Below are 115,343 nucleotides of genomic sequence, written 5' to 3' on the forward strand. Positions count from 1 at the left end.
GTGTCACTTTCGCTTTGGCAGCAGTGTCTTGCCCGATTGCAGGATGAGTTACCAGCCACAGAATTCAGTATGTGGATCCGCCCGTTGCAGGCGGAACTGAGCGATAACACGCTGGCTTTGTATGCGCCAAACCGTTTTGTGCTCGATTGGGTAAGGGACAAGTACCTTAATAACATCAATGGACTGCTGAACGATTTCTGCGGGTCAGATGCCCCGCAGTTGCGCTTTGAAGTGGGCACAAAGCCGGTCACCCAAACCGTTCGTGAAACCGTGAACGTAGCAGCTCCCGCTCAGGCCGCGCCTGCTCCGGCCCCTCGCGTCGCACCCGCTCGTCAGGGCTGGGATAATGTCCCTGCACCGGCTGAGCCAACCTACCGCTCTAACGTTAACGTGAAACACACGTTCGATAACTTCGTTGAAGGTAAGTCGAACCAGCTGGCGCGCGCGGCGGCTCGTCAGGTTGCTGATAACCCTGGTGGGGCCTACAACCCGCTGTTCCTTTATGGCGGTACGGGTCTGGGTAAAACGCACCTGCTGCATGCGGTGGGTAACGGCATTATGGCGCGCAAGCCCAATGCCAAAGTGGTGTATATGCACTCCGAACGCTTCGTTCAGGACATGGTAAAAGCCCTGCAAAACAATGCGATCGAAGAGTTTAAACGCTACTATCGTTCCGTTGACGCGCTGCTCATCGATGACATCCAGTTCTTTGCGAATAAAGAACGATCGCAGGAAGAGTTTTTCCACACCTTCAATGCCCTGCTGGAAGGCAATCAACAGATCATTTTGACCTCGGATCGTTATCCAAAAGAGATCAACGGCGTTGAAGATCGTCTGAAATCCCGCTTCGGCTGGGGACTGACCGTGGCGATCGAGCCACCGGAGCTGGAAACCCGCGTCGCGATCCTGATGAAGAAAGCCGATGAAAACGACATTCGCCTGCCGGGCGAAGTGGCGTTCTTCATTGCCAAGCGTCTGCGCTCCAACGTGCGTGAACTGGAAGGGGCACTGAACCGCGTTATCGCCAATGCCAACTTCACCGGTCGTGCGATCACCATCGATTTTGTACGTGAAGCGCTGCGCGATTTGCTGGCATTGCAGGAAAAACTGGTCACTATCGACAATATTCAAAAGACGGTGGCTGAGTACTACAAGATCAAAGTGGCAGATTTACTGTCTAAACGTCGTTCCCGCTCGGTGGCGCGTCCGCGTCAGATGGCGATGGCGCTGGCAAAGGAGTTAACCAACCACAGTCTGCCGGAAATCGGGGATGCGTTTGGTGGCCGTGACCATACGACCGTGCTGCACGCTTGTCGTAAGATTGAGCAGTTACGCGAAGAAAGCCACGACATAAAAGAAGATTTTTCCAATTTAATCAGAACATTATCATCGTGACGCTATGAAATTTACCGTTGAACGTGAACATTTATTAAAACCGCTGCAACAGGTGAGTGGCCCATTAGGTGGCCGCCCAACGCTGCCTATTCTCGGAAACCTGCTGCTTCAGGTCGCGGACGGTACGCTGTCGCTGACCGGTACAGATCTGGAAATGGAAATGATCGCACGCGTTACGCTGACGCAGCCGCACGACGCGGGCGCGACCACGGTTCCGGCACGTAAATTCTTTGATATCTGCCGCGGGCTGCCGGAAGGCGCTGAAATCGCCGTGCAGCTGGAAGGCGACCGTATGCTGGTGCGCTCTGGCCGCAGCCGTTTCTCGCTCTCCACGCTGCCTGCTGCGGACTTCCCGAACCTGGACGACTGGCAAAGTGAAGTGGAATTCACCCTGCCACAGGCGACGATGAAGCGTCTGATTGAAGCCACGCAGTTCTCCATGGCGCATCAGGACGTTCGTTACTACTTAAACGGCATGCTGTTCGAAACCGAAGGTGAAGAGCTGCGTACTGTAGCTACCGACGGCCACCGTCTGGCGGTCTGTTCCATGCCGATTGGCGACGCGCTGCCAAACCATTCGGTGATCGTGCCGCGTAAAGGGGTGATTGAGCTGATGCGTATGCTCGACGGCGGCGACACGCCGCTGCGCGTGCAGATCGGCAGCAACAACATCCGCGCACACGTGGGCGATTTTGTCTTCACTTCGAAGCTGGTTGACGGTCGTTTCCCGGATTATCGCCGCGTATTGCCGAAGAACCCGGACAAAACGCTGGAAGCGGGATGCGATAGCCTCAAGCAGGCCTTTGCTCGTGCGGCCATTCTCTCCAACGAGAAATTCCGCGGCGTGCGCCTGTTTGTTCATGAAAACCAGATCAAAATCACCGCTAACAACCCGGAGCAGGAAGAGGCAGAAGAGATTCTGGACGTCACCTACGCCGGCGCTGAGATGGAAATCGGCTTTAACGTCAGCTACGTATTGGATGTGCTGAATGCGCTGAAATGCGAGAACGTGCGCATTTTGCTGACCGACTCCGTTTCAAGCGTACAGATTGAAGATGCCGCATCACAGTCGGCTGCCTATGTTGTCATGCCAATGAGACTGTAATGTCGCTCACCCGTCTGTTGATCCGCGACTTTCGCAATATCGAAAGCGCGGATCTCGCTTTATCCCCTGGCTTTAACTTCCTGGTTGGCGCCAACGGCAGCGGCAAAACCAGCGTGCTTGAGGCCATCTATACGCTCGGCCACGGTCGGGCGTTTCGCAGTTTGCAGATTGGTCGCGTCATTCGCCACGAGCAGGAATCCTTTGTTTTGCACGGGCGTTTGCAGGGGGCGGAGCGGGAAACCGCCATCGGCCTGACCAAAGACAAGCAGGGCGACAGTAAGGTGCGCATCGACGGCACCGACGGCCATAAAGTGGCGGAGCTGGCGCTGCTGATGCCAATGCAGCTGATTACGCCGGAGGGGTTTACTTTACTCAACGGCGGCCCCAAATACAGAAGAGCATTCCTCGACTGGGGATGCTTTCACAACGAAGCCGGTTTCTTTAACGCCTGGAGCAACCTGAAGCGTCTGCTCAAGCAGCGTAACGCTGCACTGCGCCAGGTTACCCGTTACGCCCAGCTGCGTCCGTGGGACATGGAGTTAATCCCTCTCGCGGAACAAATCAGCAACTGGCGTGCCGAATACAGCGCAGGTATCGCCGAAGATATGGCCGACACCTGCAAACAGTTTTTACCTGAATTCTCTCTCACCTTCTCCTTCCAGCGCGGCTGGGAGAAAGAGACGGATTATGCCGAGGTGTTAGAGAGAAGCTTCGAGCGCGACCGCATGTTGACCTACACCGCGCACGGCCCGCACAAGGCGGATTTCCGCATTCGTGCCGACGGTGCACCGGTGGAAGACACGCTGTCGCGCGGGCAGCTCAAGCTCCTGATGTGCGCGCTGCGCCTGGCACAGGGAGAGTTTCTCACCCGCGAGAGCGGAAGACGCTGCCTGTACCTGATAGATGATTTTGCCTCGGAACTTGATGACGCGCGGCGCGGGCTGCTTGCCAGCCGCTTAAAAGCCACGCAGTCGCAGGTTTTCGTCAGCGCCATTAGCGCTGAACACGTTATAGACATGTCGGACGAAAATTCGAAGATGTTTACCGTGGAAAAGGGTAAAATAACGGATTAACCCAAGTTGAAATGAGCGAGAAACGTTGATGTCGAATTCTTATGACTCCTCCAGTATCAAAGTCCTGAAAGGGCTGGATGCGGTGCGTAAGCGCCCGGGTATGTATATCGGCGACACGGATGACGGCACCGGTCTGCACCACATGGTATTCGAGGTGGTAGATAACGCTATCGACGAAGCGCTCGCGGGTCACTGTAAAGACATCGTGGTCACCATCCATGCGGACAACTCCGTCTCCGTCACCGATGATGGTCGTGGCATCCCAACCGGTATTCACCCGGAAGAGGGCGTATCTGCTGCGGAAGTGATCATGACCGTGCTGCACGCAGGCGGTAAGTTTGACGATAACTCCTATAAAGTTTCCGGCGGCCTGCACGGCGTAGGCGTCTCCGTGGTTAACGCCCTGTCGCAGAAGCTGGAGTTGGTTATTCAGCGCGAAGGCAAAATCCACCGTCAGCTCTATACGCATGGCGTGCCGCAGGCACCGCTGGCCGTCACTGGCGATACCGACAAAACCGGTACCATGGTGCGTTTCTGGCCGAGCCTTGAAACCTTCACCAACGTCACCGAATTCGAGTATGACATCCTGGCGAAACGCCTGCGTGAACTGTCGTTCCTGAACTCCGGCGTCTCTATTCGCCTGCGCGACAAGCGTGACGGCAAAGAAGACCACTTCCACTACGAAGGCGGTATCAAGGCGTTCGTTGAGTATCTGAACAAGAACAAAACGCCTATTCACCCGAATATCTTCTATTTCTCCACCGAAAAAGACGGTATCGGCGTGGAAGTGGCATTGCAGTGGAACGACGGTTTCCAGGAAAACATCTACTGCTTCACCAACAACATTCCACAGCGCGACGGTGGTACTCACCTTGCAGGCTTCCGTGCGGCGATGACCCGTACCCTGAACGCCTACATGGACAAAGAAGGCTACAGCAAGAAAGCGAAAGTCAGCGCCACCGGTGATGACGCCCGTGAAGGCCTGATTGCCGTTGTCTCCGTGAAGGTGCCGGATCCGAAGTTCTCCTCACAGACCAAAGACAAGCTGGTCTCTTCTGAGGTGAAATCGGCGGTTGAACAGCAGATGAACGAACTGCTGAGCGAATACCTGCTGGAAAACCCGTCCGACGCGAAAATCGTGGTGGGCAAAATTATCGATGCGGCGCGTGCCCGTGAAGCGGCGCGTAAAGCCCGTGAAATGACCCGTCGTAAAGGTGCGCTGGACTTAGCAGGCCTGCCGGGCAAACTGGCTGACTGCCAGGAACGCGACCCGGCGCTGTCCGAACTGTACCTCGTGGAAGGGGACTCCGCGGGCGGTTCTGCGAAGCAGGGCCGTAACCGTAAGAACCAGGCGATTCTGCCGCTGAAGGGTAAAATCCTCAACGTTGAGAAAGCCCGTTTCGACAAGATGCTCTCTTCACAGGAAGTGGCGACCCTCATCACCGCGCTGGGCTGCGGCATCGGCCGTGATGAGTACAACCCGGACAAACTGCGCTACCACAGCATCATCATCATGACCGATGCGGACGTCGACGGCTCGCACATTCGTACGCTGCTGTTGACCTTCTTCTATCGTCAGATGCCTGAAATCGTTGAGCGTGGCCACGTCTACATTGCACAGCCGCCGCTGTACAAGGTGAAGAAAGGCAAGCAGGAACAGTACATTAAAGACGACGAAGCGATGGATCAGTACCAAATCGCAATCGCCCTTGATGGCGCGACCCTGCACGCGAACTCGCACGCCCCTGCACTGGCCGGTGAGCCGCTGGAGCGTCTGGTGTCAGAGTTCAACGCCACGCAGAAAATGATTACGCGTATGGAACGCCGCTATCCGAAAACGCTGCTGAAGGAGCTGGTTTATCAGCCAACCCTGACCGAAGCCGATCTGAGCGACGAGCAGACCGTGACCCGCTGGGTGAACGCCCTGGTGACCGATCTGAACGAGAAAGAGCAGCACGGCAGCATGTGGAAATGCGATATCCAGCAGAACACCGATAAGCAGTTCGAGCCTATTATTCGCGTGCGTACCCACGGCGTTGATACCGACTACCCGCTGGAACACGAGTTTGTGACCGGTCCGGAATACCGCCGTATCTGCACGCTCGGCGAGACGCTGCGCGGCCTGATCGAAGACGATGCGTTCATCGAACGTGGCGAACGTCGTCAGCCGGTAGCCAGCTTCGAGCAGGCGCTGGACTGGCTGGTGAAAGAGTCCCGTCGTGGCCTCGCGATCCAGCGCTATAAAGGTCTGGGCGAAATGAACCCGGAGCAGCTGTGGGAAACCACCATGGATCCGGAAAGCCGCCGCATGCTGCGCGTTACCGTTAAGGACGCGATTGCTGCTGACCAGCTGTTCACGACCCTGATGGGCGATGCGGTTGAACCACGTCGTGCCTTCATCGAAGAGAACGCCCTGAAAGCGGCAAATATCGATATTTAAACGTCGTTATGCCGCACTATAACTGGCCGCGCTTTTAGCGCGGCTTTTTTATGGGCGCTGGAAGGTCCAGTGACATCGCTGCCGGTAAACGGCTCGCCAGCGTATCTATCGCTATTCTTACCCTCAGCGGCAGATGTGGCGTCTGCTGCCACACGGCATGAACGTTGAAATGCACATCCGGTGCCTGCTTTAAGAGCGGGACGAGTTTACCCTGATGAATATCTTTGACGACCATCCAGCAGGGCAGCCATGCAATGCCGTGTCCGGCCAGCGTAGCGTCGCAGATAGCCTGCAAATCATCCATATTGAGGGACGATCGGGGTGTAAAGGTGTGCGACGTTCCTTCGTTATCCATCAGCTGCCAGGACAACACTCTGCCTGCGCTCAAATAGTTGATGGCCGTATGCTGGGATAAATCATTAACGCTTTGTGGCTGGCCTTTCTTAAGCAGATACTCCGGCGCGGCGCACAGCACCATGCGGTGTTCTCCCAGCTTTCTGGCGACCAGCACGCTGCTGTCCTGAAGCGTGCCGTTACGCACTGCCATATCAAACCCTTCCTCGACGAGATCCACCACGCGGTCGCTGAATGACATTTCCAGCTCAAGCCCGGGGTGTTCCTGCGCCAGCGCTATCAGCAGCGGGGCGACGCACTGGCGACCAAAGAGCACCGGCATGGCAACGCGCAGGCGGCCACTGACCTGCTGTTTCCCCGTTTCAAGCAGCGATTCTGCACCCCGAATCTCCTCCAGCGCGCGCAGGCAGCGTTCATAAAATAGGGCGCCGTTATCGGTCAGACTCTGGCTGCGGGTGGTGCGCTGAAAAAGACGTACCCCCAGCCGTTGTTCAAGGCGAGCGATGCTTTTCCCCACCGCCGAGCGTGATAAATGCAGACGAATGGCGGCCTGAGCAAAACTTCCCGCCTCAACGGCGGCCACAAAAACAGGAATATCCTTCAGCGTATCGGTCATGGATTGTATCTGTTATGGCGTCAATAAAGAGAAAACTTATCGCCACTGGAGACCTTTAGTCAACGGTAGACTGTCAGGACTAAAGCTCATCTGATGGCAGGAGAAATAAAATGACAGAGACAATGCAACGCTGGTCCCTGGACGCCCTCGGGCGCGAGAGCCTCAAGCTCATAAAGGAACCCGTTCCACAGCCCGGCCCGGGTGAGATCCGCGTGCGGGTGAATGCCGTTGCGCTTAACTATCGCGATAAAATGGTTGTTGAAGGCACGATGCCGATCCCGCTTTCCTTCCCGTTTACCCCGGCGTCTGACATGGCGGGAGTGGTGGACAGCATTGGCGAAGGCGTCACGCGTTTCCAGCCCGGCGCCCGCGTCATCTCAACCTTCTTCCCGGAGTGGATCGACGGTAAGCCGCAGGCGGACGCGCGTAATTTGCCCTATAAAACGTCCGGCGGATACTTTCAGGGAATGCTGTCCGAGTATGTGATTGTGATGGAAGACGCGCTGGTGGCCTCCCCGGAGACCCTGGATGACGCCGAGGCCAGCACCTTACCCTGCGCAGGGCTTACCGCCTGGTTTGCGCTGGTGGAGCGCGGCCAGCTGCGCGCCGGGCAATCGGTGCTGGTACAGGGCACGGGCGGCGTGGCGATATTCGCCCTTCAGATTGCAAAAGCGCACGGCGCGGAGGTGTTTGTCACCTCGGGGAGCGATGAGAAACTGGCGCTGGCCAAAACGCTGGGGGCCAGCCAGGGCATCAACCGCCTGAAGGGCGACTGGGCTGAAAATACGCTGGCGCTCACGCAGGATCGCGGCATCGACCATATTATCGAAACCGTGGGTGGGGAGAACCTGAAGCATTCCCTGCGCGCCGTTGCCGTTCACGGACGTATCTCCGTCATTGGCGTGCTGGCCGGGACGGAGATTACGCTCTCTGCTGGCGAACTGTTGCTGAAATCCCCCGTCATTCAGGGGATTGGCGTGGGGCACCGCCGGGCGCTGGAAGATTTTGTCCGCGCAGTTGACGTCACGGGGCTGAAGCCGGTGATTGAGCATCGCTACCGTTTTAACGAGCTTGAACAGGCGTTTGAACATCTGGATCGCGGCGCGTTCGGTAAAATTGTTCTCACCCGCGAGTAAGCCTTTGTTCCCCGGAATAAACGTAAAAGGGGCATTCCTGTTGCGCATTGTAGCTCTATTTTTGTGTGCTTAATCGCGTTAGCATGAGGCAGCACTCATTTATTCCGGGGAACTCATGGCTATCAAACTCATTGCAATCGACATGGACGGCACGCTGCTGCTGCCAGACCACACCATCTCTCCAGCCGTTAAAAACGCGATCGCCGCGGCGCGCGCAAAGGGCGTGAATGTAGTTCTGACCACGGGGCGTCCGTATGCGGGCGTACATAGCTATCTGAAAGAGCTGCACATGAATCAGCCTGGCGACTACTGCATCACCTATAACGGCGCGCTGGTGCAGAAAGCCGCAGATGGCAGTACGGTTGCGCAAACCGCGCTGAGCTACGATGACTACCTGTTCCTGGAAAAACTGTCCCGTGAAGTGGGTTCCCACTTCCACGCCCTCGATCGCAATACGCTCTATACCGCCAACCGCGATATCAGCTACTACACGGTACATGAATCCTACGTTGCGACCATTCCGCTGGTGTTCTGTGAAGCGGAGAAAATGGACCCGGCGACGCAGTTCCTGAAAGTGATGATGATCGACGAGCCGGAGATCCTGGATAAAGCGATTGCGCGCATTCCGGCGGAGGTAAAAGAGAAGTACACCGTGCTGAAAAGTGCGCCGTACTTCCTCGAAATCCTCGATAAACGCGTCAATAAAGGCACCGGTGTCAAATCACTGGCCGATGCGCTGGGCATTAAACAGGAAGAGATCATGGCGTTGGGCGACCAGGAAAATGACATCGCGATGATCGAATTCGCCGGTATGGGCGTGGCGATGGATAACGCCATTCCATCCGTGAAAGAAGTGGCTAACTTCGTGACCAAATCCAACCTCGAAGACGGCGTGGCTTATGCCATTGAGAAGTTTGTGCTGAACTAAAAACCCGCTTGCGATACCCTGATGCGATAACTGCGCATCAGGGTATCCTCATGAAACAAATCACCTTCGCTTCCCGCCACCATCAGCTCACCAACATCAATACCTGGACGCCGGACAGCCAGTGGCTGGTCTACGACGTGCGCCCATCCGGTGCGTCGTTCACCGGTGAAACCATCGAGCGGGTTCATGTCGCTACGGGTGAGGTAGAGGTGGTATATCGCGCGACTGACGGCGCGCATGTCGGCGTGGTGACCGTTCATCCTGCAGAAGAGAAATATGTCTTTATCCACGGCCCGAAAAACCCGGATGCAGACTGGCACTACGATTTTCATCATCGCCAGGGAGTGATTGCGCAAAACGGTCAGGTGAGCAACCTGGACGCGATGGATATCACCGCGCCTTACACCGCAGGCGCGCTGCGCGGCGGCAGCCACGTCCATGTCTTCAGCCCGAACGGGCAGCTCGTCAGCTTTACCTATAACGACCATGTCCTGCACGAGCGCGATCCTAAACTCGATTTACGCAACGTCGGCGTGGCTGCGCCTTACGGCCCGGTGAACCCGCAGGGGAACCATCCCCGTGAATATTCGGGAACCTTCTGGAGCGTGCTGGTTAGCCGCACGACGCCCAACCCGCAGCCGGGCAGCGATGAAATCAACCGCGCTTACGAAGAGGGCTGGGTGGGCAACGACAGGCTGGCGTTTATCGGCGATACCCTCTCCGCGCAGGGCGAAAAAGTACCCGAACTGTTTATCGTCGACCTGCCGGAAGACGAGCAGGGCTGGAAGCGTGCGGGCGATGCGCCGCTACAAGGCACGACGGGGACCCTGCCAGCCCCGCCAGCAGGAGTAGAGCAGCGTCGTTTAACCTTTACGCATCAGAGGGCGTACCCGGGCCTGGTGAACGTGCCGCGTCACTGGGTTCGCAGCAACCCGCAGGGGACGCAGATTGCGTTTCTGATGCGGGATGATAACGGCATTGTGCAGCTGTGGCTGATCTCGCCTGAGGGCGGGGAACCGCGCCAGTTGACGCGTACCGGGAGCGATATTCAGTCAGCATTTAACTGGCATCCTGCGGGCGGCAGTCTGGGGTTTGTGCTCGAAAATCGGATCGCCTGCTGCGACGCACAGACCGGAGAGGTGACGTTTTTGACGTCCGATCATGGCAACCCACCGTCTGCTGATGCGGTCGTGTTTTCCCCTGACGGGCGCGTTATTGCGTGGATGGAGGAGACAGCCGGTTTCCGTCAGCTTTGGGCAACGGAAACCGCGCAGCGCTAGCGTAGAGGCATGTCAGCGGGCGGGATGACGGCGTTTGTTGCCAGATTCTCCTGCTCGCTTTTTTCTACCCGTGAGCGCACGGAGTTGTCCTTACGAAACACATCCCACGGCAGCAGAAGCGTATCCGCCACGGCCGTAAACGGCATATCCAGGATAACCAGGGATTTGGTGCCCCAGTTTGTATCGTCATCGGAGAGCATCGCCGCGCTGGCGCGCGTCCCCGGATATGTTCCTTCTTTACCGCCGGTGTGAGACATCACGCTCGAACACCCGCAAAGTAAAACTACCCCGCTGAACGTCGTCAGCTTTATCAGAACATTTTTCATCATCACTCAGTCATCGTTAATGGCACTGCATAGACCTGCAACTCAGGGTTATAGCGAGCCTTATCCAAAATGGATAGCCCGATAACCCCGCACTGTGGCAGCCATCGCAATTTAACCCTTTGTGCTGTTGTCCCAGTCTAAGCGAGATGCAGGAAAGTGCAAAAAAAAGTGCAGGTGTCGTTCTTGAAAAGCCCGATTGTAGACCCATTTTAAGAATGTGGCCCGATAACGAACTCGCCTGATGGGTGTTCGGGGGCGCAAAGGCCTGTCCATGGTGGAAGGCTACAATTTCTCGCTGATTTCAGGAGTTTTATTTATGCGTAACTTCGATCTTTCTCCGCTATACCGTTCTGCAATCGGTTTTGACCGCCTGTTTAACCATTTAGAAAATAACCAAAGCCAGAGCAACGGCTACCCTCCATACAATGTTGAGCTGGTTGACGAAAACCACTACCGCATCGCCATTGCCGTCGCCGGTTTTGCAGAAAACGAACTGGAGATCACCGCGCAGGACAACCTGCTGGTGGTGAAAGGTTCCCATACGGCCGAGCAGAAAGAACGTACCTACCTTTATCAGGGCATCGCCGAGCGCAACTTTGAACGCAAGTTCCAGTTAGCCGAGAACATTCACGTTAAAGGCGCGAACCTGGTCAACGGCCTGCTGTTTATCGAACTGGAACGTGTGATTCCGGAAGAGAAAAAACCGCGTCGTATCGAAATTAACTAATTACGCGGGTCGCGTGAGCGGCCCACCCAGACTTGCTTGCCGTAACGGGAGCATATGCGAATCCACCAGGATTTGCAGGAACAACTGCGCACAAAACTACACTGTGCCGAACTCGCTTCTCAGAAGGAGATTTAGTATGCGTAACTATGATTTATCCCCCCTGCTGCGTCAGTGGATTGGTTTTGACAAACTGGCTAACGCCCTGCAAAGCACCACCGAGCAACAGACGTTTCCGCCGTACAATATCGAAAAAAGCGACGATAACCACTATCGCATAACCCTTGCGCTGGCCGGTTTCCGCCAGGACGATCTGGACATCCAGCTTGAAGGCACTCGCCTGACCGTGAAAGGGGCGCCGGAAAAACAAGAGACCGAGACCAAATGGCTGCATCAGGGGCTGGTTAATCAGCCGTTTAGCCTGAGCTTTACCCTGGCAGACCATATGGAAGTGTCCGGCGCAACGTTTACCAACGGGCTGCTGCATATCGACCTGATCCGCAACGTGCCGGAAGCCATCGCGCCGCAGCGTATCGCCATTAGCGAGCGGCCTGCGTTGAATAGCTAATAGTGTGCGGGCTGATGCCCTCACCCCGGCCCTCTCCCGCAGGGAGAGGGTGAAAAGATAAAGCCCTGCTCCGGCAGGGCTTTTTTGTGCGCCATCGCCCATACAACCGACCCCAGCTCTGAGAGAATCCTTAGCATAACTAAGGTTATGATAAGGAAGTGGGTCATGAGTGATATCGCGTTAACCGTCAGCGTGTTGGCCCTGGTCGCTGTTGTTGGCCTGTGGATAGGTAATATCAAAATCCGTGGCGTCGGGTTTGGGATAGGCGGGGTACTGTTTGGCGGCATTTTTGTCGGCCACTTCGCCGACAAGCTCGGGCTGGTCCTCAGCGCCGAGATGCTCCACTTTACTCAGGAGTTCGGTCTGATCCTCTTCGTTTATACCATCGGTATTCAGGTGGGACCGGGCTTTTTCGCCTCACTTCGGGTCTCCGGATTACGGCTCAACCTGTTTGCCCTCGGCATTGTGGTGATGGGCGGGCTGGTCACCGCCATTCTGCACAAAATCTTCGATATCCCGCTCCCCGTGGTGCTGGGCATTTTCTCCGGGGCGGTCACCAACACGCCTGCGCTCGGTGCCGGGCAGCAAATCCTTCGCGATTTGGGCATCGAACCCGGCATTGTCGATCAGATGGGGATGAGCTACGCCATGGCCTATCCGTTTGGGATTTGCGGCATTCTGCTCTCCATGTGGCTGGTACGCGTTCTGTTTCGCATTAACGTCGACAAAGAGGCGAAGGACCACGAAACCACGCTCACCAACGGCCATATGCCGATCAAAACCATCAACATTCGGGTCGATAACCCCAACCTGAACAATATGGCGATTCAGGACGTGCCGATCCTGAACAGCGCCAATATCATCTGCTCTCGCCTCAAGCGTGACGATATGCTGATGGTGCCCGCGCCCGGCACCGTCATTCAACAGGGCGATCTGCTCCACCTCGTCGGCCAGCCCGGAGATTTAAACAACGCTCGGCTGGTGATTGGTCAGGAAGTGGATACCTCGCTCTCAACCCGCGGTACCGACATGCGCGTGGAACGCGTTGTGGTGACTAACGAGCACGTTCTCGGCAAGAAAATACGCGATCTGCAGGTAAAAGAGCGCTACGACGTAGTGATCTCCCGTCTCAACCGTGCGGGTGTTGAACTGGTCGCCAGCCCGGAGGCCAGCCTGCAGTTCGGGGATATCCTCAACCTGGTTGGGCGCCCGTCGTCCATCGACGCCGTCGCGGATATGGTGGGTAACGCCCAGCAAAAACTGCAGCAGGTGCAGATGCTGCCGGTGTTTATCGGCATCGGGCTCGGCGTGCTGCTCGGTTCTATTCCTGTGTACGTGCCGGGCTTCCCGGTGGCGCTTAAGCTGGGCCTGGCGGGCGGGCCGCTGATTATGGCGTTGATCCTCGGGCGTATCGGCTGCATCGGTAAGCTCTACTGGTTTATGCCGCCGAGCGCCAACCTGGCGCTGCGCGAGCTGGGTATCGTGCTGTTCCTGGCGGTGGTCGGCCTGAAATCCGGCGGTGACTTTGTCGATACCCTGGTCAGGGGCGAAGGGATGAGTTGGGTCGGCTACGGTATTTTCATCACGGCGATCCCGCTGTTGACGGTAGGCATACTGGCGCGGATGTTCGCCAAAATGAATTACCTGACGCTGTGCGGGATGCTGGCGGGCTCCATGACCGATCCGCCCGCGCTGGCCTTTGCCAATAACCTGCACACTACCAGCGGCGCGGCAGCGCTCTCCTATGCCACCGTCTACCCGCTGGTGATGTTCCTGCGCATCATCACCCCGCAGCTACTGGCGGTGCTGTTCTGGGGGATGAGCTAGCAGCTCGTCCGGGTGGATGCGCCGCAGATGGTAGTCCACCTGGTAATCACTGGTATTTCGGAACATCACGGAATAATTGAGGAACTCGCCGCTGTCGCTGTAGGAGAGAGAGGTAATTCGCAGCAGCGGCGTCTGTTCCGGCAGGTTCATATAACCGGCCAGCGTTTTATCTGCCAGCACCGGCGTCAGGCTCTCGTAGTTGCCGCTGATAGTGATCCCGCACTCCTTCTCGATGTAATCAAACTTAGACCCCTCAAGATGCGCCAGCGACAGATTGCGAAACAGCTTCACCGGCATAAAGCTGTCCTCCAGCATCAGCGGTTTCCCGTCCACGTAGCGCACCCGCCGGGAAAAATAGATCCTCTCATCCACCTGAATCCGCAGCTGGCTGGCAATGGCGGGCGGGGCGGGCATCACTTCGAACTGCAGCACCTTGCTCTGCACCTCTTTTCCCTGCTGACGCAGCACCTCCACCAGCCCGGTTAGATTGGTGGTTTCGTGGTGAACGTCTTTGCGTGAGACAAAGGTTCCGCTGCCGTGCCGTCGCTCAACCAGCCCCCAGCTCACCAGCAGATCCAGCGCCTTGCGGATGGTCATTCGCGCCACGCCGAACTCCTGCGCCAGCGTTTTTTCGCCGGGCAGCGGGCTGCCGATGTTGTAGTCCGACGAATTCAGCCGCAGCCGCAATCTGTCAGCAATGGATTTGTAGATCACCAGTAGACCTCTCTGCCCTTATCAGGGCGTGGATTGTGTCCTGACATGTCCATATTTATGCCAAAAAGTAGACCTGATTGGTCAAAATAAAACCATGAATGCGATCACGAATCGCAGCGGCACGCCATGTTCGCGCATCAGTAAGTTCTTATGCTCACCTCAGGCCAGCAAAAAACCATAAAGGCCTCTACCCCTACAGGTTGTTTCATGAGGATTTAAAAATGCTCAGTCAAATACAACGTTTTGGCGGTGCCATGTTTACCCCGGTGTTGCTGTTTCCGTTCGCCGGGATCGTGGTGGGAATCGCCATCATGCTTCGCAACCCGCTGTTTGTCGGCGAAGCCTTAACGGCCCCCGATCATCTTTTCGCGCAGATTGTTCACATCATTGAAGAGGGCGGCTGGGCGGTGTTTCGCAATATGCCGCTGATTTTTGCCGTTGGCTTACCGATTGGCCTGGCGAAGCAGGCGCAGGGCCGCGCCTGTCTTGCGGTGCTGATTAGCTTCCTGACCTGGAACTACTTCATTAACGCGATGGGGATGACCTGGGGCCACTTCTTCGGCGTCGACTTCTCCGCCGAACCGACGGCCGGAAGCGGTCTGGCGATGATTGCCGGTATCAAAACGCTCGATACCAGCATCATCGGTGCCATTGTGATCTCAGGCATCGTCACCGCCATCCACAACCGCTACTTCGACAAGCCGCTGCCGGTGTTTTTGGGGATTTTCCAGGGCAGCTCGTTTGTCGTTATCCTCGCGTTCTTCGTCATGATCCCCTGCGCCTGGCTGACGCTGCTGGGCTGGCCGAAAGTACAGATGGGTATCGAGTCTCTGCAGGCGTTCCTGCGCTCCGCCGGTGCGCTGGGCGTGTGGGTGTATACCTTCCTGGAACGCATTCTGATCCCAACCGGATTGCACCACTTCGTCTACGGTCCGTTCATCTTCGGCCCGGCGGTGGTGGAAGGCGGGATTCAGGTCTACTGGGCGCAGCACCTGCAGGCGTTCAGCCAGAGCACCCTGCCGCTGAAAACCCTCTTCCCGGAAGGCGGCTTCGCGCTGCACGGCAACTCAAAAGTGTTTGGCTCGGTCGGGATTGCGCTGGCGATCTGGTATACCGCGTCGCCAGAAAACCGCGTCAAGGTGGCGGGGCTGCTGGTCCCGGCCACGCTCACCGCCGTGCTGGTGGGCATCACTGAACCGCTTGAGTTCACTTTCCTGTTTATCTCGCCGCTGCTGTTTGCCGTGCACGCGGTGCTGGCGGCCACCATGGCAACGGTGATGTATACCTTCGGCGTGGTCGGGAATATGGGCGGCGGCCTGCTGGACCAGTTCCTGCCGCAAAACTGGATCCCAATGTTCCATAACCACGCCTCGACGGTATTCACCCAGATCGGCATCGGCGTCTGCTTCACCGGGATCTACTTCGTGGTCTTCAAGACGCTGATCGAACGCCTGAATCTGAAAACGCCGGGCCGGGAAGAGAGCGAAATCAAACTCTACAGCAAGGCCGACTATAAGGCGGCGCGCGGGCAAACCACCGCCCCGGCGGCGGCCAGCCAGCAGGTTGGGCAGGCAGCCGGATTCCTTCAGGCGCTCGGCGGCGCGGCCAACATCGAAAGCATCAACAACTGCGCCACCCGCCTGCGCATTGCGCTGGTGGATATGGCGAAAACGCAAAGCGATGACGTCTTCAAAGCCCTCGGCGCCCACGGCGTGGTGCGACGCGGCAACGGCATTCAGGTGATTGTCGGCCTGCACGTTCCTCAGGTGCGCGACCAGCTTGAATCGCTGATGAAAACCCCTTTATCGAATGAACAAACCACCCTGACAGAGGCTATATCATGAAAAAATTCTCAGTTGTCATTGCAGGCGGCGGCAGCACCTTTACGCCTGGTATCGTCCTGATGCTGTTAGCCAACCGTGACCGTTTCCCGCTGCGCGCGCTGAAGTTCTATGACAACGACGGCGCGCGTCAGGAGACCATCGCCGAAGCGTGCAAAATCATCCTTAAGGAACAAGCCCCGGAGATTGAGTTCAGCTACACCACCGATCCGAAAGCGGCATTTACCGATGTGGATTTTGTGATGGCGCATATCCGCGTGGGCAAATACCCGATGCGCGAAAAAGATGAAAAAATCCCGCTGCGCCACGGCGTGCTGGGTCAGGAAACCTGCGGCCCGGGCGGTATCTCCTACGGCATGCGCTCTATCGGCGGCGTGCTGGAGCTGGTGGATTATATGGAGCAGTACTCGCCGAACGCGTGGATGCTGAACTACTCCAACCCGGCGGCGATTGTCGCGGAAGCCACGCGCCGCCTGCGTCCGAACGCCAAAATCCTCAACATTTGCGATATGCCGATCGGCATTGAAGGGCGCATGGCGCAGATTGTCGGCCTGAAGGACCGCAAAGAGATGCGCGTGCGCTACTACGGCCTGAACCACTTCGGCTGGTGGACGTCTATTGAAGATCTGAACGGCAACGACTTGATGCCGAAACTGCGCGAATACGTCGCTAAAAACGGCTATGTTCCGCCTTCGGAAGATGCGCACACCGAAGCGAGCTGGAACGATACCTTTGCCAAAGCAAAAGACGTGCAGGCGCTGGATCCGGATACCATGCCGAACACCTACCTGAAGTATTACCTGTTCCCGGACTACGTGGTGGCGCATTCCAACCCGGAACGCACCCGCGCCAATGAGGTCATGGATCACCGTGAGAAGCACGTGTTCAGTTCCTGCCGGGCGATTATCGAAGCCGGTCACTCCGCCGCCGGCGAGCTGGAAATCGACGAACATGCGTCGTACATCGTCGATCTGGCGACGGCAATTGCCTTTAACACCCAGGAGCGGATGCTGCTGATTGTGCCAAACAACGGGGCCATCCATAACTTTGATGCTGATGCGATGGTTGAAATTCCGTGTCTGGTCGGCCATAACGGGCCGGAGCCGCTTACGGTGGGCGATATTCCACACTTCCAGAAAGGGCTTATGAGCCAGCAGGTGGCTGTGGAAAAACTGGTGGTGGATGCCTGGGAGCAGCGCTCATACCAGAAACTCTGGCAGGCGATCACCCTGTCGAAAACCGTGCCGAGCGCGTCCGTCGCGAAAGCGATTCTCGATGACCTGATCGCGGCCAATAAGGACTACTGGCCAGAGCTGCACTAATCGTCCTGACCGGCATCGCCCGATGCCGGTCTCCTTGTCCTTATCGATTTACGCTATGCTGAAGCCTGCCCGAAGCACGACAAGGAACCTTCATGAAAATTTCCCGCCTCGGCGAAGCGCCGGACTACCGCTTCTCTCTGGCCAATGAACGCACGTTTTTAGCGTGGATCCGCACGGCGCTGGGCTTTCTGGCAGCAGGCGTCGGCCTCGATCAGCTCGCACCTGATTTCGCCACGCCGCTGATTCGCGAAGTGCTGGCGCTGCTGCTGTGCCTGTTCGCGGGCGTGCTGGCGATATACGGCTACCTGCGCTGGCTGCGCAATGAGAAGGCGATGCGTCTGAAGCAGGATCTGCCCTATACGCGCGGGCTGCTGATCATCAGCACGATTCTGCTGACGGTGGCGGGCGTGGTAATGGTGCTGGTGTTCTATGGCGGATAGCCGCAAAGCGCGGCGCGAAGCGGACCCCGGCCTGCAGCCGGAGCGGACGTCGCTGGCCTGGCTGCGCACGCTGCTGGGGTATGGCGCGCTGATTGCCCTGGCGATTAAGCACAACTGGCACCGCACAGGGGTGCCATTCTGGATTTCTATTGTTGTGCTGGCGCTGGTGGCCATCATTTTATGGCGCTATACCCGCAGCCGTAACCTGATGGACGTGGCGCAGAATGATTTTGTACAGCCGAAGGCGGTGCGGGATAAATTCCTGATCGCCCTGGCCGTGCTGTTGCTGTCGCTGCTGTTTGCGGTAACCCATCTACAGGTTATTTTTTCCCTTTAGCCAGATACTTCGCCATCTCGTCTTCCGGCACCATACCGCCGCCGGTCGCCCACACCAGGTGGGTAACGCTGGCATCTGAAGGCACGCGCACCGGCCCGGCCATGCCCGCCAGCGCGGACGGCTCCAGACGGATCCCTTCCTCCTGCGCCAGCCAGCCGAGCATGTCGTACATGCTCTGATCGGAGAGCGTATAGAACCCGTCAAGCAGACGCTCCATCGCACGGCCCACGAAGCCCGACGCGCGTCCTACCGCCAGACCGTCCGCCGCCGTCACGTTATCAATGCCCAGATCCTGCACCGCGATTTCATCGTGCAAGCCGGTGTAAACGCCCAGCAGCATGCACGGGGAGTGCGTTGGCTCCGCGAAGAAGCAGTGGACGTTATCTCCAAAGGCCAGCTTCAGGCCAAACGCCACGCCGCCAGGGCCGCCGCCGACGCCGCACGGCAGGTAGACGTGCAGGGGATGATCCGCATCCACTACGAGGCCCTGTTCGGCAAACTGCGCCTTCAGGCGCTCGCCCGCCACCGCATAGCCCAGGAATAAGGTGCGGGAATTTTCATCGTCAATGAAGAAACAGTTCGGATCGCTTTCCGCCGCTTTTCGTCCCTGCTCTACCGCCACGCCGTAATCCTGCTCATATTCCACTACGATGACGCCGTGGCTGCGCAGTTTGGCTTTCTTCCACTCGCGGGCGTCGGCGGACATATGTACCGTCACCTTAAAGCCGATGCGGGCGCTCATAATGCCGATGGACATCCCGAGGTTGCCGGTTGAGCCTACCGCAATGCTGTACTGGCTGAAGAAGTCCTTAAAGCGCGGCTCCAGCAGAATGCTGTAGTCGTCGTCGATGCTCAGCAACCCGGCGTCCAGCGCCAGTTTCTCCGCATGGGTCAGCACCTCATAGATACCGCCGCGCGCTTTAATCGAGCCGGAAATCGGCAGATGGCTGTCTTTTTTCAGCAGCAGCGTGCCGGGAATAGATTGAGCCAATTCTTTCTCCAGCCGCGCCTGCATTGCCGGGATCGCGACCAGTTCGGATTCGATAATCCCGCCCGTTGCCGCCGTTTCCGGGAAGGCTTTCGCCAGATACGGCGCGAAGCGTTTCAGGCGCGCGTGCGCGTCGTCCACGTCGGCTTTGGTCAGCCCAACATAGGGGAGCCCTTCAGCAAGCGTCGTGGTGCGCGGGTTAAGCCAGGTGGTTTCTTTCAGGGCAACCAGATCCTCAACCAGAGGAAACTGTGCGGTTAAAGTAGTGATAGTTGCGTTTTCCATAATACGTCTCTTCGCGCTCAGATAATGAAGGAAAGCAGGAATGTGCCGACAAGTGCAAGCACCGAGGCGATAAACGTCGCCGTCGTATAGTATTTGAAGGTCTCATTCAGGGTCGCGCCGCAGTATTGCTTCACCAGCCAGAAGAGGGAATCGGTCACGATCGTGCAGCCAATGGCGCCGGAACCGATGGCAATGGTGATGATCTCCGGGCTCACGTTCGGATAAAGCGGCAGCATCGGCGCAACTATCGCCGTGGCGCCCATCATGGCCACCGTCGCGGAGCCGACGGCGGCATGCAGCACCAGCGCCACCAGCCAGGCGAGCAGGATAGGGTGCATGTGCAGGTTCGAGAGAATATGCGCCAGCGAGTCCGCCAGTCCGCTGGTTTTCAGGATGGCGTTAAACGCGCCGCCCGCGCCGATAATCAGCAAAATGTTGGCGATAGAGCCGAAGCCGTGCTCGGTGTGCGTCAGCATCGTGCCCATGCCCATATGCTGGCGTATCCCCAGCAGGTAGTAGGCGACAAACACGGCGATAAACATGGCGGTGATCGGGTTGCCGATAAACTCCAGCAGCGTATACAGCGTGCCTTCTTTCGCCATATTCAGCTCGGCAATGGTTTTCACCAGCATCAGGGCAATCGGCAGCAGCACCGTGAACAGCGTGGCGCCCAGCGACGGCAGGGTGTTCTCTTCCCGCACCTTCAGATCTGAAAATTCCGCCGGAACCGGTTTAAACGGCAGGCGATTGCCGAGCAGCTTCAGGAACAGCGGGCCGCCGACCAGCGAGGCCATCAGGCCCACCAGCAGGCCGTAGACGATCACCGTTCCGACGTCCGCGCCTAATTTATTGGTCACAAACAGCGCGGCCGGATGCGGCGGCACCACGCAGTGCACCGCCATCAGCGCGGTACAGAGCGGAATGGCCAGCTTGAGCAGCGATGTGTTGGTCTTTTTGGCGATGGAAAACGCCAGCGGGATCAGCAGTACTACGCCCACTTCCACAAACAGCGTAATGCCGCAGATAAGGCCCACCAGCACCATAATCACGTCCGCCGATAGCCAGCGGCAGCGCTGCAGGGCGATCCCGATGCGCTCTGCCGCGCCGGAGACTTCCATCATCTTGCCGAGAATGGTGCCCAGACCAATCACCGCCGCCAGGAAGCCCAGCGTACCGCCAATTCCGCTCTCAATGGCGTTCACCATATCCAGCGGGCTCATCCCCATCATCGCGCCGACGAAAAAGCTCGCCAGCAGCAGCGCGAGGAACGGGTGAAACTTCAGCTTAACGATGGTTAAAACAATCAACACAATGCTGACCAGCAGCGTTGCCACAACCCAGACCTGAGATCCCATATCTCACCTCACCCTTATGTCATCTGTGGGTATTGGACGAAAAAACGGCGGGGGCTGACAAACGATATAAATTGGCGTTCAGGTGAGCCAGATTGGATCAACTGAGTGACTGCGCTCTAAAAAGCGCACTTAATGCGTATTAGGTTCACATAAATTCACCCTTGAGCGGTATGCTGAGCGCAGAAACCCCGCGTGAGAATTGTGATGACCGATGCTAATGAAGCCAGAAACCGCCTGTTAAACGGCTGGCAGCTGTCGAAAATGTATACCTTTGAAGTGGCCGCCCGGCATGAGTCCTTCGCCCTGGCGGCGGAGGAGCTGTCGCTCAGCCCCAGCGCGGTGAGCCACCGCATCAACCTGCTGGAAGAGGAGCTGGGCATACAGCTGTTCGTCCGCTCGCACCGTAAAGTCGAGCTGACGCAGGAGGGAAAGCGCGTTTACTGGACGCTGAAATCGTCCCTCGATACCCTGAATCAGGAGATCCTGGACATCAAAAACCAGGCGCTGTCCGGCACGCTGACGGTCTACTCCCGGCCGTCGATCGCCCAGTGCTGGCTGGTGCCCATGCTGGGGGACTTTACCCGCCGCTATCCGTCGATTTCACTCACCGTCCTGACCGGCAATGATTACGTTAATATGCAGCGAACGGGCGTCGATCTGGCGCTCTATTTCGACGATACGCCGCCAAACCACCTCTCTCATCACTTCCTGATGGACGAGGAGATTTTGCCCGTCTGCTCGCCGCAGTATGCCCGCGAGCATGAACTGCTGAAAAACCCCGATAACCTCAGCCACTGCACGCTACTGCATGACCGTCAGGCCTGGAGCAACGATTCCGGCACGGATGAGTGGCTGAGCTGGGCGCAACACTTTGCGGTGAATATGCCGCCATCGTCGGGCATTGGTTTCGATCGTTCCGATTTAGCGATTATTGCGGCCATCAACCACGTCGGCGTCGCGATGGGCAGAAAGCGGCTGGTGCAGAAACGGCTTGAGCGGGGCGAGCTTATCGCCCCGTTTGGTGAAAAAACTCTGAAATGCCATCAGCACTACTATATCTCGACGCTTTCAGGCCGACAGTGGCCGAAAATAGATGCCTTTATCGGCTGGCTGAGAGAACTGGCAGGTTGAAGAATTATTACGCTTTCGCTCTACACGGAATGTGAAAAAGCGTGCTAAATACAGGTAATGCTTTCGATTTATCCAGGGTAAACCGTGTTAAAGCCTTTTATTGTCTCTGCATTATTGATCTCTTCCGGTTGGGCGATTGCCGCTGAGCCGCCGCTGACGGCTGCCCGTTATGCGCAGCAGATGGGCGTCGGGATGGATGTGGACTGGGCGCGCACCGAGCGCGGCATACGCGAATTCGACCCGCTGGTAGTACGCGATTTTCGTGCAAAAGGCATTACCCACGTGCGCATTCGTGTAGCCGATGAACCGACGGAAGCGCGGCTGATCCACCTACGCAAGCTGGTGGAAGCCTGTGAGCAGTATGGCGTGATCCCGATTATCGCTTATCAGGCTGATGAATATAAAAACGACCCGAAAGCCGATAACGAGAAAGAGACGATTAACTGGTGGATTGCCGTGGCGCACTATTTTGGTCAGAGCTATCCGCTGCTGGGTTTTGATCTCATCTATGAGCCGGCCGACAAGCTTAACCACAACCTTGCGTCGCTAAACCGCGTGTATGAAAAAACCATTAAAGCGATCCACGACATGGATCCGCAGCGCATGATCTTTATTGCGCCACGCCTGCGCGCCGCGCCGGAGGATTTATCCAGCCTGAAGCTGCCTGCGCACAGCCAAAACTACCTGCTGGCGGAGTGGCATATTTTCCCGTGGGGGCCGCTGAAAAATAGCGGTAAATACCCGTGGACGTCCGGCACGGCGGCGGAGAAAGCGGCTATCCATAATCGCATCAATACCGCGCTGCGCTGGCAGCAAAAAACCGGGCACGTTAGCTGGGTCGGGGGCTGGGGCGTGGGAGAGTCAAACCACCTCACGCCAACCGCTTCGCAAATGGCGTTCTCCACCTTTATGGCCTGCGAGCTGCAAAAGGCGAAAATCCCGTATGCGCTGAACGCGGATTTCCAGTTTTACGACGGGGAAGAGGGGGCCTGGCGGCCCGCGCCGGAGCCGTTGCTGCAGGCGATGATTGCGCCCGTCTGCGAAAAGCCCGGCGAGAAGCCGGGCCATCATGCGGTTAAACCGGCTGCTCGTGATGCGGAACACGCGACGCCAGCGGCAGCCAGCACAGTAAAATCAGCAGCCCCATCAGCGTCATCAGCAGGCCCAAACTAGCCTGCCCGGTCTGCGGCATCATCGCCGAGAGCCAGGCCAGCGCGCCGGAGCCGATATTCTGCAAACCGCCCACCAGCGCACCAGCCGTGCCTGCGAGGAACGGGAACGGCTCCATCGCGCCGCTGGTCGCCAGCGGGAACAGCATCCCCGCGCCGAAGAAGAACAGCGCTGCCGGGATGAGCAGCGTCCAGACCGTCATCACGCCAAACAGCCCCGGTATCCACATCATCAGACCCGCCAGCAGGCAGCTGATCACCGACTGCCACATCAGGGTGGAGAAACGTTTGTTCGGGCGTCCGGCAAACCACGCGCCGAAGAACGCCGCCGGGATCGGCAGAATAAACAGAATACTCACCACCATGCTGCTCAGGCCCAGCCCCGCGCCCAGCAGCACGCCAGAACAGGCTTCAAACACCGCAATGCCCGCCAGGCCGCCGATGAGCATCAGCAGGTAGCAGGTAAACGACCCGTTGCCGAACAGCGTTTTATAGCTGGTGATAAGCTTCGTGCGCGGCGCGTCCTGCGGGCGCGTTTCCGGCATCCAGCGCGCCATGCTGAAGGTGACAATCACGCACAGCACCAGCAGGAAGGCGTAGCAGGCGCGCCAGGACCACATCGTGTCCAGCAGGCCGCCAATCAGCGGGGCGAGAAGCGGGCTGACCAGAATACCCATATTCAACAGGCTGTTGGCATGACGGAGCTGTGTACCCTGATACATATCGCGCGGTAAGGTTCGCGCCATCACCCCGCCGACGCCGGTCCCGACACCCTGCAGGGCGCTGGCGGCTATCAGTACGGTCAGGCTGTGCGTGGTAATGGCAATCACCGTCGCCACCATGAAAATGCTCATGCCCACCAGGATCACCGGGCGACGCCCGACGCGGTCAGACAGCGGGCCGTAGAAGAGCTGCGAAACGCCATAGGTCAGCAGGTAGGCTGCCATCACGCTCTGCACCGCGCCCTCGCGGACGTTCAATTCCTTTGCCATGTCGGCAATCGCCGGAATGTAGATGGTTTGTGCCATCTGACCGACGGCCACCAGTAACACCAGCATCAACAATAAGTTAACGTTCCTTTGTTTTTTCATGTCGCTGAATACTTTTGCCAAAAGAGAAAAATGAAGAATAAGTGACTGCGCATTCCCATAAATGCGCGAAGAATCTACCACAGAGAGATGACAATTTAAGCATTGTCGTGGTGAATGAAAAAACCGGGAAAGGCAGGATTTGTAAACAAGATCGGCAACTAATGTTGCCAGTGATTTACGCCATGCGCAGCAGAATGGCGCCGCCGGCAATACCCAGCGCCGCCGCGATGCGCAGGCCCGCAACCTTTTCTTTTAAAAGGACAAACGCGATCAGCGCCCCAAAAAGAATCGAGGTTTCACGCAGCGCCGCGACCACCGCCAGCGGTGCCTGCGTCATGGCCCAAAGCGCCAGACCATAAGAGCCCATGGTGCCAACGCCGCCGAGTAACCCCTTTTTCCAGTGCAGGCGCAGGTAGCCGGACGCTTCGCGCCGGCGCGCCACCATTGCCCAACTCAACAGGCAGAAGCCGTTCATAAAGAAGGTCCACAGCGTATAGCCCAGCGCGGTGTCCGACAGCCGCACGCCGGTGCCGTCGACCAGCGTATACCCGGCAATGAAGCAGGCGTTCAGGAGCGCCAGCCAGAGCCCTTTGCGTGACTGCGTGCGGCCATGCATCGCCATCGCCAGAATCGAAAGGCAAATTACCCCGATGCCGGACCAGGCGAGCCAGGAGAGACGATCCCCGAGCGCCAGCACGCCGATCAGCGCCACCAGCAGCGGGGCGGTGCCGCGCATCAGCGGATAGGTCTGGCTCATATCGGAGACCTGATAGGTCTTCGCTACCAGCACGGTATAGACCACCTGTAAGGCGCAGGAGACGATCAAAAACGGCCAGCTTGCAGCAGATGGCTGTGGGGAAAACGGCAGGAAGACCAGAGCGATAAGCGTGGCGGATCCGCTGACGCTTATGGCGGAATAGAGCTTGTCCGTTCCGGCCTTAACGATGGCGTTCCAGCTGGCATGCAGCAGCGCCGCGAAGAGCAAAATGCAGAAAACGGTGGTGGTCATGGCGTATCGGGTGATGAATTGTCACTCAACTGTAACATTCACACCCTGATGCTGCCAGCCGGCTACACGGCACAAAAAAGGCGGTGCGTCACCCGCGGTTCGTCCGAGACCAGCGTAAAACCCGCCTGGCGATAGAAGCCGTACGCGCTGTCCGGCGCGTGGGTATTCAGGAAATCAAACCAGATGCTGGCATCGGCCATCACCACGGTTAAAAGCTGTTTGCCAATGCCCAGCCCGCGGCACTTCTCGCTGACGTAGAGATGGCGAATACGTCCGGCGCGCGGCTGCTGGCTGAACGGATCGCGGTTGAGGCCGCATACGCCGACCAGCCTGCCGTTGAGAAACGCGCCCAGCAGCTTTTCTCCCGGCGCGTTAAAGCGGTTCTCGCCGCGCTGCCAGTTCTCTTCAAGCCTGCGCAGCATGTTGAAATTCAGTGCGATACTTTCAGCCTTCAGGGCGATATACCCCGGTTCATCCGGTGTGACAGGCTCAATTAACAGACGCGACATAGCATTCCCTCGTTATTAAAGAGGGGCGGTTACCCGCCCCTCTCAGGTGCGACTTGAACCTGAATTACCGAAGGAATTTCAGGACAGCATCAAGCAGTTGCAGTACAGCAACAATGAGTTTGAGGATAAGTATCACCATATCCACTACGCTCATACGCGTCTCCTTTTGGTTAAAAGGAGCACGATGCTGGCGTACCTTTCCGCCGCCTGTTGCCAGCACCTGGATTGACGTAACACAGTGTGCTCACTTCAGGGGTTAAGGCACTGACGGCACCACCCGTTTCAGCCAGGACTTCGTTGCGCCGGTAAAACTGCGGCCCCCCTCGCTCACTGCGAACACCCTCAGTATAGATAAATACTGTATGCATGAACAGTATTTTTTGGACAAAATCAGGAAGGCGATCCATACTCAAAAGCGTCAAAATCCGTGCCGGAATTGCGCGTTCGTCTTCGATCGCGTATACTTTTTGCGTTGACGTAACACAGTGTGTTCTGCGGCGACCAACCGCAAAACCCTGATAAAAACCTCGCTTAGGCGGGGTTTTTTGTTTTCATCCCCCAACAAACGAAACGTGATCCCTGACGCATTTTTGTGCAGATGAAAATATTTCCATTGTCACGCCCGAAAACCTGTGTTTGTATAAATTCCATCAATGATTCCAAACACAGGTCCCCAATGACTTCATCCATCTTCACTTCGACCCTACTAAAAACTGCGCAACCAGCCGCAGTGGTCGTCGTGCGTGTGGTGGTGGTCGTCGGCAATGCGCCGTAGGGACTGGATCAACACACGAATCCAAAACCCCGCCGGCGCAAACCGGGCGGGTTTTTTCGTTTAGGACCCTCCCCGGAACGTCGGCCCAGAAGAAAAGGACTGGAGCATGGCAATTTCGGGCACAACATCCACAAAGAGGCGTTTTACTGGCGCGCAGCTGATCGTTCATTTGCTGGAACGACAGGGCATCACTACCGTTGCGGGTATTCCGGGCGGTACGGTGCTGCCGCTGTACGATGCGTTAAGCCAAAGCACGCAGATCCGCCACGTGCTGGCGCGCCACGAGCAGGGGGCAGGCTTTATTGCTCAGGGCATGGCGCGTACGCAGGGCAAACCGGCGGTCTGTATGGCCTGCAGCGGCCCGGGCGCAACCAACCTGGTGACCGCCATCGCCGACGCGCGCCTCGACTCCATTCCGCTGATCTGCATTACCGGCCAGGTACCGTCCTCGATGATCGGCACCGATGCGTTCCAGGAAGTGGACACCTACGGCATCTCTATCCCCATCACCAAACATAACTATTTAGTTCGCGATATCAGCGAGCTTCCTCAGGTTATCAGCGATGCGTTTCGCATTGCGCAGTCTGGCCGCCCGGGCCCGGTGTGGATAGACATTCCTAAGGATGTCCAGACCGCAGAGATCGAGATCGACGTCCTGCCGGAGCCGGGCGAGCGTGCCCCCGCGCCGGAATTCAGCGCTGAGAGCGTGCGCAACGCCGCCGCCATGATTAACGCCGCCAAACGCCCGGTGCTTTATCTGGGCGGCGGGGCGATTAACGCTGCGGATGAAATCCGCGAGTTTACAGAGAAAGCCAACCTGCCCACTACCATGACCCTGATGGCGCTGGGCATGCTGCCTAAGGCGCACCCATTGTCATTAGGTATGCTGGGCATGCACGGCGCGCGCAGCACCAATTACATCCTGCAAGAGGCTGATTTGCTGATTGTTATGGGCGCGCGTTTTGATGACCGGGCGATCGGCAAAACCGAGCAGTTCTGCCCGAACGCCAAAATCATTCACGTGGATATCGACCGCGCCGAGCTGGGTAAAATCAAGCAGCCGCACGTGGCGATTCAGGGCGACGTGGCCGAGGTGCTGGCGCAGCTGATCCCGCAGACGAACGCAGCCGACCGCGCCGACTGGCGTCAGCTGGTGGCCGATCTGCAGCGCGAGTTCCCGGGCGCCATCCCAACCGAAGGCGACCCGCTTAGCCATTACGGCTTGATCAACGCCGTGGCCGCCTGCGTGGACGACAGCGCAATCATCACCACCGACGTGGGCCAGCATCAGATGTGGACCGCCCAGGCCTACCCGCTGAACCGTCCGCGCCAGTGGCTGACCTCCGGCGGTCTGGGAACCATGGGCTTCGGCCTGCCTGCGGCGGTCGGCGCAGCCCTCGCCAACCCGGACCGCAAGGTCATCTGCTTCTCCGGTGACGGCAGCCTGATGATGAACATTCAGGAGATGGCGACCGCGGCCGAAAACCAGTTAGACGTGAAAATCATCCTGATGAACAACGAGGCGCTGGGGCTGGTGCACCAGCAGCAGAGCCTGTTCTACAAGCAGGGCGTGTTTGCCGCGACCTACCCTGGGATGATTAACTTTATGCAGATTGCCGCCGGCTTTGGCCTGCACACCTGCGATCTGAACGCCGAAGAGGATGCCCACGCGGCGCTGCAGGCGGCGATTTCTCGCCCCGGCCCGGCGCTGATCCACGTGCGTATCGACCCTGAACAAAAAGTGTATCCGATGGTGCCGCCGGGAGCGGCAAATACTGAGATGGTGGGAGAATAAGCCATGCAGAAACAACATGATAACGTCATTCTGGAACTCACCGTCCGCAACCACCCTGGCGTTATGACCCACGTCTGCGGGCTCTTTGCCCGCCGGGCGTTTAACGTGGAAGGCATTCTCTGTCTGCCGATTCAGGGCAGCGAGCACAGCCGCATCTGGCTACTGGTTAATGATGACCAGCGTCTGGAGCAAATGATGGCCCAGATCGACAAGCTGGAAGACGTCACCAAAGTGGCGCGCAACCAGTCCGATCCCACCATGTTTAACAAAATTGCGGTGTTCTTCGAATAAATCGCTCATTGCTTGAACACCCGCGCGCTTATCGTTAAGGTAGGCGCGTTTTTTTATCCGCCCGCCAGGAACGCGCTATGACCACCATCGCCCTTATCGACGACCACCTTATCGTCCGCTCCGGATTTGCCCAGCTTCTGAATCTCGAAGCGGATTTTCAGGTTGTGGCCGAGTTTGGCTCCGGTCGCGAGGCGCTGGCGGGCCTGCCGGGGCGCGGGGTGCAGGTCTGTATCTGCGACATCTCGATGCCGGATCTTTCCGGACTGGAGCTGTTAAGCCAGCTGCCGAAAGGGATGGCGACGATCATGCTCTCGGTCCACGACAGCCCGGCGCTGGTCGAGCAGGCGCTCAACGCGGGGGCGCGCGGCTTTCTCTCCAAGCGCTGTAGCCCCGACGAACTGATCGCCGCGGTGCGCACCGTCTCCACCGGCGGCTGCTATTTAACGCCGGATATCGCCATCAAGCTGGCGGCCGGACGGCAGGATCCGCTCACCCGGCGCGAGCGTCAGGTGGCTGAGAAGCTCGCGCAGGGAATGTCGGTAAAAGAGATTGCCGCCGAGCTGGATCTGTCCCCGAAAACCGTGCACGTTCACCGCGCCAACCTGATGGAAAAACTCAACGTCAGCAACGACGTCGAGCTGGCGCGCCGCATGTTTGACAGCTGGCAATGAGTTCCGCTTTTTCACGGCTGATCGCCGTCGTCGCCAGCTTTTTTATCTTCTCCGCCGCCTGGTTCTGCCTGTGGAGCATTAGTCTGCATCTGGTGGAGCGCCCGGAGCTGGCGGTGCTGCTGTTCCCCTTCGGGCTGCGTCTGGGGTTAATGCTCCAGTGTCCGCGCGCCTACTGGCCGGTTTTGCTCGGCGCAGAGTGGCTGATGCTGGTCTGGCTGGCGCAGGAGGTGGCCCTCGCGCACCTGCCCTTATTGATGACCGGAAGCCTGCTCACGCTTCTCCCGGTTGCGCTCATCTCCCGCTACCGCCACCAGCGCGACTGGCGCACGCTGCTGCGTCAGGGGGCGGCGCTGATGGCCGCCGCGCTGCTGCAGTCCCTGCCGTGGATTGGCGACAAGGAGATGCTCAATGCCCTGCTGCTGACCCTCACCGGCGGCCTGACGCTCGCGCCGACCTGCCTCGTTATCTGGCACTACCTCACCAGCACCGTCTGGCAGCCGCTCGGCCCGGGGCTGGTTTCCCAGCCGGTGAACTGGCGCGCTCGGCATCTCATCTGGTATCTGCTGCTGTTTGTGGTAAGCCTATGGCTCCAGCTTGGCCTGCCCGCTGAACTATCACGCTTCACGCCGTTCTGTCTGGCGCTGCCGATTATCGCCCTGGCCTGGCACTACGGATGGCAGGGGGCGCTGATCGCCACGCTGATGAACGCCATCGCGCTGATCGCCAGCCAGACCTGGCACGATCACCCTGTGGATTTGCTGCTTTCCCTGCTGGCTCAAAGCCTGACCGGGCTGCTGCTCGGCGCGGGCATTCAGCGCCTGCGCGAGCTGAACCAGTCCCTGCAGACCGAGCTGGCGCGCAACCGCCGTCTGGCGGAGCGTCTGCTGGAAACCGAAGAGAGCGTGCGGCAGGAGGTCGCCCGCGAGCTGCACGACGATATCGGCCAGACCATCACCGCTATCCGCACCCAGGCGGGCATAGTCCAGCGCCTGGCGGCTGAAAACGCGGGCGTGAAGCAGGGCGGGGCACATATCGAACAGCTTTCGCTGGGCGTCTATGACTCCGTTCGACGCCTGTTAGGACGGCTGCGTCCGCGCCAGCTCGACGACCTGTCGCTGGAGCAGGCGGTGCGTTCCCTGATGCGCGAGATGGAGCTGGAAAGCCGCGGCATCGTCAGCCATCTCGACTGGTGCATTAACGAATCTACGCTCAGCGAAGGTCAGCGCGTGACGCTGTTCCGCGTCTGTCAGGAAGGGCTGAACAACATCGTCAAGCACGCCAGCGCCAGCGCGGTTACCATCCAGGGCTGGCAGCAGGACGAGCGCCTGATGCTGGTGATTGAAGACGACGGCTGCGGTCTGCCGCCGGGCTCCGGCCAGCAGGGCTTTGGCCTGGCGGGCATGCGCGAGCGCGTGAAGGCGCTCGGCGGTACGCTGAATATCTCCTGCACCCACGGGACGCGCGTCAGCGTCAGCCTGCCGCTACGGAGTTACCATGTTTAAAACCCCTGCCAGCGCCGCGCCGATTGGCGATAAAGCGGAAATCGACGCCCGCTACCGCTACTGGCGTCGCCATATCCTGATGACCATCTGGCTCGGCTACGCGCTGTTCTACTTTACCCGCAAAAGCTTCAACGCCGCCGCGCCGGAGATCCTCGTCAGCGGCGTGATGACGCGCACCGATATCGGCCTGCTGGCGACGCTGTTTTACATCACCTACGGCCTGTCGAAGTTCTTCTCCGGCATCGTCAGCGACCGCTCCAACGCGCGCTATTTTATGGGCGTCGGGCTGATCGCCACCGGGGTGGTGAACATCCTGTTTGGTTTCTCCACCTCGCTTTGGGCCTTCGCCCTGCTGTGGGCGCTGAACGCCTTTTTCCAGGGCTGGGGCGCGCCGGTCTGCGCCCGCCTGCTCACCGCCTGGTATTCGCGCAACGAGCGTGGCGGCTGGTGGGCAATCTGGAACACCGCGCATAACGTCGGCGGGGCGCTGATCCCGATGGTGGTAGGTGCGGCGGCGCTGCACTACGGCTGGCGCGCGGGGATGATGATTGCCGGAGGCCTCGCGATTGTCGCCGGGCTGTTTCTCTGCTGGCGCCTGCGCGACCGGCCGCAAACCGTCGGTCTGCCTGCGGTGGGCGACTGGCGGCACGACGAAATGGAGATTGCCCAGCAGCAGGAAGGCGCGGGGCTGACCGGCAGGGAGATCCTCACAAAATACGTGCTGAAAAACCCCTACATCTGGCTGCTGTCGCTCTGCTACGTGCTGGTTTACGTGGTGCGTGCGGCGATCAACGACTGGGGCAATCTGTACATGTCCGAGACGCTCGGCGTGGATCTGGTGACCGCCAACTCGGCGGTGACGATGTTCGAACTGGGCGGGTTTATCGGCGCGCTGGTGGCGGGCTGGGGCTCGGACAAGCTGTTCAACGGCAACCGTGGCCCGATGAACCTGATTTTCGCCGCCGGGATTTTGCTCTCCGTCGGCTCGCTGTGGCTGATGCCGTTCGCCAGCTATGTGATGCAGGCGGCGTGCTTCTTCACCACTGGCTTCTTCGTGTTTGGCCCGCAGATGCTGATCGGCATGGCGGCGGCGGAGTGTTCTCACAAAGAGGCGGCAGGCGCGGCGACGGGCTTTGTCGGACTGTTTGCCTACCTCGGCGCATCGCTCTCCGGCTGGCCGCTGGCGCGGGTGATTGACGTCTGGCACTGGAGCGGTTTCTTCGCGGTGATCGCCATCGCGGCGGGGATCTCCGCGCTGCTGCTGCTGCCCTTCCTGCACGCGCAGGCCCCGCGCGAGGTGAGCGAAGCGTGATGTGCCTCACCTTTCTGGCCCGAGTGGCGTAAAACTAAGAAATTTTCCCGGTTTTACCTGGACGCTGTCTCAGGCATCTCTCCCGGCTGATTTTTACAATGCCTGCCATTCGCAGGTAAAAATCAGCTCAGGAGCAAACCATGCTGGCCTTCCTCAACCAGGTGCGCAAGCCGACCCTGGATCTGCCGCTCGACGTGCGGCGCAAGATGTGGTTCAAACCGTTCATGCAGTCCTATCTGGTGGTCTTCATCGGCTACCTGACCATGTACCTGATCCGCAAAAACTTTAACATCGCGCAGAACGATATGATCTCAACCTACGGGCTGAGCATGACGCAGCTGGGGATGATTGGTCTGGGCTTCTCCATCACCTACGGCGTGGGGAAAACCGTCGTTTCCTACTACGCGGACGGCAAAAACACCAAGCAGTTCCTGCCGTTTATGCTGATCCTCTCCGCCATCTGTATGCTCGGCTTCAGCGCCAGCATGGGCGCGGGCTCCGTCAGCCTGTTCATGATGATCGCTTTCTACGCCCTGAGCGGTTTCTTCCAGAGTACCGGCGGGTCGTGCAGCTACTCCACCATCACCAAATGGACCCCGCGCCGCAAGCGTGGTTCCTACCTCGGCATGTGGAACATCTCCCACAACCTCGGCGGGGCGGGGGCGGCAGGCGTGGCGCTGTTTGGTGCGAACTATCTGTTCGACGGCCACGTGATCGGCATGTTTATCTTCCCGTCGATTATCGCCCTGATTGTCGGCTTTATCGGCCTGCGCTACGGCAGCGACTCCCCGGAATCTTACGGCCTCGGCAAAGCCGAAGAGCTGTTCGGGGAGGAGATCAGCGAAGAGGACAAAGAGACCGAAGAAAACGAGATGTCCAAATGGCAGATCTTTGTTGAGTACGTGCTGAAAAACAAAGTGATCTGGCTGCTGTGCTTCTCAAACATCTTCCTCTACGTGGTGCGTATCGGCATCGACCAGTGGTCGACCGTGTATGCCTTCCAGGAGCTGAAGCTCTCTAAAGAAGTGGCGATTCAGGGCTTCACCCTGTTCGAAGTGGGCGCGCTGGTCGGCACGCTGCTGTGGGGCTGGCTTTCGGATCTTGCCAACGGCCGTCGCGCGCTGGTGGCCTGCGTCGCGCTGGCGCTGATTATCGCCACGCTCGGCGTCTACCAGCACGCCAGCAACCAGTACGTTTACCTGGCGTCCCTGTTCGCGCTCGGCTTCCTGGTGTTTGGTCCACAGCTGCTGATCGGCGTGGCGGCAGTGGGCTTTGTCCCGAAAAAAGCGATCGGCGCCGCCGATGGGATTAAAGGCACCTTCGCCTACCTGATCGGCGACAGCTTCGCCAAGCTGGGTCTGGGGATGATCGCCGACGGCACGCCAATTTTCGGCCTCACCGGCTGGGCGGGCACCTTCGCGGCGCTGGATGCCGCAGCGATCGGCTGTATCGTCCTGATGGCGATGGTTGCGGTGCTGGAAGAACGTAAAATTCGCCGTGAGAATCGTGCGCAGAAATTAAAAACAGCTTGAGTTTGCAGGTAACTTCTTTGCCCGGTGTGTGATGCCGGGCTTTTTTATGCCTGTCGCTGTCGACGCCGTGCGTTTCCCGCTATGATGAGCGGCTATTCATAGGAGAACGCATGGTCTGGATAATGCTGGCAACGCTTGCCGTGGTGTTTGTGGTGGGATTTCGCGTCCTGACCTCGGACTCCCGCCGCGCCATCAAACGTTTAAGCGAGCGTCTGGGGATCACCCCGATGCCGGTTGAGTCGATGATCGACCAGTTCGGTAAAACGCCCGGCAATGAGTTTATCCGTTATCTTGAACGCCCCGATGAGGCGCATCTGCAAAACGCGGCGCAGGTGCTGCTTATCTGGCAGGTGTGTATTGTTGATGGTAGTGAAGATAACCTGCACGCCTGGCACCGCATGCTGCGTAAAGCCCGCCTGGCCGCGCCCATTACCGATGCACAAATTCGTCTGGCGCTTGGCTTCATGCGCGAGATAGAGCCGGACCCGCAGGAGCTTAACGCCTTTCAGCTACGCTATAACCAGCTCTTCCTGCCGGAAGAGGGCGTGTTTTACCTGCACTGATCCCCTGTAAAAACGACAAAAGTTGTCAAATCGTTAAATTCGTCACACTTTTGATGATAAACTGCGCGACTTTTCCGCACGTTTTTATCTTCAGGTGACGCCATGACAGAACATATCCAGCCCACGACCAGACCGCAGACCAAAGAGGTTTCACGCCCCAACTGGTCGGCGGTTTTCTCCGTGGCGTTCTGCGTCGCCTGCCTGATTACCGTTGAGTTTCTGCCGGTGAGCCTGCTGACGCCGATGGCGCAGGATCTGGGCATTTCCGAAGGCGTGGCGGGGCAGTCCGTCACCGTCACCGCCTTCGTGGCGATGTTCGCCAGCCTGTTTATCACCCAGGTGATTGGCACTATCGACCGCCGCAAGGTGGTCATCCTGTTCAGCGTGCTGCTGACGCTCTCCTGCCTGCTGGTCTCCTTTGCGGAAAGCTTTACCCTGCTGCTGCTGGGGCGCGCCTGCCTGGGACTGGGATTAGGCGGCTTCTGGGCGATGTCGGCCTCGCTCACCATGCGCCTGGTGCCCGCGCGGACGGTACCAAAAGCGCTTTCCGTTATCTTCGGTGCGGTCTCTATCGCGCTGGTGATTGCCGCGCCGCTGGGCAGCTTCCTGGGCGGGATTATCGGCTGGCGTAACGTCTTTAACGCCGCGGCGGTGATGGGCGTGCTGTGTATTATCTGGGTGTGGAAGGCGCTGCCGTCCCTGCCGGGCGAAGCGGCGCACCATAAGCAGAACATGTTCGCGCTGCTGAAGCGCCCCGGCGTGCTGGCGGGGATGACCGCGATCTTTATGGCCTTTGCCGGGCAGTTTGCCTTCTTTACCTATATCCGCCCGGTGTTTATGAACATGGCGGGCTTTGACGTAGACGGCCTGACGCTGGTGCTGCTGAGCTTCGGTATCGCCAGCTTTGTCGGCACGTCGCTGTCTTCGCAGTTCCTGAAACGTTCCCTGAAGGTGGCGCTGGCGGGTGCGCCGCTGGTGCTGGCGGCGAGCGCGGCGGTGCTGGTGCTGTGGGGCAGCGATAAGTGGGTCGCGTCTGCCATTGCGATTATCTGGGGCTTTGCCTTTGCGCTGGTGCCGGTGGGCTGGTCGACGTGGATCACCCGAACGCTGGCCGATCAGGCGGAAAAAGCCGGGTCGATTCAGGTGGCGGTGATCCAGCTGGCGAATACCTGCGGTGCGGCCATTGGCGGCGTGGCGCTCGACCATCTGGGGCTGACATCGCCGCTGGTACTTTCCGGTACGCTGATGCTGCTGACTGCGCTGCTGGTGGCGGGGAAGGTTAAGGCGAAGTAGTGCTTTTCTCCCTCTCCCGTGGGAGAGGGTTGGGGTGAGGGCATCAGGCTACGCCGATGCCTTAACCCTTCTACGTGAATCCATCGAAATCAGCACCACCGACGATACAATCAGCAGCGTGCCCAGCCAGTCCGGCAGGGTGAACGCCACGCCCAGTAAAATCACCGACAGCAACGCGCTGCTCAGCGGCTCGGCGCAGCTCAGAATGCTCGCCTTCGGCCCGCCAATCATCTGCGCGCCTTTTAGATACAGGCTGAACGTCAGCGCGGTGCCGATCACCACCAGATAGAAAAACGCCAGCAGCAGGCTGCCGTCAATCACGAAGGTCGTCCCGCGCCCGGCGTAGAACGGCGTCAACATCAATCCGGCAATCAACATACTCCAGCCGACAATCGGCAATGTGCCATAGCGGGCGATCAGCGTCGACGGATAGGTGGTGTAAAACGCCGCGGCAAACGCCGAGGCGATACCGAAGAACAGCGCGGCAGGCGAGATGGAGAGCGAGGTTGGGTCGCCGTGGGTGACCAGCAGGAACGTCCCGACAAGGGATGTCACAATCGCGGACAAAACAAACACGCCGGGGCGCTTTTTCCGCGCCAGGGCAAACCACGCCACGATAATGGTTGGCGATAGGAACTGCAGCACGGTAGCGGTCGCCGCGTTGGATTTTTCAATCGTCAGCAGGAAAGTGAGCTGCACGGTAAGCGCGCCGACCAGCGAGAAAAACAGCAGGCTGAGTGCGTCTTTGCGCTGCTTGATGACCGAGAATATCTTGTCGCCGTGAACGAAAGAAAGCGTCAGGAGGATCACGCCGGTAAACAGCAGGCGAACCATGGTCAGGTAAGGCGAAGAAATGTGGCTTTTCTCCATGATGTACTGCGCGCAAACGCCGGAACTGCCCCATAAAACGGCGGCGATCAGAACGTTCAGCATCCCTTTACGTGTGGAACCCATTTTCTCCCCTGCTATGTTGTCGTTTATTCGGTCAACAGCATAGCATGATAGCGTGCGCTCTGATGCCCTCACCCCAGCCATCTCCCACGGGAGAGGGAGCAAACACAAAAAACGGCAACTCTCGTTGCCGTTTTGCTTCTACCTTGCTTAGAACCACGCCTCCCACATCGCGCCGACGTTGAAGTCGTCGAGGGTTTCGTCTTTGGTGTTGTTCACGCGCGCGGTGCGTGCGTTATCCACTTTGCCGCCGGTCACGTAGAAGCGCAGCATCGGACGGAACTCCGGCCCCATGGCGATAGACATGTTCTGCGACAGGGTCAGCTTCCAGCCCTTGTTGTCGCCGCCGTTGTCGTAATCCACATGTTGCCAGCCTGCTTCCAGCCAGGTGGAGTGAACGTCGTTCCACCAGTGCATCGGACGCACGATGGCGTTGTAGTTCTTACGGTTATCGGTCTTATCGCGGCTATTGTCGTAATCGTGGAAGGCGAGGATGTACTCCACCTGCGTCGCCTGGGTGAATTTGTACAGCCCTTCGAAGCTGGCGTAGACCGTGGTCAGGTCCTCGGTTTTATTGAACACGCTGTTGTCCGCGTTATCGGAGTAGCGGGCAATCACCTTGTTCACGCCGCTGTCATTGGTGTGGCTCAGCACCACGCCGCCCTGCCACGCGTTCAGACGCTCGTCGCTCTCCACCGCTTTGGAGTCAAAGCCGTAGTTGGCGTACAGCTCCATGTCGATCGGGCCGAGCTTCATGCCGTGGATTTTTGAGGTCGCGGCGTAGTTGCCTTTGTCGCCCGTGCCGGAACCGCCGGTACAGGTGATGCGCGACGGGTTGGCTTCATCTTCCATCACTTCCGGGCTACAGGATTCCACCGCCGCCACGGCGGCGACGTCAAACTGCACGCCGCCGATGTCGAAGTTCTTCACCCCGGCGCCCTGGCCGTCGTGGTTCATCCAGAAGTAATCGTTGATGCCCTGCTGCGGACGCTGGTGGAAGTCACGCCCGGCCCAGAAATAGGCGTTCGGGTTGGAGGCCATAATGTTGGTCACCCCCGCGTAGGCTTTTTTCAGGTTAACTTCGTCGCCCCAGTGGTCGATCATCACGTTGATATCCCAGATGGCGCCGTTTTCACCCTTGAAGGCCTTGGAGAGCTGGAATTCCCCGCCGTTGCCTTCGTTGCCCAGACGACCAATGGCGGACGCGCCGTTGTAGGAACCGTCCACCGCCACGTATTTCTGATCGGCGGCCTGGAAGTGCGCGCCGTAGCGGGCATAGCCGGTAAATTTAACCCCGAACGGGATCGCCATATCCGGGGATTGTGCCGCGCTTTGCGGCTCTGTCACCACGTCCGCTTTTTTCGCGACCGCCGCATCCATTTTAGCCTGACGTTCGGCCAGGGCTTTATCCACCGCTTTCGCCACAATGGCGTCGATTTGCTCCTGGGTGAATTCCTGTGCGAGCACGGAAATTGGGCAAAGCGCGGCGATAACTGCCATGGTTAATGGAAGTTTTTTAATCGTATTCATGGTTATCTCAATATAGTTTAATTTTATTCAGACAATAACCATCCCGCTCCGATCTGACAGAGTATGTCGCTATCATCAGAACAAGTGGATCTCTATTTAGGGTACAGAGGTATTACAATAATTATTTCGCCATAGATTATCTCTGGTATAAATGAATAATTTCTTCGGACAGTTCACGCGCTAATAAGGAATTCATTAAGTGATCCTGCGCGTGCACCATAATTAACGTCATCGGCTGGCGGCCTTCGCCCGCATCCTGCTCGATCAGTTTGGTCTGCATCTTGTGCGCCTGGCGCGCGTAGCCATCGGCTTCGCGCAGCAGGCTTTTGGCTTCGTCAATGTTGCCCTGGCGCGCCGCGTGCAGGGCTTCAAAGCACAGGCTGCGGGACTGTCCGGCATTGACGATAATTTCCATTACGGCTTCTTCTAGTGCGATCATCATCATTACTCTTTTTCAAAACTATTATTTAATGCGGTGGCGGCAAACCACTCTCCGCTTTTCTTAATGGTGCGTTTCTGCGTCTCTAAATCGAGCTGGATAAATCCGTAGCGATTTTTATAGGCATTACACCACGACCAGTTATCAATAAACGTCCACATATGGTAACCGAGACAATTGCACCCTTCGCTAATACCCTTATGCAGCCAGGCTAAATGTTCGGAAATAAACTCGATGCGGTACCGATCGTTTATCTGGCCATTTTCAATAAAGCGCTGCTCGTTTTCGACGCCCATGCCGTTTTCAGAAATAAAGCAGCGAGGGTTGCCGTAATTGTCGCGCAGGTTAACCAGAATATCGTAAATACCCGGCTCGTAGATTTCCCAGCCGCGGTACGGGTTCATCTTGCGGCCCGGCATCTCGTAGCTATCAAAGAACCACTCCGGCATAAACGGCGCCTGCGGGTTCACCGCGCTGTCGCGGCACTTCACGCGACGCGGCTGATAGTAGTTAATGCCGAGCAGGTCGATTTTCCCTTCCGCAATCAGAAAACCGTCTTCCGGCTTGCAGGCGGGAAGCTGATCGTAAGATTTCAGTAACGCCACCAGATCCGCCGGGTATTCGCCGCGCAGAACCGGGTCAAGGAAGCTGCGGTTAAACATCAGATCTGTAACGTGTGCCGCCTTCAAGTCCGCCGGGTTCTGCGAGCGCGGATAGGACGGCGTCAGGTTCAACACGATGCCAATTTCCCCCGCGTAATGCCCGGCGCGGTAGGCCTGCACCGCCTTCGCATGGGCCAGCACGGTGTGATACGCCACGGTGGCTGCCCGACGAAAATCCACCACGTTCGGGTAGTGGAAGTCGTACAGATAACCGCCTTCCACCGGCACGATCGGCTCGTTGAAGGTAAACCAGTGCAGCACGCGGTCACCAAACAGCTCGAAGCAAAGCAGAGCATAGCGGGCGTAAGCCTCCACCACGTCGCGGTTTTCCCAGCCGCCGATTTCCTGCATCGCCATCGGCATGTCGAAATGGAACAGGGTCATAAACGGCGTGATGCCCTGTTCATTCAGCTCATCAATGACCTGATTGTAAAAATCGACCGCGTCCGGGTTCACTTCACCGATACCGTCGGGGATCAGGCGCGCCCAGCTAATCGAGGTGCGAAAGCTGTTGTGGTTCAGCTGCTTTAACAGCTGAATGTCCGTTTTCCAGTGCTGATAAAACGTGGAGGTCTGCTGCGGCCCCACGCCGTTGTGAAAACGGTTCGGCTCGCGGGCAAACCAGTAATCCCACGTGGTTTCCCCCTCTCTTGCCCCTTCGGTCTGGAGAGCAGAGCTTGCGCTGCCCCACCAGAAGTTATCGGGAAATGCGTATTTCATGACTCTTCCTCTTTGACTTAATTGCTGGCGGTCTCGGCGGCACCGACGGTTGCCTGGGCCTTCTGCTCTTCGTTTTTGATGAGCGTACGCTCATAGGCGCGCAGGAATGGCAGGTACATCAGCGCGGACATCACCATACAGACCAGGCACATCACCACCGGGCTCAGCGCCCAGTTCGCCGCCCACGAGGCGCCAATCGGTGCAGGGGTGGTCCACGGGGTTAACGAGACGACCTGCGCCAGCCAGCCGAGCCTGGTTGCCGCGTACGCCAGGCAGGCGTTAACCAGCGGAACGAACACGAACGGGATAAACAGCATCGGGTTCATGATGATCGGCGCGCCGAACAGAATCGGTTCGTTGATGTTAAAGAAGCTCGGCACAACGCCCATTTTGCCGATGGTGCGCAGGTGGGTAACGCGGCTGCGCAGCAGCAGGAACGCCAGCGGCAGCGTGGAGCCTACGCCGCCAATCAGCAGGTAGTGATCCCAGAAGCCCTGGAGGTAAACGTGCGGCAGCGCCGCGCCGGCCGCCAGCGCCGCCTGGTTTGCCGAGAGGTTCGCCATCCAGAACGGGTTCATGATGCCGGTGACGATCAGCGAGCCGTGAATACCTGCGAACCAGAAGATCTGGCACAGCAGCACGGAGAGCAGAATGGCTGGCAGGGAGTCAGAGGCAGACACCAGCGGCTCCAGCAGGTGCATGATCGCCTGCGGGATAATCATCCCGGTTTGCGCTTCAATGAACAGGTTCAGCGGGTGCAGCGTGCCGATCACCACCATCACCGGGATCAGGATTTCAAACGAGCGCGCCACGCCGGTCGGGACTTCCTTCGGCAGGCGAATGGTCACGTTGTTCTGTTTCAGCCACGCGTAGACGCGGGTAGCGTAAATGGCGGTGATCAGCGCGGTAAAAATCCCCTGGCCGGAGAGGTACTGGGTCGAGATCTTGCCGTCGGCATACGGCGCGGCGACCAGCAGGAAGGCCATAAAGGCCAGCAGGCCGGACATCACCGGGTCGAGGTTGAACTGACGCCCCAGGCTTGCCCCAATCCCCACCGAAATGAAGAAGGTCATCACCCCCATGCTGAGGTTAAACGGCAGCATCAGCTGTTCGCGGTAGGTCTGGGAGAAATCCAGCCAGCCGCGGGCGAAGCTGTTGGTGGTATCCGCCGAGAACGGTGGGAAGATGAACACCAGCATAAACGAGCCGATGATCATAAACGGCAGCGCGGCGGTAAAGCCGTCGCGGATGGCAATCACGTACTTTTGCTGACCCAGCTTCGCGGCCAGCGGAGTAATTGACTGCTCAATCACCGCGACCATGGATTGATATAACGAACTCATGTGAACACCTTTTAGTGTGCCGCTTCGATGAGCGACAGAGCATAGTCCAGTACTTTATCGCCACGCTGCATGCCGTAGTCCATCATATCGATGGGCTGCACCGGAATGCCTTGCGTCGCCGCCTTGTCTGAGAGTGTCTGTAACATGTATTTCACTTGCGGTCCGAGAAGTACCACCTGGTATTGCGGAAACTGCGTATCAAATTCGGAAACGCCGTACGCATCAATCTTCACCGGCAAACCACGTTCTTTCGCGACATCGACCATTTTGCTGACCAGCAGGCTGGTGGACATCCCGGCAGAGCAGCACAGCATAATTTTGAACATCGACAACCATCCTCTAAATGTAAAAAGTTATTGCGAGGATGATTGGACATTATACGGAAACCGGTTTCCATTCATAAAAGACAGAAGTGTGACAACCATCAAGATCCCTTACTTATGAGACTAATTAACCCGATGTGCGTCACATAATTTGGCTGTTTTGACATCATTTGGAGTGGAAACGGAAAATCGGTTTCCATGAAAAACGGAAACGGATATACTCCGTTCTGGCTATAATGTGAGCCGAAGCGGTGATGGAATTTGCAGGCGCGAGGTAAGCCTGCCAGGGGAAAGAGATGTCGACAATCAATGATGTATCACGTCTTGCCGGGGTGTCTAAAGCCACGGTATCGCGAGTGTTGAGTGGGTCGCGTGGCGTAAAGGAAGCCAGCCGTCAGGCCGTACTGAAAGCGGTGGATGAGCTGAACTACCGGCCTAACGTGATTGCCCAGTCGCTGCTGAGCCAGTCGACGGGCTGTATCGGGGTCATTTGCGCGCAGGAAAATATTAACCAAACCACCGGATATCTCTACGCGCTGGAAAAACAGCTCAGCCAGCATCAAAAACACCTCCTGCTGCGCTTCGCGCACAGCAAAGCGGAAGTGATGCACGCCCTTGAAGAACTCTCCTGCGGGCTTTGCGATGACATCCTGGTGATTGGCGCCCGTTTCCCGCTGGACGTGGAGATGGATAACGTTATTCTGGTGGACTGCATGGAGTCTGATAACGCCAACAGCATTCAGTTCGATCACGCCTTTGCCGCCGAAACCGCCTGTAACTACCTTACCAGCCAGGGGCGTCGGCAGATTGCGCTGATCCACCCTCACGGCAGCGGTTTTGCCGACCAGGTGCTTCTCGGCTACAAGCATGCGCTGGAGAAAAATTTCCTGCCCTTCAATCGCAACCTTGTCTTTATGGACGCGACCTCCTCGTCCGTTGCGCTGCAGGAGCTGCTTAATAACGCCAGCACCCTGAACTTCAACGCGCTGCTGGTGGCGGACGAGCAGGAAGCCCAGCGGGTGATCCCGCAGCTGCAGGCGTTTAACAAATCGGTGCCGGACGACATCATGGTCTTCAGCCTTGCCGGATCGCTGCACCTGCCGGGTATTCCGGTGATCCCGGCGATTGAATATTCCATGGACGCGATGGCGGCGCGCATTGTGAGCTGGCTGACGGAGAAAACGCAGATGCTCGGGTCCTATGTTCTGCGCGGGGATCTCATCATTCCGGATATGCGGAAGCGCTGAAAAAAGCGTGAAGCCCGGCTTCACGCTTAATAATCCTCCATACAATCCACCTGACCAATCGCCCCCCAGTAGGCATCCAGGTTGTCGCGCTTCACGGCGGTAATGGCATTTTTGATCAGCAGCTGATTGGCCTCGGACGATAAAATCATCGCCTGCCAGGCTTTATCGCTCTGCTTTTTCTGTGGAGTGCAGGTTTTCTTAATATCTTTAAGGACCTGCTGCTTTATTTGCGCCTCTTTCGCAGGGTCATCCTTTTCCTGAGCATGGACAAACGCGGCGAAGAGCAGACAAACCAGCAGGCAGACCAGGTGCGCGGCTTTCATCAACAACCCCCTTTCGAAGTCACAGGCTTCCCATGAAATATATCGTTACATTCAGTGTAGCGACGCCAGCCGAAAGTATGAATTTTCTCCAGGAGATCTGTGTGAGATAGTGAAGCGGCACAGATAACAAGGAGATAAAAATATGCACCTGAGCATTACTCATGCGGTTACGGCGCAGGAAAAAGAAGAGTTACTCGTCGGTCTGAGAGCCTTTAACGGACAGTTTATCGATCTGGCGAACTTTAGCGGCGACATTGGCGTTTACGTGCGGGACGATAAAGGCACCATGCTCGGCGGGCTAATTGGGGTGCGTAAAGGCGACTGGCTGAATATCGACTTTCTCTGGGTGAGCGATGCCGTGCGTGGATCTGGCGTGGGCAGCCAGCTCATCAAAGCGGCCGAAGAGGAAGCCCGACGCAAAGGCTGCAAGCATGCGCTGGTCGACACCGCCAGCTTCCAGGCGCGCCCGTTCTATGAAAAACAGGGGTACCAGCTGCAGATGTCTTTGCAGGATTATCCGTACCCGGGCATGCAGCGACATTACCTCGCGAAAGCCCTTTAAGCCCTGAATCTGTCGGCCGGGTAAGCGCTGCGCCACCCGGCAATACTCGCATATAACCGATCCTTCTTATTGATTCTTTTTCGGTTTTTATTTCACCGCTTCGTTGTCGATATAGTCACTACAACATTTAGCAAAAGGAACTGTCTTGTGAAACGTCGATTGGGTGCTCTGGTACTTGCTGGCCTGCTGCTGGCAGGGTGCGATCAAAGTGGCAGCGATGCCAAACACATTAAAGTGGGCGTCATCAACGGCGCTGAACAGGACGTAGCGGAAGTCGCCAAAAAGGTGGCAAAAGAGAAATATGGCCTGGACGTGGAGCTGGTCGGCTTCAGCGGTTCGCTGTTGCCTAACGATGCGACTAACCAGGGGGAACTGGATGCCAACGTCTTCCAGCATCGCCCATTCCTCGCTGAGGATAACAAGGCGCATGGCTACAAGCTGGTGGCCGTGGCGAACACCTTCGTTTTCCCGATGGCCGGCTATTCCCGCAAAATCAAATCCGTCTCTGACCTGAAGGACGGGGCAACCATTGCCATTCCAAACGACCCGACCAACCTTGGCCGCGCGCTGTTGCTGCTGCAAAAGGAGAAGCTCATTACCCTGAAGCCGGGCACTGGGCTGCTGCCGACGGCGCTGGATATTACCGCCAACCCTAAACAGCTGAAAATTATGGAGCTGGAAGGGGCACAGCTGCCGCGCGTGCTGGACGACCCGAAAGTGGATGTCGCCATTATCAGCACCACCTATATTCAGCAAACCGGGCTGTCGCCAGTGCATGACAGCGTCTTTATTGAAGACAAAAACTCGCCGTACGTGAACATCGTGGTGACGCGCGAAGACAACAAGGACGCGGAGAACGTGAAGGAATTTATCCAGTCGTATCAGTCCCCTGAAGTAGCGAAAGCGGCGGAGACGATCTTTAACGGCGGGGCGGTGCCGGGCTGGTAAACGATCTGACGGAAAACGGGTTGCTTAAATTGGCCCGATTCCATCGGTAATCGCCCTTTAACCCACAGCGTCAGCTGCGACCGCTGGCTATCCTCCTTATCACACCAACCGGAGGATAGCCCATGAACATTACCCACATTCGCAACGCCACCCAGCTGATTACCTACGCTGGAAAACGTCTTTTAATCGACCCGATGCTGGCCCCGAAGGGGGCTTATCCGGGCTTTCCCGGCACGGCGTATGCCGAACGCCGTAACCCGACGGTCGAACTCCCCGTTGACGTCAATACGCTGCTGGACGCCGACGCGGTGATCGTCACCCATACCCATGACGATCACTGGGATCGCGCCGCGGCGGAGCTGATCACTAAAGACAAACCGATCTACGTGCAAAACGACCGTGACGCCGCGCTGCTGCGCAGCCAGGGATTCAGCAACCTGACGATCATGACCGACGCGACCTTCTTCGGCGATATTAAGATTACGAAAACCCAGGGCGGGCAGCACGGCACCGATCGCGCTTACGCCGTGCCGGAGCTGGCGGAGCGGCTGGGCGAGGCCTGCGGCGTGGTGCTGCGTCATCCCGATGAGAAGACGCTCTATCTTGCCGGGGATACCGTCTGGCGTGACGAAGTAGCGGCCGATCTGCAAAAGCACCAGCCGGACGTGGTGGTACTGAACGCTGGCTATGCACACGTCATTGGTTTTGGGCCCATTATTATGGGGCAGGAGGATGTGCTTAACGTTCATTTCCTGCTGCCGCAGGCCAACATTGTGGCGAGCCATATGGAGGCGATTAACCACTGCCTGTTGACCCGCAGCGCGCTGCGTGAGTACGTTGAAGCCAATCAGGTGAGTGACGCGGTGAGCATTCCCCAGGATGGCGAAACCGTTATATTCTGAGTGCGTTAAAGGGAAAGGAGAGACAGATGTCGCTAATCAACGTCGCGATTGTCGCGGTAGACGGGTTTAGCCCGTTCCACTACTCCGTTCCCTGCATTCTGTTTGGCGATTCGGTCTCCGGCGAAAAGCGCTTTAACGTGACGATTTGCGCCGAAACGCCGGGGTTCCTCACCTCAAAAGACGGATTTGCCCTCAACGCCACGCAGGATTTCACCGCTATGGGTCAGGCCGATATTGTCGTCGTTCCCTACTGGCAGCACGTCCTTGAACGACCGCCCCAGGCGCTGCTCGACAGCCTGGTGCAGGCAAGAGACAACGGTGCGGAAATCGTCGGGCTGTGTCTGGGGTCGTTTGTTCTTGCCTGGGCGGGGCTCCTCGACGGCAAACGTGCGGCCACCCACTGGGAGTTCGAACGTCAATTTCAGTCGCTCTTCCCGCGCGTTCAGCTGGATATTAATGCCCTTTACGTGGATGACGGCAATATCATCACCTCTGCCGGTACCGCGGCTGCGCTGGACTGCTGCCTGTATATCATTCGCCAGCGTTTTGGGAGCGTGGTCGCCAACCAGATTGCCCGTCGGATGATTGTTCCGCCCCACCGCGAGGGCGGTCAGGCGCAGTTCATCGCCCAGCCGGTACCCAAAGATACCCGCGACGGACGCATTAACTGCCTGATTGACTACCTACAGCAGCACATCACCGAACCGCATAGCCTGGACTCGCTGGCAGAGGTGGTTTCGATGAGCCGCCGCACCCTGACCCGGCATTTTATTAAAGCCACGGGGATGAGCGTCGCCGACTGGCTTACCGCCGAACGCCTGCGGCGCAGCCAGATCCTGCTTGAGGCCGGAAATATGCCGATTGAGCGCGTGGCTGAACTCGTGGGATTTAATTCCCCCGTTACCTGGCGACAGCAGTTTAAGGCGCGTTTTGGGGTCAGTCCGGCGGAGTGGAGAAAAACGTTTCGTCTCCACAGCTAGTGTATTACGGCTAACTCAAGATTTAAGGGTGAGTTAAACCATTTCTTATTTTCTCTTAATATCTTTCTCACCTTTCCGAAAGAACCATTAATTTTAGGGGCCCTAATGCAAATTAGATATACTCGCTTTAAGAATGCTCTTATATTACAAAAGTAATCATTGCGGACATTTTTGTGGCATGGATGAATAGCTCCGAAATAAAAAATAGAATAGTTTCATTTGTGAATTATACTGTTGCTATATTATTAATTGCGCTTTTTTCAGCGAGTGTGAATGCTGCCCCCTTGTCGCCAGCCGATCGCGACGCTATTCAGCAGCAACAGCAGCAGCTTTTATTACAGAACCAGCAACAGCGCGAAGAGCTGGAGCGGAGTATTCCTCGCCCCGCGCCTGCCAGGCCTCTGCCTGCAACCGGCTCCGGGCCCTGTTTCACCATTAATACCATTACCCTTTCCGGTGCGACCTTAATCTCCCCGAAAACCCGTCAGACCCTTGTCGCACCGTGGCAGGGCCGGTGTCTGGATATGGCGAAAATAACGGAACTTCTCGCCCATATTTCTGACTGGTATATCAGACGGGGATATATCACCAGCCGCGCCTTTCTCACCGAGCAGGATCTCTCCGGCGGTCAGCTGAATATTGTTGTGCTGGAAGGCAGACTGGAAGCAATTCGTCTGGAAGGCGAAACGCCGCGCATGCTGAAAATGGCATTTCCGGGACGGGTGGGCGGCATCCTTAATTTACGCGACATTGAACAGGGCATGGAGCAAATTAACCGTTTGCGTACCGACCCGGTGCAGATTGAAATTCTGCCGGGAACGCAGGCCGGATATTCCATCGTTAATCTCACGGCAAAACCGGAATTTCCCTTAAGTGTATCCGTAAGCCTGGATAATAGCGGGCAGAAGAGCACCGGCGAAGATCAGCTGAGTGGCGTGCTCACCGCCAATAATATGCTGGGGCTGGCGGATAAATGGTTTGTCAGCGGCGGGCGCAGCAGCGATTTTGCCAGCGCGTACGATGCGCAGAATTTCCAGGCGGGCGTCAGCGTGCCGTTCGGCTACGGCCTGCTGGACTACAGCTACGCCTGGAGTAACTACCGGACCACCATCAGTAACCAGGGGTTCAACTGGCTCTCCACGGGCGATACTAAAACCCACCGCCTTAACGCGTCCTGGGTGGTGTTCCGCAACGGGGATGTGAAAACCGGTATTGCGGCAGGCGTGGTTCAGCGCTCCAGCCGCAACTGGCTCAACGACGCGCCGCTTAAGAGCAGCACGCGCAACCTCTCCAGCCTGGTCCTCGGGATTACCCATACGCAAAAAATGCTGGGCGGCGTGGCGACTTTCAACCCGACCTGGAGCCACGGCATGCCGTGGTTCAGTGCCGAAACCGACGAAAATAAATCCGGGGATGTGCCGCGTGCGGAATTCCGTAAATGGAGCCTGAACGCCAGCTTCCAGCGTCCTGTCGCCCGCAACGCGTGGTGGCTGACCAGCGCCTACGGCCAGTGGTCGCCCGATCGGCTGTACGGCTCCGAGCGCCTGACGCTCGGCGGCGAAAGCTCCGTGCGCGGTTTTAAAGAGCAGTACCTGTCCGGGGATAACGGCGGCTACTGGCGTAACGAGCTGGGGTATTCCCTCTTCACCCTCCCGGTGATTGGCGCGGTGAGCGCAACGGTCGCCGTTGACGGCGGCTGGCTGGAAAAAGACCGTCAGGACCGCTTTGCCTCCGGCACGCTGTGGGGCGGTTCGGTGGGGCTGAGCAGCGCAGGGCGCGGGTACAGCAGCCAGATTTCGGTCGGCACGCCGCTGCGCTACCCCGACTGGCTCGGCCCGGATCATGTGAGCGTTAACTGGCGCATTGCCTTCATGCTTTAAGAGACTCTACGACTATGGATACCCGTCACCCACCCGTTCGTTTCTCGCAGCGTCTGATCAGCTGGATTGTCTGCGGCCTGATGGTCTGGCAGCCGGTGGCACCCGCCGTCGCGGCGGCGCTTACGCCGGCCGGGCAGACCACGGTCGATCGTGCGGGGAACGGGGTGCCGGTCGTCAACATCGCCACGCCCAACGGAGCGGGTATCTCGCATAACCAGTTCGGTGAGTATAACGTCGGCAACGAGGGGCTTATCCTCAATAACGGCACGGACCGCTTAACCCGGACCCAGCTGGGCGGGCTTATCCAGAACAACCCCAACCTGCAGGCCGGGCGGGAAGCGCAAGGCATCATCAACGAAGTCACGGGCGCCAGCCGCTCGCAGCTGCAGGGCTACACGGAAGTCGCCGGTAAGGCGGCAAACGTTATGGTGGCCAACCCGTACGGGATCACCTGTAACGGATGCGGATTTATCAACACCCCGAACGTCACCCTGACCACGGGGAAACCGCAGTTCGACGCCAGCGGTAACCTGCAGGCGCTGGAGGTGACGAAAGGCGCCATCACGGTTGAAGGCCAGGGGCTGGACGCCAGTAAAAGCGACGCGCTGTCGATTATTGCGCGCGCAACGGAAGTGAACGCCGCGATACATGCGAACGACCTGACGGTGACGGCAGGGGCGAACCGCGTGGGCGCAGACGGCAGCGTCAGGCCGATTGCCGGTGAGGGCGCCGCGCCCGTGGTGGCGGTGGATACCGGCGCGCTCGGCGGGATGTATGCCAACCGTATCCGCCTGGTCTCCAGCGAGGCGGGCGTGGGGGTGAACCTCGGCAACCTCACCGCGCGCCAGGGGGACATTCAGCTGGATGCGGGCGGCAGACTGACGGTCAGGAACAGCCTGGCCAGCGGCTCGATTCGCGCGAATGGCGCGGGAGTGACCCTCAGCGGCAGCCATCAGGCCGGTGGCGCGCTGAACGTGGCCAGCTCGCAGGATATGGAGCTCAGTAACAGCACGCTCGCCAGCCAGGGCGATATGCGCCTTTCTGCGGCGGGGAAAGTGCAGATGACCGGTGGCGGGACAAACAGCGCGGGCGCGCTGGCGGTCAGCAGCGGGCAGGCGATGACGCTCAGCAATACCTCCCTTATCTCCCGCGGCGCGGCGACGCTGGACAGTCAGGACACTCTGACCGTCAACGGCGGCGGCGTGTCGGCACAGGGCGGGGCGCTGACCGTCACGAGCAAACAGGGAATGGCGCTTGCGGATGCAACGCTGACGGGCCAGGCCGACACCACGCTGTCCACCGGTGGCAGCCTGACGCAGCGCGGCGGCAGCGTCACCAGCAAGGGCGCGCTCAGCGTGGCGGCCGGGAAGGATATCGCGCTGACGAATACCCGCAGCGGAAGCGATACCCGCGCGACCCTCAGCAGCGGCGGCACGCTGTCCTCCACGGGCAGTGCGGTCTCGGCAGGAGAGAGCCTGGCGCTGAGCGGCGGGCAGCTGGTGCTGGACGGCCAGAGCCGGGCCGATGCCGCGGCCGATATCCGCCTGACGGGCAGCACCGTCAGTAACCAGGGGCAGGTGAATGCGGGGCGCGACATTGCGCTCTCCGGCGACAGGGTGTCAAACGGCGGCCTGCTGGCGGCGAAAGGCCGCCTTGACGTGAACGCGGGAGAGCTGACGAATGACGGCACGGCGCAGGGCAGCGACGTCACCCTGAAGGGACAGACGGTGACCAACAACGGCACCCTGCAGAGCGCCGGCAACCTGGCGCTGAGCGCCGGAACCCTGGCGCAGCGGGGCACGCTGAGCGCGAAAGGTGATGCGACCGTCACGGCGCAGCAGACCCTGCGTAACGGCGGCAGCCTGCTGGCTGACGGCGCGATGAACGTGACGGCAGACGCGCTTGAGCAGAACGGCACCCTGTCCGGCGCGACGGCGCTGACGGCGCAGGCCGGCACCCTGACCAGCGGTCAGGCGTCCCGCACGACCAGCCAGGGCAATATACAGATTACCGCGACCCGCAGCGCCAGCCTGAACGGGCAGACGGACGCGGCGGGGGCGGTCACCGTCAGCGCCGGCGACCTGACCACCGGCCGGGATGCGCACCTGCAGAGCGGGCAGGGGCTCACCCTGCAGGCGCAGAATGCCGCGCTGAACGGCACGCAGGCGGCGAAAGGCGCCCTGTCGGTGACGGCGGGCACGATTACGCACGCCGGGAAATCCACCGGTGACGCGCTGAGCTTTAACGCGTCCGGCGACCTGACCAGCGGCGGCGAGCTCACCGCCGCTACCCTCAGCCTCAGCGGAAATAACATCCTCCAGTCCGGCGCCGCAAAAGCGGACCGCATGACCCTGACGGCCCCCGGGCGCATCACCAGCAGCGGTTCGCTGGTTGCCGGTACGCTGGCGCTGGACGCTGCCTCGGTGGAGAACGGCGGGCTGCTGCAGGGGACCACCCTGCTCGGCCTGAAGACCGGGTCACTGACGAACCTCGCGGGCGGGTCGGTCTACAGCGCGCAGGATTTAACGCTGAATATCCCGGCGCTGGCCAACAGCGGGCTTATCACCACCGACGGCACGCTGCGCATTAAAGGCGACACGCTGACAAACCAGGGCGAAATCAACGGCGTCAGCCTGAGCGGTGAGTACCTCAGCCTGACCAACACCGATACCGGACGCCTGCTGGCGGACGACCGGCTCACCCTGAACGGCACTGCGTTTACTAACGCGGGCAGTATTGCCGCCGGCGACCTGCACGTCACGGCGGACAGCCTGCAGAACCAGGGTACCGTTGAGGGGGACACGGCCCTGACGCTTGGCGTGGCAGACCTCACTAACCGCGGCGCGCTGCGCAGCGGCGGAACGCTGACGCTTAGCGGTGAAACGCTGGCTAACAGCGGCGAGCTCAGCGCCACCGCGCTGCTGCTGAACCTGACCCGCCGGGCCAGCAACGAGGCCGGCGGTCGGGTGATTGCCCGGGGCGGCCTGACGCTGACCGCCGCTGAACTTACAAACAGCGGGCTGATGGCCGGAGCCGACGCGCAGTTCAGCAGCGCGTCGGTGACCAACGGCGGCACGCTGCAGGGAACGCACTCCCTGACGGCGACCGGGGCACAGCTCAGCAACCAGCAGGCGGGCATGCTGCTCTCCGGTGGCGCGCTCGGCCTGCACCACACCACGTTAAACAACGCCGGGCTGCTGCAGGGTAACACCCTGAACCTGGCCACCGGCGAGTGGATGAACACCGGCAACGCGCTGGGGGAAGCGGGCGTGACGGCGGCGGTGACCGGCGCGCTGACCAACAGCGGTAAGGTGCTCAGCCAGCAGGCGCTGGACGTTCAGGCCGGCAATACCGATAACCGGGGCCAGCTGCTGGCGAAAGTGCTGACCCTGCGGGGCGACCTGCAGAACAGCGGCCTGCTTCAGGGCAGCAGCACGCTGGCCTGGTCCGGGAACACCTTCACGAACCAGACTCAGGGGCAGGTGACGGGCGGCGGGACCCTGACGCTCAGCGGACAAACGCTGAGCAACGCGGGCAGCCTGCAGGGGCGCAGCGCGACGCTTGACGCCGCAAGCCTGAATAACCAGGGCAGCGTTCAGGCGCTGGACGCCCTGACGCTTGCCGCGACCGGCAGGCTGGACAACACGGGCGCTCTGCTCAGTCAGAACCTGTTCACGCTGACGGCGGCGCAGCTGTTTAACGACGGCCAGCTGGCCGGGAAAGCCCTCACGGTGAAGGCTGCGCAGCTGAACAACACCGGGATTCTTCAGGGCAACGACACGCTGGCGCTGACCACCCGCGCCCTGAGCAACGGCGCCACCGGGCAGCTGATTAGCGGCAGTTCTCTGGACCTGTCCCTCGACACGCTCGATAACGCCGGCCTGCTGCTGGTGAACGGCGGGTTCACCCTGCGGGGCAGCGACCTGACGAACCGGGGCGATATTCAGGCGCAGGACCTGGATTTGGGCCTGGGCAACGCCCTGAGCAATACCGGGAACATCGTGGCCACCGGCGATGCCGCGCTTCACGCGACGACGCTGACCAGCAGCGGCACGGTGGCGGGCAGAACGCTGACCGCAGGCGCGACGGAGCTGCGCAACAGCGGCCTGATGCAGGGCAGCAGCGCGGTTAACGCCACCGCTGACCGCTTTATCAACGAACTGAACGGTAAATGGCTCTCCGGCGGCGGCTTCACGCTGACGGGCGGAGAGCTGACGAACGCCGACACGCTGCAGGGGGCGACGCTGGACATGACCGGCACCACCCTCACCAACAGCGGCACGGTGAACGGGCAGACGGGGCTCAGCGGCACGCTCGGCGGGGCGTTAACCAATACCGGGCTGCTGCAGAGCGGCGGCGCGACCGCCTTCACCGCGAACACCCTGGCGAACCCGGGGCGCATCACCGGCGGCACGCTGTCCCTCACTGCCCGCGATATGAACAACGGCGGGCTGATGCAGGGAACGAACGGCCTGACGCTCACCGGGACCACGCTGACCACGGGCGCGGCCTCGCGCACCCTCTCCGGCGGCATGCTGACGCTGGACGCAGGCCAGCTGGCCACCCAGGGCACGCTGCAGGGGAACGGCGCGGACATCCGCGCCAGCGACTGGACGCACGGCGGGTCCCTGCTCAGCCAGGGAACGCTGACGGCAAATGCGGGCGGCACGCTGACCTCGTCCGGCTCGCTGATGAGCCAGGGGCGGGCGGATATCACCGCGCAGACGCTGGATAACCGCGGGCAGCTCCTCAGCGAAGGGGACGTGACGCTCGGCGGCAGCACGCTTAAAAACAGCGGCACCGTGCAGGGGAACACCCTCGCGCTGCGCCAGGACAGCATTAACAACCAGGGCACCCTGACCGGCCTGCAGAGCCTGACCGTTCAGGGGCAGCAGCGGCTGATGGCGCGTATGGCGATGGCCGCGCCGCAGCAGGAACTCATTAACGGCGCAGGCGGTAAGCTGCTTACTCAGGGCACCCTGACGATTGCGTCCGGAGCGGTGACCAACGCCGGCAGCTGGCAGGCGCAGAACATCCTGCTTAACGCCCGGTCGCTCACCAACAGCGGCGCGGTGCAGAGCGCTGACGGGCTGCAGATGACGCTGGCCGACACGCTCACCGGAATCACGGGCAGTAAGATTACCGCGCTGGGTACGGCCACGCTGCAGGCCGCCACGCTGGCGAACCAGGGGCAGTGGGCGGCGAAAAACCTGACGCTGACGGGCGGCACGCTCAGCAACAGCGGCGCCATCAGCGGGGTGAATGGCCTGACCCTCAGCCAGACCGGCGCGGTCAGCCAGCAGTCTGGCGGCACCCTGCTCTCCGGCGGGGCGCTGAACGTCACGGCGGCCTCCGTCACCAGCGACGGCAAAATGCAGGGGAGCACGCTTGGCATCACCACCGGGGCGCTCACCAACGGCGGACGCCTGCAGGGCGATAACGGCGCGACGCTGGCCCTCAGCGGGACGCTGACCAACAGCAGCGGAGGCGAAATCGTCAGCCGCGATGGCCTGACGCTGACCGCGCCCGCGCTGTTTAACTACGGCCTGATTCAGGGCGGCGGCGAGACGCGCGTGACCGCCTCCTCGCAGGCGCGTAACGACGGCAGGCTGCTGTCCGGCGCGCGCCTGACGCTCGGCACGCCGCAGTTCACCGGCACCGGCTGGCTGCAGGCCACCGACCTGATACTCAATGCGGCAAACGCCACCAACGGCGGCACGTGGGTGGCCGACCGGGCCACGCTGACCGGCACCACCTTTACCAGCCAGGGCACCACCCAGGCGGGACAGCTGACGGTTAACTACGGCCAGCTGAACAACAGCGGCACGCTGCTCGGCAACGCGCAGCTGAACATTAATGCCGACCAGGTGACCCAGAGCGCGGGCGGTAAGCTGCTGAGCGGCGGCAACCTGTGGCTGCAGAGCCGGGGGCTGGACCTCACCGGCCAGCTGGTCTCCCTGGGGGACTTAACGCTGCAGCTGACGAACGCGTTTACCAGCCGGACCGCCGTGGCGGCAGGCAGAACCCTGACCATCAGCAGCGGCGGCGACATCGATAACCGCAGCGTGCTGCAGGGGCAGGCCGTTAACCTCAGCGCGGGCGGGCAGCTCAGCAACAACGGACAAATCACCACCGGCGGCGGCACGAGTACGCTCTCCGGCAGCAGCGTGGCGCTGAACGCCGCGGGCTCGGTGCAGGGCGGGGGCGACATCACCGTGGCCAGCCGGAGCAACATTACCGTCGACGGCTTCACCGGCACGCGCGGCTCGCTGACCCTGAGCGCGCCGGGCGCCATCGTCAACACCGCGCTGCTGTACGCGGCGAATAACCTGGCGCTGTTTGCCGACAGCATCACCAACCGGCGCGGCGACATCATGGCGGGAAACAACCTGTGGATGCAGCGGGATGCGGCGGGGAATGCCAACAGCCAGGTGGTGAACACGTCGGGGAATATTGAGACGCAGAATGGCGATATTGGGATCAGGACGGGGCATTTGCTGAACCAAAGGGATGGTCTGGTGGTGCTTAACAGCAAAACCGAAAACCTGATGGAGCAGGTCAAGTGGTTGAAGGACGGCTATGCGGATATCCCTCTTTCTGAGCTGATCGCGGGAACCGATTATGGCTATATTGTCATGGAATCCTGCAGCGGCGGTGGCAGTCCAGGGCACGGAGCTGGTCCTACATGCAGGGATATAGCTACTCCGATGCCGATGAAAAACAGTCCGGCGAAAGAGATTGCGATTTTACGAACAACACAAACTGTGTCCGCAAATGGTGGAGCGGGACGGATTAGTTCAGCCCAGGGGATGGTCATTCAGGCGGGACAACTGGAAAATAATGCCAGTACACTGCTTGCCGCGAAAGATATGTTCCTTTCTGGTACGACTCTGCAAAATCAGTCATGGACTGATGGTACGGTGACGCGTTACAGGACATATGTTGCCGACCGTGAGCAATATAATCGTAAAGCAAATCCCTCCGCGTCGGTAGACGCAGATGTTTATAAGAAGACCCCCATTCACTATGTTGCACAGGGTGATGATCGGGACGAAGGATCCGGAGGAACAGTATATCGTTCTGTCATCCAGGCGGGCGGTAACGTTACCGCAAACTTCACCAGCAACATCAGCAACACTAATACCACCGCCAATGCAGGCGGCGTCAGCAACGTCATCTCCACCCCGTCGCTGAACACCCTCAGCAACCAGAGCGTCGGCAGCGGCGTGCAAAAACAGGGGCTGAACACGACCGGCACCGTGGCGGTGAATTCGCCGCAGTGGAACGACCAGCTCCAGGGTGCGCTGCAGCAGCTTAACGGCGGCGGTGCGCTGGAAAATGGCGGCGCGTCCGGCACGCCTCTCAGCAACATTGGCACCACGCAGAAAGGCAACGCGAACCTCGGCCAGCTGGGCGCGCTGGCGAACGCCGGAGTCACCACCGCCGATCTCCGAACCGCTCAGGGCGGAGCCGTCGGGCATTATCAGGGACAGCGCGTCGATACCAGCGCTTATCCGCTTCCGTCGGGCAACAACGGCTATTTTGTCTTCTCCGACAACCCGAAAAGCCCGTACCTGATCGGCATCAACCCGAAACTGAACGGTCTCGGACAGCTTGATCCCGCCCTGTTTGCCGACCTGAACGCGATGCTCGGGATCAAACCGTCGTCCACGGCGCCGCAGGAGACGCGGCTGGCGTTTACCGACGAGAAGCAGTTCCTCGGCTCGTCCTATATGCTGGGGCGCCTCAACCTGAACCCGGATTACGATTACCGCTTCCTCGGCGATGCGGCGTTCGATACCCGCTATGTCTCCAACGTGGTGCTCAACCAGACCGGTAACCGCTACCTGAACGGCATCGGCTCCGATCTGGATCAGATGCGCTATCTGATGGACAACGCCGCGGCGGCGCAGCAGTCGCTGGGCCTGCAGTTTGGCGTCTCGCTGACCGCCGATCAGATTGCCGCACTCGATCACAGCCTGCTGTGGTGGGAGAAAGCCACCGTCAACGGCGAAACCGTGATGGTGCCGAAACTCTACCTGTCGCCGAAGGACGTCACCGTCAATAACGGCAGCGTGATCGCGGGCAACAACGTCACCCTGAAGGGAGGCAGCATCACCAACAGCGGCAGCACGCTGCTGGCGAAAAACAGCCTGACGCTCGACAGCCAGAACAGCATCAGCAACCTCAGCAACGGCCTGATGAAAGCGGGCGGCGACCTTAACCTGAGCGCCATAGGCGATATCAATAACATCAGCTCCACCATCAGCGGCAAAACGGTCGCGCTGGAGAGCCTGGACGGCAGCATCAACAACCTGACCCAGGTTGAGCAGATTGATATCAACGCCGGAGGGAAGTACGGCAACATCGGCCTGAAGGACACGATTCTTGGCAACACGGCGTCCATTACCGCGCAGGATGGTCTGTCGCTTGAGGCGGGTAAAAACATCACCGTTACCGGGGCGAACCTGGCCTCCGGCGGCGATATGCTGCTGAACGCGTGGGGCGATATTGCCGTCAACGCGAATCAGATCAACGACGCATTCAGCTCCAGCCGTGCGAAAACCAGCCGCTCGTCCGTCACGTATCAGGGCAGTAACCTCACCGCGGGCGGCAACCTGCTGGTGAATGCCGGGCACAACCTTGACGTGACCGCCAGCGACCTGAAGGCGGGCGGCAGCGCGGGGCTGAGCGCGGGCAACGACCTGAACCTGAACGCGGAGCAAACAAGCGAAAGCAGCCGGAAAGGGAAAAGCGAGTCCCACAGTACCGGGCTCGACCGCACCACGATTTCCGCAGGCGATAACCTGGTCCTGAAGGCCGGGCAGGATATCAACGCCCAGGCCGCCGCGCTGGCGGCGGAGAAAAGCGTCGGGCTGCAGGCGGGTCGCGACGTGAATCTGGCTGCGGAAGAGACCACGCAGGGCGACAGCTACAGGTCAGGCAAGAAAACCGTTATTAACGAATCGGTGCGTCAGCAGGGAACCGAGATCGCCAGCGGGGCGAATACCCAAATCCTCGCCGGGCGCGATGTCACCACCGAAGCCGCGCAGGTGACGGCGAAGGGCGATATCGGCGTGGCGGCAGGCCGCGACGTCAATCTCAATACCGCAACCGAAAGCGATTATCACTACAAAGAGCAGACCAAAACCAAAAAAGGTTTCCTCAGCAAGAAAACCACCCACACCATCGAGGAGAACAGCGCGACGCGTGAATCCGGCTCATTGCTGAGCGGCGATAACGTGCAGGTGGTGGCAGGCAATAACCTGCTGGTGAACGGTTCCGCCGTGGCGGGCGATGGCGACGTGCAGCTTAAGGCGGGCAACAACGTCGATATCGTGGCAGCCACGAACAGCGACACCTCCTGGCGCTTTAAGGAAGAGAAAAAATCCGGCCTGATGGGCTCGGGCGGGATTGGTTTCACCATCGGCAGCAGCAAAAGCACGCACGATCTCCGTGAGAAGGGCACCACCCAGAGCCAGAGCTTCAGTACGGTGGGTTCGACGGGGGGTAACGTCGCGATTTCTGCCGGAAACCAGGCTCACATCGGCGGCGCGGATCTTATCGCCGGGAAGGATTTAAGCCTCAGCGGCGACAGCGTCATCATCGAGCCGGGGCACGACAGGCGCACCCGGGATGAAACCTTCGAGCAGAAGAAAAGCGGGCTCACCGTGGCGCTCTCCGGCACCGTCGGTAGCGCTATTAACAATGCCGTGAGCGCGGCGCAGGAGACCAAAGAGCAAAGTGATGGCCGTCTGAAAGCCCTTCAGGCCACCAAAACGGTGCTGTCCGGCGTGCAGGCCGGGCAGGCAGCGGATATGGCGGCAACCACCGGCGACCCGAACGCAATGGGTGTGAGCCTCTCGCTGACGACCCAGAAGTCGAAATCACAGCAGCATGCTGAGAGTGATGCGGTGGCAGGCAGCACGCTGAACGCAGGCAACAATCTCTCCATCACCGCAAACGGCAAAAACAAAGGTGCAAACAGCGGCGACATCGTGATTGCGGGCAGCCAGCTTAAAGCCGGGGGCGATACCACGCTGGATGCACAGAACGACATTCTGCTGTCCGGCGCGGCGAATACCCAAAAAACCAGCGGCAAGAACAGCAGCAGCGGTGGCGGTATTGGGGTAAGCATCGGTGCCGGAGGTAGCGGTGCGGGTATCAGCGTGTTTGCCAACGTTAACGCCGCGCACGGCAAGGATAAAGGTAACGGTACCGACTGGACCGAAACCACAATCGACAGCGGCAAAAACGTCACCCTAAAAAGCGGGCACGACACCGTGCTTGATGGCGCCCAGGTTAACGGCAATAAAATCGTGGCAGACGTTGGTCACGACCTGCTGATGCGCAGCCAGCAGAACAACAGCGACTACGACAGCAAGCAGACCAGCGTTGCGGCCGGGGGCAGCTTCACCTTCGGCACCATGTCCGGTTCAGGCTATATCAACGCCAGCCAGGACAAGATGAAGAGCCGCTTTGATTCGGTGGCCGAACAGACCGGGCTGTATGCCGGGGACGGCGGGTTCGATATCACCGTGGGGCATCATACCCAGCTTGATGGCGCGGTTATCGCCTCTACCGCCACGCCGGACAAAAACAGCCTCGATACCGGGACGCTGGGCTTTAGCGATATCCACAACGAAGCGGACTTTAAAACCTCGCACTCCGGTATCAGCCTGAGCGGCGGCGGCAGCTTCGGGGATAAATTCCAGGGCAACCTGCCGGGCGGCATGATCTCCGCTGCGGGTAATAAAGGCCATAAGGAAGGCACCACGCAGGCCGCGGTGGCAGAGGCCTCCCTCACTATCCGCGACAAGGCAAACCAGAAGCAGGAAGTGGCCGATCTCAGCCGCGACACCGAACATGCCAACGACAGCATCAGCCCAATCTTCGACAAGGAGAAAGAGCAGAACCGTCTGAACGCGATTGGGATGATCAGCGACATTGGCAGCCAGGTGGCGGATATTGCCAGGACGCAGGGTGACCTGAACGGGCTGAAGGCGGCAAAGGATAAATACGGTGATATTCCGGCTAACGCGACAGAAAAAGATCGCCAGGATTATCTGGCGAAACTGCGTGCTACGCCGGAATATAAAAAGACGCAGGAAAAATATGGTACCGGCAGCGATCTGCAGCGCGGCATCCAGGCAGCTACGGCAGCTCTTCAGGGACTGGCGGGCGGCAATATCGGAGGGGCGCTGGCGGGCGCGTCAGCACCGGAGCTGGCGTACATTATCGGTCACCGTGCAGGCATTAATGACGACACGGCGGCAAAAGCGATTGCCCATGCTATCCTCGGCGGCGTAACCGCAGCGCTTCAGGGCAACAGTGCCGCAGCGGGTGCTGTGGGGGCCGCATCCGGCGAACTGATTGCGACAGCAATCGCCAGACAGTTCTATCCGGACACAGACCCGTCGAAACTGACGGAAGAGCAGAAGCAGACCGTGAGCACGCTGGCATCTGTTTCAGCGGGCATAGCAGGCGGAATTGCCGGGGGAAATACGGCTGGTGCGGCGGCTGGAGCCAGTGCCGGGAAGAACAGTGTTGAGAATAACTTCTTTGGTAAGGCTCTGGTAGAAGGATGTGCGATTGCAGCTCCTTGCCGTACCAAAGTCGCCGAACAGTTACTGGAAATTGGGGTAAAAGCGGGCATTACCGGGATTGTTGCGAAGGAAATAGCGGATAAGATCTCTGCTGAAGAGCTGGATCATCTGGTCACCCTGAAAATGATGGGCAATGATGATATTACCAGCAAGTATCTGGGGCTGCTGGAAGGTAAGTATGGCCCCTCCAATACAGGTGGTGATCAAATTGCTGACTCAGGGCCAACAAATACAGGTGGCAATCAGACCGCTACCGGAAATACCCCATCGCATACGGGGAACAATCAGCTTTCTGGTCAGGGTGCGACACATACCGGAAACACAGACGGTGTGCCGGATACTGGCGGCAATACCACTGTTACACCGATCCCAGATGGGCCAAATAAGGATGATTTGGCGTATTTATCAGAGGATAATAAATACGTTCCTAGCCCTAAACATGCTGCTGGTGGCTGGGGAACCCCAATGGATTTGAGCGACAGCAAAGCGCAAGAGGTTTTAAATAACTCAATCCAAGGCGGTAAGCAACGTTATGGTGTAACGGATGGGAAGGTTTATGAATTTCAACCAGATAATGTAGGGGGGTGGCATGGTTATCCGATCCCTGGCAATGAGGCACCACCAAAGGTTTTGAGAGAGCTATTATCTCGTGGTGATATTAGTAAAGTCGAATACAACAAAATGATAAAAGGTAAATTGTAATGAACAAGCTAAATATTACTTCAAAAAACGTTTGTTTTTATAATGAACCACAGCTTATTGAAATTTCAGTAAGTGAACAAAAAACACACACTCTATATGCAGGGTACGTAGACTTACATAATTTAGTTGGGTGGCTAATAGACAATGAACAGGTAATCAGGAAGGAAAAATTTCCTTCAGACTTGACTGAACAATGCTTTATAGCAAAAAAAGTAGCTGAATTTTATGAGTCTCTGGATACAGAGAATGATGAATTAATTGACTTAATGTTTGAGTATCGGTCATCTCATTGCCTTAGGTTTGGTTGCCGAGGCACTGATTTTCCCGAAATTTACATCGGGAAAATAAATAATAATTATGAAGTTTCATTGTTAAGTGAAAATGACACATGGAGCTATTTATTTGATATAGATGACTTTTATTGCAAGGTTAAAGCCTTGGGCAAAGGGCTGGGGTTATGATCATTAACATGTTGGAAAGTCATTTCTTATTTCGATGGTTATGAATAGTTAGGTCACCTGACAACCTGCGGTCTTCATATTCGATGATAAAACATTAGTTCCTCTTGTGATTGAGGAGCAGTAGCATGATCGGGAGAAAAAGGCGCTTCGGGGAAAAAAATTGCCTGGTCGGAAGAGCAGTAGGCGAAAACAGCTGTAACTAACAGAAGGAATAGCGAAAAATAGTGTTCGCCATAGAACCTGCGTTGAAAAGAGTTGTTGTTGAGAATAACTCGCTGGATGATATCGTAGGGCTGCTTGCTTCGGGGCTAACATCGAAGTATTAATTCGACAAGCTGAATAAGGGAGAAGAAGAACTGTTCAGGCGGGAATAATGTGCCGGCTTAAGTCCGAGCACCTGCGGTGCCAAAATGTATGATCAGCACCGTGCAGCACTGAAATATATGGCCTCTCTTGGTGTGGACTTCTTACCCATTGCTCGAGTTATCAAAGGATTGCGGAGACGGATCTGCAGTAGATTACCTGACCATTGTAATAGGTATATGATGATTAATCCGCGACTAAAACTTTTCTTATTACTGGTATTACTCTGGATGTCAGGCCTCTTTATCACCATGGCTGCAGGCCGTCTGCTAATTGCAGCGGCCTCGTATCTCTTCCTTAATGATTTTGATTTCAAGTGGAGCGACTTGATTACTGCGCTCAAAATCTCTGTAGGCGCAGGGTTCATCATTGGAGGGGGGCAGTCCCTGCAGGTGAAAGAGAAAAAATGAAAATTTCATTTTATTGGGCTTCAAAGGAAGAGAATGCGGCTTACCCCAGCCTCTCCACCCTGGTCTCCCCCTCCACCATAGATAACTGATACAGCGAAAACGACCTCTGCTTCTCAATCAACTTCGCCAGCTCCGGCGAGTGGCTGGTGAGCCAGATCTGCGAGTAGCGGCTGGCCTCGGCGATTAAGCTCGCCAGGGCGGGCAGCATCTGCGGGTGCAGGCTATTTTCCGGTTCGTTCAACGCGATAAACGCCGGTGGGCGCGGGCTGAGCAGCGCCACAGCCAGGCACAGAAAGCGCAGGGTGCCGTCGGAGAACTCTGCGGGTTCCAGCGGTCTGCTCAGCCCCTCGCGCTGCATCATCATGCGAAAACGCCCGCCGGTGTTGTCGCTGTAAAACACGCAGCCGGGAAAGGCCTGGTCAAGAATGCGCATCAGCAGCAGCTCGTCGCCGATCTCCACGATGGTCTGAAACGCGGCCGCCAGGTTGGCACCGTCGCTGGCCAGCACCGGGGAGCGGAAACCGACCTGCGGGGCGCGCATCGCCGAGCCAATTGATACAGAAAACTCATGATAAAAGCGCCAGTTACGCAGGGACTCGCGCATCTGCGACACTTCCGGGTAAAGATGCGGTTCGCCGAGCTGTCCAAATACCGATTCGTTCTCGTATAGCGTGCCGCTGTGGGTCACCTTCTCGTGATGCACGTTGTTCAGAAACACCGCCTGGTTCTTACGCTTCATCAGCTGTGACGAGGGCCGACGGTGCTGGCCGCTCAGCCAGATGGACTCCTCTTTGATCACCGGGTCAAGCTGAAACTGCGAGGGATAGGGCAGCTTCTCCACAAACCCGACCTGCAGCTCGTATTCGTAGGTCTCTGTTTCCACCGCGAGGTTCATCCGCCGCAGCTGGTCGCTACGGGTTTTGCCTGCCCAGAACACCTTCAGAATGCCGCCCTCGTTCGCCAGCGCCTGGGAAAACTGCCCCTGCGCGGCGCTGTGCATCAGATGTATCGCCTTGTAGATATTCGATTTTCCGGTGCCGTTCGGCCCGAAGACGATATTAAGCTGCTCCAGCTCCAGCGACATCTCGCGGATGGAGCGGTAGTTTTGAATGTGCAGGGTGTTGATCACAGGCAGGCCCCTTTCGCAGAATAAGCCTGTATATAATCACAGTCTTTGAGGTTAAATGCAAAAAAAGAGACGACAGTGAGGATGTCGTCTAAACGGGGTACTGCTTTGGGCCTCTATGGGTCAATGGGGCCTTCGCATTTTTATGATCACTTGACTGCCAGACGCAGACCCAAATCATCAGGATAGGGATCAAAGTAGTTTTGCGTCATCAGATACCGGTCGGGGTATTCGGCCAGGTAGTGCTTCAGCAGCGTGATCGGGGCGAGAATAGGCAACTGTCCGTTGCGATAGTGCAGGATCACGTCGCGCAGCTCGCCGCGCTGGCGGGTGTTCAGCTGGTTACGGAAATACCCCTGAATATGCATCAGCACGTTGGTGTGATTCTTCCGCGAGGCGGGTTTTTTCAGGATGGTCATCAGCTTTTCCCGGTACGCCACGAAGAAGGCGTCCAGGTCTTCCCACTCGTGCAGCGAGGCAACGAACGGGCCGATTTCACGGTAGCCCGCCTGATGGTGCGCCAGCAGCTGAAGTTTGTAACGGCTGTGGAAGTCCAGCAGCGCGCGGCGCGTGAGTCCGTTTTTACGCAGCGTGTTTAGCTCGTGCAGGGCAAATACCCGCTCGATAAAGTTTTCCCGCAGCACCGGGTCGTGCAGCCGACCGTCTTCCTCGACGGGCAGCCACGGGTAGGTTTCAAGAAGGGCGGCGGTGAACAGCCCGACGCCCTCCTTGCGGCCCCGGTTGCCGTTTTCATCGTACAGCCGCACGCGTTCCAGGCCGCAGCTCGGGGATTTTGCACAGACGATAAATCCCGACAGATCGCCGATTTTTGGCAGATAGTCCGCCGTAAAGTCGGCCATTTTATGCGTGAGGTCATCATGAGGCGGCTTGCTGAAACGGAGCTGCGTTTCGCCGCTTTCCGTCAGCGTCAGGCGTATGGCCGGGCGAGGCGTCGGGAGGCCGATGGCCATTTCCGGGCAGACGGGCCTGAAATTCACCCACTGGGCCAGCTCATCCATGACGAAGCCCATACGCTTGTGTCCGCCGTCAAAGCGAACGGCGGATCCGGTCAAACATCCGCTAATACCGAGCACAGGTTTCGTTGTCATGGTGTAGTCCTCCCGTTCATATAATTAAAACTTACACAACATGACTAATTTGTCCAAGTATTCGCGGAACTATTTTTTTTATTCCTTTAGAATCAATGCGTATTAACTGCCCTTGTAGGTCGAGTAACCGTACTGGCTCAGCAGCAGCGGGATGTGCAGCTTCTCGTTGGTACGGGTCACGGTAAACAGCACCGGGATCTCCGGGAAGAAGGAGTCCAGCTTTTTGCCGTGGAAGTACTCTGCGGTTTTGAAGGTCACTTTATACACGCCAGGCTGCATGTCCTGATCCTGCGGATAGAGCGATTTGATTCGTCCGTCATGGTCGGTTTTGCCGCTGGCAATCGGGGTCCATTTGTCCTGCTGCTGCTTCTCCAGCGTAACGGTCACGTCTGATGGCGGCATCCCGGTTTGCTGGTCGAGAATGTGGACGCTCAGCGTGCCGGCAGGGGCGCTAAAGGCAGCAGGGGCAAAGGCCATCGAGGCCAGGATCAGCAGAGGGGCAGTTTTTTTCATGGTGTTTTCCTGTTGAGTTATACGTCACAGGAAAACGTTAGCATCTGCGGCGCGGGAAAATATTCAACTTTTCGTGAAGATTCCCGCAGGAGAAAATTATCAGAGGATAATCACTTCAAGCGATACCTGCTGCTGCCACTGCTCCACCTGTTTTTTCCGCCCGGCGGTGAGTTTGCCGCTGGTGACCAGAAGCCATTTACGCTCCGGGAAAATTTCCGGTGCCAGCGCGTCAGGCGGAACCGGCAGGATGTCGATTCGGTGGCCCTGCCCGGTGCGCGTTAAGGCTTCGAGCCAGATCTCGCACGGGTCGTTCAGGTGCCAGCCGCTGAGCAGAATGTTATCGCCCGGCGCTTTTTTATCGCCTTCGAGGCAAAACGAGGTGTAGGCGATGATGATGCCGTCGAGGATCGCGCGCAGGGTCATGGCGGCGGCGACGTTGGCCGAGACCTGGCTGCGCAGCGGACGCAGCACGTTCGCGACCAGCTCCGGCCTTGGGTATTCGCGTCCGGCGTCGTAAATCATCTGGCGCAGGGACTCGACCTTGCCGTCCTGCAGGCGTTGCAGCATGTTCTGCTGCAGGGTTTGCCAGTTGTTGGTCCGTCCCGCCGTTGGGCGTTCCAGCAGCGGTTTGACCTGGCCGATCGGGACGCCTTTTTTTACCCAGTCGAGGATTTTGAGGGCCTGCTGAACGTCCTCATCGCTGTACTGGCGGTGGCCGCCTTCCGTGCGCTGTGGCTTGAGTAAACCATAGCGACGCTGCCACGCCCGCAGGGTGGTGGCGGTGATGCCGCTGAGTCTGGCGAATTCGCCGATGGAGTAAGCCATGTCCGTGTCCAGAGTGGAGGAATACTCTCAATATACTACGAATTTTCCCGAACGGGATGAAGCGCCGAAACGGTGCACTACACTTAACATCCAACCGTGCAAATGAAAGGAATTCTCATGAAGCTATGGCCTGTTGTGACCGGTGTTGCCATTGCGCTGACGCTGGTCGCCTGTAAATCCCCTACGCCACCGAAAGGCGTGCAGCCTATCACCAACTTCGAAGCCAGCCGCTATCTCGGCAAATGGTACGAAGTCGCCCGTCTGGAAAACCGCTTTGAGCGCGGGCTGGAACAGGTAACCGCTACCTACGGCAAGCGCAGCGACGGCGGTATTAGCGTGCTCAACCGGGGCTACGATCCGGTGAAGAACAAGTGGAACGAGAGCGAGGGGAAAGCGTACTTTACCGGCGAACCGACCACGGCCGCGCTGAAGGTCTCCTTCTTCGGCCCGTTCTACGGCGGCTACAACGTGATCAGGCTGGACGATAAGTACCAGTACGCGCTGGTCAGCGGCCCGAACCGCGACTACCTGTGGATCCTGTCGCGCACGCCAACCATTCCGGATGCGGTGAAGCAGGATTACCTGAACACCGCGCGCAGCCTGGGCTTCCGGGTTGACCAGCTGGTGTGGGTGAAGCAATAGCCCCTACTGGTAGGAAAACGTAATGCTGGCCAGCGCGTTAGCCGAGCCGGGGACCAGTTCGCCGGTTCGGATGTACTGCGCCTGGAACGGTAACGTGAGCGTCTGCGCCGCCGTGGTGCTCTGGATAAAGAACTGTCCGGTCGCACCCGCGGCCGAGCTGTCCGGCCCCATCGTCAGCGGCCCGCTGCCGTTGTAGAAAAACTGCACCCCAACGCCGGACGCCGTTGAGTCTCCGGTCAGCGTCACCACCGACGAGGTGTTCGACGGCGTGGTCTGATCGGTCATCACGGCGTGAACCGCCACGTTCGCGTCGCAGGTCAGGCCGACGGTAAACGTTCCCGATGGCGACGTGCTTCCCACCGTGGGCAGAGTGCGAATATCAATGGTGCCCAGCGCCACGCTGGCGTTTTTGCTACCGACCGTACACCCGCTGGCGGTCACCGTGATGGTGGTCGGGCTGATGATGACCTGCGCCGTTTTCGTTTCGTTGTTATAGGCGGTGAGCACCGCGGCGTTGATGGTCGGGATGTTATAGACGCCGGATTTCAGGGCGGCACCGGTTTTAATAAAGGTGACCTTTGCAGACCAGCCCAGATCCTGTGCAAACCCACTGGTGCCCTCTGCCGGGTAGCTTTGCGTGATACCGGTTTGCAGGGGAATATATTTTGTACTCTTAAAATCCTTCAGCCCGATGATATACCCCACGCCCGGTACGCCGGTCTCAAAAATGGTGTAGTTTACGCCGTCGACGGTGACCGTCGCACCGCTTGAGATGGCGCTGCTGCTGGGCTGCAGCGTGCCTTTGCTGCAGGTAAAAATAAGCCCGCACCAGAACACCTGCTGCACGCTGGCGGTGGCGCTCCAGGTCGATCCGATAATGCTGCCCGGCACCACGGAATCCGCTGGCCCGCTGTAGGTCATCGGCTGAGGGGAGAGCGTAATGTCCGATTTCCAGTCCAGCGCCTGCACGCTGGCGCAGAAAAGTAATCCGCCGAGAAGAAACGCTAAACGCATCATAGATACTCCGTTGTCCAGGTGGCGAGGGCTGACACATCACCGGCGCTCACCGGCGTAGCGGTGGCAACCAGCTGCGCGTAGAAGGTCATCTGTACGCTGTCATCCCCCGCGGTTCCGTACGCTGCGGTCTTTGTATTCAGGGGAATGAGTACGCTCTCTTTATCGAGGATCTGCACCGCCACGCCGGTAGCGCCACCGTCAGCAATTTTCAGCAGCTGCGGGTTGGCATCATCCGGCGTACCGCTGAAGCGAATTTTTACGCCAGCAAAGGTTGGCCCGCACGCTTCAAGCCTGAGCGTGAAGGGCGTTTTGATATTGCTCACGGCCCCGGCACGGCTGAACTGTTTAATACCAATGGTGCCCAGCGGCACGTTTTGCTCCCCGGAGTCCTGCGCTACCACGCAGGTGTTGCCGATCAAATTGCCGGTGACGGAGACCAGCACGTCGTAGCCGCGAACGGGGAGCGTGAAAACCAGCAGCAGCGCAATGCAGCCGATCCTAAGCGTTACTGACATACCACCTCCTGAGAATAAAGACCGGTGCGGGCGCTATAGTGCTGCTTGTTTAAGGCGTAGGTAATGGCGCAGCGCTGGCGGCTGCCGCGGCCCCACACGGCGTTCAGCGTGCCCTTCTCGGGCAAACCGGAGAGATACAGGCTGCCGCCATCGCCAACGATGCCGCTGGTTTTGTCATCATCGAGCGAGACCAGCGTGCCGAAGGGGAGCACGTCGTTGCCGTGACGCACGATAAACATCGCTTTTGCCCCCTGGTGCGTGGTGAAGGTGGCGCGAACCAGGGCACCGTCGGTAGGCGTTTTGTTGGCGATGGCGTTTTCCAGCTCCACGTCGTTGCCGGCGGTCGTCACGTCCAGCGCGACCTGGTTAATGCGGTACGGCGTGGCGTACGGGATCACCGCGTAGCCCCGGCCGTCCGTTTTGATGCCCTTATGGTTAAGCACGGCGACGCTGCTGGCCCCCGGCGCTTTCACCAGAATGTTGGTATTTCCGAGCGGCTGGCTCAGCGTCAGGCCATCTTCATGCACTACCGCGCCGCCGCTGATGCCGTAGCTGAGGTTGCGGGAGTCGCTGGCGTAGCTGTAGCCCAGGTTGTAGTCTCCCCACGCGCCTTCGTACTGCAGAGTGGCATCGCTGCCGTAGTGCTGTCGGGAGCTGTAGCGCTGGTTGACGCTATAGAACAGGTTTTCCTGGCCCGGCAGGTAGCCGCTCACGCCCGTGCTGGTGGTTGTGCCGGTGGAGTCTGCATGGGTTGTGGTAAAGCGCGCGCGGGTCGACAGCGTCGGGTTGCCCAGCGGGACCGAAATCGACATCGACAGAATGTTATCTTTCTTGTCGTCATACAGGCTCGAGCTTCGCTGGACGCTGACGCCAAGCGACACGTTGCGAAACGTGGCGTTCCACGCAAACTGCAGGCTTTGCGTGGTATTTGACGTGTTCCAGTAGGTCTGCTGATCCCACGACAGTGACAGCGAGCCGTATTGTCCCATCGGCTGCGACAGCAGCAGCTGGTTTTTTGCCTTGCGCGACATGCGCAGGTTGTACACGGTGTCGTATTGGGTGGTGACGGTGCCATCGTCTTCCAACGTCTGCTTTGGCGATCCGCCCGACATCCCTTTGTACGTGGTGTCGCTGAGGGTATAAAACCCTTTCGTGGAGTAGCGCAGGGAGAAGAAGTTAACCCGCGTGCCAATGTCGTTCAGCAGCTTGCTGTAGCGCAGGCGCACCGAATCACCGGTATAGTGCCGATCGTCCGCCAGCTGGCTGCGGGCGTGGGTCAGGTCGATTGAGTAGGCGCCAAAGCGGCCGAGGTTTTGCCCAAACCCGAGGGCCAGGCCGTTATAGCGATCGGCAAACTGCGCCCCGCCGTAAAACGTCAGGCCGTATCGCCAGCCGTAGAACAGCTCGCCCTGCGCGAAAGAGGGCGCATCCTGATTGCCCGTCGGGCGGTACTTCCCGACGCCCAGGGCATATTTCATCTGTCCGTTACGCACCAGGTTCGGCACGCTGGCAAAGGGGAGCGTGTATTGCGTTTTGCTGCCGTCGTTCTCCTGAATGGTGACCGCCAGATCGCCGCCCGAGGAGGTCGGATAGAGATCTTTCAGCACAAACGCCCCCGGCGGGACGGAGGTTTGATAGATGATGTTGCCGTTCTGGCGAACCGTGACCGTGGCGTTGCTGCGCGCGATGCCGCGGACTTCAGGCGCATAGCCGCTGAGGCTGGCGGGCAGCATGTTGTCATCGGTTTTCAGGGCGATACCGCGCAGGCCGACGGAGTCGAACACCTGCGCCGAGGTGTACGTTTCCCCGGCATACATCTGCGCGCGCAGGGCGTGAATATCGCGCTGCAGCCAGGTCTGCACGTGGGTGAGCTCATTGCTGTCTTTGGTCCACGTGGTGAAATCACGCAGCCGCCACGCGCCCAGGTTGACGCCGCTGTTAAGGCTCGCAAACAGCTGCTGTTCCCGCGTGCGCGTCTCGCCGCGATACTCATTGTTCGAGCCATTAACCACGTAATTCAGCCACGCGGCAGGAATGCCCGCTTCCCAGCTTTCCGGGCTGACGTACCCGCGCGGCAAATTGCGCATCGCACTTTGCGGTACGGTGAAGCTCAGGGTGAGCGTCTTCTGGTCCAGATCAAACTGCGTATCCGCAAACGCCTTCGTTAGGAAGATGCAGCGCTGCGCCAGCGGCAGGTCGCCGCCCTTCGCCTGATGGCTATCGATGCCCAGTGCGGCGAATTGTTCAGGCGTGAGGCAGGGCAGCGCTTCACCCGTGCTGTCTTCAGCAAGGCGGAACGTGACGTTACCCGTGAACGCATAATTCGTATTGATATACACGTTGAGGTTGTAATCACCCGGCGGCAACGCGCTCCCGGCGTTGACCCAGGCGAGATCGGCGCTGTTTGCGCTCTCGCCGTTGAGGAACGCGGGATTAAATTGCAGCTCGCTTTCAGCAGCCACGGCTTGCCGGATCGCCAGGGAGATCACCGTGGCGCACAGGATTTTTATTTTCACGTGGTCACGCCTTACTGTTTTTATTACTGGGATAACGACGCGCGCGTGGCGGGGGTCCATGCCCCGTAATCGTTAATGGTTTGATAGCTCATGCTGCCCGCATGGCTGAAGGTTTCGGCCAGCGTCACGCTGCCTTTTGGGGGGACCATCACCGGCTGCACCGGCATACCGTCAATTTTCACGTTGATGGTGGTGAGGTAGTACGGCGTGGGGTTGCTGAGCGTAACTTTTCCGGCGCGATAGGCACCGGCCAGTTTTTTCCACGCTTCTGCAGGGCTCTCACTGAGTCCTTCCGGGCGATAAAAGACCTTGATGCGGTTAGCCGACGCAAACTGCAGCGTATTCCCGGCGCCGCTTTTCGCCTGCTGTGGGATGGCTTTAACCGTCATCCAGTAGAGCGTCTCCCGATCCGCTGGCAGGGCTTTGCCGTTAAACATGATTTTCACCGCGCTTTCGCTGGCCGGCTTCATGACGTACAGCGGCGGCGTGATCACGAAGTCGTTGGTGCGTTCGCCTTTCTCATTCTCCATCCATGACTGGATGAGGAACGTGGCGTCGGGATGGGTGTTTCTCACCTGCATCATGGCCTGGCTGGTGGCGCTGGAGTAGACCATTCGCGTTGCGCCCAGCCCCACGCCGCCGGCATAGACGGCGGAGGAACATAACGCGCCCGCCAGGCAAATCCATGTGTTTACGCGCATAGTGTTTCTCCTGAAAGCTAAGACAGGCCCGGCTCGCAGACCGGGCCTGAAGGTTACGAATAGGTCACGGTGTAGGTCGCGACGGCGCTGGCATCACCCGCGGTGGCGCCGCCCTTCGGCGAGTAATATTTCGCGCTGAAGTTCAGGGTGTTGGCACCCTTACGCAGAGGGATGGCCGAAGCAGGTTCACCCAGCTTCACCACGTTGCCCTGCTCGTCATAAAGGCGAATAGCCACGTTTTGCGCAGAGTTGGCGCTGCCGTTTGCCCCGACGGACAAGCTATTAACATCGGAACCGTCCGGCGTGCCGGTGAAGGTGACGGCCACGGTTGTGGCGGCAATCGGATTCTCATCCGTAGAGGCTGAGGTATCGGCGATTTCACAATCTTCCAGGGTGATGGCAAACGCTTTTGCCGTGCTGGCTTCGCTGCCGGCGGTTGCCAGCGTTGCGGTACGTACTTCACCCATATCCACGTCAATGTTGGCGCTTCCTGCGCTGATGGCGCAGGCGGAGGTCACCACTTTGCCGCTAAAGTTCACCGTGCCGCCGCTGGTGCCGGCAGCCAGCGCCGAGCCTGCTGGCAGTAATGCTGCAATAGCGATCGCGAGCAGCGTTTTATTATTGAATTGAGCTTTCATTGTCCTGATTCCATGATGGTGTTATGTCGAGATTTGCTCTGAAAGCAGCAGGTCTAACTGGTTAAAAAGACCAGCAAATCTGTCTTGTTCCTGAGCCCGAGTTTTCTTATCGCTGAGCTTTTTAACGCGCTGACACGACGGTAAGAAAGCTGCTCTGTTTCGGCGATGTAACGCATATCCAGACCCTTTCGCAGTTCCTTCAATACCCTCCATTCGCCCGGCGTCAGCGATAACGCCGTGGGTTTTTTTAGTGGGCGATAACGGCTATCGACCATTTTTAATACGCTGGCTCGCCAGTGATAAAGCGGGTCCTGCAGCGAGAGATAGGCATCTATTTCACCGCGTATCCACAGCCAGGAATTTGCCGGTGCTGAATACATGCAAATAAGTACGTCGGGATAAAGGGCTTTCATCTTCCTGATATATTTCAGGCAGTCATATCCCGCGTGATATTTCTCCATGCCGGATAAAAAAATCACGTCTACCGGTGCGGCCGCGAGTATTGTTTCGATCTCCGCGTAATTATCGATCGATGCTGTAATCTGCATAGTCGGGACAATATTTTTTAATAACGCGGCGATCCCCTGGCGCGCAAAGTGATCTCCACCCAATAGCGCGATATTTAAATGACGTGTGTTGTTGAGTTTATTCGCCATGTCATTCCCTCGATTTATAATTGTAATGAGACTCGTCTGTCTGGCAGAACGATGCCTGTATTTTCGAAGCAATTAAGCATTGCACGGTGTGAGCCCACTATACTCAGGGCGTAAAAGAGGTAACCTGAATTAATCTTAATTTGTTTTAAGTACGGTTTAGGTGTAGCGTCAATTTCTCCTCGCTGAACCGGCTTTTGCTTATCTGCCTGTAAATAATCATACCGGTAGTTTTTATTGAAAAGTTAGCTTTAATAAATGTTTTGTAAGGGAATAGTCTGGGTACGTCATGAGACGCGGGTTGTTACTGACGGTGGCTAACAGTTTCGCACTGAAATTGTTAATTAAAACGGCAGCTTTCGAATTGGTCGTAATTTCGAAACCCGCTGGCAGAGCGCGTCCTCTCTGCTTTTTAATAAAAAAACTAATTAAGCACGCTGAATAATTCAGACAATGATGGCTGAAGCGTTCAACGGGCGCCTTTGTCGAGTTTTGTCAGTGTCAAGACGGCTTTAAATGGCGGTTAAGAAAACTTCAGACGGGTCAGATAAAGAGAAAGGAAAAATAAGATTTTTCGCCAGGTGCCAGGATATACAGTTGCGCATTTATCCGTCACATTAATCCTTACACAGGCGAGGGATACGCAGGTTAACGGTGAAGGGAATCTACTGGAGCAACAGGCGTTGACCGGAGGTATTTAGCCCATTCTATGCATAAGCATTACATTATTAATGGCCTGGTAGAGTTTCATCCAGCGGCCAGCACATTACGCGATCTCAACAATCCTGACCGGGTGGTGGTATTAAATTCCCCGGCGGGGCGCTGTTTGTTGTTATTAATAGAAAGAGTCGGAAGTATTGTGACTCAACAGGAGTGCATGGATATTGTCTGGCAGCGCCGGGGGATGCTGGTTTCGCCTAATACCTACTACCAGAACATTTCTATTCTGCGTAAAGGGCTGAAGAAGGTGGGTTTCGAAACCGATCCGATTGTCACTATCCCGCGCATTGGACTGACGCTCGCAAGCGATACGCAAATCACCGTTAAAGAGACGCAGCCGCAGGCTGAAGAGGAAGAACGTGCTGCTCCGGATGTCTGCGAAGAGACCGCCGCCCCGCCGGTCCCGATACGCCGCTTCTGGCTGCCGGGCGCGCTGGTGCTATTGCTGATGCTGGCTGGCGTGAGCGTTATCAGCCATAACCTGCTGCATGACAGCTATTTCGTCGACGGGTATCGCTTCGCGATGAAGATGGGCGAATGTCAGCTCTATTTTTCTCGCGATATTGAAACGCAGCGCGACAGGGATAAAGCCCTGGCCTATGCCGCCCCGTTTAAGGACCAGTGCGCGAACTATCCCTGGGTGTACGTCAGCGGCTACATCCTGCTGCCCCGTGCATCGGTCATTCGCTGTGACAGGCCGATGACGGAACCCAACCGCTGTATGTCCGATTATTTTATAGAGGATCGCTAGTATGGTTCGCTACCGTCAAACGCTTGTTGCGCTCTGCCTGTGCCTGCTGATGGGGGCTGTCGTGGCGGCGTATTACCTCTGGCATCGCCATTACATCCAGCCCTTTTCCTGTCAGGCGAACTTTATTCAGCATCACCGTGATGAAACGCTCTCTCTGTGGCTGAATTACACCGTGGAGGGTAACAGCGGAATACTCAGTATGAATGGCCGGTTGAAAAGCGATCCCACGAAGACCCTGAATCGCAAAGTTTTCTTTCAGATTGATCGCAAAGACAGCGTCTATAATCTGACGTCCATACGCAATATGAAATTTCCGGACGACAACATCAGCGACAGCTGGCTGGAGAAGTACGAGCCCTTATTTTTTATCTATCCGAATAAGAATATTTATATGCGTATTAAGAAACAGCAGAATGAGAATTATTTATTTATTCTGGGAACGCTGCCGACCTATGTGTGCCACACGTCAAAAAACGGATAGCAGCAGGGAGAAATGTTTTTAAGTTTTTGCGGGCATCATTTATGCTTGATTTAACAGCCAGGACCTATCCTAGGAAAATATAACAGCAACAATAATGTTGCGATAATGTAATTATTCTTCGGCAAGTTAATGAAAAATATAATTGATGATAGCGTCAGAATGACGCCTGCACGGAATAAATCCCTGCATATGGGTTTACTCCTGTGGCCCCATTTCTCGCTTTTCGCATATTCAGGATTGATAGAGGCGTTACGTATAGCATCCAGCGTCCAGAAGCGTAGCCAGAAAATACGTTTTAAACTCAACCTGATAAGCACTTATCCCGACTTACCGGTAGTGAGCAGCTCAGGGCTCAGCGTGCGGCCCGAGGCCGCCCATGCGCCGCCCGGCGACTTTGACTATATTGCGGTGATTGGTGGAGGTCTGGAGCATCTTCACCAGGGACACCGTGGCGACAGAGCGTTTCTCACGGATGCTTATCACAACAACGTGCCCCTGATTGGTATTGGTACCGGCAGCTTTATTCTGGCGGAGGAAGGCTTACTGAACGAGCGCCGCGCCTCGATTCATCCTCATCACCATGACGTTTTCACGCAACGTTTTCCGCAGGTTTATGCTGAGCAAGGCCTCGATTTTATCGACGAAGGCGATGTGCTGACCTGCCCGGGCGGGATCTCAACGCTCACCCTGGTAACGGCGCTGATCCGCGCCCACGGGGGAGACGACATTGCGGCCACCACCTCCCGGCGGCTGTCCCTTCCCCCGCATGACGCCGCCACGCCGCAGCCCGCGAATATCGCCATGATCCCTGATTCACGGCTGCGCAGGGCGGTGACGACCGTCGAGCAGTATCTGACTCACCCACTGAACGCCGCCAGGCTCGCGCAGGATGTTAAGCTGAGCGAACGTCAGCTCAACCGCCTGTTTCACGCCGAGTTTGGCAAAACGGCGCGGGAATTTATTCGCAGCGCCAGGCTGCGCTATGCCTGCTGGCTGCTGAAAAACTCTCAGCAAAGCGTTACGGATATTGCGCGGCGGATGCGGTTTAGCGACTGCGCCCACTTTATTCGTCATTTTCAGACCGAGTACGGCTGCACGCCGGGGGTATGGCGCACGTCGCAGAACTGATGCACCTATTTCGTGCTTTCTTCGTAGGGTATTACTGGCTCGCCTGGATAGACTTCCGTTAAAAGCCCAACGGAGGCAAGACGACATGAACTGGCAGCCTTTTCGCGGCGATGCACCGGAAAATATGACGATTTTCAGCGCGTCATTTCCCGACGTCAGCGACCAGTGGCCGATGAAAGACGACGCTGCCCGTGAGATCGTCTCCCTTGACCGCGCCCTGAAAGCCGAGCCAGCGCTCCGGCCGCCGAGGGTGGAATACGACGAAGGGGGGCAGGCCGTGCTTGTTCCGCAGAACCGCTATTCCGAACAGGCCTTCCGCAACCGTCCGGCGCTCACCGCGTGGAGAACCCGGCTGGTGCCCTCCGCGCTGGCGCTGTTTGTGGTGCAAAACCCGCTGGAGGACCGCCTGCCCGACGGCACGAAAATGGACAGCGACAGCCGCCAGTGGTTTATCCACGCTAACGATGCGATTGGCGTGCGTTCCCGCGCCCGGGTGCTGGCCGCGCTGGTGGATAAGTACATTCATAATGAGAGCGAGAACAACTGGGTTAGCCTCGCGAGCGGCGCCGCCATCCCGGTGCTGGAGGCGCTGCGTGAAGCAAAGCTCGACGGCCAGCGGGTGTATCTCACGCTGGTGGACAAAGACCCGGTGGCGCTCAGCTGGGCCGAAACCATGGCGGCGCAGGAAGGGATTGTGGTGGGGGAACAGCTGACCCTGCTCAGGCGCAACCTGCTCCATACGCTGGTGCGTAACGAAGACCTGCTGCTGGAGCTGGGCGAGCAGCAGGCCGAACTGGTCGACGCGCTGGGGATTTTCGAATACTTCAACGATACCGACGCGGTGATTTTTCTCCAGCGCGCGCTGCGGCTGGTCAAGCCCGGCGGGGCGGTGATTGTGTCGAACATGCTCACCAGCAGCCCGCAAATTGACTTTGTGCTGCGGGGGATCGGCTGGGAGGATATTTACCCGAGGTCGTTACAGCAGCTGCAGGATATTCACCTCGCGGCAGGCGTGCCGGTGGAAAACGTCACCGTGGTTGTGCCGAAGGACGGGGTGTACGCGGTGATGGAGATTAGGGTAGGGGATGAAAAACCGCACGGTCAGTTCCCTCTCCCTGAGGGAGAGGGTTAGGGTGAGGGGGAACAGGGCGCAAGGAGTGACTTGAATTAACGTTCTAAACCGCACATGATCCCCCCATGAAAATTGAAACCGCACTTCCCTCACACTTCGAACGTCTGGTTGCGATCTGGGAATCTTCCGTCCGCGCCACCCATCACTTTTTACAGGAAAGCGATATTGCGGCGCTGCGCCCGTTATTGCTTAACGCCTATCTGCCTAATCTCACCGTCGTGATAGCTCGCGATGATGCAGGCGTTATTCACGGCTTTTCAGGCGTGGATGAAAACCGCATTGAAATGCTGTTTGTTGACGACGCGAGCCGCGGGAAGGGCATCGGGAAATTACTGCTGCAACACGCCATCGCAGCGTTCGGCGCGAACGAGGTGGACGTGAATGAGCAGAACCCGCAGGGCGTCGCGTTTTATCGCCATATGGGGTTTGAGCAGGTCGGACGCTCGGAACTGGACGGGCAGGGGAATCCGTTTCCGTTGCTGCATATGCGGTTGGGTGAATGAATATTAACTTAACGCAGAAATCATACTTTTTAGATATGAAATGCAACGCGTTTTCCTGTGGGAAGTTCAACGTCGATATGAAGTTTCCCCCCCATTGCCTCAATGTAGCGCTTAAGCGTGGCAATTTTGAGTTCATTTCCACGTTGCTCTAGCTGTGTTACTGCGGGCTGACTCACCCCCATCAGGTCGGCAACTTTTTTTTGCGAAAGTCTCAGCTCTTCACGTAAAAGTTGCAGACCCGTCTCGAGGATCATTTCATCTGCCATCTCTTTAATACGTTGTTGGCTTTCCGGTGAACGTGACGCAATCACTTCATTTAAGGTTTTCACTTGGTTGCCTCCAGGCTTGTCAGATGAAAGGAAAATTCGGCTTCTGCGATGCGAATCATTTTTTCATAAAAGGCTTTGTCGTTACTCTTATCGCCCGCGCAAAGCACAATGGCCTGACGGACAGGATCAAATGCGAAGAAAGCACGTATCGGACGTCCTGCATATTGAATACGTAATTCTTTCATATGTTTATACCGTGAGCCTTTAACCGTATCAGCATAGGGTCGTGGAAGACGTGGCCCATATTTTTGCAGATTTAGCAGAGCTGCCAGTACCTTATCCTGTAATCCTTCTTCCTGTTCAAGCAGCCATTGCTCGAATACCTTTCCGAACAGAGCCGTCCACATGCTTTCGTCCATGATAAGCTGTAGCTTATAAAAAGAATATAAGCTGTAGTTAATAAATGCAATGGCTGTCATCGATAGCCAGGCTGTTAGTGGCAAGAGTATGACAAAGTTGAGGTATCAAACGGGATCGTGCAATTAAGAAATTGCGAGGCGCTTTCCAGCGTTTTTTCTATTCATGCTGGCGTGTATTGCTTCGAGACTATAGCGATCTATCTCTCTGAAAATTGGCGTTTTCCTAACTAGTGAACTATCCGGGATAACCGGATAGTTGAATGTTAATCAACTTTGCGACCAGAAAAATTGTTCATGAGATGCCCATTAATTGTTCGAACATCTTTACCTTACAGAGCGGCAATGGCTGCCGGAGATTGGATTACGTCTCAAGAAAAAGAAACCAAATTTTGACCGCACAAAAAGCACGATGAATAACATCCGGTTCGAGGATGAGCTTTTGGAAAAGATTGAGAAGGCTGCGGGGAAGGGAAATTGTAGTAAGTGGTTAAAAGAGGCGTATAGGCTTAGGCTTTGAATGAGTAGTTATCAAAGCTTTATAGGTAGTGTTGACGATGAAATAAATGATAAATTCGGAATATATGTTCCAAACTTATCATTGATGATAATGTTATAATTATCAATTATATACTTAAAATGAATCAGCCATTTTAACCGAATCTGCTTTTAAATTTTTGCGAACTTATCCGTCGTTGCATTTTTCCATTACAATTGGGACATAAATGTTGTTTCTTCCCTTCAATTTCCCATGTGTAGTATTTCTTCTTAAAGGGATTATGACAGATATCACACTTTCTGGGCTTAAATATAGCACCAATAATGACCATTAAAATTATAGTGCCTATAATCCATTCCATTACAGCTTCCCTTGGCGATATTTTTGAAATCGGTGAGAGAATAACACTCAATATTTAAATGAATAAGTGATCATGTTCACATAAGGTGACTGGAATGTGGGAATTTATTTATTAATAAAGTTTTTATTAAAGTGGATGGCATTTTTGGCGGAAGATCACAGGAGTCGAACCTGCCCGGGAACGCTGGCGTCCCCAACTGGATTTGAAGTCCAGCCACCTCACCGGAGATGACGATCTTCCGCGCCTGCATTGCTACATGGAGGCGGGGCGCATTATAGCTACTTTCAGGCATTTACCACATACCCCGACACACTTTTTTCACCTCTCTTTTGACCTGTACCCCCCTGTTTCAGTTAATTCCTAAGAAAATCCTCAGGTTAGCCTTTCGTGCTCTCCAGTATTTACCGCGATCACAAAAAACAAGAAACGTAATCTGCTAACCAGAAAACGCAATACCTGACTTTGAAACAATGGTTTAAAACCAATGCAACCGGTCTCAGCGCCCCCTACAGCGTGAAGGATAAAAAAAATGAGCGAAGTATTGTCAGTAAAAGAGAAGATTGGCTACGGCATGGGAGATGCCGCCAGCCACATCATTTTTGATAACGTAATGCTTTATATGATGTTTTTCTACACCGATATTTTCGGCATTCCCGCCGGGTTTGTCGGCACCATGTTCCTGCTGGCCCGCGCGCTGGATGCGATCTCCGACCCGTGCATGGGGCTGATTGCCGACCGCACCCGCAGCCGGTGGGGAAAGTTCCGTCCGTGGATCCTGTTCGGCGCCATCCCGTTCGGCATCGTCTGCGTCCTGGCCTACACCACGCCGGATCTCAGCCTCAACGGCAAAATGGTTTACGCCGCTGTTACCTACACCCTGCTGACCCTTCTCTATACCGTGGTCAATATTCCCTACTGCGCGCTCGGCGGCGTGATCACCAACGACCCGACGCAGCGTATCTCCCTTCAGTCCTGGCGCTTTGTGCTGGCGACGGCGGGCGGCATGCTCTCCACGGTGCTGATGATGCCGCTGGTGAACCTGATTGGCGGCGACGACAAGGCGTTCGGCTTCCAGGGCGGGATCGCCGTGCTGTCGGTGGTCGCGTTCCTGATGCTGGCGTTCTGCTTCTTTACCACCAAAGAGCGCATCCAGGTTCCGCCGAGCACCACCTCCATGCGTGAAGATCTGCGCGACATCTGGCACAACGATCAGTGGCGCATCGTCGGCGTGCTCACCATCCTCAACATCCTCGCCGTCTGCGTGCGCGGCGGGGCGATGATGTACTACTGCACCTGGATCATGGGCTCGCCGGAGGTGTTCGTCGCCTTCCTCACCACCTACTGCGTCGGCAACCTGATCGGCTCCGCGCTGGCGAAACCGCTCACCGACTGGAAGTGCAAGGTCAGCATCTTCTGGTGGACCAACGCCGCGCTGGCGGTGGTCAGCGTGGCGATGTTCTTCGTGCCGATGCACGCCACCGTGCTGATGTTCGCCTTTATCTTCGTCATCGGCGTGCTACACCAGCTGGTGACGCCGATCCAGTGGGTGATGATGTCCGATACCGTCGACTACGGCGAATGGACCAACGGCAAGCGCCTGACCGGCATCAGCTTTGCGGGCACGCTGTTCGTGCTGAAGCTCGGCCTGGCGCTGGGCGGGGCGATGATCGGCTGGATGCTGGCAGGCGGCGGCTACGACGCGGCAGCCAAAACCCAGAACAGCGCGACCATCAGTATCATCATCGGCCTGTTTACACTGGCCCCGGCGGCCTGCTACGTGCTGAGCGCCATTATCGCCAAACGCTACTACACGCTGAAAACCCCCTTCCTGACCAAAATCCTGGGCGAGCTGGCGCAGGGCGCGCGCCGCAATCAGCAGGAGTTTGAAAACCTGCCGGTCAGCAAAGAATTGCAGAACTAAGAGGACGAAAGCATGAAAATCAGTGATGGAAACTGGCTTATTCAACCGGGCCTGAACGTGACGTATCCGGTTCAGGTGTTCGACGTGGAGCAGCAGGGCAACGACCTGATGGTGTTTGTTGCGCCGCGCGACGTGCGCGAACGCACCTGGCAGCTCGACACGTTGATGTTCACGGTGCGCCTGTTTTCCCCGCAGGAAGGGATTGTCGGGGTGCGCATTGAGCATTTCCAGGGCGCGCTGAACAACGGCCCGCACTATCCGCTTAACGTTCTTAAAGACGTGAGGGTAGAGATTGAAAACAACGCCGGGTTTGCCGAGCTGAAAAGCGGCAGCGTCAGCGTGCGCGTCACCAAAGGCGAGTTTTGGGCGCTGGATTTCCTGCGCGACGGACAGCGCATCACCGGCAGCCAGCTGAAAAACAACGGCTACGTGCAGGATACCAACGCCGACCGCAATTACGTATTCGAACGTCTGGATCTGGGCGTGGGGGAAACGGTCTACGGTCTGGGCGAGCGCTTTACCGCCCTGGTGCGCAACGGCCAGACGGTCGAAACCTGGAACCGCGACGGCGGCACCAGCACCGAGCAGTCCTACAAAAACATCCCGTTCTACCTGACCAACCGTGGCTACGGCGTGCTGGTGAATCATCCGGAAAACGTCTCGTTTGAAGTCGGCTCGGAGAAGGTCTCCAAAGTGCAGTTCAGCGTGGAAGGGGAATATCTCGAGTACTTCGTGATCGACGGCCCGACGCCGAAAGAGGTGCTGAACCGCTATACGCGGTTCACCGGGCGTCCGGCGCTGCCGCCTGCCTGGTCGTTCGGCCTGTGGCTCACCACCTCGTTCACCACCAACTACGACGAAGCGACGGTAAACAGCTTTATCGACGGCATGGCCGAGCGCGACCTGCCGCTGCACGTGTTCCACTTCGACTGCTTCTGGATGAAGGCCTTCCAGTGGTGCGACTTCGAGTGGGACCCGGTGACCTTCCCGGATCCGGAAGGGATGATCCGCCGCCTGAAGGAGAAAGGGCTGAAGGTCTGCGTGTGGATTAACCCGTACATCGGCCAGAAATCCCCGATCTTCCGTGAGCTGAAAGAGAAGGGCTACCTGCTCAGGCGCCCTGACGGCTCCCTGTGGCAGTGGGACAAATGGCAGCCGGGGCTGGCGATTTATGACTTCACCAACCCGGAAGCGTGCCGGTGGTATGCCGACAGGCTGAAAGGCCTGGTGGATATCGGCGTCGACTGCTTCAAGACCGACTTTGGCGAGCGTATCCCGACCGACGTGCAGTGGTTTGACGGATCCGATCCGCAGAAAATGCACAACCACTACGCCTACATCTATAACGAGCTGGTGTGGAACGTGCTGAAAGAGACGGTGGGAGAAGAAGAGGCGGTGCTGTTTGCCCGCTCGGCGTCCGTCGGGGCGCAGCAGTTCCCGGTGCACTGGGGCGGCGACTGCTACGCCAACTATGAATCCATGGCCGAAAGCCTGCGCGGCGGGCTGTCGATTGGCCTGTCCGGCTTCGGTTTCTGGAGCCACGATATCGGCGGGTTCGAAAATACCGCACCGGCGCACGTCTACAAGCGCTGGTGCGCGTTCGGACTGTTCTCCAGCCACAGCCGCCTGCACGGCAGCAAATCCTACCGCGTGCCGTGGGCGTACGACGACGAGTCCTGCGACGTGGTGCGCCACTTCACCCAGTTGAAGTGTCAGCTGATGCCGTATCTGTATCGCCAGGCGGCGCTGGCGCGCGAGTTCGGCACGCCGATGCTGCGGGCGATGATGCTGGAGTTCCCGGACGATCCGGCGTGCGATTACCTCGACCGCCAGTACATGCTGGGGGATGCGGTGATGGTCGCGCCGGTGTTCTCCGAGGCGGGCGACGTGCAGTTCTATCTGCCGGAAGGCCGCTGGACGCACCTGTGGCACAACGACGAAATTCAGGGCAGCCGCTGGCATAAGCAGCAGCACGATTTCATGAGCCTGCCGGTCTACGTGCGCGACAACACCCTGCTGGCGCTGGGCAACAACAACCAGAAGCCGGACTACGCGTGGAACGCGGGGACGGCCTTCCAGCTGTTTAATCTGGACGATGGCGCAACGGCGGTGAGCGAAGTGCCTGCGGCGGACGGCTCCGTGGCGTTTACGCTGAAGGCGTCACGTCGGGGAGATATCGTGACCTTTACCGGCGCGGGAGACGCGCAAAACTGGTCGGTGTGCTTGCGCAACGTACAGAAGGTGAGCGGCGTAAAAGGTGGTTCACATGCGGGCAGCGAGTGGGGTGTAGTGGTGAAAGCCGAGGGGAATGAGGTGGTGGTTCACCTCTGAACCGCAAGGTATTGTGCGGTCTGATGCCCTCACCCTGACCCTCTCCCACAGGGAGAGGGAACAAACATCAAAAACGGCAACAGGGTTGCCGTTTTGCATTTACCTTGTGGTCGATACCTCGCCACCCGCCATAGTCTGCTGCACCTGCTGTTTATCCATATTTACCGCGCCCAGCTTCGCATTCACCGTTGGCTTCAGCGGGGCATTTGCCTGCACGCTGCCGCTGGCGGTGAGCTGAATATTGCCGTCGCCCGTAATCGGCAGCGCAGGCCAGCCCCACTGCTGCAGCACGTTGAGCGGCACGCCGCGCCCGTTCAGGCTCACCGTGGTCTGCCGCTGCGGCAGCTGTGAAACCGTCGCCGTGGCTTCCAGAATACCTTTCTCGGTAAAGGCGCTCAGGTCGGTAATGTTCACCGTGGCGGCGTTCGCATTCAGCGCCAGCGACGGACGGCGCACGTCCACGCGGTTAAAGGTGGCCGCCGCGCCGTTCAGCGTGGCGCTGCCGCCCCACACGCCCCACTTATGGTCTTGCGCTAGCTGCAGGTTAGCCCCATAGCCATCAAGAGAGGTGATCTGCCACGGGAAAGCCGGATCGATATCGATCACCAGGTTGCGGCTCAGGCCGAATTTTTGCAGCGTCACGTTGTTCAGCCATTCCGGCAGAGGCTCCATCCACAACGTTTTCCAGTTCTGCGGCAGGGTGTATTCCAGCCCGGCGATGGCGACATCGTCCAGCACCAGCGCTTTACCGTCGCGTAGCCAGTTACCGGACGTGCGCACCATGCCGCCCTCCCAGCGGGAGGTGAACTGACGCAGCGCCATGCCCTGCGGGGAAAACTCCGCATTCAGGATCGGATCAAAAAGATGCAGCGAGCCGTAGATAAACTCGCTGGCATTCATGGACAGCCGGCCTTCCTGGCTCTGCCAGTCGCCTTTGCTGAGAGTCAGGTTGCGCAGGCTTAGATCGAGATCGGTCACCGCCCAGTCCGGGCCCTGAAGCCGGGCGTCGGTTACGTCCAGACGACCAATCTGTAGAGAGGGGATAGTGGCCAGCGGCGCGAAGAACGCCATCAGCGTTTTATCGCTCTGCAGGCGGATCTCGTTCAGGCGCATCGTGTCGATAATCCAGCTCCCGTCGGCGTTGCGCAGGGCGGAGCCGGTGAGTGAGCCACGGGCCATATCGGCGCCAATCGTTTTCAGCACCACTTCCTTGCCGTTGAGCTGGCCCTCGATCAGCACGTTGGTGGCCGGTACGCCGTTCAGGGTCAGCGAGCCCGCGCTCATCTGGATCTGCGCGTTGTTCCCCAGCACGTTGCCCGCTTCCGGCTGCCACGGACTGACGCCGCCCGTGACCTTCTGCGCGCTCAGGTCCCATTCGGTATTCGGGCTGTTAAACGCCATATTGTTCAGCTGCAGGCGATCCGCCTGGAACGGCAGCGGTGCCGTCTGGGGCGAGAGATTCAGCGTGCCGTCGAACAGGGTGATGGTGTCCATATGCAGCGGATCGGTTATCTGGCGGCTGCTCAGGCCGATATCGACTTTTTTGGCTACCAGCGTGGCGGGTTTACCGTCCCGACCGAAGGTGACGTTTTCCAGAATGATGTGGGAAGGCGACGAAAAGCGGTGATTCATCTTGTCGAAACTGAGTTCGTAGTCGGTATTCACCGTCACCCAGCTGCTGACCTGAGACGCGCCCCAGCGGGTCTGGAGCAGAATGTAGAACGCCAGCAGCACAATGAGCAGGGCTACCAGAAGATAGATGAGGAGCTTTCCAATAAATTTCATGGTCTTCCATCCCGCACAACGCACATAAGGGAGTTATGCACGATTTATGCGCAATCCTCAAGGCGGGAATGGTGTAATTAGATGTCACGGCAGGCATTGACTGCCTGCCGTGAAGAGGATCAGTTCTTTTCAGGCGGGAAAACGAGGTTCAGAACGATAGCGGTGATACCGCCCGCGGCAATGCCGGAAGAGAGCAGGTTTTTCACCCAGTCAGGCGCAAACTGCAGGATCAGCGGCTGCTGGGAAACACCCAGACCAACGGCCAGCGACAGGGCAATAATCATGATCGCGCGGCGGTTCAGCGGCTCGCGGGAGACAATACGCACGCCGGAGGCCGCGATAGTGCCGAACATCACCAGCGTCGCGCCGCCCAGCACTGGCTCAGGAATGTGCTGCACAAAGCCGCTTACCGCCGGGAACAGGCCGAGGACGATCAGCATCAGTGCCACCACGAAGCCAACGTAGCGGCTGGCCACGCCGGTCAGCTGGATCACGCCGTTGTTCTGACCGAAGCAGGAGTTCGGGAAGGTGTTGAAGACCGCAGAGACAAACGAGTTGAGGCCGTTCGCCAGCACGCCGCCTTTCAGGCGCTTCATGTACAGCGGGCCGGAAACGGGCTGCTCGGAGACGTCCGAGGTAGCGGTGATGTCACCGATGGTCTCCAGAGAGGTGATCATAAAGACCAGCATCAGCGGCAGTAGCAGACCCCAGTCAATGCCCAGTCCGTAGTACAGCGGCGTAGGAACGACGATCAGCGCGCTGTTGGTCGGCGCGGTGTTCTCCGGCAGCATGCCCAGCGCCCACGCCAGCAGGTAGCCCGCCGCCATGGCGATCACCAGCGAGGCGACGCGCAGGTAAGGATTTCGCTGACGGTTAAGCAGAATAATGATCGCCAGCACGACACCCGCCAGCAGCAGGTTTTTCGGCGCGCCGAAGGTGTGGTCGTTCATTGCGGCATAACCGCCGCCGATGGAAGTCAGGCCCACCTGAATCAGCGACAGGCCGATAATCATCACCACCACGCCGGAAACCAGCGGGGTAATGACGCGGCGAGCCAGATGCAGAACGCGGGAGATGACCATCTCCGTGCAGCTGGCCAGCATCAGAGTGCCGAACAGCGCCGCCATCATGGTTGGGACATCCGCACCACCGGTTTTCAGCGCCGTACCGCCCATGATCAGCGGTGCCACGAAGTTAAAGCTGGTGCCCTGAATCGACAATAAACCTGACCCCACCGGACCCCACGCTTTAATTTGAATAATCGAGGCCACGCCGGAGGCGAAGAGAGACATGCTGATAATGTGCTGCGTGTCCTGCGCCGGTAAGCCGAGCGCCTGACAAATCAGCAGCGCCGGGGTGATCACCGCAACAAACATCGCCAGAAGATGCTGGCAGGCGGCGAAAAGCGTTTGCGGCAGCGGCGGGCGGTCTTCAAGGCGGTAAATCAGTTCGCTATTTTGCTTCTGCGCAATCGGTTGCGCATCAGGCGACTCTATGGTGTTAACGGACATCGGCGGCAATCCCACGGTGGAAAAGCGGGCATTTTATCTGACCACCTGGTAAAAGCAAACGATTGCCAGCAAAAAAAGGGAAGAAAATCTGCTGCTGTGAGCAGGTTTTCTACAACGCATCGGGAAAAAAAATTACACTTTTTGCGCCGGAGGCTCATGAAGAGCGCAAACCGGCCCAGGATAACGCCGCGTGTGTATGGAGCACGCGCATTACAGGAGCCTTTTATGATTCATCTCGATACGTTGTCGACCCTTGTTGCCGCAACGCTGGTTCTTCTGCTTGGTCGCAAGCTGGTACATAGCGTTTCCCTTCTGAAGAAATACACCATTCCTGAACCTGTCGCCGGTGGCCTGCTGGTGGCGCTGGCCCTGCTGATACTGAAAAAAAGCATGGGCTGGGAAATCGATTTTGATATGTCCCTGAAAGACCCGCTGATGCTGGCCTTCTTTGCCACTATCGGCCTGAACGCCAACCTGGCGAGCCTGCGCTCGGGCGGTAAGGTGCTCGGCGTATTCCTGATTGTGGTGGTGGGGCTGCTGCTGATGCAAAACGCGATTGGCATCGGCATGGCAACGCTGCTGGGGCTGGATCCGCTGATGGGTCTGCTGGCGGGGTCGATTACACTTTCGGGCGGTCACGGAACCGGGGCCGCGTGGAGCAAGCTGTTCATCGAGCGCTACGGGTTTGAAAACGCGACGGAAGTGGCGATGGCCTGTGCGACCTTTGGCCTGGTGCTGGGTGGCCTGATTGGCGGCCCGGTGGCGCGGTATCTGGTGAAGCACTCCACCACGCCGAACGGCAGGCCTGACGATGAGCTGGTGCCGACCGCGTTCGAAAAGCCGGACGTCGGCCGCAGCATCACCTCGCTGGTGCTGATTGAAACTATCGCGATGATCGCCATCTGCCTGACCGTGGGCAAAGTGGTTGCGCAATGGCTGGCGGGTTCCGCGTTTGAACTGCCGACCTTTGTCTGCGTGCTGTTTATCGGGGTGATCCTGAGCAACGGTCTGGCGCTGATGGGTTTCTATCGCGTGTTTGAACGGGCGGTATCGGTGCTCGGCAACGTCTGCCTGTCGCTGTTCCTGGCGATGGCGTTGATGAGCCTCAAGCTGTGGGAGCTGGCCTCTCTGGCGCTACCGATGGTGGCGATACTGGCGGTGCAGGCGCTGTTTATGGCGCTGTACGCCATGTTCGTGACCTGGCGCATGATGGGCAAAAACTACGATGCGGCGGTGCTGGCGGCGGGTCACTGCGGGTTTGGTCTGGGGGCCACTCCAACGGCTATCGCCAACATGCAGGCGATCACCGAACGGTTCGGGCCATCGCACATGGCGTTTCTGGTGGTCCCGATGGTTGGCGCCTTCTTTATTGATATCGTCAACGCGCTGGTGATCAAGCTGTACCTGATGCTGCCGATGTTTGCCTGACATCAGGCGTTGGAATAACGCTCGGTTTCCGGCATCCAGCGCTCAATTAACGCTGCCGCCTGTTCGGGGTAGCGTTCATGAATATGGCGGGCGAGGCGCTGAACCTCGGGGATCATGGCCTGATCGCGCAGTAAATCCGCAACCTTGAATTCCGCGTTACCCGTCTGACGCGTGCCCAGCAGTTCGCCCGGGCCGCGGATCTCCAGGTCTTTTTGCGCAATCACAAAACCGTCGTTGCTGTCGCGCAGCACCTGAAGACGCATCTGGGCCGTTTTGGAAAGAGGTGCTTTGTAGAGCAGTACGCAGTGGGACGCAACCGCGCCGCGGCCGACGCGCCCGCGCAGCTGGTGGAGCTGGGCAAGGCCGAGACGCTCCGGGTTTTCGATGATCATCAGGCTGGAATTCGGGACGTCCACGCCGACTTCGATCACCGTGGTGGCGATCAGCAGATGTAAATCACCCTGTTTGAACGCCTGCATTACCGCCTGTTTTTCGGCGGGCTTCATGCGTCCGTGAACCAGACCGACGTTCAGCTCCGGCAGCGCCAGCTTAAGCTCTTCCCACGTTGCTTCGGCAGCCTGCGCCTCCAGCAGTTCAGATTCTTCAATCAGCGTACAGACCCAGTAGGCCTGACGCCCTTCCTGGGTGCAGGCGTTGCGCACGCGGTCGATGATATCGCTGCGGCGCGTGTCAGGAATAGCGACCGTGGTGACCGGGGTACGGCCCGGCGGCAGTTCGTCGATGGTGGAAGTATCCAGATCGGCGTAGGCGGTCATCGCCAGGGTGCGCGGGATCGGCGTGGCGGTCATGATCAGCTGATGCGGGTGGAAGCCCTGCTGCAGCCCTTTCTCCCAGAGCGCCAGACGCTGATGCACGCCGAAGCGGTGCTGCTCGTCGATAATCACCAGCGCAAGACCGTTAAACTGCACCTGCTCCTGGAAGATGGCGTGCGTGCCGACAATCATCTGCACCTGCCCGCTGGCAATAGCCTCCTGTTGCGCAAGGCGCGCTTTGCCTTTTTGCTTTCCGGCAAGCCAGCCCACTTCAATCCCGAGTGGCGCAAACCAGGCGCGGAAATTGTTGGCGTGCTGTTCAGCCAGCAGCTCGGTCGGCGCCATTAGCGCCACCTGTTTACCGTGGGCAATCGCGCGCAGGGCCGCCAGCGCGGCAACCAGCGTTTTACCTGACCCCACGTCGCCTTGCACCAGGCGCATCATCGGCACGTCGAGCGCCATATCGCGTTCAATCTCGGCGGTGACGCGCGCCTGCGCGCCGGTGGGTTTAAACGGCAGCGAGGCCAGCAGCTTATCTTTGAGCGCATCATTCTGGCTTAACGGCTGAGCGTGGAAACGCTGCGCGCCCGCGCGAAGCGCCAGCATGCTCAGGTTATGTGCCAGTAATTCCTCAAGGATAAGACGCCGTTGTGCGGGGTGTTTGCCGCTTTCTAAATCGCTGAGCTGCAGCGTTGGCGGCGGGCGGTGCAGGGTTCGCAGCGCCTCGGGCAGGCTCATCATGCCCTGGGCCAGTTCGGGCGGCAGCAGCTCGGTAATGGCGCAGGTATCCAGCAGCTCCAGCGCCTGATCGGTGAGCTTGCGCAGCGTGGCCTGCTTGATGCCTTCGGTCGTTGGGTAAACCGGAGTGAGCGTCTCCTGCATTTCCGGCGTGCTGAGATCGCCCTGCACGCGGTACTCCGGGTGGATCATCTCTGCGCCGTATTTCCCGCGTTTGGCTTCGCCATAGGCCAGCACCCTGCGGCCCGTCGCCAGGCTGTTTTTCATCGCCGCACTGAAGTTGAAAAAACGCATGGTGAGAATGCCGGTGCCGTCGCTGATCTGGCAGGTCATCATTCGGCGTCCGCCGAAGGTGATGTTGCAGTTCAGGACTTCGCCTTCAACGGTGGCGTAAATGGCGGGAAGAAGATCGCCAATCTTGTAGAGCTGGGTGCGGTCTTCGTAACGCAGGGGGAGGTGAAGCAGGAGATCCTGCACGGTGTGCAGGCCAATTTTTGCCAGCTTATTGCTTTGCGCCGCGCCCACGCCCGTCAGGCTGTTAAGCGGGATGGCATCCAGCAGGCGGCCTTTCATCGCTTACCCGGCGTACTGCATGGTGGCCCACCACTCGGCATCGGCTTCAATTTCGCCCTGCGCGTTGACGTGGGGGTAAGGCAATTTTTTCTGCTTCGCAACGCGAGCCAGCACCGGATAACCACCTTCAAACAGCAGGCGCTGCTGCTCATCTTCCGGCAGCATGCTGTTGCTGCGCTCGTACATCCCGGCGTTCTGACGCTGACGCTGCGCTTCATACAGAATGAGTGCGGACGCCACGGAGACGTTCAAAGACTGCACCATGCCGATCATCGGAATGATGATGTCACGATCCGCCAGATCCAGCGCTTCCTGGGTGATCCCGGTTTTCTCCTGACCCATCAAAATGCAGGTCGGGCGGGTGTAGTCGATCTCGCGGAAATCTACGGCTTTAGCGGACAGGTTAGTGGCGAGGATCTGCATCCCGCGCCCTTTCAGGTGCGATACGGCTTCGCCAATGGTGTGATGATTTTTGACAGACACCCAGCTGTTGCTGCCTGCCGCCGCCGAGACCGTATTGCGCATACGGCCGTCCGGCCAGACGGCGTGCACTTCATGCACACCGACGGCATCTGCGGTACGAACGATAGCAGAGACGTTATGAGGTTTATGCACCTGCTCCATGCAGACCGTCAGGTCAGGCTGACGCCTGGCGAGCATTTCGCAGATACGTGCATAACGTTGTGAATTCATAAACCTAGTTTCGGTTTCGGGTGACTTTAATCACATCCGGCATGACGCGGATCTTGCGCATAATATTCGCCAGATGCACGCGGTCGCGGGCGGTCAGACGAATAAAGGCGCTGTACACGCGGCCATCTTTTTCTTCCGTATTCAGGCTCTGAATGTTGGAAGAAGCCGTGTTGATCGCTGCCGTCAGGTTCGCCAGGGCACCCTGATGGTTGAACATATCCACCTTAATTTCGGTGATAAATTCCTGCGCCGTCTCTTTATCCCACTCGACTGCCATAAACTTCTCGGCTTCTTTCTGGTAGCCGCGAATGTTACGACAGGACTCGTGGTGGATAACCAGCCCTTTACCCGGGCTGACGTGCGCAATAATCGGGTCGCCAGGTATTGGACGGCAACATTTTGCGAAGGTGATCAGCACCCCGTCCGCGCCTTTAATCGGCAGGTGTCCATGGCTTTGCGTGGTTGCAGGCACCGCTGTCGTGTCGCCTTGCTGCAGGTTCTTCGCCACCACCACGCTCATGGCGTTGCCGAGGCCAATCTCTGCCAGCAGGTCGTCAAGTGACGCGAGCTTCATGCGCTCCAGCTCACGCTGGACGTTCTCCTGCGGAATTTCAGCCAGCTTACGGCTGCCGCCCAACGCGTGGTTGAGCAGACGACGCCCCAGGCTGACGGAATCATCGCGCTTGAGGTTTTTCAGCAGCTGGCGAATTTTGGCGCGTGCTTTGGAGCTCACGACAAAGTTCAGCCAGGCCGCATTCGGACGTGCGCCCGGCGCGGTAATAATTTCTACCGTCTGGCCGCTGGAGAGCGGCTGAGACAGCGGATAAGGCTGTCTGTCGACACGCGCGCCGACGCAGGCATGCCCGATATCGGTGTGCACGGCGTAAGCGAAGTCGACCGGCGTGGCGCCCGCAGGCAGTTCGACAATTCGACCTTCTGGGGTGAAAACGTAAATCTCATCCGGGAAGAGATCGGATTTAACGCTCTCGATAAATTCAAACGAGCTGCCCGCACTCTGTTGAAGCTCCAGCAGGCTTTGCATCCAGCGCTGGGCGCGGATTTGGGCGGTTGTACTGCTTTCTCCACCGTGCTCTTTATACGCCCAGTGTGCGGCAACACCCATCTCTGCCATCTGGTCCATGTCTTCGGTGCGGATCTGCACCTCAACAGGCACACCGTGTGGCCCGATCATCGAGGTGTGCAAAGATTGATAGCCGTTCGCTTTTGGAATGGCGATGTAATCTTTCATGCGCCCCGGACGCGGTTTGTAGAGGCTGTGCATCTGCCCCAGCACGCGATAGCAGGTGTCCGAATCGTGGACGATCACGCGGAAGGCGTAGATGTCCATGATCGAGTGAAAACGCTGCTCCTTGAGCACCATTTTGCAGTAGATGGAGTACAAATGTTTCTCGCGACCGCTGACGCGGCACGGGATTCCCGCTTCCTGTAAGCGCCCTTCAATTTCCGAGAGGATTTTTTGAATCATCTCTTTACGGTTACCGCGTGCGGCTTTCACCACCTCTTTAATCACGCGATAGCGGTTCGGGTACAACGCTTCAAAACCCAACTCTTCCAGCTCGGTTTTAATGTGGTGAATACCTAAACGGTGCGCCAGCGGACTGTAGATTTCGAGGGTTTCACGGGCAATGCGGCGACGTTTATCCGGGCGAAGTGAGCCCAGCGTGCGCATGTTGTGGGTACGGTCAGCGAGTTTGATGAGAATGACGCGGATATCCTGCACCATCGCCATAATCATCTTGCGGAAGTTTTCGGCTTGCGCCTCTTTCTTGTCGCGGAAATTCAGCTTATCAAGCTTAGAGACCCCTTCCACCAGTTCGGCAACGCTTTTGCCAAACAACTGTTCCATGTCCTGATAAGTGGCTGGGGTATCTTCGATCACGTCGTGCAGCAGAGCGGCCATCAGCGTTTCGTAGTCGAGTTTCATCTCGGCCAGAATACAGGCCACCGCTACCGGGTGCGTGATATAGGGTTCACCGCTTGAACGTGTCTGGCCCTCGTGAGCGTCACGTGCAACGAGATACGCCTGCTGAAGACGCTTAATCTGGTCTTCAGGCAGGTAGGTTTGAATCAGTTGATTCAGGCTTTCAAACAGATACAAGGGCGACCCGCAGGTTTAATTAACGACGACCTTCAGCAATAGCGGTTACGGCCTGCAGTTCTGCGGCTTCCTGCTCTTGCTGCTCCTGGCGCTCACGCACGTCGAGGATCTGGTTGTTGATCAGACCTTCTTCGATTTCGCGAAGTGCAATAACGGTGGTTTTATCGTTTTCTTCCGGTACCAGCGGATCTTTACCGCCTACCTGCATCTGACGAGCGCGACGCGCGGCGACCAGCACCAGGTCAAAACGGTTACCAATTTTCTCTACAGCGTCCTGAACAGTTACGCGTGCCATACTTAAAATGCTCCACAGGTGAAGAAATGACTGGGCATGATACTGAAAGTGGGTTCAGTCTGCCAACAGTTTGGTGATTAATGCGTCATGTCGCTGCTTCTGGCGGCTCATACGCAGACGTTCTGCACGAAGAATGGTTTTGAGATCGCTTAGCGCGGCATCAAAATCATCATTCACAATAAGGTAATCATATTCCGCGTAATGGCTCATTTCTGCAACAGCCTGTTCCATACGCTTTGCGATCACTTCTTCGCTGTCCTGACCGCGACCACGCAGGCGGCGATCCAGCTCATCTTTCGATGGCGGTAAAATAAAGATACTGCGCGAGTCAGGCATTTTCTTACGAATTTGCTGTGCGCCCTGCCAGTCGATATCCAGGAACACATTCACGCCCGTGGCCAGAACCTGCTCAATGGTTTCACGCGAGGTACCGTAGTAATTACCGAATACTTCAGCGTGTTCAAGAAACGCGTCTCTGCCGATCATCGCTCTGAATTCGTCGTGATCCACAAAGAAATAGTGTTCACCGTGCACTTCACCCGGACGCGGCGCTCGCGTGGTGTGAGAAACAGAAACCTGTGTGTCGTACAACGGTTGGGTTTTTAACAGTGCCTGAATAAGGCTGGATTTACCCGCGCCACTAGGGGCAGAAACAATATAAAGCGTGCCTTGAGCCATGAGAGTCTTTTGTATGTGTTAACGAAGAAGTCCTACATACGGGCTTATTATACACGTCACCGCCGTGTGACGTAGCCTTTGTCACACTTTTTCCCCTGGATTATTGAATTTTGCGTGCCGTTTTCAGGTTTTATCTGTGTTTTTCAGCAACCAAAAGAAACACCGGATAGCGTCTCGCATTGTGAAATGTTGCCGTTAGCGTTGTTTCAGGCATCCGGGTATATCTCCTGCAATGAAAAGGAGGGGTAGCGATGTGGCGATGGATAAGCGGGTTAATGCTGTTGTGGTGTAGCTATGGCGCGGCGGTGTGTCCGGTGTGGTCGCAGGCAAAAGCAGAAAAAGAGATGGCGTCGTTAAGCGCCCAAATCAAAGGCTGGGATGAGGCTTACTGGAAGCAGGGCGTGAGTGAAATCAGCGACGAGGCTTACGACCAGCTTCATGGGCGGTTAACGCAGTGGCAGCGCTGTTTTGGCAGTGAGCCTTCAGAAGAGAAACTCCCGGCGCTGACGGGAAGCGTAAAACATCCCGTTGCCCACACGGGCGTGCATAAGGTGGCAAGCAAAGAGGAACTGAGGCAGTGGATGCGTGCCCGACAGCATCTGTGGCTGCAGCCGAAAGTTGACGGTGTGGCGGTGACGCTGGTCTATCGTGACGGAAAGTTAGTCCAGGCCATCAGTCGCGGTGATGGCCTGAAAGGGGAAGACTGGACCGATAAGGTACGTTTAATCCCGTCGGTTCCGCAAAATCTCACCGGCGCGCTGGCGAATAGCGTCTTGCAGGGCGAGCTTTTCTGGTTACGCGACAACCACATTCAGAGCCAGTTGGGCGGAATGAACGCTCGCGCAAAGGTGGCGGGGGCGATGATGCGGCAAAAGGATAACTCGCTATTGAGCAAGATCGGCGTATTCATCTGGGCCTGGCCAGACGGACCGAAAGATATGCGTACCTCTTTAGCTGAACTGTCTCAGGCTGGTTTTACGCTGTCGGCACGGTACACGCTACCCGCCGATTCTGTCGATGCCGTCGAGAAGCAGCGCGCGGCCTGGCACGTGACCGCATTACCTTTTGCCACGGATGGCATTGTGGTGCGTTCGGAGGACGAACCTGCGGGCGAAGAGTGGTTACCGGGAGAAGGCCACTGGGTTGTCGCGTGGAAATATCCTCCCGCAGCTCAGGTCGCTGAGGTGAGTGATATTCATTTTTCCGTGGGGCGCACGGGCAAAATTTCCGTTGTAGCAGCGCTGGAGCCCGTGCAACTGGATGATAAACAGGTGCAGCGGGTGAGTCTGGGCTCGGTTGGGCGCTGGCAGAGTCTGGATATTGCTCCAGGGGATCAGATACAAATCAGCCTGGCCGGGCAGGGTATCCCCCGGTTTGATAAGGTGCTCTGGCGCGGAACGGACAGACATAAACCAGAGCCACCAGTCTCGCGCTATCATGCTCTTAGCTGCTTCTATGCTTCGCCGGAGTGTATGGAGCAGTTCTTTGCCCGGCTAACCTGGCTCAGTTCAAAGCAGGTATTCGATATTGAAGGAGTAGGCGAGTCAGGCTGGCGGACCCTCTGGCAGGCGCATCATTTTGAACATCTCTTTTCATGGCTGTTATTAACGCAGGCGCAGCTGCAGGCTACACCGGGTTTTTCCTCAGCACGCGGGCTGGCGCTCTGGCACCGATTTAATCTGGTGCGCGAGAAGCCGTTTATCCGCTGGCTCATGGCAATGGGTGTGCCATTGACCCAGGCTTCGCTGAAGGCGATGGGAGACATATCGTGGCAGAAGATGAGCGGGCGCAACGCAAAGGACTGGCAGACCCTGCCGGGAACAGGAGAGGAGAAAGCACGACAAATCGTTAACTGGATTCACGCGCCTCAGATTGATGTGCTGGCGAAATGGCTCGCTGAACAGCACATCAACGGGTTCTGAAGCTAGTGGGCGCTGTGTTTGTAATGAAAAACGGGCAGCCCGAGCTTCAGACGCAGCGCCAGCATGCGGGCCGTAAAGCCAAACAGCAGCGTCGAGATGACCACCACATCATGGTTTGAAACGCAATGCTGCAGAGCGATATAAAGTACTGCTGCCGCAAAGGAGATGCCGGCATACAGCTCTTTTTGAAAGACCAGGGGGATGCGTTTGCAGAACATATCGCGCAGCACACCGCCGAATACGCCCGTGACCACGGCGGCGATGGTGGCGATAACCGGTCCTTCCCCCATATCGAGCGCGATTTGCGCGCCGATGATCGAAAAGACAATCAGCCCCAGCGCATCAAGCACCAGGAACAGGCGGCGAAGATGGGGCATAACGGGCGCCACTATGGTGGTTAACACGGCGGCCGTTGCCACGATAATCACGTATTCAGGGTGTTTAACCCAGCCGAGCGGGTAATGGCCAAGCAGAATATCGCGCACGGAACCGCCACCCAGCGCGGTCGCCGTAGCAATAATGATCACGCCGAAGGTATCCATACGGCGACGTCCGGCGGCAAGTGCGCCGGTCATGGCTTCTGCGGTGATGCCAATGAGATAAAGGATGTGAAGCAGCATATACCCTCCGGTGTGAACGCGGGGAGGTTAGCGATTTGTGCGCAAGATCACGATTGAGATTTTCTAAGGCGAGCCAGTTTGCCCTATAAATTTTTATCAAGCTCTATAGAGAAAGCTTTATGAAAGGCGGTAAAGCGACAAAATGGGCGTTGAAATGGATTAGAAATAGTAATGGGTGGTGCATTCGACACCACCCGAAAGGCATTACTCAATGTTCTGGATCTGCTCGCGCATCTGTTCAATCAGCACTTTCAGCTCAATCGCTGAATTCGTCACTTCTGCATTGATCGATTTAGACGCCAGGGTGTTCGACTCGCGGTTGAACTCCTGCATCATAAAGTCCAGACGGCGGCCCACAGCTTCTTTCTTCTTCAGAATGTTGTAGGTTTCTTTAACGTGCGCTTCCAGACGGTCCAGCTCTTCAGCGACATCAATACGCTGCGCCATCAGCACCAGCTCTTGTTCCAGACGGGTGTTTTCCAGCTGAACTTCCGCTTCTTCCAGTTTGGCGACAAGGCGCTCGCGCTGCCATTGCAGCACTTCTGGCATATGGGTGCGGACTTTCGCTACTTCGGTGCTCACGCCTTCAAGGCGCTGCTCAATCATCGCTTTCAGCGCCTGGCCTTCGGTTTCGCGGGCAACGATAAAGTCGTCCAGCGTGCCGTCGAGGGCTGCCAGGATTTCAGCGGCAATGGCGTCCAGATCCTGCTCGCCGGCCGCCATGACGCCAGGCCAGCGCAGAATATCAACCGGGTTAATTTCGCCTTCATCGCTCTGCATTTTGACCCAGTTCGCCGCATTCACGAGCTGTTTCGCCAGTTTTTCGTTGAGGATGAGCTCGCCCTGTGCGCTGGCATCAGGCTCAAAGCGCAGGTTACATTCCACTTTCCCGCGCGTCAGACGCGTACGGATACGTTCACGTACAACAGGCTCAAGGCTGCGGAACTGCTCCGGCATACGGAAATACGTTTCCAGGTAACGCTGGTTTACCGAGCGCATTTCCCATGTGGCGCTGCCCCAGCTACCCTTGATTTCACGCCGGGCGTAGGCGGTCATACTGCGGATCATAGACATTCCCGTTTTTAAAGGAGAGATGGGGGGATTATAGCTTTCGGGGGCTTCTCAGGATAGGAATAAGCGTCCTTTATCCGTATAATGCGCAGCCACATTCGTTTCAAGCCGGAGAATCCATCATGCGTCCATCAGGTCGTAGCGCCAACCAGGTGCGTCCCGTCACCCTGACCCGTAACTATACAAAACACGCTGAAGGCTCCGTGCTGGTTGAGTTTGGTGACACTAAAGTGCTATGCACCGCCTCCATCGAAGAAGGCGTTCCGCGCTTCCTGAAAGGTCAGGGCCAGGGCTGGATCACCGCAGAATACGGCATGCTGCCGCGTGCGACCCATACCCGTAATGCTCGTGAAGCGGCAAAGGGTAAGCAGGGCGGCCGTACCATGGAGATTCAGCGTCTGATCGCGCGTGCGCTGCGCGCCGCCGTTGACCTGAAAATCCTTGGTGAATTCACCATCACGCTGGACTGCGACGTGATTCAGGCAGACGGCGGTACGCGTACGGCGTCGATTACCGGTGCCTGCGTGGCGCTGGCGGATGCCCTGAACAAGCTGGTTGCGGCCGGTAAGCTGAAAACCAACCCAATGAAAGGCATGGTTGCGGCGGTTTCTGTAGGTATCGTTAACGGCGAAGCGCTTTGCGATCTGGAATACGTTGAAGATTCCGCAGCCGAAACCGACATGAACGTGGTGATGACCGAAGATGGTCGCATCATTGAAGTACAGGGCACGGCGGAAGGCGAGCCGTTCACCCACGAAGAGCTTCTCTCCCTGCTGGCGTTGGCCCGAGGGGGAATCGAGTCTATTGTAACGACGCAGAAAGCGGCGTTAGAAAATTGATTTTAAAGGCGACCAATGAGTCGCCTTTTTTTTGCCTGTAAGACAGAAAAACCAAAGGAGCAAATCCATGAAATCGTATCAGCGCCAGTTTATTGAGTTTGCGCTTAACAAGCAGGTACTTAAGTTTGGCGAATTTACGCTGAAATCCGGGCGTAAGAGTCCCTATTTCTTCAACGCCGGGCTGTTTAATACCGGGCGCGATCTGGCACTGTTAGGCCGTTTCTATGCCGAAGCGCTGGTGGATTCCGGGATTGATTTTGACCTGCTGTTTGGCCCGGCCTATAAAGGCATTCCAATTGCGACCACCACCGCGGTGGCGCTGGCGGAACACCATGACCGCGACGTGCCGTACTGCTTTAACCGCAAAGAAGCTAAAACACATGGTGAAGGCGGGAATCTGGTCGGCAGCGCGCTGCAGGGCCGCGTCATGCTGGTCGATGACGTGATTACTGCGGGTACGGCGATCCGTGAATCGATGGAGATTATTCAGGCCAACGGTGCGACGCTTGCTGGCGTGCTGATTTCTCTGGATCGTCAGGAGCGTGGTCGCGGTGAAATTTCCGCTATTCAGGAAGTCGAACGCGATTACAGCTGTAAAGTGACGTCGATTATTACCCTGAAAGATCTGATTGCGTATCTGGAAGAGAAGCCTGAGATGGCGGACCATCTGGCAGCGGTAAAAGCGTATCGCGAAGAGTTCGGGGTGTAATTAAATCGCCCGGTGGCGCTACGCTTACCGGGCTTACGGATTACTGCAACTGAGCAGCCACTAACGGCCAGCGGGCGTCAAAATCGTCCGTTGGACGGTATTTGAATTCGCTACGCACAAAGCGGGAGAGCATCCCTTCACAAAACGCCAGTATCTGGCTCGCCAGCAGCGTCTCATCGATGGTGTAACCTTCGCCTTCACGCATTTTCTTTTCGCGCAGTACCTGGCGCAGCTGCGCTTCAATACGCTCGAAAAGCTGGTTAATGCGGCCCTGCAGTCTGTCCTGTTCAAACATCAGCGCGTGGCCGGTGAGAATGCGGGTTAAGCCCGGATTGCGTTCACCGAAGCCCAGGATTAACAGCACAATCAGACGCAAACGCGCGGTGGTGTCTTTTTCGTCTTTCAGAATCAGGTTGATGCGCGTAATCAGGCTGTCTTCAATAAACTCGATCAGGCTGTCGAACATCCGGGTCTTGCTCGGGAAATGACGGTACAGCGCCGCCTCAGACACGCCTACAGAGGCGGCCAGTTTAGCGGTGGTGATGCGTTGACTGCCATCGCTGGATTCAAGCATCAGAGCCAGAGATTGAAGTATTTCTTCGCGACGATTCCTTTTCGCGGTTTGTTTTTCTGCCATGTTACAAAATACCCCTGAAAATAAGCACTTGCCAGGCTGGCATCCACACAGCGACCGCAAACGGGCGTTTGCGGTTTGTTATTGCATTATGACGCTGTGAGATACGTGTCTTTCGGGCCGTTATTTGCGCCCGGAATGGCCGAAGCCGCCTTCGCCACGGTCGGTGGCGTCAAAGTCTGCCACCAGGTTAAATTCTGCCTGTACCACCGGTACAAAGACCATTTGTGCGATACGCTCGCCCGGTTCAATGGTGAAGCTGTCCTGGCCGCGGTTCCAGACGGAAACCATCAGTTGACCCTGGTAGTCGGAGTCGATCAGGCCCACCAGGTTACCCAGCACAACGCCGTGCTTATGGCCCAGACCAGAACGCGGCAGGATCACTGCTGCCAGAGACGGGTCAGCAATGTGAATTGCCAGGCCAGTTGGAACCAGGGTAGTGGCACCCGGAGCCAGTTCTACGGCGTCATCGAGACAGGCGCGCAGGTCAAGACCAGCAGAGCCGGAGGTGGCATAGGTTGGCAGCGGGAATTGCTCGCCAACACGCGGGTCCAGAATCTTAACGTCGATTTTTTTCATCATAACGGGTAACGATCTCGTCCAGTAATTGTTGGCCCAGGAGTTCCTTGCGCTCAAGCGGTAAGACTTTATCTCCATCCTGCCAGAAAAGGTGCAGTGCGTTGCTGTCGCTGTTAAATCCTTGTGTGGCCAGCGATACGTCGTTCGCGCAAATCAAATCGAGGTTTTTGCGGGTACGTTTTTGCCGGGCATATTCTTCCACATTATTCGTTTCTGCGGCAAACCCAACAACGTATGGACGATGGCTTTTTAGTGCGGCGACACCGGCAACAATGTCCGGGTTTTTCACCATTTTCAGTGTTAATTCATCGCCTTGCTTTTTAATTTTAGCCTCGGCGATCGTTTCGGCACGATAGTCTGCGACGGCCGCACAGCCGATAAAAATCTGCTGGCTTTGCGCATGTGCCTGCACGGCGGCTTCCATCTCCAGCGCGGTGGTGACGTCGATTCGCTTCACAAACGCAGGGGTAGGCAGCGATACCGGGCCGCTCACCAGCGTGACGTTCGCGCCACGCCTTGCGGCGGCGGCGGCAATCGCAAAGCCCATTTTGCCGGAGCTGTGATTGGTGATATAGCGCACCGGGTCCAGCGGCTCGCGCGTAGGGCCCGCGGTAATCATGATGTTGAGATGTTGCAGATCGTTGACAGGCGAAAAATGGGCTGCGGCCATATCAACAATCGTCAGCGGATCAAGCATGCGACCCGGGCCAACGTCGCCGCAGGCCTGGCTGCCGCTGTCCGGACCCCAGATAAGCAGGCCGCGTGAGGCCAGCGTCTCCAGATTGTGCTGAGTGGCCGCGTTACGGTACATCTGCTGGTTCATGGCAGGAACGACGGCAACAGGCGCAGGCGTGGCCAGACAAATGGTGGAGACCAGATCGTTTGCCATACCGGCCGCCACCCGAGCGATTAAATCAGCCGTGGCGGGGGCGAGGATAACCAGGTCTGCCCATTTACCCAGCTCAATATGGCCCATCGCGGCTTCGGCGGCCGGATCGAGCAGGCTGTCAGATACCGGGTATCCTGAAACGGCCTGCAGGCTCAGGGGAGTGATAAAGGCTTTACCGCCTTCGGTTATCGCGACCCGCACGTCAGCTCCGCGCTCGCGCAGACGACGCACCAGCTCCGGCGCTTTATAGGCGGCAATACCTCCGCTCACGCCAAGAACGATTTTTTTACCGGCCAGGCTCATCATGATTCTTTCCTGTTGGGTTTCACCAGAGAGCGGGCATTTTATCACAATCCCCAAAGTGGAGTGATTTTGTCCTTCGACCACTTTGCGAGGCGCTACGCAAGAACGCAACGTGGCCGTCGAGCGACGGATTGGCCTGTGGCAGCATGAGGTTAAAAAGGGGAGAAAGAGCATGGAAGAAGAGGATGAGGAGCTGCTGCCGCGCGAAAAACTGCTGCGCTATGGCGTCACCCTGTTAAAAGACGATGAACTGTTAGCGCTCTTTTTACGTACCGGAACGCCCGGAAAAACGGTATTTACGCTGGCAAAAGAGCTGATAGCACATTTCGGTTCGCTGTACGGTTTACTGACCGCCGATCTGGCGCAGTTTAAGCACGTTGAGGGGATTGGCGTTGCGAAATATGCCCAGCTGAGGGGCATTGCTGAACTTGCCCGCCGTTTTTACAATGTCCGCATGGAGAAGGAAGATCCGATCCTGACGCCAGAAATGACGCGCGAATTCCTGCAAAGCCAGTTAACCGATATTGAACGCGAGATCTTTATGGTGATCTTTGTCGATAACAGAAATCGGGTGCTGAAACATAGCTGTCTCTTTGCGGGCACGTTGAGCCACGTTGAGGTGCATCCGCGTGAAATTGTGCGGGAAGCGATAAAAGTGAATGCAGCGGGCGTGATCCTCGCGCATAATCACCCCTCTGGCTGTGCAGAACCGAGCAGAGCGGACAAAGAAATCACCGAACGCATTATCAAATGCTGTCAATTCATGGACATTCGTGTGCTGGACCATCTGATAATTGGCCGCGGTGAGTACATTTCTTTCGCAGAACATGGCTGGATTTAGGCTATTTCTCGCGATCCATCGGGATCTTTGTCTGTTCGGGACTTGAGCACACCGCCGAGTCAGCGTATACTACGCCACCTTTGAGAATCTCGGGTTTGGCATTTGGGCCTGGCAATCGAGAGTTCACTTAGAACTATGCGATGACCGGGCTGTAAAGCCTGACGAGGCGCCGATACCCCATACGAAGCTCGAGCTAATTTGATTTTTGGAGAATAGACATGTCCCGAGTCTGCCAAGTTACTGGCAAGCGTCCGGTGACCGGTAACAACCGTTCCCACGCACTGAACGCGACTAAACGCCGTTTCCTGCCGAACCTGCACTCTCACCGTTTCTGGGTTGAGAGCGAGAAGCGTTTTGTCACCCTGCGCGTATCTGCTAAAGGTATGCGTGTAATCGATAAGAAAGGCATCGATACAGTTCTGTCCGAACTGCGTGCCCGTGGCGAAAAGTACTAAGTACTTAAAGAGGAAATAAATCATGGCTAAAGGTATTCGCGAGAAAATCAAGCTGGTTTCTTCTGCTGGTACAGGTCACTTCTACACCACCACGAAGAACAAACGTACTAAGCCGGAAAAACTGGAACTGAAAAAATTCGATCCAGTTGTACGCCAGCACGTACTGTACAAAGAAGCTAAAATCAAATAATTTTAGTCTCCTTGTATCGAAAAACCCCGCAACTGCGGGGTTTTTTGCATTCTGTATCTCAACGGAGGAACCATGCCTGAATTACCTGAGGTAGAAACCAGCCGTCGCGGCATTGAGCCCCATCTGGTCGGCGCGACGATTCTTCACGCGGTGGTCCGCAATGGACGTCTGCGCTGGCCGGTGTCCGATGAGATCCATGCCCTGAGCGATAAACCCGTCCTTAGCGTACAGCGTCGCGCGAAATACCTGCTGCTGGAGCTGCCCGACGGCTGGATTATTATCCACCTGGGGATGTCCGGGAGCCTGCGCATTCTTACCGAAGAACTGCCTGCGGAAAAGCACGACCACGTCGATCTGGTGATGAGCAACGGCAAAGTGCTCCGTTACACTGACCCACGGCGCTTTGGCGCGTGGCTGTGGACGAAGGAGCTGGAAGGGCACAACGTGCTCGCGCATCTGGGCCCGGAGCCGCTCTCAGACGCGTTTAACGCGGAATACCTCAAGGCGAAGTGTGCGAAGAAGAAAAGCCCAATTAAGCCCTGGCTGATGGATAACAAGCTGGTGGTCGGCGTGGGGAATATCTACGCCAGCGAATCGCTGTTTGCGGCCGGGATCCATCCCGATCGGCTGGCCTCTTCGCTGTCGGCGCAGGAGTGCGAGCTGCTGGTTCGGGTGATTAAAGCTGTATTGCTTCGCTCGATTGAGCAGGGCGGGACAACGTTGAAGGACTTCCTGCAAAGTGACGGCAAGCCGGGCTATTTTGCCCAGGAGCTGCAGGTATATGGCCGTAAAGGCGAACCGTGCAGAGTCTGCGGCACGCCCGTTATTGCCACGAAGCACGCCCAGCGCGCCACGTTCTACTGCCGTCAGTGCCAGAAATAGGGTTACTTTAGCTTTTCCATCAGTGCATGGTGGACGTTAGTTGGCAGGAAATGGGTGACGTCGCCGTGATGACGCGCCACCTCTTTTACCAGCGTGGAAGAGATAAACGACCACTCTTTGGAGGGCATCAGGAACACGCTCTCCAGCTCCGGCATCAGGTGGCGGTTCATGTGCGCCAGCTGCATCTCATACTCGAAGTCTGCTACCGCGCGTAAACCACGGATCAGAATATTGGCCTGCTGAGCGCGGGCGAAGTTTGCCATCAGGTCGCTAAACCCGACCACCTCAACATTCGGCAGGTGCGAAATGGCATCGGTGGCGAGCTGTACGCGCTCGTTGAGGTCAAACATCGGCTTTTTGCTGGGGCTGGCGGCAATGGCCAGGATCACCTTGTCGAACATGCACGCCGCACGGGTGATGATATCAAGATGACCGTTGGTGATCGGATCGAAGGTACCCGGATAAATCGCTTTTGTGCTCATGGCTCACGTTTTCTCTGAGTAGCCGCGGCAGAGCGCCCACAGCTCGGTGTATTTGTTGAAAGTATACTGGGCATTCACTACCGCGAGTAACCAGCCCTGCTTACCGTCCAGGACGCCACCACGCAGCAGAAGCGTTTTCAGGAACGCGCCCAGCGTGTGGGTGAAGATACCCGTCAGCGAGGCCTTCTTGCCGCGCTGGTGACGCTCCTGCGCCCATGCGGTGGCATAGTTGAGCTGTTTACGCTGGAAGCTCGCGAAATCACGGCAGGTCAGGTGCAGCAAATCGCCTGTCAGGGGAATGACCTGGGCGCTATCGCAGCTCAGGGATTCATGCACCAGATTGTCGTTGTACTGATACCGCTCGCGCTCGTAGAGGCGCATCACGCGGTCAGGATACCAGCCGCTGTGGCGCATAAAACGGCCAAGGAAGTAGTTGCGGCGGGCAATGCTGTATACGGCGCCATGTTGAGGTGAGGAAATCACCGCCTGAATGGCCTGCTGAAGCTCCGGCGTGATGCGTTCGTCGGTGTCGAGCATCAGGACGTAATCACCGGTGGCATACCCCTGCGCGCGCTGGCGCTGGATGCCGTAGCCTTGCCAGTCAGCGTCGACAAAGACGTTTGCGCCCGCTGCCCGGGCGACATCCACCGTGTTATCCGTACTTCCGGAGTCAAGAATGACTATCTCGTCAGCCCAGGCAACCGATGCCAGGCAATCCGGAAGCAGCTCGGCGGCGTTTTTGGCGATCATGACGACCGACAGACGCGTTGGCATTAGTGGCTCCGCTGGGGCAGATAAGGTTGCAGAAGCTGCAGCAGACGGGTCAGTGCGCCCTGGTTCTGGTGCAGCACTTCGACGGCATGACGCCCGTACCACAGGCGATAATCTTCGTCAGTCAGAAGGGTCGATACCTCTTTAACCACCGAATCCGCATCGGTCACGGTAATTAAACCATCGGCCTGCTGTAATTTCGCGCAGATGTCTTTGAAGTTAAACGTGTGCGGCCCCATCAGTACCGGAATGGCGTGGGCTGCCGGCTCCAGCGGGTTATGGCCTCCGCGTTCCACCAGGCTGCCACCGACAAACGCGAGGTCAGCAATGCCGTACAGCAACATCAGTTCGCCCATCGTATCGCCAATCACCACCTGGGTGCTGCCGGAAGGGATTTCACCGCTGCTTCGCAGCGTGAAGCTGAAGCCGCCTTTCTGGACCATTTCACGGGCATCTTTAAAACGCTCCGGATGGCGAGGCACGAGGATCAGCAGTAAATCAGGGAATTTTTCCAGCAGCTTGCGGTGAGCCTGCAGGATGATCTCTTCTTCGCCATCATGGGTACTGGTCGCAATCCAGACCTGACGACGCGGGGCCCACTGGCGACGCAGCGTGATGGCTCGGGCGGCGAGCTCAGGGGTAACGGAAATATCGAACTTTAGGCTGCCCGTTACCGCAAGCTGGTTGCGTTTCAGGCCCAGAGAGATAAAGCGCGCTGCATCTTCTTCGTTCTGCGCGGCAATCAGCGTGATTTTGCTCAGCAGGCGACGCATAAATTTGCCCAGCTTGCCGTAACCTTTCGCCGAGCGCTCTGAGAGGCGCGCGTTGGCAATGACCAGCGGAATTTTACGGGCATGCAGAGCGGAAATCATGTTCGGCCACAGTTCGGTTTCCATCACGATCACCAGCTTCGGGCGCACGGTGTTGAGGAAACGATTCATGGCGCAGGGCAGATCGTAAGGCAGATAGACGTGCTGCACGTCTTTACCGAAAGCGGATAACGCGCGCTCCGAGCCGGTTGGCGTCATCGTCGTGACGGTGATTGGCAACGAAGGGTAGCGGTGACGCAGGGCGCGAACCAGCGGGATCGCCGCCAGCGTTTCACCGACAGAAACGGAATGCAGCAAAATACCGTCCGGTACGACTTTATTGCGGCAGAAGCCATAGCGTTCAGCCCAGCGTTTACGATACGCAGGCGCTTTCCGGCTACGAAGCAACAGTCTCAGCCACACCAGTGGCTGAATGATGTAGAGCAGAGCGGTATACAACAATTCCAAGCGATTATCCGTTTTTTTAGTTTCGGCGGGCAAATTCTAAGCATTTAGGCCAGGTAAAGCTATCTCTTATGCCAGATACCGTTTCAAACGGAAATAACGTCGACCGAGCCGCCAGCGCAGACGCGGGCTTTTTGCACTTTTCCAGATGAGTTTCCAGATGCCTGTTTCGAAGAACTCTTTAATAATCATTGATTTCTTCTTCTCATCCTTCATGTTGTCGAAGGTGTGAATAATGCCCAGTCCCTCTTTGGCAATTTGCCAGTGGCAGGCAGGGATCCCTTTCACTTTATCCGGGTAGCGCTGATTGATGGCATCGAGCATCTGCAGGATTTTCATGTAGTGACGCGCGGAGCGAATCAGCGTGTCGTCATTGTCCGGCATATGGGACACCGATGCAGAGTGAATGTAGTAATCGTAATAACGTTCACTAGTGTACTGAACCCGCTCTGCCGCAAGCAGCACTTCGGTGGTCCACGGAATATCCTGATGGCGCAGGCCGGGTTCGAAATGGAAATTGTGTTTACGGATAAAGTCGTGGCGATAGATGTTCAACCAGGTGACGTGAAGGAATTTACGAGAGTCCAGCGCCATTTTTAACCACGCAGGGCCAGTCATAACCCCTGTCGAAGCCAGTTTGTCTTCAGGGAAGATCGGACGTGAAGGTTTCTTGTTGTTTTCCCAGACGTAGTTCCCGTTACAGGTGGCGACATCCAGATCCTGCGTGACGGCCATATCCAGCAGGCGCTGGTACATGCCGGGTTTAAAGACATCATCAATATCCGGGAAAGAGAGATATTGACCGGTTGCAACGGCCAGACCGGTGTTACGCGCGATGGATACGCCCTGGTTTTGCTGTTCTATGACCTGCATCTGCGGCAGTTTTTCTCGCCAGTTTTCGACGATCTCCATCGAGCGGTCAGTAGAGCCGTCATTGACAATGATGACTTCCATGCTGTCGATGCGTTGATTGACAAGGCAGGTAAAGAACTGATCCAGGAAAGCTTCACCGTTATAAACGGCAACCACCACGCTTAACAATGGGGCTGAATTTTGCATAAGAAACCTGATTATTTTTGATTGTCGACCAGAGCAATATATTGCTGGCAAATGGCATTGATACCGAACGACGCGATGGTTGCATCGCCAACGACCGGCGGGGCGGTATAAATATCCGCCAGCGTTTTTGCCAGTGACTCGTCATTTAACTCTGCCAGCCCGCGCGCTAAAGCGCCGGTGAGGATTTCGGCGGGGCCTCCGGGGCAATTTGTACTGACCGGTGGCGTCTGGCAGATAATGGCTTCGACCAGCACATTACCAAAACCTTCGCAGTCAGAACTTAACACTAAAAGGCGTGCCCCTTTAATCCAGGGATAGGGATTGGACTCGAACGGGCGGAAAACCGTTTTGTTTTCAATACCCAGCTCGGCAGCAAGCTGCTTGAGTTTTTGAATTTGAGCGTCAGAACCATTGCCCATCATGACCAGCGTTGTGTCAATTTTACTCAGGGCGAACGCACGTAAGAGTCGGTCGTGGCGTTTGTGCTCATGGAAGCGGCCAACATGAATAATGTAATCCTTTCCCTGCATCTCGAAGGGCGCATCCGCCAGACGCTGAATTTCAGGAATATCGAAAGGATTATGGATAACCGCTTTGCGTCGAAGATTGAGCGCCAGCGTCTCGGAAAGATCTTTCAACACGGCGCCTGAGACGGCGACAACGTTGCGATTTTCGTAGGTATGACGGATTTTAAGATGTTTAAACCAGCGCGAAAGTCCGCTGCGATGGCGAAGATAGGAAAACGAGAACATGCCGTGTACGCAGAACCAGACTTTGTCACGTTCCAGCGCGCGGCAGTGCGCCACAATGCGGTCTGTTTTGTGCAGGTGAGAGAACACCACATCAAATTTGCCGCTGCGCTCAGCTCGCTCAATCGCCTGATCCAGAAGTTGGGCACGGCGTGGGATTTCCGTCAGCTTTCGCCATGGTTTTTTACATGTGTCCTGAACAACCTGATAATCGATGCCTTCCGGGATGGCGTAGTCGCACACTTTCCGCAGAGAGAATAGAGAGACCTGATGCCCCATTTCTATTAATCCACGGGAGAGTGTAAGAACCGTTTTTTCGGCTCCTCCACCGGGTAAACCATCAATAATCATTAGGATGCGCATTTTTAATCCAGTAATTTTTGATAAAGCGTAATAAGCTGACTTGATAGTTTTTCGGGAGTGGCGTCTTTTACACGTTCACGTGCCGCTCGTCCCATATTGTTATTTTTTTCCAGTGAAGGAATGGCGGCTACCGCTTCCTTCAATGTACTGATATCAAGTGCGTCACAATAAAATCCGTTCTGGCCTTGTTGAATAAACTCTGCACCACCGCAACTCTCTGAAGTAATGACGGGCAAGCCGCAGGCCATCGCTTCAAGAATGACGTTAGGAAAGGGATCATACAGCGTTGGCAACAGTAAACCATCGGATAGCTGATAAAAAGGCAGAGTTTCTTTTTGCACCCCCAGGAAACGGATTTGCCCCTCGCAGCCTAACGAACGGGCGAGGTCGCGATAACGACGTTCTGCTTTATCTTGCCCAACCACAATCAGCCAGGCTGATGTTCCAGCAATAGCGCGTATGGCGCTGGCTAATCCTTTTCGTTCAAACCCTGAGCCTACGAAACAGAACACAACGGCATCGGCTGGCAAACCAAATTGCTGGCGCAGCATCGCACGCTGTGCCTCCTGGGCCGGAACGAAGCGGCTGGAATCAATAGAATTATAAATCACATGAATTTTATTTGCGTCAATATCAAAGTCTTCAACGATTTCGCGTTTGATCATTTCCGCATTACAGATTACGGCTTTTAACTCAGGCGCCTGATACATTTCCCGTTCCGCACGCATCACATAGCGGTGATAGCGGTCATACATCAGCATTTGCGCACGCCAGGCAGGTAAAATGCGCGCGCGCTGCAGCAGCCAGCGACGATGCACCCCATCACCCGCGCGATAGATATCACAACCCGGGATGCGCTCATGGCTTTGAACAATATCAAACTGCTGTTGCTGCCACAGCGCGCGTGCGGCCTGTGCAAATCCGCGTTCCCGACTGATGCGACCCCATTTTTGAGGGTTGCAAATGTGGATATGCCAGTCGTCTTGCTTCTCTCCCTGCCACTCACGCGTGATGACGTTGAGCTCAAGGTTCTGATTGCTCAGCGCGGTGAGAGCGCGCGAAACGAAGCGTTCCGCTCCGCCATCAGGGCGATATTTTTGGCGAACAATGGCCAGACGATGGTGTTTCATGACAGATATCTCCTTGCGGCGGAGACGACAGCATCAACAGGAATGGCATCGAGATAGCGTTCTTTCGTTTTAGTATCAATGGCATCCGGATCGGGTAGCGGGCCGTAATCGCCGGCCCAGATCACTTCACCGTTGACTTGCCATGGAGACCAAAACGTGAGTTTAGAAGGACCAAACAGAGCCACGCAGGGCGTTTGCAGCGCGGCGGCCATATGCATTGGAACGGAGTCAACGCCGATAAAAAGACGCGCATGATCGATAAGTGAGGCCAGCTGGCGCAACGTTAGCTGGCCCGCCAGCGAGACGACTCCCGTCTTTGGCGAGGCGGCGAGAATGCGATCGATCATCGCCAGCTCTTTTTTATCCGGCCCCGCGGTGAGCACAACCGTATGACCATCCTGCTGCAATGCAGTAATGGTTTGCGCCATTTTGTCTTCGCTCCAGCATTTAAAGAACCAGCGGGACGTCGGCTGGATCACAATGTAGCTGTCGCCCACACCCGTCTGCGTCAGTCTTTTACGGGCATGATCCCAGTCTTCGGCGGTATAGGCCATGGTGACGGCAGGCCGCGGCGCGACCGGTAATGGTGCCAGAATGGAGAGATTCTGTTCGACCGTATGCAGGGATTTGTGGCCATCGACAGAAACCAGATCGGTGTGACAAAAACGCCAGAAGGCACTGTTGCGTTTGTTAAACGCGAATCCGAGGCGAACGGGGGCACCGGTGAAACGGGTGACGATCGCGCTACGCCATTGATCGGCAAGGTTAATCACCAGATGATAATGCTGATTTCTTAACGCACACAGCAACTGCCACTCTTTTTGAAGATGCTTCAGCGTGCCCAGCTGTTTCCATTTGCGATCGATTCCATAAATTGTACCGATCGCTGGATGCGCGGCGAGCATATCGCGCGTTTCTTCATACAGCAGGACATCAATCTGCGCCTGCGGCCATTTTTGACGTAACGAATCAATGACGGGAGTGGTCAGCAACATGTCGCCATGATGGCGGAGTTTGATCAGTAAAATGCGCAAATCAGGTGTGTCAGGTAAGTTATTCATCATCATCTTATCGGCGTTGTACTAATGGCAATTCTAATAGACCTGATAGCGACTTGCACTCTTTCTCCATAATCTCAGTAATTTCCCCGGAAGGGTTTACTCATGCTTTGGAGAGTGCGTAACATAGCGCTAACTTTCCTGTCTTGCGGACTCATTATGAACAAACCAGCGTTTATCATCACAATTGATACTGAGGGCGATAATCTCTGGCAAAATCACCGCGTCATTAAAACGGAAAATGCGCGTTATCTGGCGCGTTTCCAGGCGCTTTGCGAGCGTTTCGGCTTTAAGCCCGTGTGGCTGACCAATTACGAGATGGCGGTCGAGCCCGTTTTCATCGAATTCGCCAGGGACGCGATCGCCCGCGGTCAGGGGGAGGTGGGAATGCACCTTCACGCATGGAATAGCCCGCCGGAACACGATCTCACGGGCGATGACTGGCGATGGCAGCCTTATCTGGTTGAATTTTCGGATGAGGTGATGCGAGAAAAAGTGCTGTTCATGACCCGCCTGCTGGAAGAGACCTTCCAGACCAAAATGTTAAGCCACCGTGCCGGACGTTGGGCATTTGACAGTCGCTACGCAAAATTGCTCGTTGAACTGGGCTACCAGGTTGATTGCTCCGTGACGCCACGCGTGAACTGGCGCAATGCGAAAGGCGCCCCGCAGTGTAATGGCGGAACGGATTATCAGTATTTCCCCGACCACGCCTATTTCATGGATTTAGATAATATTTCCCGGGCGGGCAATAGCCCATTACTCGAAGTGCCGATGAGCATTCAGTATAAACACCCGGCGTGGTTGAACACGATCAAACAGGGTTACGACAGGCTTCGCGGTAAATACCGCTCACCCTCCGTCAACTGGCTAAGACCGTCCGGTGGGAATGCGGCGCAAATGATTCAGGTCGCACAGCAATGCCTGTCGCAGGGAAATGAGTACGTGGAGTTTATGCTTCATTCGTCGGAATTTATGCCTGGCGGAAGCCCGACCTTTAAAGATGAGGCGGCGATTGAAGGGTTGTATCAGGATTTAGAAACGCTCTTTAGCTGGTTATCCGACAAGACTGTAGGGATGACGCTGGCGGAGTTTTATTCCCAAAAAAATAGCGCCGGGTAACCGGCGCTGTAAGGTTTATTTTTGCAGAACCATTTTAACGGGAGTGCTGAAAATAATGGCGAATGGCAGCCAGAACAGAACCCAATATTCCCGTGGGTTACTGATAATAAACATACCCTGAGTGATATAGAACATCAGTGCGAAGACAATGACAGCGATTTCCGCCTTATGATCGGCCGCGAGGTGACGAAGAGACTGTCTGGCGGCATATAAAATCATACCGACGAGTAGCAGAAGCCCCACGATCCCACCCTTAAGGAAGGTAGCTAAATAGAGGCTGTGCGTTGTGGAAATGGCCTGGCCATAGCCATTAATGAACTGAAGCTCTTTGTTGAAACCCCATCCGAAAATCGCTTTCTGTTTTGCAACTTCAACGGCGTGTTGCCAGATACCAAAGCGCACGGTGCTTGCACGAGAAGACTCTTCTGCTCGATTGATAAATATATCGATTGAGCCGCTAAAATAGAAAGCGAGACCGATCAATAACAATATAATAACCGAACTTATCAGTAACTTAAAATTCCACTTGGGTTTACAAAGAAACGCTACTGTTGAGGCTACCACCAGGGAAAGGAACGGTCCGCGACTTTGAGTCAATATTAAGCAGGCCAGCAGCAACGGGACTGGAAGATAAAACCAGACGTTACGCGTTTCCCGCACCAATATAGCGCTTAATAAAACCCCTAGTGCCATATATCCGCCGAGGTCAATGACGTTATCAGGCGCATAAGGGAAAGCATTCGAAAGTCTGTTATAAAAAATGTTCGCTTTATCAACATAAATCAGGGTGAGTATGGCGAGTGCGACAATACCTGCATAAGCTGCGCCAATGACAAATTTTTTCTTTCCCTGCAATTCACACTGACGGTAAAGACATATGAAAATAAATAAATAGAATGAATGTGTTAAGGCAGAGCTTACCTGAGACGATTCAGCCCAAAGATTCGAAAGTGAAAAATATATTAAAAAGGCACCCGTTATGCCCAGAGCGGGTAGAAAGGTACGGTCATTGATAAAACGTACTCTGAATTCATTGCTAGCAATTGTGGCAATGATAAATAGCCCGAGTGCAATATGGAATAAGGTGTTTACGCGAGAAATTCCGCAAAAAATTATGCTTAAAAATACAAAAAGCGTAAAAGGATAGAACGGAATGCGTTGGTGATTAATTGAAAACATCTGTAAAATCCTTTCTGGGGAATACAAAATCAGGGATAGCGCTTTGAGGTGATAGATTAACAACAGTGATGTTGTCTTTTTGCATAATATTGCTTGCTAGTGTGAATGCGGGGATCACAGTATTCTGTACTTTGTCTCCAAGGAATGAAGGCAACATGTTATTACCGTTTTCATAAAATCGCGGTTGATTGAAATTATTCATATCAAGACCAGCGATATAAATCTTATTAAATCTCAGAAAATAAATTACCTGTAGTGCCCAATACATTACGGTACCGGCATCTACCACACCGCGCCTCACATCACGACTAAAAGCAATATTGGGATGGCTATCGGAAAAGACGATCCCTGGCGTATCCCCTAATGCCTGGTGCAAATTGTCCCGTTTAATCGAGGGTTTATAAGTCTCATAGCAAATATCTTCAATAATGCATATTTCGCATCGGATATTTTCATATGAAAAACGGTTTATAAGCTTAACGATCCCCATTACGGTTGTAAACAAAATGACATTTTTACAGCCAATGACCTGCTTTAAAATTGCAGTCTGACGGTCGATGAACGTCATGTCGACCACAAAATAGAGACTAAAATGTAGCTGGTCATTGAGATGCCATGCTCCGTTCACACCAGCGGTAACTACGGTGGATGACAGGTTTTCAAAATTAATATTTTTGATTGAAGGGCCAGTTGCGGCTATCAGGATCTCACCCTCAAACCTATCCTGAATCGAGGTAAGAGTGGTGAGGTTAATGCTCTGGCCTTTATAGTTTAAATCAGAAATCTCCCCTGTTTCATTGCGAGATAATTTAATGAAGGGCCACAGATTTTCGTTATGGCGCATATTGCGCTTATGCGTGTATCGGTAGAGTTGTTTAGTTAGAGAGCTCATTTTACGCCTCTGGTAATGCTTTTTTATTTACGGTCGTCAATAAACTCACTATGTTATCCATATCAACGTCGTCTATAGCAAAAAGTTTTTCTTTCGGCTGGCTGAAATAATAACGTGTTTCAAAAACGTAGGAGTTAATGTTTTCATCATTACCAATCAACAGAACGTTACCGAGAGGACGTTGTTCATAGTGGCAACAAGGCCCGAACAGTAAGATTACCGGCACGCCTACCGCATCGGCAATGTAGACATTCCCCGAGTCAGACGCGATATAGCAATCCATTTTAGAAATGGCCCACGGCAGCTCTTCGAGTGAGATTTTGCCAATCAGATTAATAAAGTTGGGCAGTTCACCGTAAGCGCGGGTGATGTCATCCATCCACGATTGTTCATTCGGGGCGCCAAACACATAAAATTCGCAAGGCAGGTCGGCGAGACGATCGGCAATTTGCTTCCAGATGACCGGCGGAACGGTTTTCGCTTTATTCCCGGCGGCTACGCTGATGCCAATGCGGATCACGCCGGGTTTATCGAGGATTGCCGGATAGGTCGCCGGTTTGAAAAGCGGCTTTGTGGCGTGCTTTGGCGAGTCTTGCCAGGTTAAGGTTCGATCGGCCAGTTTGAGATAGTTCGTGACCGACAGCGTCTTTCTACCGTGCTCAACAGTACCATCTGCCGTTGCATAGAAAATACCGTGATACCATCTGCGCGTGTACGTACTTAAAAACTGTTTGTTTTTAGCGTTACACACGGAGGCGAAAAAGAGGTTCACGCTGTTGGGTTGCAGGAGATAGACATTGTCATAGCGGTTCATGATCCGGCAGGCAAAGACCAGCTTTCGCCACAGGTTACGCTTATGCTGTTCGATAAAAAAAATATCGTCGATCGTCTCATCATGCTTCGCCAGCGCACCTACGCTACGGCTGATGAGCACGTCGCTTTTTTGCAGGTACGCCAGAAGGGGCGTTGCATTAACAAAATCGCCGATTTTTGCTGTCTGAATGACCAGGTTTTTACCTGTCTCTTTGCGGAACAGCTTCCGGATAAGCTTCACCGGAAAAAGTAAAATCAGCAGAAATACGTAACTCATGCGTTAGATATCCCTGTTGGAAAGCCAACGGCTGCCCTGTAAAAAAGAAAAAATAGCATCTGCGCTGATATCCTTCGTTTGCTGGGTTGGGCTGACCATCTGATGCTGGTTTTTACCGTAACCCCCGATCAATCCAGGATCGGTCGGACCAAAAATCGTAATATTCGGACGATCCAGCGCCGCGGTTAAATGGCTTAAGCCGGTATCAACGGAAACAACAGCATTCGCTCCCGCCAGCTGTGCTGCAACCTGTGCCAGCGTGAGTTTCGGCAATACCTCGACGTGCGAAAAGCCTGCTGCCAGACGCTCTGCACGCTGCCGCTCATGTTCAGCGCCCCAGGGCAGTTTAATATGGATGCCGGTAGGTTGCATTAGTTCAATCAGGCTTCGCCAGTGCGTTTCCGGCCAGTGTTTATCGTCGCGCGTTGTGGCATGCAGGAAGACAAGATAAGGCTGAACACAGGGATCTGTATTGCGCAAAAAGTGCTGCGCAATGGCATAGTCGCCCTGGGTTTCCGGTTTCGCATAGCCCAGGCTTTTTGCAAACAGCTCGCGGGTACGTTCTACGGCATGCTGTTGCTTTGCGATGTGGTGGCGACGGTTATAGAACAGGCTCGCCAGCGGTTCGCGGGCGGTATGCCAGTCCATGCCGTGCTTTACGCCGTGTGCCAGACGCGTCACCAGCGCGGCGCTTTTCACCAGCCCCTGGGCGTCGATGATGGCGTCGTAATGCTGTGCCTGCACCGCCTCACGGAAGGCTTTGCGTTCGGCTTTAATCGGGGCGGAGAACCACGCTTTGCGCCAGCGGCGAATCGCCACCGGGATCACGCG

102 protein-coding genes, 1 tRNA gene and 1 other annotated feature (1 of these 104 running past the window's edge) are annotated in these 115,343 nt (G+C 57.0%); of the genes, 51 read left to right on the forward strand and 52 right to left on the reverse strand.

The genetic code is table 11. From position 1 onward, the window contains the following. From dnaA to gyrB, 4 genes are read left to right on the forward strand one after another with little or no spacing between them, the layout of a single operon-like run. Positions 1-1,395, forward strand: a complete 1,395-nt coding sequence (gene dnaA, locus F0320_RS00005) for a chromosomal replication initiator protein DnaA (protein ID WP_010426558.1) — start codon at positions 1-3, stop codon at positions 1,393-1,395. 4 nt (positions 1,396-1,399) lie between these two features. Next, positions 1,400-2,500, forward strand: a complete 1,101-nt coding sequence (gene dnaN, locus F0320_RS00010) for a DNA polymerase III subunit beta (RefSeq protein WP_047650027.1) — start codon at positions 1,400-1,402, stop codon at positions 2,498-2,500. Next, positions 2,500-3,573: a DNA replication/repair protein RecF gene (recF, locus tag F0320_RS00015; protein WP_023309805.1), complete on the forward strand. Its 1,074-nt coding sequence runs from the start codon at positions 2,500-2,502 to the stop codon at positions 3,571-3,573. Before dnaN ends, recF begins: the two co-directional genes overlap by 1 nt. Positions 3,574-3,601: 28 nt before the next feature. Beyond that, positions 3,602-6,013, forward strand: coding sequence for a DNA topoisomerase (ATP-hydrolyzing) subunit B (gene gyrB / locus F0320_RS00020; protein ID WP_126330344.1), 2,412 nt, complete (start codon positions 3,602-3,604; stop codon positions 6,011-6,013). A 34-nt stretch (positions 6,014-6,047) separates the two neighbouring features. Here the strand turns inward: gyrB and F0320_RS00025 are convergent, their stop codons facing one another. Then, the gene (locus F0320_RS00025) at positions 6,048-6,983 is read right to left on the reverse strand and encodes a LysR family transcriptional regulator (protein WP_126330346.1); all 936 of its coding nucleotides are present in this window, start codon (positions 6,981-6,983) and stop codon (positions 6,048-6,050) included. A 110-nt stretch (positions 6,984-7,093) separates the two neighbouring features. On the opposite strand from F0320_RS00025, the gene F0320_RS00030 reads away from it, so the two are divergent. From F0320_RS00030 to F0320_RS00040, 3 genes are all read left to right on the forward strand, one after another. Further along, positions 7,094-8,119: a zinc-dependent alcohol dehydrogenase family protein gene (locus tag F0320_RS00030; protein WP_126330348.1), complete on the forward strand. Its 1,026-nt coding sequence runs from the start codon at positions 7,094-7,096 to the stop codon at positions 8,117-8,119. Between the two features lie 115 nt (positions 8,120-8,234). Continuing rightward, entirely contained in the window at positions 8,235-9,047 is an 813-nt protein-coding gene (yidA, locus tag F0320_RS00035) for a sugar-phosphatase (RefSeq protein ID WP_032662059.1), read from the forward strand. Positions 9,048-9,097: 50 nt separating this feature from the next. Next, entirely contained in the window at positions 9,098-10,327 is a 1,230-nt protein-coding gene (locus F0320_RS00040; RefSeq protein WP_149323938.1) for a DUF3748 domain-containing protein, read from the forward strand. Here the strand turns inward: F0320_RS00040 and F0320_RS00045 are convergent. Then, positions 10,324-10,656, reverse strand: coding sequence for a YceK/YidQ family lipoprotein (locus F0320_RS00045; protein ID WP_047650018.1), 333 nt, complete (start codon positions 10,654-10,656; stop codon positions 10,324-10,326). The genes F0320_RS00040 and F0320_RS00045 overlap by 4 nt on opposite strands. A 248-nt stretch (positions 10,657-10,904) precedes the next feature. Next, positions 10,905-10,976 (forward strand) — a sequence feature (ROSE (Repression Of Heat Shock gene Expression) occurs in the 5'-region of heat shock genes and acts as an RNA thermometer to modulate expression.). Between F0320_RS00045 and ibpA the strand changes: the two genes are divergently transcribed. The 3 genes from ibpA to F0320_RS00060 all read left to right on the forward strand — a co-directional run bounded on the left by ibpA (position 10,970) and on the right by F0320_RS00060 (position 13,772). Further along, on the forward strand, positions 10,970-11,380 hold the full coding sequence (gene ibpA, locus F0320_RS00050) for a small heat shock chaperone IbpA (RefSeq protein WP_008500162.1): 411 nt from the start codon (positions 10,970-10,972) through the stop codon (positions 11,378-11,380). It overlaps the preceding feature by 7 nt. A 136-nt stretch (positions 11,381-11,516) precedes the next feature. After that, on the forward strand, positions 11,517-11,945 hold the full coding sequence (gene ibpB / locus F0320_RS00055; RefSeq protein ID WP_126330352.1) for a small heat shock chaperone IbpB: 429 nt from the start codon (positions 11,517-11,519) through the stop codon (positions 11,943-11,945). 165 nt (positions 11,946-12,110) lie between these two features. Next, the gene (locus tag F0320_RS00060) at positions 12,111-13,772 is read left to right on the forward strand and encodes a putative transporter (RefSeq protein ID WP_047650015.1); all 1,662 of its coding nucleotides are present in this window, start codon (positions 12,111-12,113) and stop codon (positions 13,770-13,772) included. Here F0320_RS00060 and F0320_RS00065 read toward each other — a convergent pair. Next, positions 13,740-14,486, reverse strand: coding sequence for a GntR family transcriptional regulator (locus tag F0320_RS00065; RefSeq protein WP_126330354.1), 747 nt, complete (start codon positions 14,484-14,486; stop codon positions 13,740-13,742). The two genes, F0320_RS00060 and F0320_RS00065, sit on opposite strands and share 33 nt — an antisense overlap. Before the next feature lie 221 nt (positions 14,487-14,707). Between F0320_RS00065 and F0320_RS00070 the strand changes: the two genes are divergently transcribed. From F0320_RS00070 to F0320_RS00085, 4 genes are all read left to right on the forward strand, one after another. After that, on the forward strand, positions 14,708-16,330 hold the full coding sequence (locus tag F0320_RS00070; protein ID WP_126330356.1) for an alpha-glucoside-specific PTS transporter subunit IIBC: 1,623 nt from the start codon (positions 14,708-14,710) through the stop codon (positions 16,328-16,330). After that, a complete protein-coding gene (locus tag F0320_RS00075) occupies positions 16,327-17,649 on the forward strand; it encodes a 6-phospho-alpha-glucosidase (RefSeq protein WP_126330358.1) in 1,323 nt (440 codons plus the stop codon). The genes F0320_RS00070 and F0320_RS00075 overlap by 4 nt, the downstream gene beginning before the upstream one ends. Before the next feature lie 92 nt (positions 17,650-17,741). Beyond that, the gene (locus F0320_RS00080) at positions 17,742-18,089 is read left to right on the forward strand and encodes a YidH family protein (protein WP_023309821.1); all 348 of its coding nucleotides are present in this window, start codon (positions 17,742-17,744) and stop codon (positions 18,087-18,089) included. After that, positions 18,079-18,426, forward strand: a complete 348-nt coding sequence (locus tag F0320_RS00085) for a DUF202 domain-containing protein (RefSeq protein WP_047650012.1) — start codon at positions 18,079-18,081, stop codon at positions 18,424-18,426. Before F0320_RS00080 ends, F0320_RS00085 begins: the two co-directional genes overlap by 11 nt. Here the strand turns inward: F0320_RS00085 and dsdA are convergent. Together dsdA and dsdX are read right to left on the reverse strand one after the other, a co-directional pair. Further along, on the reverse strand, positions 18,410-19,699 hold the full coding sequence (dsdA, locus tag F0320_RS00090; RefSeq protein WP_126330360.1) for a D-serine ammonia-lyase: 1,290 nt from the start codon (positions 19,697-19,699) through the stop codon (positions 18,410-18,412). The two genes, F0320_RS00085 and dsdA, sit on opposite strands and share 17 nt — an antisense overlap. A gap of 17 nt (positions 19,700-19,716) precedes the next feature. Next, positions 19,717-21,054, reverse strand: coding sequence for a D-serine transporter DsdX (gene dsdX, locus F0320_RS00095; protein WP_126330362.1), 1,338 nt, complete (start codon positions 21,052-21,054; stop codon positions 19,717-19,719). Between the two features lie 204 nt (positions 21,055-21,258). Between dsdX and dsdC the strand changes: the two genes are divergently transcribed. Together dsdC and F0320_RS00105 are read left to right on the forward strand one after the other, a co-directional pair. Beyond that, on the forward strand, positions 21,259-22,185 hold the full coding sequence (gene dsdC / locus F0320_RS00100) for a DNA-binding transcriptional regulator DsdC (protein WP_126330364.1): 927 nt from the start codon (positions 21,259-21,261) through the stop codon (positions 22,183-22,185). An 84-nt stretch (positions 22,186-22,269) separates the two neighbouring features. Further along, positions 22,270-23,358, forward strand: a complete 1,089-nt coding sequence (locus F0320_RS00105) for a cellulase family glycosylhydrolase (RefSeq protein ID WP_047650005.1) — start codon at positions 22,270-22,272, stop codon at positions 23,356-23,358. On the opposite strand, the gene emrD is transcribed toward F0320_RS00105, so the two are convergent. The 4 genes from emrD to tisB form a co-directional block, all read right to left on the reverse strand. Next, positions 23,261-24,445: a multidrug efflux MFS transporter EmrD gene (gene emrD / locus F0320_RS00110; protein ID WP_029741426.1), complete on the reverse strand. Its 1,185-nt coding sequence runs from the start codon at positions 24,443-24,445 to the stop codon at positions 23,261-23,263. The genes F0320_RS00105 and emrD overlap by 98 nt on opposite strands. 175 nt (positions 24,446-24,620) lie before the next feature. Beyond that, on the reverse strand, positions 24,621-25,454 hold the full coding sequence (locus F0320_RS00115; protein WP_126330366.1) for an EamA family transporter: 834 nt from the start codon (positions 25,452-25,454) through the stop codon (positions 24,621-24,623). Positions 25,455-25,516: 62 nt separating this feature from the next. Further along, positions 25,517-25,963, reverse strand: coding sequence for a GNAT family N-acetyltransferase (locus tag F0320_RS00120; RefSeq protein ID WP_126330368.1), 447 nt, complete (start codon positions 25,961-25,963; stop codon positions 25,517-25,519). 64 nt (positions 25,964-26,027) lie between these two features. Continuing rightward, positions 26,028-26,117 (reverse strand): type I toxin-antitoxin system toxin TisB, encoded by a 90-nt coding sequence (gene tisB / locus F0320_RS00125; protein WP_023309830.1) that lies wholly within the window; start codon positions 26,115-26,117, stop codon positions 26,028-26,030. 522 nt (positions 26,118-26,639) lie between these two features. Here tisB and ivbL point away from each other — a divergent pair. The 9 genes from ivbL (at position 26,640) to nepI (ending at position 35,697) form a co-directional block, all read left to right on the forward strand. Next, complete coding sequence (gene ivbL, locus F0320_RS00130) at positions 26,640-26,738, forward strand: ilvB operon leader peptide IvbL (RefSeq protein ID WP_057979964.1); 99 nt, start codon at positions 26,640-26,642, stop codon at positions 26,736-26,738. Positions 26,739-26,844: 106 nt separating this feature from the next. Next, positions 26,845-28,533 carry an acetolactate synthase large subunit gene (gene ilvB / locus F0320_RS00135; protein WP_126330370.1) on the forward strand — a complete coding sequence of 563 codons (1,689 nt, stop codon included), beginning with the start codon at positions 26,845-26,847 and terminating at the stop codon, positions 28,531-28,533. 3 nt (positions 28,534-28,536) lie between these two features. Next, positions 28,537-28,824, forward strand: a complete 288-nt coding sequence (ilvN, locus tag F0320_RS00140; protein WP_010426528.1) for an acetolactate synthase small subunit — start codon at positions 28,537-28,539, stop codon at positions 28,822-28,824. A gap of 77 nt (positions 28,825-28,901) precedes the next feature. Next, the gene (uhpA, locus tag F0320_RS00145) at positions 28,902-29,495 is read left to right on the forward strand and encodes a transcriptional regulator UhpA (RefSeq protein ID WP_047649998.1); all 594 of its coding nucleotides are present in this window, start codon (positions 28,902-28,904) and stop codon (positions 29,493-29,495) included. Next, the gene (uhpB, locus tag F0320_RS00150; RefSeq protein ID WP_047649997.1) at positions 29,492-30,997 is read left to right on the forward strand and encodes a signal transduction histidine-protein kinase/phosphatase UhpB; all 1,506 of its coding nucleotides are present in this window, start codon (positions 29,492-29,494) and stop codon (positions 30,995-30,997) included. Before uhpA ends, uhpB begins: the two co-directional genes overlap by 4 nt. Beyond that, positions 30,990-32,309, forward strand: coding sequence for an MFS transporter (locus F0320_RS00155; protein ID WP_126330372.1), 1,320 nt, complete (start codon positions 30,990-30,992; stop codon positions 32,307-32,309). Before uhpB ends, F0320_RS00155 begins: the two co-directional genes overlap by 8 nt. Before the next feature lie 140 nt (positions 32,310-32,449). Beyond that, positions 32,450-33,841 (forward strand): hexose-6-phosphate:phosphate antiporter, encoded by a 1,392-nt coding sequence (gene uhpT, locus F0320_RS00160; protein WP_023333957.1) that lies wholly within the window; start codon positions 32,450-32,452, stop codon positions 33,839-33,841. A 110-nt stretch (positions 33,842-33,951) separates the two neighbouring features. Further along, positions 33,952-34,404, forward strand: coding sequence for a DUF1198 domain-containing protein (locus tag F0320_RS00165; protein ID WP_126330374.1), 453 nt, complete (start codon positions 33,952-33,954; stop codon positions 34,402-34,404). Between the two features lie 102 nt (positions 34,405-34,506). Continuing rightward, positions 34,507-35,697 carry a purine ribonucleoside efflux pump NepI gene (gene nepI, locus F0320_RS00170; protein WP_126330376.1) on the forward strand — a complete coding sequence of 397 codons (1,191 nt, stop codon included), beginning with the start codon at positions 34,507-34,509 and terminating at the stop codon, positions 35,695-35,697. 48 nt (positions 35,698-35,745) lie between these two features. On the opposite strand, the gene F0320_RS00175 is transcribed toward nepI, so the two are convergent. The 6 genes from F0320_RS00175 to F0320_RS00200 form a co-directional block, all read right to left on the reverse strand. Continuing rightward, positions 35,746-36,651: a DMT family transporter gene (locus F0320_RS00175; RefSeq protein ID WP_047649992.1), complete on the reverse strand. Its 906-nt coding sequence runs from the start codon at positions 36,649-36,651 to the stop codon at positions 35,746-35,748. A 147-nt stretch (positions 36,652-36,798) separates the two neighbouring features. Further along, positions 36,799-38,178: a carbohydrate porin gene (locus F0320_RS00180; protein ID WP_047649991.1), complete on the reverse strand. Its 1,380-nt coding sequence runs from the start codon at positions 38,176-38,178 to the stop codon at positions 36,799-36,801. A gap of 136 nt (positions 38,179-38,314) precedes the next feature. Beyond that, positions 38,315-38,617, reverse strand: a complete 303-nt coding sequence (locus F0320_RS00185) for a PTS lactose/cellobiose transporter subunit IIA (protein WP_029741865.1) — start codon at positions 38,615-38,617, stop codon at positions 38,315-38,317. Positions 38,618-38,622: 5 nt separating this feature from the next. Next, positions 38,623-39,999, reverse strand: a complete 1,377-nt coding sequence (locus F0320_RS00190; RefSeq protein ID WP_126330378.1) for a glycoside hydrolase family 1 protein — start codon at positions 39,997-39,999, stop codon at positions 38,623-38,625. A gap of 17 nt (positions 40,000-40,016) precedes the next feature. Beyond that, entirely contained in the window at positions 40,017-41,342 is a 1,326-nt protein-coding gene (locus F0320_RS00195; protein WP_126330380.1) for a PTS sugar transporter subunit IIC, read from the reverse strand. Between the two features lie 11 nt (positions 41,343-41,353). Further along, on the reverse strand, positions 41,354-41,668 hold the full coding sequence (locus tag F0320_RS00200; protein WP_023333974.1) for a PTS sugar transporter subunit IIB: 315 nt from the start codon (positions 41,666-41,668) through the stop codon (positions 41,354-41,356). 293 nt (positions 41,669-41,961) lie between these two features. On the opposite strand from F0320_RS00200, the gene F0320_RS00205 reads away from it, so the two are divergent. Further along, complete coding sequence (locus F0320_RS00205; RefSeq protein WP_047649987.1) at positions 41,962-42,912, forward strand: LacI family DNA-binding transcriptional regulator; 951 nt, start codon at positions 41,962-41,964, stop codon at positions 42,910-42,912. A gap of 26 nt (positions 42,913-42,938) precedes the next feature. On the opposite strand, the gene F0320_RS00210 is transcribed toward F0320_RS00205, so the two are convergent. Further along, entirely contained in the window at positions 42,939-43,235 is a 297-nt protein-coding gene (locus F0320_RS00210) for a YicS family protein (RefSeq protein WP_047649986.1), read from the reverse strand. A 142-nt stretch (positions 43,236-43,377) separates the two neighbouring features. Here F0320_RS00210 and F0320_RS00215 point away from each other — a divergent pair, with 142 nt between their 5' ends. The 8 genes from F0320_RS00215 (at position 43,378) to F0320_RS00250 (ending at position 62,049) form a co-directional block, all read left to right on the forward strand. Next, entirely contained in the window at positions 43,378-43,797 is a 420-nt protein-coding gene (locus F0320_RS00215) for a GNAT family N-acetyltransferase (RefSeq protein WP_126330382.1), read from the forward strand. A 147-nt stretch (positions 43,798-43,944) separates the two neighbouring features. Next, positions 43,945-44,745 carry a lipoprotein NlpA gene (gene nlpA, locus F0320_RS00220; protein ID WP_126330384.1) on the forward strand — a complete coding sequence of 267 codons (801 nt, stop codon included), beginning with the start codon at positions 43,945-43,947 and terminating at the stop codon, positions 44,743-44,745. A 122-nt stretch (positions 44,746-44,867) separates the two neighbouring features. Continuing rightward, positions 44,868-45,647, forward strand: coding sequence for an MBL fold metallo-hydrolase (locus F0320_RS00225; RefSeq protein ID WP_126330386.1), 780 nt, complete (start codon positions 44,868-44,870; stop codon positions 45,645-45,647). Between the two features lie 26 nt (positions 45,648-45,673). Beyond that, the gene (locus F0320_RS00230) at positions 45,674-46,627 is read left to right on the forward strand and encodes a GlxA family transcriptional regulator (RefSeq protein WP_126330388.1); all 954 of its coding nucleotides are present in this window, start codon (positions 45,674-45,676) and stop codon (positions 46,625-46,627) included. Positions 46,628-46,809: 182 nt separating this feature from the next. Further along, positions 46,810-48,507 carry a ShlB/FhaC/HecB family hemolysin secretion/activation protein gene (locus tag F0320_RS00235; protein ID WP_126330543.1) on the forward strand — a complete coding sequence of 566 codons (1,698 nt, stop codon included), beginning with the start codon at positions 46,810-46,812 and terminating at the stop codon, positions 48,505-48,507. Between the two features lie 14 nt (positions 48,508-48,521). Next, positions 48,522-60,815, forward strand: a complete 12,294-nt coding sequence (locus F0320_RS00240) for a hemagglutinin repeat-containing protein (RefSeq protein ID WP_240168058.1) — start codon at positions 48,522-48,524, stop codon at positions 60,813-60,815. Beyond that, a complete protein-coding gene (locus F0320_RS00245; protein WP_149323939.1) occupies positions 60,815-61,276 on the forward strand; it encodes a hypothetical protein in 462 nt (153 codons plus the stop codon). The genes F0320_RS00240 and F0320_RS00245 overlap by 1 nt, the downstream gene beginning before the upstream one ends. Before the next feature lie 410 nt (positions 61,277-61,686). Continuing rightward, positions 61,687-62,049: a hypothetical protein gene (locus F0320_RS00250; protein ID WP_126330392.1), complete on the forward strand. Its 363-nt coding sequence runs from the start codon at positions 61,687-61,689 to the stop codon at positions 62,047-62,049. A 40-nt stretch (positions 62,050-62,089) separates the two neighbouring features. Here the strand turns inward: F0320_RS00250 and F0320_RS00255 are convergent, their stop codons facing one another. The 4 genes from F0320_RS00255 to F0320_RS00270 form a co-directional block, all read right to left on the reverse strand. Further along, a complete protein-coding gene (locus F0320_RS00255) occupies positions 62,090-63,178 on the reverse strand; it encodes an AAA family ATPase (RefSeq protein WP_109845917.1) in 1,089 nt (362 codons plus the stop codon). 146 nt (positions 63,179-63,324) lie between these two features. Then, positions 63,325-64,284, reverse strand: coding sequence for a YbgA family protein (locus tag F0320_RS00260; RefSeq protein ID WP_126330394.1), 960 nt, complete (start codon positions 64,282-64,284; stop codon positions 63,325-63,327). Positions 64,285-64,386: 102 nt separating this feature from the next. Next, positions 64,387-64,797 (reverse strand): hydroxyisourate hydrolase, encoded by a 411-nt coding sequence (uraH, locus tag F0320_RS00265; RefSeq protein ID WP_033147068.1) that lies wholly within the window; start codon positions 64,795-64,797, stop codon positions 64,387-64,389. Positions 64,798-64,896: 99 nt separating this feature from the next. Then, complete coding sequence (locus tag F0320_RS00270; protein ID WP_126330396.1) at positions 64,897-65,622, reverse strand: MerR family transcriptional regulator; 726 nt, start codon at positions 65,620-65,622, stop codon at positions 64,897-64,899. Between the two features lie 117 nt (positions 65,623-65,739). Here F0320_RS00270 and F0320_RS00275 point away from each other — a divergent pair, with 117 nt between their 5' ends. Beyond that, positions 65,740-66,264 (forward strand): lipocalin family protein, encoded by a 525-nt coding sequence (locus F0320_RS00275; protein ID WP_008500115.1) that lies wholly within the window; start codon positions 65,740-65,742, stop codon positions 66,262-66,264. A gap of 3 nt (positions 66,265-66,267) precedes the next feature. Here the strand turns inward: F0320_RS00275 and F0320_RS00280 are convergent, their stop codons facing one another. The 6 genes from F0320_RS00280 to F0320_RS00305 are packed head-to-tail and all read right to left on the reverse strand — an operon-like array spanning position 66,268 to position 72,307. Then, a complete protein-coding gene (locus F0320_RS00280; protein WP_126330545.1) occupies positions 66,268-67,278 on the reverse strand; it encodes a fimbrial protein in 1,011 nt (336 codons plus the stop codon). Further along, the gene (locus tag F0320_RS00285) at positions 67,278-67,796 is read right to left on the reverse strand and encodes a fimbrial protein (RefSeq protein ID WP_126330398.1); all 519 of its coding nucleotides are present in this window, start codon (positions 67,794-67,796) and stop codon (positions 67,278-67,280) included. Before F0320_RS00285 ends, F0320_RS00280 begins: the two co-directional genes overlap by 1 nt. After that, positions 67,787-70,312 (reverse strand): fimbria/pilus outer membrane usher protein, encoded by a 2,526-nt coding sequence (locus F0320_RS00290; RefSeq protein WP_126330400.1) that lies wholly within the window; start codon positions 70,310-70,312, stop codon positions 67,787-67,789. The genes F0320_RS00285 and F0320_RS00290 overlap by 10 nt, the downstream gene beginning before the upstream one ends. A gap of 23 nt (positions 70,313-70,335) precedes the next feature. Next, positions 70,336-71,013, reverse strand: a complete 678-nt coding sequence (locus F0320_RS00295) for a fimbrial biogenesis chaperone (protein WP_126330402.1) — start codon at positions 71,011-71,013, stop codon at positions 70,336-70,338. A 53-nt stretch (positions 71,014-71,066) separates the two neighbouring features. Beyond that, positions 71,067-71,651: a fimbrial protein gene (locus F0320_RS00300; protein ID WP_126330404.1), complete on the reverse strand. Its 585-nt coding sequence runs from the start codon at positions 71,649-71,651 to the stop codon at positions 71,067-71,069. A gap of 53 nt (positions 71,652-71,704) precedes the next feature. Next, on the reverse strand, positions 71,705-72,307 hold the full coding sequence (locus F0320_RS00305) for a helix-turn-helix transcriptional regulator (protein WP_126330406.1): 603 nt from the start codon (positions 72,305-72,307) through the stop codon (positions 71,705-71,707). A 706-nt stretch (positions 72,308-73,013) separates the two neighbouring features. Between F0320_RS00305 and F0320_RS00310 the strand changes: the two genes are divergently transcribed. From F0320_RS00310 to F0320_RS00330, 5 genes are all read left to right on the forward strand, one after another. Beyond that, on the forward strand, positions 73,014-73,775 hold the full coding sequence (locus F0320_RS00310) for a winged helix-turn-helix domain-containing protein (RefSeq protein ID WP_126330408.1): 762 nt from the start codon (positions 73,014-73,016) through the stop codon (positions 73,773-73,775). Between the two features lies 1 nt (position 73,776). Next, positions 73,777-74,256, forward strand: coding sequence for a hypothetical protein (locus tag F0320_RS00315; RefSeq protein WP_126330410.1), 480 nt, complete (start codon positions 73,777-73,779; stop codon positions 74,254-74,256). Positions 74,257-74,445: 189 nt separating this feature from the next. After that, complete coding sequence (locus F0320_RS00320; RefSeq protein ID WP_126330547.1) at positions 74,446-75,384, forward strand: GlxA family transcriptional regulator; 939 nt, start codon at positions 74,446-74,448, stop codon at positions 75,382-75,384. 85 nt (positions 75,385-75,469) lie between these two features. Further along, a complete protein-coding gene (locus F0320_RS00325; protein ID WP_126330412.1) occupies positions 75,470-76,516 on the forward strand; it encodes a class I SAM-dependent methyltransferase in 1,047 nt (348 codons plus the stop codon). 65 nt (positions 76,517-76,581) lie between these two features. After that, the gene (locus tag F0320_RS00330; RefSeq protein WP_126330414.1) at positions 76,582-77,019 is read left to right on the forward strand and encodes an acetyltransferase; all 438 of its coding nucleotides are present in this window, start codon (positions 76,582-76,584) and stop codon (positions 77,017-77,019) included. A 29-nt stretch (positions 77,020-77,048) separates the two neighbouring features. On the opposite strand, the gene F0320_RS00335 is transcribed toward F0320_RS00330, so the two are convergent. From F0320_RS00335 to F0320_RS00345, 3 genes are all read right to left on the reverse strand, one after another. Further along, the gene (locus F0320_RS00335) at positions 77,049-77,348 is read right to left on the reverse strand and encodes a helix-turn-helix domain-containing protein (protein WP_126330416.1); all 300 of its coding nucleotides are present in this window, start codon (positions 77,346-77,348) and stop codon (positions 77,049-77,051) included. Beyond that, positions 77,345-77,695, reverse strand: coding sequence for a type II toxin-antitoxin system RelE/ParE family toxin (locus tag F0320_RS00340; protein ID WP_126330549.1), 351 nt, complete (start codon positions 77,693-77,695; stop codon positions 77,345-77,347). Before F0320_RS00340 ends, F0320_RS00335 begins: the two co-directional genes overlap by 4 nt. Before the next feature lie 1,014 nt (positions 77,696-78,709). Then, positions 78,710-78,804, reverse strand: a tRNA-Sec gene (locus F0320_RS00345). 289 nt (positions 78,805-79,093) lie between these two features. Between F0320_RS00345 and F0320_RS00350 the strand changes: the two genes are divergently transcribed. Both F0320_RS00350 and yicI read left to right on the forward strand, forming a co-directional pair. Further along, positions 79,094-80,485 carry a glycoside-pentoside-hexuronide family transporter gene (locus F0320_RS00350; RefSeq protein ID WP_048976450.1) on the forward strand — a complete coding sequence of 464 codons (1,392 nt, stop codon included), beginning with the start codon at positions 79,094-79,096 and terminating at the stop codon, positions 80,483-80,485. Between the two features lie 12 nt (positions 80,486-80,497). Then, positions 80,498-82,816 carry an alpha-xylosidase gene (yicI, locus tag F0320_RS00355; protein ID WP_126330422.1) on the forward strand — a complete coding sequence of 773 codons (2,319 nt, stop codon included), beginning with the start codon at positions 80,498-80,500 and terminating at the stop codon, positions 82,814-82,816. Between the two features lie 99 nt (positions 82,817-82,915). On the opposite strand, the gene F0320_RS00360 is transcribed toward yicI, so the two are convergent. Both F0320_RS00360 and xanP read right to left on the reverse strand, forming a co-directional pair. Continuing rightward, positions 82,916-84,601, reverse strand: a complete 1,686-nt coding sequence (locus F0320_RS00360; RefSeq protein WP_047651803.1) for an AsmA family protein — start codon at positions 84,599-84,601, stop codon at positions 82,916-82,918. A gap of 119 nt (positions 84,602-84,720) precedes the next feature. Further along, positions 84,721-86,112: a xanthine/proton symporter XanP gene (gene xanP, locus F0320_RS00365; RefSeq protein ID WP_126330424.1), complete on the reverse strand. Its 1,392-nt coding sequence runs from the start codon at positions 86,110-86,112 to the stop codon at positions 84,721-84,723. A gap of 225 nt (positions 86,113-86,337) precedes the next feature. Here xanP and gltS point away from each other — a divergent pair, with 225 nt between their 5' ends. Further along, positions 86,338-87,540 (forward strand): sodium/glutamate symporter, encoded by a 1,203-nt coding sequence (gene gltS / locus F0320_RS00370; protein ID WP_042714437.1) that lies wholly within the window; start codon positions 86,338-86,340, stop codon positions 87,538-87,540. A gap of 2 nt (positions 87,541-87,542) precedes the next feature. Here gltS and recG read toward each other — a convergent pair whose 3' ends face one another. From recG to gmk, 5 genes are read right to left on the reverse strand one after another with little or no spacing between them, the layout of a single operon-like run. Continuing rightward, positions 87,543-89,624: an ATP-dependent DNA helicase RecG gene (gene recG, locus F0320_RS00375; protein WP_126330426.1), complete on the reverse strand. Its 2,082-nt coding sequence runs from the start codon at positions 89,622-89,624 to the stop codon at positions 87,543-87,545. 3 nt (positions 89,625-89,627) lie between these two features. Further along, on the reverse strand, positions 89,628-90,317 hold the full coding sequence (gene trmH / locus F0320_RS00380; RefSeq protein ID WP_064673820.1) for a tRNA (guanosine(18)-2'-O)-methyltransferase TrmH: 690 nt from the start codon (positions 90,315-90,317) through the stop codon (positions 89,628-89,630). A 4-nt stretch (positions 90,318-90,321) separates the two neighbouring features. Continuing rightward, positions 90,322-92,436 carry a bifunctional GTP diphosphokinase/guanosine-3',5'-bis pyrophosphate 3'-pyrophosphohydrolase gene (spoT, locus tag F0320_RS00385; RefSeq protein ID WP_023309883.1) on the reverse strand — a complete coding sequence of 705 codons (2,115 nt, stop codon included), beginning with the start codon at positions 92,434-92,436 and terminating at the stop codon, positions 90,322-90,324. Between the two features lie 19 nt (positions 92,437-92,455). After that, positions 92,456-92,731: a DNA-directed RNA polymerase subunit omega gene (rpoZ, locus tag F0320_RS00390; RefSeq protein ID WP_000135058.1), complete on the reverse strand. Its 276-nt coding sequence runs from the start codon at positions 92,729-92,731 to the stop codon at positions 92,456-92,458. Between the two features lie 54 nt (positions 92,732-92,785). After that, on the reverse strand, positions 92,786-93,409 hold the full coding sequence (gene gmk, locus F0320_RS00395) for a guanylate kinase (protein WP_010426438.1): 624 nt from the start codon (positions 93,407-93,409) through the stop codon (positions 92,786-92,788). A gap of 251 nt (positions 93,410-93,660) precedes the next feature. Here gmk and ligB point away from each other — a divergent pair, with 251 nt between their 5' ends. Then, the gene (gene ligB / locus F0320_RS00400) at positions 93,661-95,331 is read left to right on the forward strand and encodes an NAD-dependent DNA ligase LigB (RefSeq protein WP_126330428.1); all 1,671 of its coding nucleotides are present in this window, start codon (positions 93,661-93,663) and stop codon (positions 95,329-95,331) included. 2 nt (positions 95,332-95,333) lie between these two features. Here the strand turns inward: ligB and F0320_RS00405 are convergent, their stop codons facing one another. Next, the gene (locus F0320_RS00405; RefSeq protein WP_126330430.1) at positions 95,334-95,951 is read right to left on the reverse strand and encodes a trimeric intracellular cation channel family protein; all 618 of its coding nucleotides are present in this window, start codon (positions 95,949-95,951) and stop codon (positions 95,334-95,336) included. Between the two features lie 204 nt (positions 95,952-96,155). After that, on the reverse strand, positions 96,156-97,019 hold the full coding sequence (locus tag F0320_RS00410; protein WP_023309886.1) for a YicC/YloC family endoribonuclease: 864 nt from the start codon (positions 97,017-97,019) through the stop codon (positions 96,156-96,158). Positions 97,020-97,144: 125 nt separating this feature from the next. Between F0320_RS00410 and rph the strand changes: the two genes are divergently transcribed. Both rph and pyrE read left to right on the forward strand, forming a co-directional pair. After that, the gene (rph, locus tag F0320_RS00415) at positions 97,145-97,861 is read left to right on the forward strand and encodes a ribonuclease PH (RefSeq protein ID WP_010426431.1); all 717 of its coding nucleotides are present in this window, start codon (positions 97,145-97,147) and stop codon (positions 97,859-97,861) included. Between the two features lie 67 nt (positions 97,862-97,928). Continuing rightward, entirely contained in the window at positions 97,929-98,570 is a 642-nt protein-coding gene (pyrE, locus tag F0320_RS00420) for an orotate phosphoribosyltransferase (protein ID WP_126330432.1), read from the forward strand. Positions 98,571-98,610: 40 nt separating this feature from the next. On the opposite strand, the gene slmA is transcribed toward pyrE, so the two are convergent. The 3 genes from slmA to coaBC all read right to left on the reverse strand — a co-directional run bounded on the left by slmA (position 98,611) and on the right by coaBC (position 100,975). Continuing rightward, positions 98,611-99,207: a nucleoid occlusion factor SlmA gene (gene slmA / locus F0320_RS00425; protein WP_010426428.1), complete on the reverse strand. Its 597-nt coding sequence runs from the start codon at positions 99,205-99,207 to the stop codon at positions 98,611-98,613. A gap of 120 nt (positions 99,208-99,327) precedes the next feature. Further along, positions 99,328-99,786: a dUTP diphosphatase gene (gene dut / locus F0320_RS00430; RefSeq protein ID WP_008502691.1), complete on the reverse strand. Its 459-nt coding sequence runs from the start codon at positions 99,784-99,786 to the stop codon at positions 99,328-99,330. Continuing rightward, on the reverse strand, positions 99,764-100,975 hold the full coding sequence (gene coaBC / locus F0320_RS00435) for a bifunctional phosphopantothenoylcysteine decarboxylase/phosphopantothenate--cysteine ligase CoaBC (RefSeq protein ID WP_087823747.1): 1,212 nt from the start codon (positions 100,973-100,975) through the stop codon (positions 99,764-99,766). The genes dut and coaBC overlap by 23 nt, the downstream gene beginning before the upstream one ends. 172 nt (positions 100,976-101,147) lie before the next feature. Between coaBC and radC the strand changes: the two genes are divergently transcribed. The 4 genes from radC (at position 101,148) to mutM (ending at position 103,343) form a co-directional block, all read left to right on the forward strand. Further along, positions 101,148-101,816: a RadC family protein gene (radC, locus tag F0320_RS00440; RefSeq protein WP_023309889.1), complete on the forward strand. Its 669-nt coding sequence runs from the start codon at positions 101,148-101,150 to the stop codon at positions 101,814-101,816. A 218-nt stretch (positions 101,817-102,034) separates the two neighbouring features. Next, entirely contained in the window at positions 102,035-102,271 is a 237-nt protein-coding gene (gene rpmB / locus F0320_RS00445) for a 50S ribosomal protein L28 (protein ID WP_002436699.1), read from the forward strand. A gap of 22 nt (positions 102,272-102,293) precedes the next feature. After that, positions 102,294-102,461 carry a 50S ribosomal protein L33 gene (gene rpmG, locus F0320_RS00450; protein WP_003024094.1) on the forward strand — a complete coding sequence of 56 codons (168 nt, stop codon included), beginning with the start codon at positions 102,294-102,296 and terminating at the stop codon, positions 102,459-102,461. Between the two features lie 72 nt (positions 102,462-102,533). Then, positions 102,534-103,343 (forward strand): bifunctional DNA-formamidopyrimidine glycosylase/DNA-(apurinic or apyrimidinic site) lyase, encoded by an 810-nt coding sequence (gene mutM, locus F0320_RS00455; RefSeq protein ID WP_023309890.1) that lies wholly within the window; start codon positions 102,534-102,536, stop codon positions 103,341-103,343. Positions 103,344-103,345: 2 nt separating this feature from the next. Here the strand turns inward: mutM and coaD are convergent, their stop codons facing one another. From coaD to rfaQ, 7 genes are all read right to left on the reverse strand, one after another. Beyond that, the gene (gene coaD / locus F0320_RS00460) at positions 103,346-103,825 is read right to left on the reverse strand and encodes a pantetheine-phosphate adenylyltransferase (RefSeq protein ID WP_063408583.1); all 480 of its coding nucleotides are present in this window, start codon (positions 103,823-103,825) and stop codon (positions 103,346-103,348) included. A 3-nt stretch (positions 103,826-103,828) separates the two neighbouring features. After that, on the reverse strand, positions 103,829-104,599 hold the full coding sequence (locus F0320_RS00465; RefSeq protein WP_126330434.1) for a glycosyltransferase family 2 protein: 771 nt from the start codon (positions 104,597-104,599) through the stop codon (positions 103,829-103,831). Beyond that, positions 104,599-105,873 (reverse strand): lipid IV(A) 3-deoxy-D-manno-octulosonic acid transferase, encoded by a 1,275-nt coding sequence (gene waaA / locus F0320_RS00470; RefSeq protein ID WP_029740803.1) that lies wholly within the window; start codon positions 105,871-105,873, stop codon positions 104,599-104,601. The genes F0320_RS00465 and waaA overlap by 1 nt, the downstream gene beginning before the upstream one ends. A gap of 66 nt (positions 105,874-105,939) precedes the next feature. After that, positions 105,940-106,929, reverse strand: coding sequence for a glycosyltransferase (locus tag F0320_RS00475; protein ID WP_126330436.1), 990 nt, complete (start codon positions 106,927-106,929; stop codon positions 105,940-105,942). An 11-nt stretch (positions 106,930-106,940) separates the two neighbouring features. Continuing rightward, the gene (locus F0320_RS00480) at positions 106,941-108,041 is read right to left on the reverse strand and encodes a glycosyltransferase (RefSeq protein WP_126330437.1); all 1,101 of its coding nucleotides are present in this window, start codon (positions 108,039-108,041) and stop codon (positions 106,941-106,943) included. A gap of 2 nt (positions 108,042-108,043) precedes the next feature. Next, positions 108,044-109,171 carry a glycosyltransferase family 4 protein gene (locus tag F0320_RS00485; RefSeq protein ID WP_033147040.1) on the reverse strand — a complete coding sequence of 376 codons (1,128 nt, stop codon included), beginning with the start codon at positions 109,169-109,171 and terminating at the stop codon, positions 108,044-108,046. Then, positions 109,168-110,238 carry a putative lipopolysaccharide heptosyltransferase III gene (gene rfaQ / locus F0320_RS00490; protein ID WP_126330438.1) on the reverse strand — a complete coding sequence of 357 codons (1,071 nt, stop codon included), beginning with the start codon at positions 110,236-110,238 and terminating at the stop codon, positions 109,168-109,170. Before rfaQ ends, F0320_RS00485 begins: the two co-directional genes overlap by 4 nt. A gap of 150 nt (positions 110,239-110,388) precedes the next feature. Between rfaQ and F0320_RS00495 the strand changes: the two genes are divergently transcribed. Continuing rightward, positions 110,389-111,351, forward strand: a complete 963-nt coding sequence (locus F0320_RS00495) for a polysaccharide deacetylase family protein (RefSeq protein ID WP_126330439.1) — start codon at positions 110,389-110,391, stop codon at positions 111,349-111,351. 15 nt (positions 111,352-111,366) lie between these two features. On the opposite strand, the gene F0320_RS00500 is transcribed toward F0320_RS00495, so the two are convergent. The 4 genes in view from F0320_RS00500 to rfaC are tightly spaced (at most 49 nt apart) and all read right to left on the reverse strand, a layout consistent with a single transcriptional unit that may run on beyond the window. Then, a complete protein-coding gene (locus F0320_RS00500; RefSeq protein WP_126330440.1) occupies positions 111,367-112,530 on the reverse strand; it encodes an O-antigen ligase family protein in 1,164 nt (387 codons plus the stop codon). Then, positions 112,517-113,374 carry a sugar glycosyltransferase gene (locus F0320_RS00505; RefSeq protein WP_233443244.1) on the reverse strand — a complete coding sequence of 286 codons (858 nt, stop codon included), beginning with the start codon at positions 113,372-113,374 and terminating at the stop codon, positions 112,517-112,519. The genes F0320_RS00500 and F0320_RS00505 overlap by 14 nt, the downstream gene beginning before the upstream one ends. Before the next feature lie 49 nt (positions 113,375-113,423). After that, the gene (locus tag F0320_RS00510) at positions 113,424-114,512 is read right to left on the reverse strand and encodes a glycosyltransferase family 9 protein (protein WP_126330443.1); all 1,089 of its coding nucleotides are present in this window, start codon (positions 114,510-114,512) and stop codon (positions 113,424-113,426) included. A 3-nt stretch (positions 114,513-114,515) separates the two neighbouring features. Beyond that, positions 114,516-115,343, reverse strand: partial view of a lipopolysaccharide heptosyltransferase RfaC gene (rfaC, locus tag F0320_RS00515; RefSeq protein WP_126330445.1) — the 3' portion only. It continues 156 nt past the right edge of the window; only the last 828 of its 984 coding nucleotides appear in the window; the start codon falls outside the window, past its right edge — the gene reads right to left on this strand; its stop codon occupies positions 114,516-114,518.

The organism is Enterobacter dykesii (assembly GCF_008364625.2).
In the GTDB taxonomy this organism is placed as follows: domain Bacteria; phylum Pseudomonadota; class Gammaproteobacteria; order Enterobacterales; family Enterobacteriaceae; genus Enterobacter; species Enterobacter dykesii.

Excerpts from the sequence above, each read along its gene's own strand:
- F0320_RS00185 (WP_029741865.1), bottom strand. The coding sequence starts at position 38,617 with ATGATCGCACTAGAAGAAGCCGTAATGGAAATTATCGTCAATGCCGGA.
- F0320_RS00070 (WP_126330356.1), top strand. The coding sequence starts at position 14,708 with ATGCTCAGTCAAATACAACGTTTTGGCGGTGCCATGTTTACCCCGGTG.
- F0320_RS00280 (WP_126330545.1), bottom strand. The coding sequence starts at position 67,278 with ATGCGTTTAGCGTTTCTTCTCGGCGGATTACTTTTCTGCGCCAGCGTG.
- uhpA (WP_047649998.1), top strand. The coding sequence starts at position 28,902 with ATGACCACCATCGCCCTTATCGACGACCACCTTATCGTCCGCTCCGGA.
- F0320_RS00195 (WP_126330380.1), bottom strand. The coding sequence starts at position 41,342 with ATGAGTTCGTTATATCAATCCATGGTCGCGGTGATTGAGCAGTCAATT.
- F0320_RS00275 (WP_008500115.1), top strand. The coding sequence starts at position 65,740 with ATGAAGCTATGGCCTGTTGTGACCGGTGTTGCCATTGCGCTGACGCTG.
- F0320_RS00325 (WP_126330412.1), top strand. The coding sequence starts at position 75,470 with ATGAACTGGCAGCCTTTTCGCGGCGATGCACCGGAAAATATGACGATT.
- F0320_RS00260 (WP_126330394.1), bottom strand. The coding sequence starts at position 64,284 with ATGACAACGAAACCTGTGCTCGGTATTAGCGGATGTTTGACCGGATCC.
- F0320_RS00300 (WP_126330404.1), bottom strand. The coding sequence starts at position 71,651 with ATGAAAGCTCAATTCAATAATAAAACGCTGCTCGCGATCGCTATTGCA.
- F0320_RS00485 (WP_033147040.1), bottom strand. The coding sequence starts at position 109,171 with ATGAAACACCATCGTCTGGCCATTGTTCGCCAAAAATATCGCCCTGAT.
- F0320_RS00250 (WP_126330392.1), top strand. The coding sequence starts at position 61,687 with ATGTATGATCAGCACCGTGCAGCACTGAAATATATGGCCTCTCTTGGT.
- F0320_RS00200 (WP_023333974.1), bottom strand. The coding sequence starts at position 41,668 with ATGTTCAAAATTATGCTGTGCTGCTCTGCCGGGATGTCCACCAGCCTG.
- nepI (WP_126330376.1), top strand. The coding sequence starts at position 34,507 with ATGACAGAACATATCCAGCCCACGACCAGACCGCAGACCAAAGAGGTT.
- F0320_RS00295 (WP_126330402.1), bottom strand. The coding sequence starts at position 71,013 with ATGCGCGTAAACACATGGATTTGCCTGGCGGGCGCGTTATGTTCCTCC.
- F0320_RS00285 (WP_126330398.1), bottom strand. The coding sequence starts at position 67,796 with ATGTCAGTAACGCTTAGGATCGGCTGCATTGCGCTGCTGCTGGTTTTC.
- emrD (WP_029741426.1), bottom strand. The coding sequence starts at position 24,445 with ATGAAAAAACAAAGGAACGTTAACTTATTGTTGATGCTGGTGTTACTG.
- F0320_RS00505 (WP_233443244.1), bottom strand. The coding sequence starts at position 113,374 with ATGCGCCATAACGAAAATCTGTGGCCCTTCATTAAATTATCTCGCAAT.
- F0320_RS00305 (WP_126330406.1), bottom strand. The coding sequence starts at position 72,307 with ATGGCGAATAAACTCAACAACACACGTCATTTAAATATCGCGCTATTG.
- F0320_RS00210 (WP_047649986.1), bottom strand. The coding sequence starts at position 43,235 with ATGAAAGCCGCGCACCTGGTCTGCCTGCTGGTTTGTCTGCTCTTCGCC.
- radC (WP_023309889.1), top strand. The coding sequence starts at position 101,148 with ATGGAAGAAGAGGATGAGGAGCTGCTGCCGCGCGAAAAACTGCTGCGC.
- F0320_RS00225 (WP_126330386.1), top strand. The coding sequence starts at position 44,868 with ATGAACATTACCCACATTCGCAACGCCACCCAGCTGATTACCTACGCT.
- ibpA (WP_008500162.1), top strand. The coding sequence starts at position 10,970 with ATGCGTAACTTCGATCTTTCTCCGCTATACCGTTCTGCAATCGGTTTT.
- F0320_RS00235 (WP_126330543.1), top strand. The coding sequence starts at position 46,810 with ATGAATAGCTCCGAAATAAAAAATAGAATAGTTTCATTTGTGAATTAT.
- F0320_RS00165 (WP_126330374.1), top strand. The coding sequence starts at position 33,952 with ATGGTCTGGATAATGCTGGCAACGCTTGCCGTGGTGTTTGTGGTGGGA.
- ilvB (WP_126330370.1), top strand. The coding sequence starts at position 26,845 with ATGGCAATTTCGGGCACAACATCCACAAAGAGGCGTTTTACTGGCGCG.
- F0320_RS00040 (WP_149323938.1), top strand. The coding sequence starts at position 9,098 with ATGAAACAAATCACCTTCGCTTCCCGCCACCATCAGCTCACCAACATC.
- xanP (WP_126330424.1), bottom strand. The coding sequence starts at position 86,112 with ATGTCCGTTAACACCATAGAGTCGCCTGATGCGCAACCGATTGCGCAG.
- slmA (WP_010426428.1), bottom strand. The coding sequence starts at position 99,207 with ATGGCAGAAAAACAAACCGCGAAAAGGAATCGTCGCGAAGAAATACTT.
- F0320_RS00030 (WP_126330348.1), top strand. The coding sequence starts at position 7,094 with ATGACAGAGACAATGCAACGCTGGTCCCTGGACGCCCTCGGGCGCGAG.
- rpmG (WP_003024094.1), top strand. The coding sequence starts at position 102,294 with ATGGCTAAAGGTATTCGCGAGAAAATCAAGCTGGTTTCTTCTGCTGGT.
- F0320_RS00310 (WP_126330408.1), top strand. The coding sequence starts at position 73,014 with ATGCATAAGCATTACATTATTAATGGCCTGGTAGAGTTTCATCCAGCG.
- ilvN (WP_010426528.1), top strand. The coding sequence starts at position 28,537 with ATGCAGAAACAACATGATAACGTCATTCTGGAACTCACCGTCCGCAAC.
- F0320_RS00215 (WP_126330382.1), top strand. The coding sequence starts at position 43,378 with ATGCACCTGAGCATTACTCATGCGGTTACGGCGCAGGAAAAAGAAGAG.
- F0320_RS00190 (WP_126330378.1), bottom strand. The coding sequence starts at position 39,999 with ATGAAATACGCATTTCCCGATAACTTCTGGTGGGGCAGCGCAAGCTCT.
- gmk (WP_010426438.1), bottom strand. The coding sequence starts at position 93,409 with ATGGCTCAAGGCACGCTTTATATTGTTTCTGCCCCTAGTGGCGCGGGT.
- dut (WP_008502691.1), bottom strand. The coding sequence starts at position 99,786 with ATGATGAAAAAAATCGACGTTAAGATTCTGGACCCGCGTGTTGGCGAG.
- dsdA (WP_126330360.1), bottom strand. The coding sequence starts at position 19,699 with ATGGAAAACGCAACTATCACTACTTTAACCGCACAGTTTCCTCTGGTT.
- uraH (WP_033147068.1), bottom strand. The coding sequence starts at position 64,797 with ATGAAAAAAACTGCCCCTCTGCTGATCCTGGCCTCGATGGCCTTTGCC.
- F0320_RS00510 (WP_126330443.1), bottom strand. The coding sequence starts at position 114,512 with ATGAGTTACGTATTTCTGCTGATTTTACTTTTTCCGGTGAAGCTTATC.
- ligB (WP_126330428.1), top strand. The coding sequence starts at position 93,661 with ATGTGGCGATGGATAAGCGGGTTAATGCTGTTGTGGTGTAGCTATGGC.
- F0320_RS00475 (WP_126330436.1), bottom strand. The coding sequence starts at position 106,929 with ATGCAAAATTCAGCCCCATTGTTAAGCGTGGTGGTTGCCGTTTATAAC.
- mutM (WP_023309890.1), top strand. The coding sequence starts at position 102,534 with ATGCCTGAATTACCTGAGGTAGAAACCAGCCGTCGCGGCATTGAGCCC.
- dsdC (WP_126330364.1), top strand. The coding sequence starts at position 21,259 with ATGACCGATGCTAATGAAGCCAGAAACCGCCTGTTAAACGGCTGGCAG.
- F0320_RS00085 (WP_047650012.1), top strand. The coding sequence starts at position 18,079 with ATGGCGGATAGCCGCAAAGCGCGGCGCGAAGCGGACCCCGGCCTGCAG.
- F0320_RS00360 (WP_047651803.1), bottom strand. The coding sequence starts at position 84,601 with ATGAAATTTATTGGAAAGCTCCTCATCTATCTTCTGGTAGCCCTGCTC.
- F0320_RS00075 (WP_126330358.1), top strand. The coding sequence starts at position 16,327 with ATGAAAAAATTCTCAGTTGTCATTGCAGGCGGCGGCAGCACCTTTACG.
- F0320_RS00495 (WP_126330439.1), top strand. The coding sequence starts at position 110,389 with ATGAACAAACCAGCGTTTATCATCACAATTGATACTGAGGGCGATAAT.
- coaD (WP_063408583.1), bottom strand. The coding sequence starts at position 103,825 with ATGAGCACAAAAGCGATTTATCCGGGTACCTTCGATCCGATCACCAAC.
- F0320_RS00180 (WP_047649991.1), bottom strand. The coding sequence starts at position 38,178 with ATGAATACGATTAAAAAACTTCCATTAACCATGGCAGTTATCGCCGCG.
- F0320_RS00500 (WP_126330440.1), bottom strand. The coding sequence starts at position 112,530 with ATGTTTTCAATTAATCACCAACGCATTCCGTTCTATCCTTTTACGCTT.
- F0320_RS00155 (WP_126330372.1), top strand. The coding sequence starts at position 30,990 with ATGTTTAAAACCCCTGCCAGCGCCGCGCCGATTGGCGATAAAGCGGAA.
- F0320_RS00405 (WP_126330430.1), bottom strand. The coding sequence starts at position 95,951 with ATGCTGCTTCACATCCTTTATCTCATTGGCATCACCGCAGAAGCCATG.
- F0320_RS00330 (WP_126330414.1), top strand. The coding sequence starts at position 76,582 with ATGAAAATTGAAACCGCACTTCCCTCACACTTCGAACGTCTGGTTGCG.
- F0320_RS00025 (WP_126330346.1), bottom strand. The coding sequence starts at position 6,983 with ATGACCGATACGCTGAAGGATATTCCTGTTTTTGTGGCCGCCGTTGAG.
- yicI (WP_126330422.1), top strand. The coding sequence starts at position 80,498 with ATGAAAATCAGTGATGGAAACTGGCTTATTCAACCGGGCCTGAACGTG.
- coaBC (WP_087823747.1), bottom strand. The coding sequence starts at position 100,975 with ATGAGCCTGGCCGGTAAAAAAATCGTTCTTGGCGTGAGCGGAGGTATT.
- trmH (WP_064673820.1), bottom strand. The coding sequence starts at position 90,317 with ATGAATTCACAACGTTATGCACGTATCTGCGAAATGCTCGCCAGGCGT.
- F0320_RS00205 (WP_047649987.1), top strand. The coding sequence starts at position 41,962 with ATGTCGACAATCAATGATGTATCACGTCTTGCCGGGGTGTCTAAAGCC.
- F0320_RS00120 (WP_126330368.1), bottom strand. The coding sequence starts at position 25,963 with ATGTCGCGTCTGTTAATTGAGCCTGTCACACCGGATGAACCGGGGTAT.
- F0320_RS00045 (WP_047650018.1), bottom strand. The coding sequence starts at position 10,656 with ATGATGAAAAATGTTCTGATAAAGCTGACGACGTTCAGCGGGGTAGTT.
- F0320_RS00315 (WP_126330410.1), top strand. The coding sequence starts at position 73,777 with ATGGTTCGCTACCGTCAAACGCTTGTTGCGCTCTGCCTGTGCCTGCTG.
- rfaQ (WP_126330438.1), bottom strand. The coding sequence starts at position 110,238 with ATGATGATGAATAACTTACCTGACACACCTGATTTGCGCATTTTACTG.
- dnaN (WP_047650027.1), top strand. The coding sequence starts at position 1,400 with ATGAAATTTACCGTTGAACGTGAACATTTATTAAAACCGCTGCAACAG.
- uhpT (WP_023333957.1), top strand. The coding sequence starts at position 32,450 with ATGCTGGCCTTCCTCAACCAGGTGCGCAAGCCGACCCTGGATCTGCCG.
- F0320_RS00080 (WP_023309821.1), top strand. The coding sequence starts at position 17,742 with ATGAAAATTTCCCGCCTCGGCGAAGCGCCGGACTACCGCTTCTCTCTG.
- F0320_RS00465 (WP_126330434.1), bottom strand. The coding sequence starts at position 104,599 with ATGCCAACGCGTCTGTCGGTCGTCATGATCGCCAAAAACGCCGCCGAG.
- F0320_RS00340 (WP_126330549.1), bottom strand. The coding sequence starts at position 77,695 with ATGTGGACGGCTCTGTTCGGAAAGGTATTCGAGCAATGGCTGCTTGAA.
- recG (WP_126330426.1), bottom strand. The coding sequence starts at position 89,624 with ATGAAAGGCCGCCTGCTGGATGCCATCCCGCTTAACAGCCTGACGGGC.
- F0320_RS00245 (WP_149323939.1), top strand. The coding sequence starts at position 60,815 with ATGAACAAGCTAAATATTACTTCAAAAAACGTTTGTTTTTATAATGAA.
- ibpB (WP_126330352.1), top strand. The coding sequence starts at position 11,517 with ATGCGTAACTATGATTTATCCCCCCTGCTGCGTCAGTGGATTGGTTTT.
- F0320_RS00270 (WP_126330396.1), bottom strand. The coding sequence starts at position 65,622 with ATGGCTTACTCCATCGGCGAATTCGCCAGACTCAGCGGCATCACCGCC.
- F0320_RS00320 (WP_126330547.1), top strand. The coding sequence starts at position 74,446 with ATGGGTTTACTCCTGTGGCCCCATTTCTCGCTTTTCGCATATTCAGGA.
- rpmB (WP_002436699.1), top strand. The coding sequence starts at position 102,035 with ATGTCCCGAGTCTGCCAAGTTACTGGCAAGCGTCCGGTGACCGGTAAC.
- F0320_RS00480 (WP_126330437.1), bottom strand. The coding sequence starts at position 108,041 with ATGCGCATCCTAATGATTATTGATGGTTTACCCGGTGGAGGAGCCGAA.
- rph (WP_010426431.1), top strand. The coding sequence starts at position 97,145 with ATGCGTCCATCAGGTCGTAGCGCCAACCAGGTGCGTCCCGTCACCCTG.
- F0320_RS00240 (WP_240168058.1), top strand. The coding sequence starts at position 48,522 with ATGGATACCCGTCACCCACCCGTTCGTTTCTCGCAGCGTCTGATCAGC.
- yidA (WP_032662059.1), top strand. The coding sequence starts at position 8,235 with ATGGCTATCAAACTCATTGCAATCGACATGGACGGCACGCTGCTGCTG.
- F0320_RS00230 (WP_126330388.1), top strand. The coding sequence starts at position 45,674 with ATGTCGCTAATCAACGTCGCGATTGTCGCGGTAGACGGGTTTAGCCCG.
- F0320_RS00410 (WP_023309886.1), bottom strand. The coding sequence starts at position 97,019 with ATGATCCGCAGTATGACCGCCTACGCCCGGCGTGAAATCAAGGGTAGC.
- recF (WP_023309805.1), top strand. The coding sequence starts at position 2,500 with ATGTCGCTCACCCGTCTGTTGATCCGCGACTTTCGCAATATCGAAAGC.
- ivbL (WP_057979964.1), top strand. The coding sequence starts at position 26,640 with ATGACTTCATCCATCTTCACTTCGACCCTACTAAAAACTGCGCAACCA.
- F0320_RS00115 (WP_126330366.1), bottom strand. The coding sequence starts at position 25,454 with ATGACCACCACCGTTTTCTGCATTTTGCTCTTCGCGGCGCTGCTGCAT.
- gyrB (WP_126330344.1), top strand. The coding sequence starts at position 3,602 with ATGTCGAATTCTTATGACTCCTCCAGTATCAAAGTCCTGAAAGGGCTG.
- F0320_RS00350 (WP_048976450.1), top strand. The coding sequence starts at position 79,094 with ATGAGCGAAGTATTGTCAGTAAAAGAGAAGATTGGCTACGGCATGGGA.
- dsdX (WP_126330362.1), bottom strand. The coding sequence starts at position 21,054 with ATGGGATCTCAGGTCTGGGTTGTGGCAACGCTGCTGGTCAGCATTGTG.
- rpoZ (WP_000135058.1), bottom strand. The coding sequence starts at position 92,731 with ATGGCACGCGTAACTGTTCAGGACGCTGTAGAGAAAATTGGTAACCGT.
- uhpB (WP_047649997.1), top strand. The coding sequence starts at position 29,492 with ATGAGTTCCGCTTTTTCACGGCTGATCGCCGTCGTCGCCAGCTTTTTT.
- gltS (WP_042714437.1), top strand. The coding sequence starts at position 86,338 with ATGATTCATCTCGATACGTTGTCGACCCTTGTTGCCGCAACGCTGGTT.
- pyrE (WP_126330432.1), top strand. The coding sequence starts at position 97,929 with ATGAAATCGTATCAGCGCCAGTTTATTGAGTTTGCGCTTAACAAGCAG.
- tisB (WP_023309830.1), bottom strand. The coding sequence starts at position 26,117 with ATGAGCGTAGTGGATATGGTGATACTTATCCTCAAACTCATTGTTGCT.
- F0320_RS00175 (WP_047649992.1), bottom strand. The coding sequence starts at position 36,651 with ATGGGTTCCACACGTAAAGGGATGCTGAACGTTCTGATCGCCGCCGTT.
- F0320_RS00060 (WP_047650015.1), top strand. The coding sequence starts at position 12,111 with ATGAGTGATATCGCGTTAACCGTCAGCGTGTTGGCCCTGGTCGCTGTT.